This is a genomic window from Bacteroides sp. NGMCC 1.200775, from assembly GCF_040798045.1.
Lineage (GTDB): Bacteria > Bacteroidota > Bacteroidia > Bacteroidales > Bacteroidaceae > Bacteroides > Bacteroides hominis.
In genome coordinates this window covers 57,672-173,014 of record NZ_JASCQK010000007.1, presented here as the reverse complement: position 1 = coordinate 173,014, position 115,343 = coordinate 57,672, and the positions used below count along the sequence as shown (strand labels likewise).

74 protein-coding genes, 1 tRNA gene and 2 pseudogenes (2 of these 77 cut by a window edge) are annotated in these 115,343 nt (G+C 42.6%); 53 read left to right on the top strand and 24 right to left on the bottom strand.

Annotated features, from left to right (window positions below):
- On the bottom strand, positions 1–451 hold the start of the coding sequence (pckA, locus tag QK890_RS17265) for a phosphoenolpyruvate carboxykinase (ATP) (RefSeq protein ID WP_005822373.1). It extends 1,157 nt beyond the left edge of the window; 451 of the gene's 1,608 nt are visible here — the first part of the coding sequence; its start codon is at positions 449–451; the stop codon falls past the left edge of the window.
- Positions 452–715: 264 nt separating this feature from the next.
- Here pckA and upp point away from each other — a divergent pair, with 264 nt between their 5' ends.
- The gene (upp, locus tag QK890_RS17260; RefSeq protein ID WP_005811733.1) at positions 716–1,369 is read left to right on the top strand and encodes a uracil phosphoribosyltransferase; all 654 of its coding nucleotides are present in this window, start codon (positions 716–718) and stop codon (positions 1,367–1,369) included.
- 125 nt (positions 1,370–1,494) lie between these two features.
- Positions 1,495–2,364: a glycerophosphodiester phosphodiesterase family protein gene (locus tag QK890_RS17255; protein ID WP_227560282.1), complete on the top strand. Its 870-nt coding sequence runs from the start codon at positions 1,495–1,497 to the stop codon at positions 2,362–2,364.
- 93 nt (positions 2,365–2,457) lie between these two features.
- On the opposite strand, the gene QK890_RS17250 is transcribed toward QK890_RS17255, so the two are convergent.
- Positions 2,458–3,468, bottom strand: coding sequence for a 2-oxoacid:ferredoxin oxidoreductase subunit beta (locus tag QK890_RS17250; RefSeq protein WP_250704417.1), 1,011 nt, complete (start codon positions 3,466–3,468; stop codon positions 2,458–2,460).
- Between the two features lie 3 nt (positions 3,469–3,471).
- Positions 3,472–5,322, bottom strand: a complete 1,851-nt coding sequence (locus QK890_RS17245) for a 2-oxoacid:acceptor oxidoreductase subunit alpha (RefSeq protein ID WP_250704418.1) — start codon at positions 5,320–5,322, stop codon at positions 3,472–3,474.
- Positions 5,323–5,828: 506 nt separating this feature from the next.
- Here QK890_RS17245 and QK890_RS17240 point away from each other — a divergent pair.
- Both QK890_RS17240 and QK890_RS17235 read left to right on the top strand, forming a co-directional pair.
- Positions 5,829–5,900 (top strand) — tRNA-Arg (locus QK890_RS17240).
- Positions 5,901–6,150: 250 nt separating this feature from the next.
- Entirely contained in the window at positions 6,151–7,392 is a 1,242-nt protein-coding gene (locus QK890_RS17235; protein ID WP_032539127.1) for a site-specific integrase, read from the top strand.
- A gap of 247 nt (positions 7,393–7,639) precedes the next feature.
- Here the strand turns inward: QK890_RS17235 and QK890_RS17230 are convergent, their stop codons facing one another.
- Positions 7,640–8,527 (bottom strand): helix-turn-helix domain-containing protein, encoded by an 888-nt coding sequence (locus QK890_RS17230; RefSeq protein WP_195317743.1) that lies wholly within the window; start codon positions 8,525–8,527, stop codon positions 7,640–7,642.
- A gap of 393 nt (positions 8,528–8,920) precedes the next feature.
- Between QK890_RS17230 and QK890_RS17225 the strand changes: the two genes are divergently transcribed.
- The 7 genes from QK890_RS17225 to QK890_RS17195 all read left to right on the top strand — a co-directional run bounded on the left by QK890_RS17225 (position 8,921) and on the right by QK890_RS17195 (position 21,729).
- Positions 8,921–9,481: a DUF3575 domain-containing protein gene (locus tag QK890_RS17225; protein ID WP_032539129.1), complete on the top strand. Its 561-nt coding sequence runs from the start codon at positions 8,921–8,923 to the stop codon at positions 9,479–9,481.
- A 32-nt stretch (positions 9,482–9,513) separates the two neighbouring features.
- A complete protein-coding gene (locus tag QK890_RS17220; protein WP_032539130.1) occupies positions 9,514–11,229 on the top strand; it encodes a hypothetical protein in 1,716 nt (571 codons plus the stop codon).
- 81 nt (positions 11,230–11,310) lie between these two features.
- Positions 11,311–12,375 carry a hypothetical protein gene (locus QK890_RS17215; protein WP_032539131.1) on the top strand — a complete coding sequence of 355 codons (1,065 nt, stop codon included), beginning with the start codon at positions 11,311–11,313 and terminating at the stop codon, positions 12,373–12,375.
- Positions 12,376–12,457: 82 nt separating this feature from the next.
- The gene (locus tag QK890_RS17210; RefSeq protein ID WP_032539132.1) at positions 12,458–13,441 is read left to right on the top strand and encodes a FimB/Mfa2 family fimbrial subunit; all 984 of its coding nucleotides are present in this window, start codon (positions 12,458–12,460) and stop codon (positions 13,439–13,441) included.
- A 243-nt stretch (positions 13,442–13,684) separates the two neighbouring features.
- Positions 13,685–16,837 carry a hypothetical protein gene (locus QK890_RS17205; protein WP_367627479.1) on the top strand — a complete coding sequence of 1,051 codons (3,153 nt, stop codon included), beginning with the start codon at positions 13,685–13,687 and terminating at the stop codon, positions 16,835–16,837.
- A gap of 36 nt (positions 16,838–16,873) precedes the next feature.
- Complete coding sequence (locus tag QK890_RS17200) at positions 16,874–21,397, top strand: hypothetical protein (protein ID WP_367627478.1); 4,524 nt, start codon at positions 16,874–16,876, stop codon at positions 21,395–21,397.
- Positions 21,398–21,438: 41 nt separating this feature from the next.
- A complete protein-coding gene (locus QK890_RS17195) occupies positions 21,439–21,729 on the top strand; it encodes an HU family DNA-binding protein (RefSeq protein ID WP_032539134.1) in 291 nt (96 codons plus the stop codon).
- A 301-nt stretch (positions 21,730–22,030) separates the two neighbouring features.
- On the opposite strand, the gene secDF is transcribed toward QK890_RS17195, so the two are convergent.
- The 4 genes from secDF to QK890_RS17175 form a co-directional block, all read right to left on the bottom strand.
- A complete protein-coding gene (gene secDF / locus QK890_RS17190) occupies positions 22,031–25,054 on the bottom strand; it encodes a protein translocase subunit SecDF (protein WP_032539135.1) in 3,024 nt (1,007 codons plus the stop codon).
- 813 nt (positions 25,055–25,867) lie between these two features.
- A complete protein-coding gene (locus tag QK890_RS17185; protein WP_005781809.1) occupies positions 25,868–26,965 on the bottom strand; it encodes an endonuclease/exonuclease/phosphatase family protein in 1,098 nt (365 codons plus the stop codon).
- A gap of 3 nt (positions 26,966–26,968) precedes the next feature.
- The gene (locus QK890_RS17180; RefSeq protein ID WP_005781812.1) at positions 26,969–27,868 is read right to left on the bottom strand and encodes a rhomboid family intramembrane serine protease; all 900 of its coding nucleotides are present in this window, start codon (positions 27,866–27,868) and stop codon (positions 26,969–26,971) included.
- The gene (locus QK890_RS17175; RefSeq protein WP_005781814.1) at positions 27,849–28,523 is read right to left on the bottom strand and encodes a rhomboid family intramembrane serine protease; all 675 of its coding nucleotides are present in this window, start codon (positions 28,521–28,523) and stop codon (positions 27,849–27,851) included. The genes QK890_RS17180 and QK890_RS17175 overlap by 20 nt, the downstream gene beginning before the upstream one ends.
- Positions 28,524–28,770: 247 nt before the next feature.
- Here QK890_RS17175 and QK890_RS17170 point away from each other — a divergent pair, with 247 nt between their 5' ends.
- Both QK890_RS17170 and argS read left to right on the top strand, forming a co-directional pair.
- Positions 28,771–29,043, top strand: a complete 273-nt coding sequence (locus tag QK890_RS17170) for an HU family DNA-binding protein (RefSeq protein WP_005781816.1) — start codon at positions 28,771–28,773, stop codon at positions 29,041–29,043.
- Positions 29,044–29,130: 87 nt separating this feature from the next.
- A complete protein-coding gene (gene argS, locus QK890_RS17165) occupies positions 29,131–30,924 on the top strand; it encodes an arginine--tRNA ligase (protein ID WP_032530971.1) in 1,794 nt (597 codons plus the stop codon).
- A 100-nt stretch (positions 30,925–31,024) separates the two neighbouring features.
- On the opposite strand, the gene QK890_RS17160 is transcribed toward argS, so the two are convergent.
- The 5 genes from QK890_RS17160 to QK890_RS17140 all read right to left on the bottom strand — a co-directional run bounded on the left by QK890_RS17160 (position 31,025) and on the right by QK890_RS17140 (position 39,919).
- On the bottom strand, positions 31,025–32,002 hold the full coding sequence (locus tag QK890_RS17160) for a DUF4842 domain-containing protein (RefSeq protein WP_032539224.1): 978 nt from the start codon (positions 32,000–32,002) through the stop codon (positions 31,025–31,027).
- Positions 32,003–32,173: 171 nt separating this feature from the next.
- Positions 32,174–34,519: a type I DNA topoisomerase gene (gene topA / locus QK890_RS17155; RefSeq protein WP_032539136.1), complete on the bottom strand. Its 2,346-nt coding sequence runs from the start codon at positions 34,517–34,519 to the stop codon at positions 32,174–32,176.
- Positions 34,520–34,639: 120 nt separating this feature from the next.
- Entirely contained in the window at positions 34,640–36,343 is a 1,704-nt protein-coding gene (locus tag QK890_RS17150) for a TonB-dependent receptor (protein WP_032539137.1), read from the bottom strand.
- 6 nt (positions 36,344–36,349) lie between these two features.
- A complete protein-coding gene (locus QK890_RS17145) occupies positions 36,350–39,358 on the bottom strand; it encodes a tetratricopeptide repeat protein (RefSeq protein WP_367627477.1) in 3,009 nt (1,002 codons plus the stop codon).
- A gap of 39 nt (positions 39,359–39,397) precedes the next feature.
- A complete protein-coding gene (locus tag QK890_RS17140) occupies positions 39,398–39,919 on the bottom strand; it encodes an NUDIX domain-containing protein (protein ID WP_005822363.1) in 522 nt (173 codons plus the stop codon).
- Positions 39,920–40,256: 337 nt separating this feature from the next.
- Between QK890_RS17140 and QK890_RS17135 the strand changes: the two genes are divergently transcribed.
- From QK890_RS17135 to QK890_RS17120, 4 genes are all read left to right on the top strand, one after another.
- The gene (locus QK890_RS17135) at positions 40,257–41,384 is read left to right on the top strand and encodes a 6-bladed beta-propeller (RefSeq protein WP_005822362.1); all 1,128 of its coding nucleotides are present in this window, start codon (positions 40,257–40,259) and stop codon (positions 41,382–41,384) included.
- Positions 41,385–41,404: 20 nt separating this feature from the next.
- Positions 41,405–42,541 (top strand): DUF4221 family protein, encoded by a 1,137-nt coding sequence (locus QK890_RS17130; protein WP_032539138.1) that lies wholly within the window; start codon positions 41,405–41,407, stop codon positions 42,539–42,541.
- Positions 42,542–43,597: 1,056 nt separating this feature from the next.
- Complete coding sequence (locus tag QK890_RS17125) at positions 43,598–43,963, top strand: LytTR family DNA-binding domain-containing protein (protein WP_032539139.1); 366 nt, start codon at positions 43,598–43,600, stop codon at positions 43,961–43,963.
- Between the two features lie 163 nt (positions 43,964–44,126).
- Positions 44,127–45,437, top strand: coding sequence for a 6-bladed beta-propeller (locus QK890_RS17120; RefSeq protein ID WP_022011223.1), 1,311 nt, complete (start codon positions 44,127–44,129; stop codon positions 45,435–45,437).
- A 678-nt stretch (positions 45,438–46,115) separates the two neighbouring features.
- Here QK890_RS17120 and QK890_RS17115 read toward each other — a convergent pair.
- On the bottom strand, positions 46,116–50,039 hold the full coding sequence (locus QK890_RS17115) for a two-component regulator propeller domain-containing protein (RefSeq protein ID WP_022011224.1): 3,924 nt from the start codon (positions 50,037–50,039) through the stop codon (positions 46,116–46,118).
- 1,093 nt (positions 50,040–51,132) lie between these two features.
- On the opposite strand from QK890_RS17115, the gene QK890_RS17110 reads away from it, so the two are divergent.
- The 15 genes and pseudogenes from QK890_RS17110 to QK890_RS17040 all read left to right on the top strand — a co-directional run bounded on the left by QK890_RS17110 (position 51,133) and on the right by QK890_RS17040 (position 72,288).
- Complete coding sequence (locus QK890_RS17110) at positions 51,133–51,987, top strand: glycoside hydrolase family 16 protein (protein ID WP_022011226.1); 855 nt, start codon at positions 51,133–51,135, stop codon at positions 51,985–51,987.
- A gap of 29 nt (positions 51,988–52,016) precedes the next feature.
- Positions 52,017–52,402 (top strand): annotated as a pseudogene (locus QK890_RS17105) (beta-galactosidase); the annotation flags it as partial.
- Positions 52,403–52,552: 150 nt separating this feature from the next.
- Positions 52,553–52,735 carry a hypothetical protein gene (locus QK890_RS17100; RefSeq protein WP_005781856.1) on the top strand — a complete coding sequence of 61 codons (183 nt, stop codon included), beginning with the start codon at positions 52,553–52,555 and terminating at the stop codon, positions 52,733–52,735.
- Between the two features lie 280 nt (positions 52,736–53,015).
- Positions 53,016–56,012 (top strand): TonB-dependent receptor, encoded by a 2,997-nt coding sequence (locus tag QK890_RS17095; protein WP_032539140.1) that lies wholly within the window; start codon positions 53,016–53,018, stop codon positions 56,010–56,012.
- A gap of 20 nt (positions 56,013–56,032) precedes the next feature.
- Positions 56,033–57,637: a RagB/SusD family nutrient uptake outer membrane protein gene (locus tag QK890_RS17090; protein WP_032539141.1), complete on the top strand. Its 1,605-nt coding sequence runs from the start codon at positions 56,033–56,035 to the stop codon at positions 57,635–57,637.
- 200 nt (positions 57,638–57,837) lie between these two features.
- Positions 57,838–58,695 (top strand): AraC family transcriptional regulator, encoded by an 858-nt coding sequence (locus QK890_RS17085; RefSeq protein ID WP_032530930.1) that lies wholly within the window; start codon positions 57,838–57,840, stop codon positions 58,693–58,695.
- A gap of 1,105 nt (positions 58,696–59,800) precedes the next feature.
- Entirely contained in the window at positions 59,801–60,961 is a 1,161-nt protein-coding gene (locus QK890_RS17080; RefSeq protein ID WP_005781867.1) for an OmpA family protein, read from the top strand.
- Positions 60,962–61,304: 343 nt separating this feature from the next.
- On the top strand, positions 61,305–61,727 hold the full coding sequence (mscL, locus tag QK890_RS17075) for a large-conductance mechanosensitive channel protein MscL (RefSeq protein WP_005781870.1): 423 nt from the start codon (positions 61,305–61,307) through the stop codon (positions 61,725–61,727).
- Positions 61,728–61,853: 126 nt separating this feature from the next.
- Positions 61,854–62,141, top strand: coding sequence for an HU family DNA-binding protein (locus tag QK890_RS17070; protein WP_005781872.1), 288 nt, complete (start codon positions 61,854–61,856; stop codon positions 62,139–62,141).
- Positions 62,142–62,842: 701 nt separating this feature from the next.
- Positions 62,843–63,439 (top strand): DUF3575 domain-containing protein, encoded by a 597-nt coding sequence (locus QK890_RS17065; RefSeq protein WP_032530970.1) that lies wholly within the window; start codon positions 62,843–62,845, stop codon positions 63,437–63,439.
- Positions 63,440–63,487: 48 nt separating this feature from the next.
- Positions 63,488–64,954, top strand: a complete 1,467-nt coding sequence (locus QK890_RS17060; RefSeq protein ID WP_022011233.1) for a DUF3868 domain-containing protein — start codon at positions 63,488–63,490, stop codon at positions 64,952–64,954.
- Between the two features lie 87 nt (positions 64,955–65,041).
- Positions 65,042–66,469 carry a hypothetical protein gene (locus QK890_RS17055; protein WP_022011234.1) on the top strand — a complete coding sequence of 476 codons (1,428 nt, stop codon included), beginning with the start codon at positions 65,042–65,044 and terminating at the stop codon, positions 66,467–66,469.
- 194 nt (positions 66,470–66,663) lie between these two features.
- On the top strand, positions 66,664–67,581 hold the full coding sequence (locus QK890_RS17050; protein ID WP_005781884.1) for a FimB/Mfa2 family fimbrial subunit: 918 nt from the start codon (positions 66,664–66,666) through the stop codon (positions 67,579–67,581).
- Between the two features lie 8 nt (positions 67,582–67,589).
- The gene (locus QK890_RS17045; RefSeq protein WP_005781886.1) at positions 67,590–68,996 is read left to right on the top strand and encodes a DUF5042 domain-containing protein; all 1,407 of its coding nucleotides are present in this window, start codon (positions 67,590–67,592) and stop codon (positions 68,994–68,996) included.
- A 37-nt stretch (positions 68,997–69,033) separates the two neighbouring features.
- Entirely contained in the window at positions 69,034–72,288 is a 3,255-nt protein-coding gene (locus QK890_RS17040; protein ID WP_367627476.1) for a fimbrial protein, read from the top strand.
- A 337-nt stretch (positions 72,289–72,625) separates the two neighbouring features.
- Here the strand turns inward: QK890_RS17040 and QK890_RS17035 are convergent.
- Positions 72,626–73,807, bottom strand: a pseudogene (locus tag QK890_RS17035) (glycosyltransferase family 8 protein); the annotation flags it as partial.
- 194 nt (positions 73,808–74,001) lie between these two features.
- Here QK890_RS17035 and QK890_RS17030 point away from each other — a divergent pair.
- The 14 genes from QK890_RS17030 to QK890_RS16965 all read left to right on the top strand — a co-directional run bounded on the left by QK890_RS17030 (position 74,002) and on the right by QK890_RS16965 (position 89,198).
- On the top strand, positions 74,002–74,583 hold the full coding sequence (locus QK890_RS17030; protein ID WP_032539143.1) for a hypothetical protein: 582 nt from the start codon (positions 74,002–74,004) through the stop codon (positions 74,581–74,583).
- Positions 74,580–75,809 carry a glycosyltransferase gene (locus tag QK890_RS17025; protein WP_032539144.1) on the top strand — a complete coding sequence of 410 codons (1,230 nt, stop codon included), beginning with the start codon at positions 74,580–74,582 and terminating at the stop codon, positions 75,807–75,809. Before QK890_RS17030 ends, QK890_RS17025 begins: the two co-directional genes overlap by 4 nt.
- A complete protein-coding gene (locus QK890_RS17020; RefSeq protein ID WP_032539145.1) occupies positions 75,806–77,023 on the top strand; it encodes a hypothetical protein in 1,218 nt (405 codons plus the stop codon). Before QK890_RS17025 ends, QK890_RS17020 begins: the two co-directional genes overlap by 4 nt.
- Before the next feature lie 21 nt (positions 77,024–77,044).
- Entirely contained in the window at positions 77,045–77,266 is a 222-nt protein-coding gene (locus QK890_RS17015; RefSeq protein ID WP_032539146.1) for a hypothetical protein, read from the top strand.
- Between the two features lie 49 nt (positions 77,267–77,315).
- Positions 77,316–78,731, top strand: coding sequence for a radical SAM peptide maturase (locus QK890_RS17010; RefSeq protein WP_080715490.1), 1,416 nt, complete (start codon positions 77,316–77,318; stop codon positions 78,729–78,731).
- Positions 78,728–79,843 carry a 6-bladed beta-propeller gene (locus QK890_RS17005; protein WP_032539148.1) on the top strand — a complete coding sequence of 372 codons (1,116 nt, stop codon included), beginning with the start codon at positions 78,728–78,730 and terminating at the stop codon, positions 79,841–79,843. The genes QK890_RS17010 and QK890_RS17005 overlap by 4 nt, the downstream gene beginning before the upstream one ends.
- A gap of 5 nt (positions 79,844–79,848) precedes the next feature.
- The gene (locus QK890_RS17000) at positions 79,849–81,096 is read left to right on the top strand and encodes a hypothetical protein (RefSeq protein WP_032539149.1); all 1,248 of its coding nucleotides are present in this window, start codon (positions 79,849–79,851) and stop codon (positions 81,094–81,096) included.
- A 297-nt stretch (positions 81,097–81,393) separates the two neighbouring features.
- Positions 81,394–83,199: an aminotransferase class I/II-fold pyridoxal phosphate-dependent enzyme gene (locus QK890_RS16995; protein WP_032539150.1), complete on the top strand. Its 1,806-nt coding sequence runs from the start codon at positions 81,394–81,396 to the stop codon at positions 83,197–83,199.
- Positions 83,196–83,822, top strand: a complete 627-nt coding sequence (locus QK890_RS16990) for a phosphorylcholine transferase LicD (RefSeq protein WP_005781908.1) — start codon at positions 83,196–83,198, stop codon at positions 83,820–83,822. The genes QK890_RS16995 and QK890_RS16990 overlap by 4 nt, the downstream gene beginning before the upstream one ends.
- A gap of 31 nt (positions 83,823–83,853) precedes the next feature.
- Positions 83,854–84,456, top strand: a complete 603-nt coding sequence (locus tag QK890_RS16985) for a hypothetical protein (RefSeq protein WP_032539226.1) — start codon at positions 83,854–83,856, stop codon at positions 84,454–84,456.
- Positions 84,447–85,208 (top strand): galactosyltransferase-related protein, encoded by a 762-nt coding sequence (locus tag QK890_RS16980; RefSeq protein ID WP_005781912.1) that lies wholly within the window; start codon positions 84,447–84,449, stop codon positions 85,206–85,208. Before QK890_RS16985 ends, QK890_RS16980 begins: the two co-directional genes overlap by 10 nt.
- Positions 85,209–85,348: 140 nt before the next feature.
- On the top strand, positions 85,349–86,542 hold the full coding sequence (locus QK890_RS16975; protein WP_032539227.1) for a 6-bladed beta-propeller: 1,194 nt from the start codon (positions 85,349–85,351) through the stop codon (positions 86,540–86,542).
- Positions 86,543–86,550: 8 nt separating this feature from the next.
- Complete coding sequence (locus QK890_RS16970) at positions 86,551–87,681, top strand: 6-bladed beta-propeller (RefSeq protein ID WP_220576139.1); 1,131 nt, start codon at positions 86,551–86,553, stop codon at positions 87,679–87,681.
- Positions 87,682–87,707: 26 nt separating this feature from the next.
- Complete coding sequence (locus QK890_RS16965) at positions 87,708–89,198, top strand: putative Ig domain-containing protein (protein ID WP_032539152.1); 1,491 nt, start codon at positions 87,708–87,710, stop codon at positions 89,196–89,198.
- A 77-nt stretch (positions 89,199–89,275) separates the two neighbouring features.
- Here the strand turns inward: QK890_RS16965 and QK890_RS16960 are convergent, their stop codons facing one another.
- A complete protein-coding gene (locus QK890_RS16960; protein WP_367627475.1) occupies positions 89,276–90,001 on the bottom strand; it encodes a hypothetical protein in 726 nt (241 codons plus the stop codon).
- A gap of 102 nt (positions 90,002–90,103) precedes the next feature.
- Between QK890_RS16960 and QK890_RS16955 the strand changes: the two genes are divergently transcribed.
- Both QK890_RS16955 and QK890_RS16950 read left to right on the top strand, forming a co-directional pair.
- A complete protein-coding gene (locus QK890_RS16955; protein ID WP_032539154.1) occupies positions 90,104–90,910 on the top strand; it encodes an inositol monophosphatase family protein in 807 nt (268 codons plus the stop codon).
- A gap of 32 nt (positions 90,911–90,942) precedes the next feature.
- Positions 90,943–91,635 (top strand): ComF family protein, encoded by a 693-nt coding sequence (locus QK890_RS16950; RefSeq protein ID WP_032530296.1) that lies wholly within the window; start codon positions 90,943–90,945, stop codon positions 91,633–91,635.
- A gap of 49 nt (positions 91,636–91,684) precedes the next feature.
- On the opposite strand, the gene QK890_RS16945 is transcribed toward QK890_RS16950, so the two are convergent.
- The 7 genes from QK890_RS16945 to QK890_RS16915 form a co-directional block, all read right to left on the bottom strand.
- Entirely contained in the window at positions 91,685–91,966 is a 282-nt protein-coding gene (locus QK890_RS16945) for a putative quinol monooxygenase (RefSeq protein WP_005781928.1), read from the bottom strand.
- A 103-nt stretch (positions 91,967–92,069) separates the two neighbouring features.
- A complete protein-coding gene (locus QK890_RS16940; RefSeq protein ID WP_032539155.1) occupies positions 92,070–94,145 on the bottom strand; it encodes a glycoside hydrolase family 127 protein in 2,076 nt (691 codons plus the stop codon).
- Complete coding sequence (locus QK890_RS16935; protein WP_175413937.1) at positions 94,142–95,272, bottom strand: aldose epimerase family protein; 1,131 nt, start codon at positions 95,270–95,272, stop codon at positions 94,142–94,144. The genes QK890_RS16940 and QK890_RS16935 overlap by 4 nt, the downstream gene beginning before the upstream one ends.
- A 35-nt stretch (positions 95,273–95,307) precedes the next feature.
- On the bottom strand, positions 95,308–96,627 hold the full coding sequence (locus tag QK890_RS16930) for a sugar porter family MFS transporter (RefSeq protein WP_005781934.1): 1,320 nt from the start codon (positions 96,625–96,627) through the stop codon (positions 95,308–95,310).
- Positions 96,628–96,639: 12 nt separating this feature from the next.
- Complete coding sequence (locus tag QK890_RS16925) at positions 96,640–98,709, bottom strand: pyruvate formate lyase family protein (protein ID WP_032539157.1); 2,070 nt, start codon at positions 98,707–98,709, stop codon at positions 96,640–96,642.
- Positions 98,706–99,491: a glycyl-radical enzyme activating protein gene (locus QK890_RS16920; protein ID WP_032530302.1), complete on the bottom strand. Its 786-nt coding sequence runs from the start codon at positions 99,489–99,491 to the stop codon at positions 98,706–98,708. The genes QK890_RS16925 and QK890_RS16920 overlap by 4 nt, the downstream gene beginning before the upstream one ends.
- 198 nt (positions 99,492–99,689) lie before the next feature.
- Entirely contained in the window at positions 99,690–103,718 is a 4,029-nt protein-coding gene (locus tag QK890_RS16915; protein WP_032539158.1) for a two-component regulator propeller domain-containing protein, read from the bottom strand.
- Positions 103,719–104,038: 320 nt separating this feature from the next.
- On the opposite strand from QK890_RS16915, the gene QK890_RS16910 reads away from it, so the two are divergent.
- Genes QK890_RS16910 through QK890_RS16900 form a run of 3 tightly spaced genes read left to right on the top strand, consistent with a single transcriptional unit; the run spans position 104,039 to position 110,526 of the window.
- A complete protein-coding gene (locus QK890_RS16910; protein ID WP_022011252.1) occupies positions 104,039–107,209 on the top strand; it encodes a TonB-dependent receptor in 3,171 nt (1,056 codons plus the stop codon).
- Positions 107,210–107,220: 11 nt separating this feature from the next.
- Positions 107,221–109,200, top strand: a complete 1,980-nt coding sequence (locus tag QK890_RS16905) for a RagB/SusD family nutrient uptake outer membrane protein (RefSeq protein ID WP_005811641.1) — start codon at positions 107,221–107,223, stop codon at positions 109,198–109,200.
- 18 nt (positions 109,201–109,218) lie between these two features.
- On the top strand, positions 109,219–110,526 hold the full coding sequence (locus QK890_RS16900) for a hypothetical protein (RefSeq protein ID WP_005811639.1): 1,308 nt from the start codon (positions 109,219–109,221) through the stop codon (positions 110,524–110,526).
- On the opposite strand, the gene QK890_RS16895 is transcribed toward QK890_RS16900, so the two are convergent.
- Positions 110,512–110,709 (bottom strand): hypothetical protein, encoded by a 198-nt coding sequence (locus tag QK890_RS16895; RefSeq protein WP_137569994.1) that lies wholly within the window; start codon positions 110,707–110,709, stop codon positions 110,512–110,514. The genes QK890_RS16900 and QK890_RS16895 overlap by 15 nt on opposite strands.
- A gap of 38 nt (positions 110,710–110,747) precedes the next feature.
- Between QK890_RS16895 and QK890_RS16890 the strand changes: the two genes are divergently transcribed.
- Together QK890_RS16890 and QK890_RS16885 are read left to right on the top strand one after the other, a co-directional pair.
- Positions 110,748–113,498 (top strand): DUF5695 domain-containing protein, encoded by a 2,751-nt coding sequence (locus tag QK890_RS16890; RefSeq protein WP_022011253.1) that lies wholly within the window; start codon positions 110,748–110,750, stop codon positions 113,496–113,498.
- Between the two features lies 1 nt (position 113,499).
- Positions 113,500–115,343, top strand: partial view of a glycoside hydrolase family 127 protein gene (locus QK890_RS16885; RefSeq protein ID WP_032539159.1) — the 5' portion only. Its footprint extends 619 nt past the window's final position; the window shows 1,844 of its 2,463 coding nt (coding positions 1–1,844); it begins with the start codon at positions 113,500–113,502; the stop codon falls past the right edge of the window.

The following is a 115,343-nucleotide window of genomic DNA, read 5'->3' as shown; positions in this document are numbered from 1 at the left end:
CAGCTGTCGGACGGATGAACATGTTTGTTACGAAGTGAGCCTGCCAAGCTACTTCCATGATGAAGCGCAGTTTCAGGCGAGTATTTTCGTTAGCACCACAGAATGCGTCAACAACGTACAGTCTTTTGTTAGAAAGTTCTTTAGTTGCCAAATCTTTAACGGCGTTCCAGCATTTCTGGTCTACCGGTTTGTTGTCGTTTTTGTATTCTTCAGAAGTCCACCATACTGTGTTTTCGCTGGTAGCATCTTTAACGAAGAATTTATCTTTAGGAGAACGTCCTGTATAAACGCCAGTCATAACGTTTACAGCGCCCATGTTTGTTACTTGACCTTTTTCAAAACCTTCCAAACCCGGTTTGGTTTCTTCAGCGAACAATACATCGTAAGACGGGTTGTGCACAATTTCAGTAACACCTGTAATACCGTACTTGCTTAAATCTAAATTTGCCATTTTCTTTTGAATTAATTAAAATTGGTATATTGTTTATTATCTCTTTCTGGCATTTGGAGAGGAATGTTTTTAAACATACCCTTGTAAATCGACTACAAAAGTAATGCTTTCTTTGGAAACAAAGAATATATTAGAGAAATTTTTCTTTAATAGAAACCGTTTTATATTTACGTAACAATATCTGCAAACTGAACGTTGCAAATTGAAAGATTATCACTTACTTTGCACCGTATAAAACCTGAATATTAAAACGCAGTTGAAAAGATGAAGATTATTAATTTAAGTGAGACAAACTCAATATTGAATCAGTATGTATCAGAGATAAGGAACGTTGAGGTTCAAAACGACCGCTTGCGTTTTCGCCGTAATATTGAACGTATCGGCGAGGTAATGGCTTATGAAATGAGCAAGACGTTCGCTTATTCGGTAAAGGAGATACAGACCCCGTTGGGAATAGCACCTGTTAGTACACCGGACAATCAGTTAGTTATCAGTACGATACTTCGTGCCGGCCTGCCTTTCCACCAGGGTTTCCTGAGTTACTTCGATTATGCTGAGAATGCGTTCGTTTCAGCTTATCGCAAGTACAAAGATACGCTGAAATTTGACATACATATTGAATATATCGCTTCACCGCGTATTGACGGAAAAACTCTTATCATTACAGACCCGATGCTTGCCACAGGTGGCAGTATGGAGCTGAGTTATCAGGCTATGCTGACCAAGGGGCATCCTTCTGAGATTCATGTCGCTTCGATTATTGCCAGCCAGAGGGCTGTAGACCATATAGCCTCTATTCTGCCGGAAGATAAAACTACGATCTGGTGTGCCGCTATCGATCCTGAGATTAATGAGCATTCGTATATTGTTCCCGGTTTGGGCGATGCGGGCGATCTTGCTTTCGGTGAGAAAGAGTAAAAAAGATAGAAAAGGTGATGACCGGACAGCCTGCCTTCTTGCTCTCTGATTATGGGTCGGGGAGAAGAAGGCAGGCTGTTTTTTTATAAAATGGTTTCTGATGGCAAGCAAGAAAGAAGAGATTTATGTATCTTTGTCACCACTATAATGAAACGTGGAAAGATATAATTAAAGTGAAAAATAAATTTTCTAAAATATTCTCAATAGCTGTTTATACGTCTTTTGCTTTATCGGTCGGGGCTTGTAAGAGTGATCCCGTCCGGCTGCCGGAACTGAGCGGGCACCGGGGAGCCGATTGCATCGCGCCGGAAAATACGTTGGCTTCAGCGGATTCTTGTATAAAGTATAAGATTGACTTTATGGAGTGTGATGTCTGTATCAGCAAGGACAGTGTATTTTATTTGTTACACGACTCTACTTTAGACCGTACGACGAATGGAACAGGACCGATTTCCGGATGGCTTTCGGCGGATATTGATACGCTGGACGCAGGTTCGTGGTTCGGAGAAGAGTTCAGGGGGCAGCGTGTACCCCGGTTGGAGGTTTTATTGCGCAAGGCTAAACAGAACGGATTAAAACTGACCCTCGATTATCGTTCGGGGGACTTCGGGCAATTGCTCGGCCTGGTGCGCAGAGAAGGAATGCTGGAAAATTGTACATTCACTTTCTGGTCGGACAAACAAGCAAAAGCATTTCGTGAGGCGGCTCCTGAAGTACGGACTTTGCAAGCGTATGTGGGAGGTGGTGCCGAACTTGATAAGGTTATAGCGGAAATAAACCCTGATATTGCAGTTATCCGGATCGATTCATTGGATAAGCATTTGGTGGAGCGTTGCCATAAAAAAGGATTGAGGGTGCTTGCGTTGGCATTGGGCACCGACAATGTGGAAGAGTCCGACCGGAAAGCTATTGAACTTGGGGTGGATGTGTTGGCTACGGACAGACCGGAATTGTTTGTGAAGAAATACAGACCAGAGCATACATGGAAGGAATGAAACGATGCTGGGACAGATATGATCTAAAAATAAGGGGTATCGTTGAACGATACCCCTTATTTTTAGATCATATGAATTAACGGGAAGGGTGTTTTATTTTACTTCCCATGTTTCATTGGTCATCAGTAACTCCTTGAAGTTGTGATACTTCTTTTTGCCTTTCACTTCGTCGATCTGTTCAACGATTGCATCGTTATAGGTTGGAGCTTCCACGTCACGAATCACACCGAGTGCAATCGGGAAATCCGGTCCTTCCATCAGTGCTAACTTCAGTTGCAAAGTGTTGTCTTGGCTGTGGGCATCGTGAACCAGGATGTCTTTTTCCGTAATGCCGTTTTCGCCTACTTTCACCACTTTCAGTCCGAAACCTTCCTGCATCAGTCCGAATTCTTTGTTCTCACCGAAGAGCATCGGTTTGCCATGCTCCAGATAGATTGCATTCTTAGAACGTCCCTCTTTGGTTGCTACCGATTCGTGTGTGCCGTCGTTGAAGATGACACAGTTTTGCAAAACTTCTACGACTGATGCCCCTTTATGGTTGGCGGCAGCTTTCAGGACTTCGACAGATGCCGGTCCGTCTACTGCTACACAACGCGCAAAGAAACGTCCGCGCGCTCCGAAGCAGAGCTCTGCCGGATGGAACGGGTCTTCTACGGTTCCGTAAGGAGACGATTTGCTGACGAAACCACGGTCGGAAGTCGGAGAATATTGACCTTTAGTCAGACCGTAGATACGGTTGTTCAACAAAATCATATTCAGGTCGATATTGCGACGTACCGCATGGATGAAGTGATTGCCGCCAATGGCCAGCCCGTCACCGTCACCGGAAATCTGCCAGATGGTTAAATTCGGATTAGCTACTTTGGCGCCTGTTGCGACAGCAGCTGCACGTCCATGAATGGTATGGAAACCGTAAGTGTTGACGTAATAAGGCAAACGGGAAGAACAACCGATGCCGGAGATTACGGCAATGTTGTGTGGAGCTACTCCCAGTTCGGCCATGGCCTTGTGCAGAGAGTTCAGGAAAGCGTGGTCACCACATCCCGGGCACCAACGAGGCTGGCCTGATTTATAATCTTTTGCTGTATATGCTGTTTCGCTCATCTCTTATTCCTCCAATAATTTAGTAAATGCTTCTACAAGTTCTCTCGTTACGAACGGCTGGCCCTTTATCTGGTTGAACTGGCTGATATTCAATCCGGGCATTTTCATGCGCAGATATCCTGCAAATTGTCCCAGGTTCTGTTCGGCCACCACGATCTTTTTGTATTTCTTCAGTACTTCAGCAGTGTTCTTAGGCAGCGGATTGATATATTGGAAATGGGCAAGTCCCACTTTCTTTCCGTTTTTGCGCATATGTTCCACAGCTGAATAGAGATGTCCATAAGTACCGCCCCAGCCAACTACCAACAGGTCGGCATCAGTATCGCCCTGTACTTCAAGTTCGGGGATGCTGTCGGCTATCTTTTCTATTTTAGCCTGGCGTAGAAGCGTCATTTTCTGGTGGTTCTCAGGTTCTGTAGAGATCACACCTGTTTCATTACTCTTTTCAAGTCCGCCGATGCGGTGCATGAATCCTTCTGTTCCGGGAACGGCCCAATAGCGCGCGCCGCTCTTTTCGTTACGTTGGAACGGAGTCCATGTTTCGGCCATCTCCGGTGTCACATACGGCGGTTTGATAGCCGGATATTCGTCCAGGTTAGGAAGTTTCCAGGCCGCAGAACCGTTGGCGATGAAGGCATCGGTCAGCAGTACTACCGGAGTCATGTGCTCAAGAGCTATTTTGGCAGCCATGTAGGCGGCATCAAAGCAGTTAGTGGGCGAAGTGGCTGCAATGACGGGCATCGGGCTTTCACCATTGCGTCCGTAGAGGGCTTGCAACAGGTCGGTTTGTTCCGATTTGGTTGGCATACCGGTAGAAGGTCCCCCGCGCTGTACATTGACTACGACCAATGGCAGTTCGGCAATAACAGCCAGGTTCATGGCTTCGCTTTTCAGGCAGACACCCGGTCCCGAAGTCGTTGTTACAGCCAGATCGCCTGCAAAAGCCGCACCAACGGCCGAAGCACATCCGGCAATTTCGTCCTCACACTGAACGGTTTTCACCCCCATTGATTTATGTTTTGCAAGCTCGTGCAGGATGTCGGTAGCGGGAGTAATAGGATATGATCCTAAATAGAGTTCCAACCCGGCTTTTTCCGCAGCGGCGATTAGACCGTACGATGTAGCTTTGTTACCATTGATATCGGTATAGAGTCCTGCGGCTTTCGGAGTTTTACTTTCAATTTTGTAAGTGGAAGTAGAAGCGTGCGTATTGGCTCCATAATTGTAACCGTCGTTCAGCACTTTGATGTTGGCAGCGGCAATTTCCGGTTTCTTGGCGAACTTCTCGTTCAACATTTTCTCTGCGGCGGACAGGTTACGGTTGAACAACCAGCATACTAATCCGAGGGCGAACATATTTTTGCAACGCAGCATGGCTTTGTTGTCCAGTCCGGAGTCTTTGAGGCTCTCCTTGCACATCGATGAGATGGGCACTTCGAGCACTTGTTGTTTGATTCCCAGCTCTTCAAAAGGGTTGCCTGTTTTAAACTGTGCTTTTTCCAGATCTTTTTCTCCGAAGGAGTCGGAGTCAGTGAGGACCAGTCCCTGCGGTTTACAGAATTTAATTTGAGTTTTCAGTGCGGCGGGATTCATGGCTACCAATACGTGGCAATGATCACCGGGGGTGAATATTTTACTTGCGCCAACGTGTACCTGAAAACCTGACACACCTGTCAGCGACCCTTGCGGAGCACGGATATCTGCCGGATAATCGGGAAATGTACAGATGTCATTTCCAACCGTAGCCGACACGTTCGAGAAGATGTTGCCGGCCAACTGCATACCGTCGCCGGAATCGCCGGAGAAGCGAACAACCACTTCCTCCAATTCTTTAACCATCATTTCGTCTGCCATAATTCTATTTATATATTTAAATTTAGGATTAACATTAACCGGTGTTAGTGTGTTCTTAGAATATTAACCACCAGCGTGTCTTTTTTGTTTGTCACTTCCCTATATATGTGGCAGGCAAAGTTCGCAAAGTTAAGTGACTTAACAAAATCTTTTCTGATTTATCTGTAGGGCTTTATTAAAAGATACCCGTTTTGCTGCTATTTTGTTCTCCGGAGTAAGCAAAATGTCTGCATTTTGTCCGAATATAGGCATTCTGACAAGCAGATTGATATTGCTTCTTCACCCTTCTTCTGACGAATTGCTCTTCAATCGGCTTGATAGGTAGATATATGATTGTATTTTAATTGAATTTTCTTTCGTTTTTTGTGTTTTGAGTTCATTCTTGTGATCGCTCGTCTATTCTTTATTGATATAGGAGGTATTTGCATATTCTTCTTGTATAAATCTATTCTTCGGGGTTTGCCAAATCGGGAGAATGCGTTATCTTTGCAGTCGATATCTATCATGGCCCTGTAGTTCAACGGATAGAATAGAAGTTTCCTAAACTTTAGATAGGGGTTCGATTCTCCTCGGGGCTACAATATTAAAACGCAGTTAACTGATAATGGTTAATTGCGTTTTTTATTTGCTGACTTTCTCTTTTGTGATATCAGATTTGTCTTATACCTTATTATATATAAAACAGGTTTATGTTGAGTCGGAAGCAATTTAGTAGAGTTTCTTATTCCTTATTCATCTATTTTCTTTTTTATTTGTTATAGGGACGTTGAGAATTTCTATTTTTGTATTTTATATATAACATAATGAATCTATAAATAATAATTTATTTTGGAGAAGAAAATTGGAAAGTTAAGTATCAGGGTATTGTTAAATACCCATCGTAACAATGATTGTGAGATTTATCCTCTTATTATTCGTGTGGTATATCACAGGCGTAAAAGTGAATATTCTCTTGGGTGGAAGATTCATACTTCTAATTTCTCTGCAGAGCGTGAGCGTGTTGTCTATTCGGCAACCGGAAATCTTAAACGCAAGGACTTAAGCGTTATTAATGATGCTATCTCTCAGGAGCGTGAACGATTGCTGAAGGTTTTTGCTTTTCTCCAACAGAATATGCCGGACTTTAGCCTGTCTCAACTAATGGATAAGTACCGTGCGGAACGTAATTTGCGATATGTCGATACATTTACTGTGCGTGAGATAGAGAGGCTCCGGCAGGAAGGACGTTCCGGTACGGCAGGGCTGTACTTGAGCGGGTTGTACTCTTTACGTCGTTTTTTGCGTGGGCAGAGGATTACGTTTCGTGAGCTGACCTATTGCTTTCTTACGGATTATATCCATTTTTTGCGTATGCGAGGTATTTCTGAAAATACCGTTAGTATGTATATTCGTAATCTTCGTGCCGTTTATAACAAAGCTCGAAGACAAGGTATAAATATGGGATCCGAGTCTCCTTTCCGAGAACTCAGGCTTCAGAATCAAGAGACTGCGAAGCGTGCTTTGTGCAAAAATGATATTGCCCGTATAGCTTCCGCTGATCTGTCGTCTGAGCCTTTGATGGATTGCGCCCGGGATCTTTTTATGTTTAGCTTCTATGCCCGTGGTATGCCTTTTGTAGATATTGTTTTTCTTAAACATGACTCGATAATCAATGGAATCATTTATTATGAGCGTAATAAAACCGGGCAGCGTATGCAAGTTCGTGTGATTCCTCCTCTGGCGGCTTTGATCGAGAAATATCGGGATTCTTATCCTTATGTATTACCGTATATTACCTCTTTTTCGGATCGTACGTCTTATATCCAGTATCGTTATGCCTTGGGTAATGTCAACCGTTTGCTGAAGCGTTTGGGAAAACGCTTGCATCTTCCGCTTGTGCTGACTACCTATGTGGCGCGTCATAGCTGGGCTACAATCGCTAAAGAAGAGGGGTTCTCTGTCGCATCTATCAGTGAGGGACTTGGGCATACTTCCGAAGCCACAACTCAAATTTACCTTCAGTCTTTTAACAATGAAGTTATCGATAAGATTAACGAGAAAGTTGCGGCTTCGGTAGGAGGCTATATCTGATCGGTCCTTGGAAAAGTACCTCGTGCGTAGTCAGAGTTTTTTTTAAGTGCTTTTTCCGTTTGGGACAGTTGTAGTTCCATCTATCTCAATAGGATAGATGACAAGAGCAAAATCCGGATTAAACATATCTTTGGCTTCATTAGCCATAAAGCTACTTTAGTGATTCTTGCTTGTCGGGTGCAAAGATAATGCACCTGCGAAAAGAATCACTTATCCAAAACGACCATTTACTTTACCTTGTCCGGTTCTATGTTTTAATCTTCTGTCTATCAGTATGGTTGTCTTTTAACTGCTTGACCAGTTCTCTTGGTGAATTGCCGAAATTCTTTTTGCAGTATTTATTAAAACTGGCAGCGGAGGAAAATCCAAATTCATACACAATTTCCTTAATGGTCGTTTTAGGCTGGCTCAGCTGGCTGATAATTCTCTTGTTTTTTTGTTTCATCAACCATGAATATACTGATTCACCAAACTCCATCTTGAACTTTCTGGCAAGATCGGTAATACTCATTCCCATTGCTTGCGCTAATTCTTCACGGCTGTTTACATAATCTGCATGGAGTAAGACAGCCGCTTTAAAACTTACGTTCATTCCGATGATCTCATGAAACAGATTTACGATCTCTTGTTTGTTATAGCTTGTTCTTAAAATAATAAAGACTTCTTTTTCTTTAATGGCATGCAAGTGCTTACAATTAACCCCCGCTTTCAGGTAGACTTCCATTAACTCTAAAAACAAGTTCAGCGGATGTCGTACAGGTAGTATCTCAATGTCTTTACAGATACTTTTTGTGGCTTTCAAATAGCTCTCTAACATGTACTTTTCGCAGAGTTTGATGTCACTGTATAGGAAGCTCATATAAATATATCGTCCGGACTCTCGGACCTGTATCTCGTAAGTTGATAATGCCGAGATGAAAAAGAATTCTTTGGCTTTTGCTCTTCTTGCTTTCGCCCCTTTGGGGACTATCTCTACTTCGCCTGCCAAGATGAAGATCAAGAAATTTGTTTTGACAGATAAAGTCTGACTGTTGAAGCTGTCTCCTTTTGTAAACTTCCCTATTCCAAACCCTTCATACGACTCGCTTTTATAGTTAGTGCATGAAGTATGTTCTTTTTTGTAATGTAGTTTCATGTTGCTATCAATAAATTATAGTTTGATATACTCTTTTTTTAGGCAAAATGTTTCATAATATGTTTCGCCAAATTTTGATATAATATATTATTATACAGCTTTCTGCTTAAAATCAGTATACAGATATTGTGCAGAATCTCTTTGGGCGAAACAATCCTGTATACATAACTCTGATAATTAGATGCTTCTATTCCTGAAATCTATCCTATTGAGATAGATGAACCACTTTGGGGTGGAAAGATTAAAGATGCATGTTTTATGGTAAGCAATTGCTTTGGTACCCGTAACAATCGAATTGTGATGTGGTTCGATGGGAGAGTATAAGATATTACGGATTTTATGTATCCGGTAGGTTTAATGGTTTTTAAAAGTAAAACAAGTTGAATAATAGTTATGGCGTTTAAGCGATTTGTGTTTCTCTTCCTGTTGGTTGTTTCTTCTATGTTTTTAAGAGTCGAAATAGCTTGTGGACAGGTTTATTCTTTGCAAACTAATGTTTTGGGTTGGGGTACTACCAATATGAATCTTGAGTTCGGACTGAAGTTTTCCCATCGCTGGACTTTCCATTTTCCTCTTCAATATAATCCTTTCTCCTTCGGGGATGCGAGACTTCGTAACCTGTCTGCTTCTCCCGGGATTCGCTATTGGGTTCGTGAGGCTTATGGGCGTTCTTATTTTTTCGGAATCCAAGGAGTGGGTACCATGTATAATGTCGGTGGTGTTTTTGGTGGTAAATATCGTTATGAAGGCTACGGCTTTGGCGGCGGATTTTCTTTGGGGTATAACCGTCCTCTTTCTCCCCATTGGAATTTAGAGTTTGAGGCTGGCCTTGGTGTGTTGTGGACTCATAATGATAAATATGTGTGTAAGACATGCGGGCAGAAAGTTGCTACTCTTGAGGGGGTGCGTTTGGTTCCGACTAAGCTGGCAGTAAATATAGTCTATTTATTCTAATCTATTAATCTCATTTCTTATTCTGTTGCAAGATGATACATCAAAAAAAGTTCATCACTATATCAAGAGGGTATCGTATTTCTAAGGTCGTATCGATACTTTGTCTCTGTACGCTGATATATTCATGCAGTTCCAATTCTCCCTTGACTATGCGTTTGTTTATGCAAGCCAGCGGAGCTACTGTCGAGTTGCCTGGCACTTCTTCTGCGGATGGCGCTTTTATGGTTTCGGAGACTGTCGGTTTCCGGGACAGTGTGGTTGTTGACAATTCCGTTTCTGCGGTTAATTCTGTTGAGGAAGATATCTGGAAGTCAATTGATCTCGACCGTATTGATATTGTTGCCCAACGTAAAAGTATAGAGCGCGTCATGGAGCGTAACGGTGAAGTCACCCTGATGTTTTATGTAAAGGCTCCCAAGGCTCTTTTGGATAGTTGCTGGAAATTGACAATGCATCCGGAACTGATAGAAAAAGACTCTTCTGTCTTACTATCTCCTGTCATTCTACGGGGAAAAGAATTTATTCGTATGCAGGAAAATCAATATAAAGCATATGATGATTTTCTGAGAGGTATTATTCCGGAGAGCAAATATGACAGCGCTTTTGTGGATCGTGAGGGCATTCGCAAGGATATTTTTGCACGGCAGAGACTTTTCTGGAAGGTCTATGAAGCAGAGCGGCGCAGACGTTTGGCCTACCTGAAATGGAAAACGCTTATGGATAAGCGTCATGGATGGATCAGTACGAAAGTAGAGGGAAACCGAAACTCTTTGAAGCAGCACATGCAACGTGATGTGCTGGAACGTAGTGTGGAAAAGTTTATCGCCGGTTATGACACGGTTGGCATACGTGCTTCGTATCAGAAGAAATACGATCGTCGTACGGGCTTTTGGCCAGCTTATCGTTTACCTCGTGCAATGACAGTCGAGGATGTTCCTTCCCGCTTTCAGGAACTCTGGCTGTCCGGAGGACGTCTTGAAGATATTCGCAACTACAGTTTTACCCGTCAGGATTCTGTTGAGATTGCTTCCCATCGCTATTTCAGAAGGGCAATTGCCGAGAATGAATATAATCGGGATCATCAGGATTTGATTCGTGATCGTATCATCCGTTTCCCTTACGCTGATAGTGCGATGGTAAATCAAACAGCCAATCCTTCGGAGGACTTCTCTTACCTGTATACGTATCGTATCTCGGTATGTGAAGGCATGAAGAAATTGCATATCACGCTCCGGGGTAATGTCCTTGCTACGGATCATAGTGTATGGAGTCTTCCTCCGGCAGATACACTGACATTTGTGATTGCGTCTGTTGCCGATCTGGCGGATGTTTCTTTGGCACGTCGCTTTGATATAGCAGGTGATAGTGTAAACCATATTACTCCTGAACGTGAGGAGTATGCCCAGGGACTTGAAGCCCTGTCCAATCGCGAGTATCAGAAGGCCTTGGGTATTCTGGAGAAATATCCGGACTACAATACCGCTGTCGCTTTGACCTGTTTGGGTTATCATGCCAAGTCGGAGGAACTGTTAAAGCAATTGCCTCAAACAGCTGCGGTTGAGTATCTCCGGGCGATCGTAAATGCGCGGCTGGAAGATTATCAGACGGCAGCGGAGCTGCTGTTGGAGGCATGCCGCAAGGATGCCAAATACGTATACCGGACAGAGATGGATTCCGATATTGTAGCACTTCTTCCCAGATTCATGGGGCTTAAGGAGGAGTTGGAACGAATTGCCTCAGAAGAGTAAAGCACACTATACTTATACCTTAATACTATAAAGAAGTTTAATGATTCTTTATTTATTGTTGAATTTAATTTTTTATTAGAAATGAAAATTACAAAATCGATTCTGGCCTTAATGGCCGCAACCATGACGTTTGCTGCATGCAGCAACGATGAGAAAATTACGGAGAGTGCTCCTAAAACGGTGGCTCTGACCGTGAATTTACCTAAATTTGGTGGAGCTTCGAGCAGAGCTATTGATCCCGAGACTACTACAGGTAATAAAGTGACTATCAATGGTAATGTAACTATTATTGCGCGGGTCGGACAGAATGGTGCTATTACTAATACAATTAGCGAAACCATTACAGATGGTGTGATGAAAACCATTACAGTCTCCGGTGCGGCAACTTGGATTGATGTAGAGGCGAATGGTGATAATGTTACTGAAACCGATAATGTAAATACTCGTCAAGGGTCAGCTACATCAAGCAAAGTGCGTTTGTTTGGTGGAGCAGCGATAAATCCTGGAGGTGGAGGAAATGCAACTTGCACTCCGACAATAAACCCTGATATGGCGCGTGTGGAAGTAAAGGGTAGTCTAGCCGGCCCCTGGACGCATCTGAATGATTTAAAGATAAAGGGGATTTACATTAATAATGTTAAGCTTACTAGAGGTGCTGCTTCATTGACCAGAATTGCGTCAGCTGCTTGGGGGACGGGTTATGCTCCATCTGGTCAGTTTGCGAAAATGTTTAATACTGATTTAGGAGCAGGTGTAGGAATTGGAGTGGCTCAGATTGCGGGTGGACAAGCCGATGGATATAACTTCTTCCCTCAACAAGATCTTTCTTCTCCTACCACAAAGGAAGATGTTATGAAGAAATCGGTCCATGTTATCATGGAAGTTGAGTTTGATAAGAAAGTTGGTGGCTCAGGTCCGGAAACCGGCTGGCTTAATGTGGTTGCTTTAAAGGATAATACAGCTACTAACTATATTACAGACTTTGAAGCCGGTAAGGTATACTTTATTGACCTTGCCGATATCAAGGATATTATGGATGTTCCGGTTCCTCCTGTAACTCCGGACCCCGATCCGGAAACTGTTTCTGTAGATCTTACTGTAAGCATAGGTCAGTGGACTGTAGTTCAGGTTAAGCCTGAAGTTTAACTTTACTCTGTCTTTTTCCGGTGCGGGAAATACCCCGCACCGGATACAATTTGAATGTTTCTTATTTTATATTAGTTGATATATGATATTTGTCGGGAAGAAAAACAGTACTTCGTTTTTTCTGCTTATTTCACTCATTTTAGGACTGGCTCTCTATACAGCCTTATTTAGCAGTTGTGTTTACGAGGACTTGAGTAAATGTTCACGGATGTTTATGTTGCAGCCGCGTTATCTTTTGCATACAGGTGAGGGCGACCGTTTTGGAGAAGCTGTCCACCATATAGATGTGTATGCGTTCGACTCTCTCGGCATTTATCGTAAAATGTTCCGGGATGAAGGAGCGCATTTGAAGAATGGTTACCGAATGGCCGTAGACCTGCCTGAAGGGAAATGGACCTTCCTGTGCCTGGGAGGTAAAGTCCATGATTACGAGGTCGGTATTTTTAAGACAGGCCTTCCCCAACAGTTTAGCTCCGGCATTTCTCCGGGAATTACCACTCTTTCCGACTTTCGTGTTAAAGCTGATTTCGAGCAGAAAGAAAATTTGGGATACTCACTTGGTGAGTTGTTTTTTGGCCGCCTGGACTCCGTGGAGATCACAGCTGATAACGGTGGGACAGGTGTAATAGATTTAATGAAAAATACGAATAAAATAGAAGTCCGTGTAAAAGGGATCGTTGATGGCTCATCAGCCCGTATCACTTCCGATAACGGACGCTTTAATTCAGAAAATGTTACGCCGGCCGATGCCGGTACGATTATATACGTTTCTTATTATAGCGCTTCTCAACCGGATGATACCCGTGTCTTCCAGTTTGACGTATTGCGCTTGTATACTGACGGACATCTGTTCCTCAAATTATTGAATCCCGATGGAACAGATGTTATTCCGGGATTCACAAAAGATTTAATCAGTGCTATTATGTCCTCTCCCACATACAATACCCAGGAAGATCTGGACAGAGAGGATACTTATCTGATCGAATTGACGCTTTCTAAGGACGGGGTCATTGTCTCTTTACGGGTAAATGGCTGGGAGACTGTCAGTACCACTCCGGAGGTCTGACAAAGAAAGTAAGAATTCAAACGGAGTGGCAACGGATGTTTTTTTATGGGTAAATAGAATTTGTTTTTTAGAGTGAATTCGTGTCTCTCTCGTGTTGGAAGGTTGTTTTGTCGCCGGGATGAAGGTACTTTGTCAGGACAAGGTAGGCCGGAACAAAACACCTTCTTTTAAAAGTACGTGGAGTCTCAAAAAGAGAGTCTGAATATACTATTAATAAATTGAGTCTAAATTGGTTTCATAAAAATGAGTTTATTAAAGAAAAAGTATATAAGGCAGGTAAAGGGAATATCTATTTTCTCTTTGCTGCTGTTATTTGTCTCTTGTGAACTGGAAGATAAAATGGGAAAGTATACTTCGGGGGACAATCCGGTAGAAGTAGAACTGGTGACTCGTAATATAACCTTAGGAGGAAGTGAGTCCGGAGTGACTTTGAAGCGTTTGCGTGTAATTGCTGTAGCGAAAAACAGTGGAAAGGTCGAAATGAATCGCCGTACTGATTTAAGTGCCCCTTCATCATCTGGTTTAGAACATGCAGGAGGAGTATTTAAACTCTATCTTCGTCCGGGCGACTACGATTTGTTTGTGATTGGTAATGAAACAACGGGTATGAATTCCGCATTAACCGGAGAGCCATCTTTATCGGAAATTAAAAGTGTACCGGTTACTCTACCCGCAGATACGACAGAGTTTGTGGTATGCAAGCACCTGGATATCCGGATAAGAAACTCGTCGTCTTCAACTCCGGTCACAGGGGAAGTCAGTGTGGATGAAGGATTAACCTGGAATTCAGCGTTCTCGGTTGAGTTGGAGCGCATTGCTTCAAAGGCGAGTCTGGAGATACGAAAAAATACGGATGAAGATATAAAGATCAGGCAGGTCACTGTTAAACAGTTACCTTCGTTCTCTTTTCTTTCCCCCTCTGCTTATCCGCTTTCCGGTGGGCTTACGGTTACTGATATGCGTTCGTTTTCTACACCTGTTTCTATCGCGGGAGAGAAAGACGTTCCCTCAGGGTATTCGTATACGTCTGTTGTACAGGGAAAGAATAGCTTTATCTTGCCGGAGTACATTTGGAATAATACAGCAGGGAAGGGACGTGCTTCTTTTATGGAAATAGAGGCTGAACGTAATGGAGTGTCAGAAACATGGCAAATATTATTGGGAAAGAGTACGGATATTCCGGCTGACTACTCACTTGGGCGTAATACTTACTATCGATATATGCTGACTGTGAATCCGCTGAATGTCGATGTGAATGTAAGTGTGGAGCCATGGCAGAATACGGCTGCTTATGATACGATTCCCGGAGCAAAGATCGTTTTCTCGCGGGTCAATGTCGGTTACTCGTATGCTTCTGAGAGTGTTGTTACGTTTACAACCAAAAATTTGCCTCCTGTATCTGTCAGCCTATCTCCTGTACTATATGCTTATAATTCTACAGGTGATCCTGTGAGTTCTAAATTTGATATGACACGGACTAAGATCAATTACAGCTATGACCAGGATACAGGAACAGGCATGGGAACTCTTACCATAAAACGGAACAAAGTTTCTCTTGCGGACACTTTGCTATTGATGGCAGGAGGATTTGCACATACAATCGCTGTGGAAGGAGTGGAGTTTGCTGGTTCTAATATCTATTTTGATAGGGTTCTCGAGAAGTTTACCTTTGATGATACTCCTGCACCGGGATGCAGAGCGGAACATGAGAAATTTCAAGGGGCGTCTTTTTATTGGGGTTCTTTACAAGGGAATAACACCGGGTATAATTTTCTGGCCACACATAAGAATGATAGAAAATGGGGTTATATTTCTATTCCGGTCTGGATCTCTGCATTTTCTGTTGTTGGGGGAGATGATGAGAATTTGATTCTTCAGAAGGGATTGCATGATCCTAAGAATCTGAAAGGTGATATTTGTCGTTTTATAACGCAAAGAGAATGGGGGCCCGGAAATAAGAGGTGGCGGATGCCTACTTTAGATGAATTGAAACTTTTGGGGGATGGAATTCGGGAAACTACTGCTTCTATTCCGAGTTGGGGTTATATTTCTGGCAGTTCGAGTGAGGGTAGTACTGTTATTGGCAATGGAATTCGTACGAATAATCGCTATTATCTCCCAGCTAATGAAAATGGGCTTAGAGGGAGATATTGGTCTGCTTCCGCTGCAATCAGTGCTTCAGCCCGGGGACTTTACTTTGAATATCTAAGTACTTCCATACAAGATTGGATTACTTCGTCGGGGGATGGAGCTATCCGTTGCGTTGTTGATTCTGAGAATAATTATCCCAAGATTTATCGTGTAGTGTATTCGAATACTAATCCTTTGAATCAAGAGAATAATTCGTATAGCGTTCCGCCACCGGCATTGTTGAACGAAGGAGAAACGATAACATTGCCAGCGCTGTCTACAAAATTCAATGATTACGAAGTACGTGAAGGGGGTAAAGTGGTAACAAAGTATTCGCATACGGGGTGGCTTGTGAATGGACGGCATTTTGATTTTGGTGATTCATATGTTATCGGTACTGATGGAGCAGGAAACACTGAAGTGGAGATTATACCTGAATGGACTAAACTTTGTAAAATAGAGTATGTTTGTACCCCTCCATATCCTGGGGCTGTTTTTTATTGGCGTTTTTCTGACAGTACTAACTTCGTAGAGATGGGAGAGAAACATTCCTTGCTTTATGTTGTAGTAGCAGTAAACTCTTCGCCTGTCAAGATGTGTACCGGACTGCTGGTTAATGGTGATCGTTATAGATTTGGAGATGAAATAGTTGTTAGCACTGATGTCAAGATAGAACCTTATTGGGTAAATACACCGGAGACCCCGTTTGCATCAACTAATTTAGAACTTTCTAATCCGGGTTCTACTGATGCAACCCTAATTTTTGCACCTGCTGGCAGTAAGGGTACTGGCTGGAGCCATTCGGTTGCTAATTCTAGCTTTCCCATAAATGGTGTAACTATTCCGTCACTACTGCCGACTGATTATGATAAGAACGCTAGGTTAATACATAGTGTAGAGGGGCTAAAACGAGGAGTTGGTGATGTATGTCGTTTAGTAGGTATCCCTCTAAATGAAATAAATGCGAAATTAGCTGCCGGAGAGTTGCCGGACAACAAAACATGGCGATTACCTGACATATACGAGATGGCTGCTCTACTCCATCCATATCAAGATAGTTCGGAAGGAAGGTTTTATCCTATTTTAAATACTTATTTTCCGTATTATGCAAGATATATACAGATAGGTATTGCGGCTTCTTATATAACTGCTGGTAGTAGAAATAATAACAGTGTGGTTACTGTAACGATTTCGCAAGGAGACGGCGGTATTACTGGTGGCCTGTATAGTGCTACTTCTAATTATGCTCGTTGCATCCGTCAATAGTAATGGAAAATCTGTCACTTAAAATAGTAAAATACAATGTGTTTGAATAAAAATATTAAATCCCTTCTTGGGATACTTATGTGTGGGATATTGGCTTTTCTGCCGGTATCCTGTTCAGATGATTCTCCGGTAACAGGTTCGCCCTCGCTTCCGGAGGCTCCTGAAGGTAAAGTGAACGTATTTCTTTCTCTTCATAAAGGGAGCGATTATGAATCTCCTGCCACACGTTTGGGGACAGCGGCCGATGAGACCGTCATGGGACCTCCCTGGGTGTTGGTTTTTCTGGGGAATGATAAAGATGCGACTTTCTTGGAAGCCGTACAAGCCAATATGACTTCGGCCGGAGAGCTTTATGCACAATTAAGTGCCTGCAATTCTTCAGTGGTTTTGCTGTTGATTTCAAATGCCGATGAATTGATACAGGCGAAGTTGGGAAGTCTTACGACTACGACAACTTTATCCGATGCAGTTACCAATCTTCTTCTGTATGGCGATCCGTCGGATTCTCCTGTGGCGGGTAATTCTGCATTAGCAATTCCGCAAGCGACAGTTCCTTTTACAGGGAAGAAGATCCCGATGTCGGCCTATTGTCCATTGCCACAGATTATCACAGGTACTACTGTAGGAACTGTCGGTACCCCTCTTCGCCTAAAACGGATCGTTTCTAAATTATACGTAGATGCTTCCGGTGCACATGCTTCCGATGGTTTTATTTTGACAGGAGTGTCTGTTATTAACGTACCGGTACAAGGAGCACTTGCTTTTGAATATGGAAATGTGAATGAAACTTTACCAGTTACGGCTCAATTTACCGATTATGGTCATAAATCGGGTAGTGCTTCCCGGTTGGACAATCCGATTATAGCCTCTTCAACAGGATTCGCCGGGCATACAACCGCAGGTATGGGAGGTGAAGACTATCCTGTTTATGTATATGAAACGGCAGGTGCCCCGGCTGACCGTTCGGATGTTATTCTTGCCGGTAAATTTGATAACGGGCCGGTTCACTATTATCGCGCAAGCCTGAAAAACAGTAAAGGAGAAAAGTTGGCATTTAAGAGAAACTATCTTTATACGCTAAATCTGGTACGTGTGGAAGGAGGAGGCTATTCTACGATGGATGAGGCGATTGCTGCTCCTTCGGGTAGTAGCGGAATTCTTTGCAATGTTACGGTGGTAGACGATTCGCATGAAATAACAGGTAATGGTGTTTATTATTTGGGGCTGACGAATTCTTCTTATGTGCTTTATACGGATGAAGAACAGAAGGATGTTACGGTATGTGTGATAGGAACCAATGCGTACAGCCGTCCGGGAAGCACGGTTACTCCGGGAGTGGTAAGCATGTCGTCCGGAATAGCCGGTGTGACTCTTAAAACCACTTCGATCTCCGCAGACTCGACTGCCATTAAGTTGGATTTTGCCAAGGGAGCGCAGGGAGAAACGACTCTTGATGTTCAGGTTGGAGGATTACGCCGGGAAATAAAACTGAAAGCTGCCGGTATGGGTGTTTCCGGCAATTATGCTTCAGGTTCTCAAGGACTCTTGTTGGGAGATTTCAACCAGATCCGTATTCTTGAAAGTACGTCTAAGTCTGGACTGGCAATATCTCCCGCATCTCCGGACCGGGATAGCGAGGTTATCTCTCCAGTTACTTCGCCTTCTGTCCCCGTTTACTTCTTTGTCGAGGAGGCTGCGGGCCCACAAAGTGCTAAACTGTCGGGCCTTGCGGGAGAATCCGTCGTTGTTATAGAGAATCGGGTGTATAACGATCTCCCTGCCGCATCTAATATTTATTGGGACGCGGCACAAGGCAGATTGACGTTCGATGATGTTCCGTCGTATGTTCCTGCTGCCCGAAACCAAAAACAGGGAGTGTATTTTCTGTATGGTTCCTTAATTGCACTGCAAGGAGGAAGCAGCGCAACTGATGTGCGTCAGCTCGATGCAGCAGAAGTGAATCCTGTATGGAAAACCAATCAATCTCCGAACATTCCTAAGTTTAATCCCGCCTCTTTAGCTCCCGGAGCAGATCTGGAGAATGTATTGATACATATTCATAATCCGGGTAATCGTATTGGTGATATCTGCCGTTATCTTACGCAGCGCGGATGGGCTCCTCCGGGAAAGAAATGGAAGATGCCTGTGAAGGAGCGTTTGGAAACTGTTTTGAACAGTATATATAGAACTGAAGGATCCTGGTTACCGATAGGGGGACTTACGACAGACGGTACTGGTGAAGTTGTTCACGGGAGATTGATAAAGGATCGATTTTACTTTCCGGCATCGGGTTCTCGCAAAGAAGATGGAACCTTTATCGAGCAACCGGGTGTCTCCGGACATTACTGGAGTTCTTCTGTCATTTCCGGTAGTATCGGATGGCAGCCTGCTTCGCTGTGGTTTCAGGGAGGGGATGCTGTAATACAGGCGACTGCTTTGGACGTGGCTCTTCCGGTTCGTTGTGTCGTAGATAATACGTCCACCGATTGGCCGGAATTAGTTATTGCCAATTATTATGCTTATCCGCCGGGAGGAGCAACATTAACCTCGGAACTGCCGGCTGGCCACTTTGTGGAGCAACGCAAACCTTTTGCGCTGCCTTCTACCCCTTTGACTCTCAGTGATCCGTCTGTGACTCATACTGGCTGGGACAATAATCTTGGATTGGGAGAAAATACTACTATAAACGGTAGTGCTGGCTTTTTCTATGCGAGTTTTAGCCAAGGTGCTTCTCTCGAGTATGACTCTAATCTTCCTGCAGGTACGGCTTTAGTGTCCGGAACGGTTCCGGGAGTCTATGTTGCTGCCGGAGGTACGAGTATCAGACTTTCGACGAACCAGTTGGTATGCAGTAATTCCGGTTATGTGCATACCGGATGGAGCATCGATGGAGTTTATTATTTATTGGGTGCAAACTATGTGATGCATGTATCCGGTTCCAGGAAGGCTTTTGCCGTATGGTCACGTGACTGCTGGGTTGAGTATCTGGCAAAGGCGCCTGCGGATGCCCCTGCTGGTGTTACTGTCAGCGGTACTCTGCCGTCTCCTGTGAAAGTTTCCCAGAATTCATCGGTTACTTTAGCAACGGAAGCCCAAGGTTTACAGGTTTGCAGTGATCCGAGATGGAAACATACTGCATGGACGGCAGGAGCTTTTGGCGGAAATACGATTGTGACAAATGACCTCAAAATATATCCCGAATGGACGCGGTATTATAAGGTAACTTACTCATCGCAACCACCGTCCGGAATAGTACCCGGTTATCCGCGTTCTGAAATCGTGGCACCGGGAAGCACCGTGATACTGCCGGTGCAACTGCATAGCAGTGATCCTTTGCAGGTACATCAGGCATGGCTGGTAGATGGACAAGAGAAGGCACCGGGGACATCGGTTACTGTCAATAAGGATATGACTATAACCGCTAAGTGGTTGCTTTATGAAGTAAGCTATCTGGCAAATACTCCGGCAGGGACCACTTCTGTAACTCCTTTGCCTGTTTTACAGAAAATAGTTCCGGGAAGGATGGTGACTTTATCCGCTACCCATTTGGTATGTAGTGATCCGACGTGGGTACATACCGGTTGGAGTGTCGGAGGTGTACATTACATTTTTGGAGCCAATATTCCCGTTCTGGGTAACATGCAGGTATCTGCCGAATGGACGAAAGCAGCTAAGATAAAGTATCACTTGAACCTGCCTTCGGGAACCAGTCATGCCGGTGGTACGTTACCTGCGGATGAATATGTGATGCCCGGACAGGCTACGACCCTGGCGGTCCCCAAACTCAAATGCAGCAATGCGGATTTCTTCTTCACCGGTTGGATGATTAACGGGCAGTTCTACGGTTTAGGTGCAAGTTATACGCCACCATCCGGTCAGGATACCGATGTCTATGCGGTGTGGAAACGTGCCCAAACAATGGAGTTTAATGTAACTGTATCTAACTCGGGTCGCGGGACTGACAATGCAACATTGGTATTTACGGACAGTAAAGAAGAGACCGGAGCGTTCTTCCAGAGTCGTGGAGTCGTTGCATGGAGCAATTCGGGAAGTCCTGTCAGTTGGTTCGATCCGGTAAGTACAGGGCGTGTATGGTCTTCTCAGTGGTCAATTGGTGCATCGGAAGAGTTACATACCTATACTAATCTTAGAAATGGTAGTGGAGACCCGTGCCGTTTGATTGGTTATTCACAAAAGTATGTAAATATGCAGATTTCCAGAGGCAGTGTTCCGGATAATGGAACCTGGAAATTGCCTAAAGAGCAAGAGTTTGCGAAGTATGGATTTACTACTGAAAACAGGGTTGGCAGTTGGTCTAATGGCTGGAACTTTAATAATGGCAAGTTCCTTCCGGCCTCAGGAACACGTAGGGCAGCCGACGGGCAACTCGATGATTCGGGTGTGGTCGGTTATTATTGGGTGAGTGATTACTTTACAATTGCCGATGGATTCGGCAAGCAGTACTGGGGAATGGGAATCCAGGTGAAATCGGATGGAGTAACCCATAGATCAATTTATCATTCTGCATTTGGTTTCCAGATTCGATGTGTGAGACAGTAGTTCTCGAAACGTTTATAATATTTATTGATAAAAAGCTAAACATGAAAAAGATTGATTTAATTAAGAGTATTGCAGTTAAAAGCAATTTGAAGAAAGAACAGATTGCCATTGTGGTAGAAGGTATGATGGATGCTATTGCTGAAGCGGTAAATCAGGGAGAATCTGTCACGCTGGTCGGTTTCGGTACTTTTGAAGTGAAGGAACGTAAGGCCCGGAAAGGCTATAATCTGTCTACCGGAGGAGTTATGACTATTCCGGGTAAAAAAGTGGTGAGGTTCAAGCCGGGTGCAAAGATGAATCTTGAGAAAAAGAATCAGGATACCTTCCGGTAAGATCGTGACAGTTCTAATAAAAGCCAATGCCCATCTGTGACAGATCGGCCTATTGTTTGTTTTGTTTGTGTGCAAGTGCATTCTTCCCGGCGGGGAAAGAATGCACTTACTTTTTTGTATTAGGTGTGACACCCTGATCGTATGATCATGCGGAAGATTGGGTGAACTGCGCCTGTATTCAGGCCCCTTTATGCTTTACCGTTAGATAATACTTTGATGGGGGAGAACTTAACTGGAAACAAAAAGCCTCCTTCGCATAATCGCGAAGGAGGCTTTTTTATACCTTATAATATATTAGGCTTTATTCTTCTGTAGTAGTTGCCGGTGCCGAACCTTTTTTGTTTTTCAGCATCATATAAGCAATCGGAGAAGCTACGAACAGTGATGACAGTGTACCGATAACAACACCCAGAATCATTGCGAAGGCAAAGCTGCGGATAGAATCACCACCCAGGATGAAGATACACAGCAATACGATCAACGTACTCAATGAGGTATTGATGGTACGTGCCAGAGTTGTGTTCAGAGAGTCGTCGAACAACTGTTTCACATTGCGTTTCGGATACAGACTGAAGAACTCACGTACACGGTCGAAGATCACCACCTTATCGTTGATTGAGTAACCGATGGCAGTCAGGATAGCGCCGATGAAAGTCTGGTCGATTTCCAGAGAGAACGGCATCCAGCCCCAGCACAGAGAGTATGCACCCATGATCATCAGCGTATCGCTGGTCAGAGCCGCTACCGAACCCACACTGTAAGCGATGTTGCGGAAACGGAGCAGGATGTACAAGCCGATGGCGATCAGGGCAAATACAACCGACCAGATAGCAGCTGTCTTGATATCGTCGGCGATACTCGGACCTACTTTCTGTGAACTGATAATACTGCCGCCTGTGTGGTTGTCACGGTCGATGAATGTAGCCAGGGTGATGTTCTGAGTCAGCATGGGTTTCAATGCTTCGTACAGGTAAGATTCGATTTCCGAGTCCACGTTGTTACCTTCGTCCTGAATGCGGTAGTTGGTACTGATACGTACAGTCTTCTTGTCGGTACCGATAGAGATGACACTTACGTTGGCATCGCCGAATTTGTTAGAAATCAGTTCACGTACCTGTTCCGGTTCAATCGGATTTTCGAACTGAACCTTGAAGTTACGTCCACCGGTGAAGTCGATACTCTGGCTCAAACCGCGGGTTACCAATGAACCGATGCAGATCAGCAGGATCACACCTGTGATAGTCAGCCATTTCTTGTTGCCACCCATAAAGTCGAAGTGGGTATTTACCAGCATCTTCTTTGAGATAGGTGAAGTAAATGTCAGATTCAGCAGTTTGTCTTTGTTCATGAAGTGTTCGTAAACCAGACGGGTCATGAACACGGCTGTGAAGAATGAACAGAGGATACCGATGATCAGGGTTGTGGCGAAACCACGGATCGGACCTGTACCGAAGTAGAACAGGATGATACCGGTGATGATAGAAGTCAAGTTGGAGTCGAAGATAGCAGAGAAGGCATTTGAATAACCGTCCGCCAATGCTTTCTTCACGCCCTTACCGCTACGAAGCTCTTCTTTGGTACGTTCGTAGATCAACACGTTCGCATCCACCGCCATACCGAGTGACAGCACCATACCGGCAATACCTGACATAGTCAGTGCGGCCTGGAAAGATGAAAGGATACCCAGCGTGAAGAAGAAGTTCAGCACCAAAGCGCCGTTGGCAATCATACCCGGGATGAATCCGTACATAGAGCACATATAGATCATCAACAGGATCAGAGCGACAACGAATGAGAAGATACCTGCGTTAATGGATTCCTGACCTAATGACGGACCAACGATGTCTTCCTGAACGATGTGTGCAGGAGCCGGCATCTTACCGGACTTCAATACGTTAGCCAAGTCCTTTGCCTGTTCCGGAGTAAAGTGGCCGGTGATCTGTGAGTTACCGCCTGTGATTTCGTTACTTACGTTCGGTGCGGAATATACATAGTTATCCAATACGATGGCGATGGACTTATTGATGTTCTGTTTGGTCAGCAATGCCCAGCGGCGTGCACCGTCAGAGTTCATCGACATGCTTACAGACGGTTTGCCATATTGGTCGTAGTCGTCTTTGGCATCGGTTACAACGTCACCTTCCAGCGGTGCTTTGCCATTACGTTCGGTCGATTTGATAGCATACAATTCGAAAGTCTGTCCTTTCGGATCGTATTCGAACGGAGAAACACCCCATTTTAAACGGAGATCTTTCGGCAGTTCGGCAGCTATTTCCTTCATGGCGAGGTATGAATTGACAGTAGCTGTATCTTTGTAGTTGGCGTAACCTACTACGGGACCTCCGTTGGGGTTTACACTCAGGATGGCCAGCAGCGGATGTTCTTTTTTCAATTGTTCCAGATCGGCAGAAGAAGCCTGCTGTTTCTTTTCTCCGCCTTTCAGTGCGGCAGCAAGGCTGTCGGCGGCGCTGACTGCTTTATCGGGAGTAGCTTCTGTTGCAGCCAAGGCTGTCGAATCTACTGCGGCAACAGTATCGTTGGCGGTAGTTTCGTGTGCCAGGACTGCGCGGAGTTTAGAGTCGGCAGCCTGCAAGTAAGGAGCTACTTCTTTGGCGTTGTATGTTTCCCAGAATTCAAGGTTAGCCGATCCCTGGAGCAACTTTCTTACACGTTCGGGTTCTTTGATACCCGGAAGTTCCACCATGATACGTCCCATTTTGTCCTCGAGGCTCTGGATGTTGGGCTGAACCACACCAAAGCGGTCGATACGTGTACGAAGCACGTTGTAGGAGTTGGTTACGGCAGCTTTTACTTCTTCTCTCAACACCTTCTCAACTTCGGCGTCAGATGATTTCTGGTTTACTTTGTCTTTGAGCTGTTGTGTTGCGAAGAGTTCAGAAAGCTTGGCACCCGGGGCAGTCTTGTGATACTCTTTAATAAAAAGCGTGATCACGTCGTCCTGGCTGGTAGTAGCTTGTTTGGCAGCTTCGGCCAGTGCTTTGTTGAAAGCTTCGTCGGGCTTGTTGTCAGCCAATGCTTTGATAACATCGGGTACAGACACTTCGAGGATAACGTTCATACCTCCCTTAAGGTCCAGACCTAAACTGATTTCCATTTCACGACACTGTTTCAGCGTATAGTTACCCAACCATACTTTCTCGTTGGAGAGAGAGTCGAGGTAGTCCTGCTCCACTTTCACATCGCCTTTCGCAAACTCTTTTGCCTTATTGGTATAATGGCGAGTCACGAAGGAGAAAGAGAGGTAGAACACGCATACCAGCGTGAGTAATACCGCAAAAACCTTTACAAATCCTTTGTTTTGCATTTTACTTTTAATTTATTATGATTACATTTTAATTGATTTCTGTCGCATACAAGGCTGCAAATATAGTTTTTTTTTCACATTCAGAAGTAATTAGGAGGCAAATATTTGAATGTGAAGGGGATTTTTGAGACGCTTTGGCGGATATTGGCGGAAGTATCGTTTGTCATTTTGGCAATATGTCAAATGAAGGCTCTCAGATTTCATTTTTTCGGCTCTTGGCACAGGTTGCCCCGGAAAAACGGCTCTATTTCGTTCCGGAGTTTATCGCATTTTTGGTTTTATCTTTCATTTTCTTTCAGAAAGAAAGCTGTGTGGACGTAAATGTATCCGATACGTCTTCCGGGGAGGATAATCTGTCTTTTTGATGTTCCGATAAGGACTGTTGAGAGAAGGCTGTTAGAAGATTATAAGGTCCGGATAAGTGTTATTTTTCGGGACAATAGATGTAATTTGAATAACATATAGAGATATGGGGGAAAAGAAGTAAGCATTTTCCGAAAATGCTTACTTCTTTTGGGGTAAATGCTTACTTCTTTTCCCGAAAAGAAAGGGTCTTTTTGCCCTAAACCCCGGCTCATGTCGATGTAAACCCCGGCTTTCCGGTTCCAATTCACCGTTTTTTCTTCTGTCCGGCTCCTGGTTTGAGACTTTTTTCACCGGGTATGGTTAGCGAATAGCGCTTTTTACTGTCTTTTTGTTACTGAATCGGATCGGCGGGAAACAAAAGCGCACATTCCGCTTGTTGTGTCCCAAAGGCAGTACTGACGCGTACGGGGCTGTGTGGATGCTGTAGGAACGAACTGTTTCCTACGATTAATCGGGGAGCGTGATGTAGCACCAGATGGGGTAATGGTCCGAGTCTTTGATCGAATTGTCTACCGTACATCCCGATGCTTTCAGATTCTTGCTGATCAGGATATTGTCGATCCGGAAGTAGAATTTATTCTGGTTGTACGAGATACCCAGTCCCCGTCCCGATTCGGTGAATGCGTCATCCAGATCTTGCGAAATAACCCGGTGGGCATACGATATGGGAGAGTCGTTAAAGTCGCCGCAAACGATGACCGAGGGGTAGGGCGAACGGGCTATTTCCTGAGCAATGGCGCGTGCCTGTGCCGAGCGGATAGCCGAAGCTTCAGCCAGTTTATTGACGAGTTGCCGGATACCGCTTTTCACTTTTCCGGCTTTCGGGTCTTTCAGCATGTCTTCGTATACTACTTTATCTTCGCGGGTAAGCTTGTTCGATTCAAGATGATTGTTTATCAGCAAGACGGTGTCTTTTCCTATTTTTATATCGTAAACCATGCTGCCGTTGTAGTTGCTCTGATAGTCGAGCATACGGGCGGAAAGAATGGGGAACTTGGAGTAACAGGCTATCTGGCTGCCGGCTCCCGTCTTTCCCACCTGTTTGATGTGACGATACGGGTAGTCTTTTAAGGCTTGCCTGATCTCCTTATTGTTGAGGTGTATCTTGGCTGTTTCGGAACCCGCATACTCCTGCATGCAGACAATGTCGGCTTTGCTGTTCTTTATATAGTTCAGAATAGGGTTCTGTCCATTCTCTTTCTTCATGTTGCCGAAGGACATGATGTTGTACGAAAGGAGTTTAATGCTGTTCTCCGGCTGTCCGGACGGCCCCATGTTGAAGGGCATATACGTCCTGATCTGCGGATAACAAAGCAGGAATCCTAAAAGAGGTACCAACGCGAGACGGTAGCGCACGATAAGCCAAAAGACCAGAAAGCAGAAATTGATGACGAGAAAGATGGGGAATGTCAGTCCCAGACACGACTGCACCGGGTGTACTTCAGGGTTGATGTACGGACTGTAAGCCGTCAGCAGCAACATTCCGATGAAGAATGCGTTGACGGCCAGGAACAGGAATAGGGCTAATCTGCCTATATGCTTCATGCGTTATCTTTTGCTTGCGTCGAACAAGCTCTTTTTTTCTTCCGTAGTCAGGCTCTCGTAACCCGATTTCTTCAGTTTGTCGAGAATGCGGTCTATCTCGTCCGACTGTGCCTTTTTACGGGCATTGTAGTCGTAATCGTTCTGACGGGTATTGTTTCCGTAATGCACCTTCATTTTGGGTTTCCGTTTCCAGGTTTTGGCGCTGAACAGGGCGGCGATTGCGTCGAGCGCTTTGTTAACCCATGAAGTGATGTCTTTCCCTTTGTTCAGGCTGGCCGCAAACCAAAGTCCTGCCAGTGCCCCGCCCAGGTGGGCGATGTGCCCGCCTGCATTGCTTGAGGTGATAAAAAACAAATCGGTCAGCACAACGATCAGGGCCAGATACTTCAGACGCACATTGCCGAAAAAGAGAAGGCGTACAGGATAATTGGGCTCCCGATAGGCGGTTGCCACTACGATGGCCAGCACCGAAGCCGATGCGCCTACCATGGTGGAGTAGGCGGTCATTGGGCGAAAATACGGAAAGACATTATAAGAGATCATATACAGCAGCCCGCCACAGATTCCGCCTACAATATAAAGACCTCTCAGGTGTTTGCCCGAGAAGAAATACAGGAACAGCGAACCGAACCAATAAAGCCAGAGCATGTTGAACAGGATGTGCAGGAATCCTGCATGCATAAACATATAGGTAAAGATGGACCATGGTTGCCACACAAACCGTGTGAAGGATGCCGGCAAAGCTAATAATTCAAAGATCCCTGCCGCGCTCCGGTTGAACAACTGCAACAGGATACCGATCAGCGTCGTAACAACGAATACACCGACGTTGATGAATATCAGTTGGATATAGACGTTTCCCCTGCGAAACGCTTCTTTCAGGTCAGTTATAATATGTCCCATTGTTTCTGTTCTTTTTTCTCCAGTACATGATCAGGATAAATCCGAATATCATTCCTCCGAGGTGTGCAAAGTGTGCCACGTTATCACCCGGATTGTTGGCAAAGCCTGCGTACAACTCTATCAGGGCATATCCGATGACGAAGAACTTTGCCTTGATGGGGAAGGGCAGCGGGAAGATGAACAACTGCTGGTTGGGGAACAACATTCCGAAAGCCAGCAAGATGGCATATACGGATCCCGAAGCTCCCACTGTGGTCATCATGTTCAGGTATTCACTCATGGGGATAATGCCCGTACCGATGTTTACACTGGTATATTGCGACAGTTCGGTCACGTACTGTATGTATTGCACCACCTCCTGAAGCAGGCCTGCGCCCACGCCGCAGAGGATATAATAGAATAAAAAACGTTTCGGTCCCCATACTTGTTCAAGAATCCGGCCGAACATCCATACTGCGAACATATTGAAAAAGATGTGGCTGAATCCTCCGTGCATAAACATATAAGTGAATAGCTGTGCCGGATTGAAGTTGTCGGCGAGGAAAAAGTGGAGACCCAGATAATCGGATAAGTTAATCCCGTAGCTTTGCGCTACAAGTTGACCGAGGAATAGGAGAACATTGATAATTATCAGGTTTTTTGTTACAGTTGGCATTCTTCTAATTTGTTAATGTAATTAATGTGATAATGTGTGCATTAGCTCCTTTACACATGATAATAGACGCAAAAATACGAATAAATTCTGTTCTACAGCAGAAAAATAATCTACTATTAGTTCTTTTTCAACAATTTGATGTGTTTTTTTGATGTTTTTATTTGATATGTTGTTTTGTTACTCTATATTTGTGAGGATTTTAAGGATATCTTTTGTGTAACATATATTAATTAATCATTTACGTATTATGAATAAGGCTGAACTTATTAATGCAATGGCAGCAGAATCCGGTTTAAGTAAAGTGGATTCTAAGAAAGCACTTGAAGCTTTCTTTTCTTCGGTTACAAAAGCTTTGTCAGCTGGTGACAAAATCTCTTTGGTTGGTTTCGGTACATTTTCTGTAGCTGAAAGAGCCGAAAGATCAGGTATCAATCCTTCTACAAAGAAAGCGATTATTATTCCCGCAAAGAAAGTTGCTAAATTCAAGCCAGGTGCTGAGCTGGCAGATGCTATAAAATAAGCATTTATAGTTGAAAAGAAATTAAGAGAGGAGACGCTGATGCGTCTCCTTTTTTTGTATCTTTGCGCGCAGAATAATAACTTGGATATGAAGATAGAAGATAAACTTGTGGCGTCCGTAATCAGCGGACTCAAAGCGCTTTACGGACAGGATGTGCCTGCCGCGCAAGTGCAGTTGCAAAAGACAAAGAAAGAGTTTGAAGGACACCTCACCCTTGTGGTATTCCCTTTCCTGAGAATGTCGAAGAAGGGCCCGGAGCAAACCGCACAGGAAATCGGTGAGTATCTGAAAGCCAATGAACCGGCTGTAGCAGCTTTCAATGTGATCAAGGGCTTCCTGAACCTGACCATCGCGTCGGCTGCCTGGATCGAACTGTTGAATGAGATTCATGCCGATGCACAATACGGCATTGTCTCAGCGGATGAAAATGCTCCGCTGGTAATGATTGAATATTCGTCACCCAATACCAATAAACCTCTTCATCTGGGCCATGTGCGCAATAACCTGTTGGGTAATGCACTGGCCAATATCGTCATGGCGAACGGAAATAAGGTAGTCAAAACCAATATCGTCAACGACCGTGGTATCCATATCTGCAAGTCGATGCTGGCATGGCAGAAGTATGGCAATGGTGAAACACCCGAGTCGTCGGGTAAAAAAGGCGACCATCTGGTAGGCGATTATTACGTCGCTTTCGACAAGCACTATAAAGCTGAGGTAGCGGAGTTGATGGAGAAAGGTATGACCAAGGAAGAAGCCGAGGCAGCCTCTCCGCTGATGAATGAAGCGCGTGAGATGTTGGTGAAATGGGAGGCGGGTGATCCAGAAGTGCGTGCACTCTGGCAGATGATGAATAACTGGGTATACGAAGGCTTTGATGAAACCTACCGTAAGATGGGAGTGGGCTTCGATAAAATCTATTATGAATCCAATACATACCTGGAAGGCAAAGAGAAAGTGATGGAAGGTCTTGAAAAGGGTTTCTTCTTTAAGAAAGAAGATGGCTCGGTCTGGGCTGACCTGACGGCGGAAGGATTGGATCATAAACTGCTGCTTCGTGGAGACGGAACCTCAGTATACATGACTCAGGACATTGGTACGGCCAAATTGCGTTTTGCCGACTATCCTATTAATAAGATGATCTATGTGGTAGGAAACGAACAGAACTATCACTTCCAGGTATTGTCCATCTTGCTTGATAAGCTCGGATTTGAGTGGGGCAAGAGCCTGGTACATTTCTCTTATGGTATGGTGGAACTGCCTGAAGGCAAGATGAAGTCGCGTGAGGGTACGGTGGTAGATGCTGACGACCTGATGGCGGAAATGATTGCGACAGCCAAGGAAACTTCTCAGGAATTGGGCAAGTTGGACGGGCTGACACAGGAAGAGGCAGACGACATTGCACGTATCGTCGGACTGGGAGCACTGAAATACTTTATCCTTAAAGTGGATGCCCGTAAGAACATGACCTTCAACCCGAAGGAATCTATTGACTTTAACGGTAATACAGGTCCTTTTATCCAGTATACTTATGCACGTATCCAGTCCGTTCTGCGTAAAGCAGCCGAAGCAGGCATTGTGATTCCGCAAGTGCTTCCGGCCAATATCGAGCTGAGTGAGAAAGAGGAGGGATTGATTCAGATGGTTGCCGACTTTGCCGCAGTAGTGCGTCAGGCCGGTGAAGACTATAGCCCGTCAGGTATCGCCAACTACGTTTACGATTTGGTGAAAGAATACAATCAGTTCTATCATGACTTCAGTATCCTGCGTGAAGAGAATGAAGACGTGAAACTGTTCCGTGTCGCTCTGTCTGCCAATATTGCCAAGGTTGTCCGTTTGGGAATGGGATTGCTGGGCATTGAAGTACCGGACAGAATGTAAGATATTCTTTGAATAAAAATAGAAACTACGGGATTTCTTTAGTCAGAACAACTGCTAAAGGAATCCCGTAGTCGTATTTGCCACATAAGTTCCGGAGAAATTATTGCAGATCCTGATAGTCCCAGATTTTATGTGACTTGCCATCTTCGCTTATGATGCCACCGGAACAATATTTGTAAACGAGTTCCTTTTGGAAGCTGCCGATGGAACTTGCTTTTCCGTTTATCCAGTCGCTAAAACCGGGGTAAGTCTTAAAAAGACTGTTCTTTTCCTGCGGATAACTGAACGTACCGTTACCACTCGCTACGGCAAGGCCGTAAGGCATATTCTCCTTATTTACCATATCGTATACTTTGTAATCGATATCTGAACTGGCAGCGTACATCCGTTTTCCGTCTACTTCGATAAACCAGGCTACCCATGCTGCTTTTTGTTCTGTTTTGGCGAAAGCATAGTTTTGTATATTGGTTGAGGAGAGCCTATAACGTATGGGAGTATTGTCGTCAACCGTATTGATGAATCCCTGTTTTCCTGAAAACAAATCAGTCCTTACGTCATTACTGATAATATGTTCGGAACCATCGGACAAGATGCATCCCAATTTTATCGTTTTAATACTTCCTAAAGCAATCGGTTGGATTTTTATGCTTTGCCAGGTTTCGTCAGGGTGTTGGTAAGCGTGATTGCTTGCAGTGTTTTGTACGTGAATGATTAAGTCATTATAATCATAATCACCGTTTTGCGTATCTTCAAACATGACTGCCTGCCAGGTCTTGGCGTAAGTGGTCTCGGCACCTTCTTTTAGAACATCATAACTAATGTTGATCCCATCTCCCGCACGGGTCGAAACTGCCGTATTTTTAGGTATACGGATGGTGATGGGTTCATTGGCTACGGCTATGGTGTCTTCTCCGTAAGTCACAAAGGTCGTATACCCTTCTTTGATAGGCACGTCGAAATCCTGAGAGGTTTCGCAGTTTGCCACACGTGTTTCAATAATCTGAGAATAATCTTTCTCGTCTTCGATGCAGGAAGCCCACAATGCAATAGAGGCAACTGCTAAAATGACTTTCTTCATAGATTGTTTGTTTTGTTTGTCCGGCAAAGATATGCAATAAAAGTGATAACTTGCTGAATAATAGTTGGGAAAATAAAAAAAACACAAATGATACAGATGCTGCACACTTCTCGGGAAAGTTGGCAGATTCTGTATCATCCGTGCTTTTTAATCGGGGAGCCTTGAGTATGGCTATTTCTTCTTGGCATAGCGTCCGCGTTTCGGAGCGCTTTCTGCCTTTTCGCTTTGCAGTTTAATGATTTCCAGACAAGTCTTGTAATTCAGGTCGGCCGGTACTACATCTTTCGGGATTTTATAGTTACTTCCTTTATAGGTAATGTATGGGCCATACCTGCCGTTAAGGATTTCCATTTCCGGATCTTCATCGAATTTTTTGATGTGCTTTTTCGCTTCTGCTTCGCGCTTGGCCAGAATCAGTTCGATAGCTTCGTCCAATGTAACTTCCAGCGGATCGTAGGTTTTGGGCAAAGACACATATTTAGAGTCATGGTATACATAAGGTCCGAAACGTCCTGTACCGATGGTTACGGTTTTTTCTTCAAATTCTCCTACTTTGCGCGGCAATTTGAATAAATCCAGTGCTTCTTCCAGTGTGATGGTCTCCATGGACTGCCCTTTCTTCATCTGTGCGAAGCGGGGTTTGTCCGTATCGTCGGCTGTGCCGATCTGTACAACGGGACCGAAGCGTCCGATTTTTACCGATACGGTTTTTCCGGTTTTAGGTTCTTCTCCCAAGATACGTTCGCCTACCTTATGTTCGGTTTTAGTAGCCAGTGTCGTTTCCACTGACGGATGGAACTCCTTGTAGAAGTCCTTCATGATGCTTGTCCATTTTTTATCACCTTCGGCTATTTCGTCGAATTGCTTTTCTACGTTAGCTGTGAAGTTATAATCCAGGATGTTGGGGAAATATTCGGTAAGAAAGTCATTTACTACAGTACCGATGTCGGTCGGCAACAGTTTCGATTTCTCCGCCCCGACAACTTCCGTGTGTTTGACATCTGTAATTTGATCATCCTTCAGAGTCAGTATGTCGAATGAACGTTCTTCTCCGGTTTTATCGCCCTTCTCTACATATTCGCGTTGTTGGATGGTGGAGATAGTCGGTGCGTAAGTTGACGGACGTCCGATTCCCAATTCTTCCAGTTTGCGCACCAGGCTGGCTTCAGTGTAACGCGACGGGCGCTGTGTGAAGCGTTCGGTAGCTACAATGCCCTGATGTTCCAGTATCTGTCCTTTTTTCAGGGGAGGCAGCAGGTGGCTCTCGTCTTCCTGTTCGTTATCATCGTCATACGACTCTTTGTATACGCGCAGAAAACCATCGAATTTAATAACTTCTCCGGTAGCGGTGAATTTGTCGCTTCCGCTACTGATACCAATGGTTGCCGTTGTTTTCTCCAATTCGGCGTCTGCCATTTGTGAGGCTATGGTACGCTTCCAGATCAGGTCGTATAGCTTTCTTTCCTGCGCCGATCCTTCGACAGTCTGGTTTTCCATATAAGTCGGACGAATGGCTTCGTGCGCTTCCTGGGCACCCTTGGTTTTTGTAGCAAAGTGGCGGGGATGCACATACTGTTCGCCCATCATCTGTGCGATGGCAGCCTTGCTACCTTCTGTGGCGTATTCCGACAGGTTGACCGAGTCGGTACGCATATAAGTGATCATTCCCGATTCATAAAGCTTCTGGGCAACCATCATGGTCTGTGCTACAGTGAACCCGAGTTTGCGGGCTGCTTCCTGTTGCAGGGTAGAAGTCGTGAAGGGAGCCGCCGGACTTTTCTTTACCGGGCGGGTTACGATATCTTCAATGGAGAATGTGGCAGCTTTGCATGACTCGAGGAACTTTTGGGCTTCCTTCTTTGTCTTCAGGCGGCGTGCCAGTTCCGCTTTCATTTCTACCAACTTGCCATCGGCATCCGGTACCAGGAAAACGGCAGTGACACGGTATGAGGCTTCACTTTTGAAAGCCTGTATCTCGCGTTCGCGTTCTACAATCAGTCGTACTGCTACCGATTGTACCCGGCCTGCAGAGAGCGCTGGTTTCACTTTCTTCCACAGCACAGGTGAAAGTTCGAAACCTACGATGCGGTCTAAGATGCGGCGGGCCTGCTGAGCATTCACCAGGTTTATGTCAATGTCGCGCGGCTGTTCGATAGCCTTCAGTATGGCTGTTTTGGTGATTTCGTGAAAAACGATACGCTTCGTATTTTCAGGTTTCAGTTTCAGTACCTCGTAAAGGTGCCATGAAATAGCTTCTCCTTCACGGTCCTCATCGGATGCGAGCCATACGGTTTCCGCTTTGCTTGCTTCCTCTTTCAGTTTATCGACCAGCTCTTGTTTCTCTTCCGGTATTTCATATTTGGGTTTGAAATTCTTTTCTATATCGATAGAAAATTCTTTTTTCTTCAGGTCGCGAATATGTCCGTAACTTGAGAGAACTTTAAAATCTTTCCCAAGAAACTTTTCAATCGTTTTTGCTTTTGCTGGAGATTCGACAATGACAAGGTTTTTCTGCATATCTGTGATATTAAAACATATAAATTGCCCGCAAAAGTAGAAAAAAACGTTTTCTTTACCTTATAATATAGAGAGAATCTGATATTTTTTGCAAAAAAAGACCTTTTTTATAAGAATCTTTTAAAACTGGAAGCTCAGTCCTCCTACAAAATTGATTCCCTCAACCGGATAATACAAGTAGTACTGATATTTCTTATTCAGCAAATTGTCAGCCTTTACATATGCCGAGATTCCCTTGAAAATTTTATATGTAGCTCCCAAGCTCAGATTGCTGACGGCAGGAATACTTTTCCCGTAAGCTACGCTGTATCGTTCGGCTCTGCGGGTATATTGGTAGCCTGCGTTTAGCCAGAGTGCGGGTATCGGATGAACTTCTGCATGAATACCAAAATCAAACTCCGGTTTCATCAACAATGCTTCATCGTAGCTGGAAGCTCCCGAATCGGTTCCTTTGTTGTCCGTATCCCAGTGATAATAGGTTCCTCCTGCCGATAGGGCGAATAGGTTCTTGTATGCGTAGCTGGCTTTGATGCCTGCGTAAAAGTTATCCGTATTGGTTTGTCCCAAAGCGATATAATTTGCTCCGCTTCCACCAATCCATTGGTCTGCCGACTGGTACAAATCATCTTTCAGATTCTGGTATCCGCCGAATATATCGAACCAGAGGCCCGGTGTCGGACTGGTTTTGAATCCTAATCCGGCATTCAGTTGCTCATAAGTGTCTCTGACTTCCTGTCCCGGATCGAGGTATGGATTGTAGGTCTCCAATCGGCGGAAATCATTCAACTGTCTGCCTCCGGTTGCTTTGGCGTATAGTACGTAACTGTCGGAGAACACATATTGAACTTTTACGTCCGGAGAGACACGTACTGCTTTTCCATTTCCGAAAGAGAGGTCTACGTTGGCTCCGACATGTACTCTCCAACTGTCATCATTCAATTCGTAGTAGGGATTCAGATCAAGCGTTGTACGGCTCTTGAAAATATTCTTTATCCGGTCTTTATTTTCTTTCAGTTCGTTCCCGTAGATCAGGTTGTTCATCGCAAATCCGATAGCTACTGTCTGCTCGTCGCTGATTGAACCGCTTACGGTTGCCAAGGTGCGTATCAGCGTTTCGTTTACTCCTCCGAAGAGCTGACATTGTTGGCGTCCGTATAACATCAGGTTGGTCTCCGCCCGGTATTGCAGCGGTAGGGTCTCGTCAGTCGATTTCACTCCGAAGTGCACATCACCGGAAGTAAACTTCTGCTTCTTGAATCCGTAGGGTTCGTAATTGAAGTTGCTCAGGCCGAAATTACCGGCTACGTTCAAATCCAGTTTGGCAAATTGGTGAACATAATCTACGTTTGCCCTTGTGCGGTAATAGAAGGCATTCCATTTTCGAGTATCACCGAAAGGCATATCTAACTTTCCGTCCATTCCGTCCATCTTGAAGTTTACGTTCAGTTTGTCCTGATCCGAGAGCCGGAACAGGTAATTGCCCAAAATATCCAGATTGCCATAATTACCGTATCCCAGACGGACGTATCCCGGAATGAAGCCCGGTTGTATTTCCTTGCCGGTGTAAGCTCCTATTGTCCCTATCGGAATTGAAGTGGCGGGCGTAGTGAATGTAGCATATTCCACCTCTTTTTTACTGACAGTAGGCTCTTCTACTTTAGGGAGGACATTTACTTTGGAAGCATCCATTATGTCCGGGTTATATTGCTGCTCTACCACTACGGTGCGGTTTACAGTCGTATCTTTGGGTTGCGTCTGAGCCAGTATCGAAACAGGCAGCGCGGTAAAAGCAATTCCTAAAAGGATATAATTGTTATATTTCATACTCTGTTACTTATTAAGGTTGTTCAGTCTGCTTTCAATCATATTCTCGATATCATCGTCAGCATGGTAATTCTGTTGCAGGCTCAGCAAGTACTGGCGGGCATCCAGCTTTTTATCAATAGCTACGTATACATCCGACAGGAGGATGAACCCGCGTGCCAGCCAGTAGGCATGTGGTGTGCTTTGGTCGATGAAGTTCAGCAACTCTTTCTCTGCGGCTGCATAATTCTGCGTGTTGTACAACTCTTGTGCAACCAGGAATTTTGCTTCCGCACCATACAGGTTGCGTGTATCTTTGGCCAACTCTTTTAAATCTGCCATGGCTGCCTTATCTCCTTTCTGGTTCAGGTAAGCCTTTGCCCGATAATACAAAGCTTCATTCTTGAGTTCAGGACTCAGTTTGGCTTCGGATAGCAAGGCCGTTGCCGCATGGATGGTTTCCGTATCGTCTTTCAGCAAATAAGCTGCACGGAGCATACCCGTTTCAGCAAGCAATCTTCGTTCGGCAGTGGTTGCTTTCTCTTTCAGCATTTTGTAACTTGCCAATGCATCGGCAAACTGCACTTTGTTGAACTGAACTTCCGCACGCATAATCAGTGCTTCTTCCGAGAACGGATTGTCCGGATATTCAAGCAACTTGCCCGAGTGTTCCAGAATCATATCATAATTTTTCTGTTCTTTACCTATCAAGCAGAGATAATAGTGGGCATTCAGTCCGAATGCTCCGTCCGGGAAAGTTTGCAGATACTTTCCGAAGCTTTCTTTAGCCTGTTCCACCCGTCCGCGCATATAAATCTTCTCAGCTGCCATGTAGGTCAGTGAATCCTGTTCGCTGGCATCGAAGCGGATGTTGCCCGGCATGGCCGAAGCCAGTGCGGCAAATTCGTCGATGCGGTTCATGTCTACATAGATCGACTTCAGGTCGCGCATGGCCAGGCGGGCTTCGTCGCTTCCCGGATATTTCTGTACTACCTGTTTATAAGCGTCAATGGCCTGGTTATAATCTTCATTCTGGTAGTAGAGCAAACCGATTTCCGCTGCTGCCTTGCGGCTGACTGGGCTTTCGGGATATTTGGCCAATAACTCCTTGAAAGAGGTGATGGCCTGTTGGTTATTATCCATCAGGACATAAGAACGTCCTTTTTCGTACAGAGCACTGATGGCATAGGGTGAAGCGGGATATTTACCTGCCAGGCGGTTCAGCCAGGTGATTTTGCCTGAATAGTCTTTTTGCAGTCCCGATACCAGTGCGAGTTGGTAGAATGAATAATCTCCCGAGGGAGTATTCATTGCTTCTGCCTGTGAATAATAGTGTTTGGCTTCATCGAAGTTACGTACATCCAGGTAGCAGTCACCGATGCGGTTGTAGGCATCGGCCAGTGCCGTTTTATTTTCTCCTTTCTCCAGGCTGATGTATTTTCGGAACCAGTTTTGTGCTTGTACATAATCTTTTTGATGAAATGCGATATAGCCTAAGTTATAATGTGCCAGGGCATACATTTCGTTATTGGTCTGTTGAGTCAGTTGCAGATAATCGGTGAAGTTACGTTTGGCTTCTTCCATCCGGTTCAGTCGATAGTATGCTTCGCCCCTCCAGTAGAGGGCGTCTGCTTTGGTCTGCCGGTTGTATTGTCCGAGTCCGAGTGAGCGGTCGAAGTAGCCGATGGACTGTTCGAATTGCGTGTTGGCAAACGCTTGTGTACCCAGTTGGAATAAGATACGCTGTTTGGCTTCCAGAATACGTTTGCCGGGGTGGGCGATACGGTCGATTGATTTCAGTGCCGCTTCATAGCTCCGCGTATTCATATATACCTCTACCAGATAGCTGCTTACCATCTCGGCATATTCGGAGGTAGGGAATTCATTGAGGAATTTTTCAAAGACAGTCACCGATTCTCCGAAAGCCGAATAAGATGTTTCGTGGATACATAACGCATAATTGTAGGCAGCTTGTTCTTTAATCTTCGGATTTGCGTTCGAAGCGGCAGCCTGTTCGAATGCCATGCGTGCTTTGTTCTTTTCAGCCAGATGCAGATAGGCAAGTCCCATGTGCAAGTAAGCATTCTGTGTCAACGCGTCGTTTTCGGTAGTGACTTCTCCAAGTGTTTCGGCAGCTTTAGAGAAAACACCGGTCTGGAAATAAGACAGCCCCAGCATATAGAGTGCATCTCTTCGGGGTGCATTTTCTTTTTCCAGATAATTTCGGAAAGAAGTGACCGCCTTGTGATAATCTCCGAAATGATAATATGCATCTCCCAGAATCCGGTACATTTCAGCGGCGTGTTCGTTTTGCGGATAGGCAGACAGGTAATTCTGAGCCACGATCTGAGCCTTGTCATAGTTCTTCTTGATGGCATAGATTTCAGCAATGTAATAGGGTACCAGGGCTTTGTATTTAGCGTTATCCTGTAATGGGAGAAAGCCTTTCAGTGCTTCATCATACCGTTTTTGCGTGTATCGGATGTATGAGATATAGTATGAGCAGTCATTCGCATACTTGGGACTGCTTGCTTTCAGGGTTTCGAACCAGATGGCGGCTTCTTTGACATTGCCTACTTTCAGGTAGCAGGTAGCCAACTGGTAGGTCATGTCGTCCCGTTCTTCATTGCCCAGCAGGTCGAGACGTGAAGAGTTGAACAGGGCAAGTGCTTCGTCATAGTTCCCCTGGTAAAAATAAGCGGAAGCTATCAGTGCATAAATCCGGTTGGCGTGAGGAGTGTCCGGATAGGTATCCAGATAGCTGCGCAGTTGTGCGATGGCATTGCGGTCTTTCAATTCATATGCCGAGCATACCAACATGTATTCAGCCTCTTCTTTCAGGTTCACATCCGCTTTCTGGCGGACAAATGTGCGCAGGGGAGGCATTGCGGCTGCATAGTTCTTTTGCAGGAACAGCTCTTTCCCTTCTTTATACAGATTTACGGGAGACGTTATTTTCTCGCTGGTTTGTGCCTGCAAGGCGACAGGCACACAACATGCCACGGCACATATCAATCGTGATATCTTTTTTTTCATAATTCAGAGTTTTGACAAAAGTACTTGTTTTTATGTATTTTACCTCTCTTTCAGGAATCTTTTTAACCCTTTTTTGATAGAGCCGAGTCCGAACTCTTCGGGATTAATTTGGTTCAATGGGACGAAAAACGAGTCTGCTACATCATCCATTGCCTCAAAGTGACTTGTGTTTTCCACTTGGCAAAGGAAAAACATGTCGAGCGTATGTACAGGAAACCCGGAATAGATATAAATGTTCGGAAGTGAAAACAGGTAGGTTGCCTTTTTCACTTTCAGTCCGGTTTCCTCTTCTACTTCCCGAGCCACTCCTTCTTCACCCGTTTCGTTCATGTCGATGAAACCGCCCGGAAGGTCCAGTGTGTCTTTAGCCGGTTCTTTGGCACGACGACATACCAACAGTTCGTCTTGCTCATTCAGAATCAGTGCCACTGTAGCCGATGACGGGTTGAAATAATAAACGAACCCGCAATCGGTACATTGTTTAGACTTCTCGTTATGAATCTCAAAATGGGCTGAACCACATTTCGGACAGTATTTGAATTGGTTAAGTGGGTGTTCCATCCTTCTCATTGTTTTTGTACGGGCAAAAATAATGAAAAAGAAGCAGTTTCAGGTGATATGTCCGTCAGTATTGTATGTTTGATAATATAAAGCGTATAAATCCGTATGGAAATTAATGCAGCGCATTTTTGCACATTGCACTGCATTTGGCTTTTATATTGTCTATATTATGGCATTTGTCTGATTATTAGCTAATTTTCTACGATCATTTCGTATATTACTGATAAGCAAATATATATGCATGTATTTTTTAGTGCGAAAGTTTGTCCCTTTCAAATATATTCCCTATTTTTGAAGAACCGATTCCGAACCTTATATTTAATAAACAGGCAGGATTATGAAAAAGTATATATGTCTTTTCTTGACGCTTTGGGGATTATTGCCGGGCTTTGCCCAGCAGACCGACACTGTAGTACTGAATCTTTCGGAAGCCATTACCCATGAACCCAAGGTAATAATGCTTAGCGAAATAGCTTCCGATATTCACTTTATTTCTTTGGAAACAACGGATGACTTTTTCTTGTGCGATGAATATCGCATCATCTATACTGGAGATGATATTCTGGTATATGACCGGCAGATGAGAAATTATTTTCGTTTCGATAAGAACGGGAAGTTACTCAACCGGATTGGTGAGTATGGTCAAAAGACGGAGAATTATCTTGTGGGACTGTCGTTCTCTTATGATTATTCGGAGAAAAGAGTATATGTACATGATATAAGAACACTGGTCTGCTATGATCTGGATGGAAAATTTATAAAACGTATACCGGTTCCGCATCTTAATGGCGATGCCTGTGCGGTTTTTGATAAAGGGCATATCCTTTATAGTGATAGCCGGTTTTACATAGACCGGGATAATCCGTTACAACTCTTTCTGACAGACGAAACCGGTAAGGAGTTAAAAGTGTGGCAAGGATATGTTGAGAAATATAAGTCTTATAAAGCTCTGATGTCTACTCGCGATTTGATGTACAATTATCAGGGAGCTGTTTATTTTAAACCTGCATTTGAGAATCTTATTTATAGGATAGATGGACAGGGAGAAAAGACGGTTGCCTGGCAGTTTGATTGTTCAGGTTATGAGATCAATGTTTCTGTCAATGAAGCTGATCCAAAGAATCGTTATCAGGCTATTTCTGTTCAGCAAGTGTTTGAATCGGATCACTACTTATTCGTTTCCTATATTTTAAGGAATAATAATTTCACAGGTTTGTATGATAAAGATCAAAGGACGTTTTCGAATGTAATTGTAAAGGATGACTTATCCGGAGGTTTTGATTTTATCTTCTCCGGTATAGGTTTTGGTAATCAGTTGATAAACGCTCATGCTGTTTCCTATGCAAAAAAGGCAGAACGCTATCCGGAAGCTTTATTACCATCCCGCAGGCAAGAATTGGATTCATTGGTCAATCAATTACGTATGGGAGATAATCCGGTGATATCCATAACGACTTTAAAATAATAACGACTAAAACGAACGATATGATGCAGAAAGACTTTTTTATCAGTGTGTTAACTTTAGGGCTGATCCTTTGTTTTATTGCTTGTGGAGAGAAAAAAATAACCGTAAAGTCCGCGCTTGAGAGGGTGGAAGCTTTTGCTTTTGATGTAAATGACGATTATCTACAGAGCTACGCCGGTAGTTTTTGTTATTCCACATCAGCCCGTATTGATGGTAAACAGTGTTTAGTAGTCTATAATGGTAAACTTCACTCTGTTGATATTTTAAATCTGACGGATCGTCAACCTTTGCGGCAAGTAATTTTGGCTAAGGAGGGGCCGGACCAGATCCTTACTCCCAAGGGGATTGGCTATTATAAGGATTCATTTATTATATTTACTACCAATGGTTTGTATCGCGTTGGTCAGGACGGGAAAGTATTGTCTAAGAAACTGCTGAATGATTTGCCTCAGGTTAAGGAAGATGGATATGGCATAGCCGTACCCGGTCTTTCTATTTATTTTAGTGTGTATAGTTTCTTTGGATTTGATGCCAGTAAGGGGGTAGTGGCATTACCTCTTTATTCTTATGAGAAAGATGCTACAGGAGAATATCCTAAGAAAGTATTGGTCATTTCGTGTGATGATTGGACTATACGGAATGAAGTGGAAATAGATTGTCCTGATATCATAAAGAAGGAGGGAGACATGCAATTATTGAGTTGCATCAATGTACTTCCTCACGGAGACTGGCTGATTTATAATTTTCCGGCATCTTCCAAAGTTTATGTTTACGATTTGTCGGCAAAGAAGAGTAAAGAATATGATTTCCCTTCTACCTTTACAGATTCTTTTTTCCGTTTACCGGATATGAACGAAGAGGAACCCGGTTTCGGATGTCTGAAAACCGGTTATTATTTCCCATTGTGCTATGATGCGTACCATGACGTATTCTGGCGAGTTCAGCAGGGACCATTGGATGGGCATGGAGTAGCAGGCAAGCCTTTTTCTGTCATGTGTATATCTACTGACCTGATGAATAGTGCAGAATACGTGATTCCTGCCGGTTCAAAAATTTATCCGGATCTGGCTTTTACGGATTCATTGGTTTTATTGCCTTATACGGGAGGAGATAAGATAGGTGAAAACAATATGTGCTTCTATGGATTGAAGTATTAAGGCTTTCCATCTTCTCCTCTCATACGAAAAGTGCATTTCGATCTTCCATCTTCCACCTTTTTTGAGATTACCGATTGATTATCTGTAGTTTAATAGGGTGGAAGATACCGTTTTAAGGCCATTTATCTTCCACCTCTATCTTCCATCTTCCACCCTCTTTTTTAGGAGGGATATTCGTTTTAATGACTTGATATATAAATAGATAATGTTTGTTTTTTAACTGTTTAAGTCTTTAAAAGCATTTTGTATTCCTTGCTATCTTTAGTGGAAATGGTTGTTTCTTTATCTGAGTCCGGGTGTGGGGGCTAATGGGCCCGGGTATGCGGGCTGATGAGCCCGGGCATGTAGGCTGATGAGCCCGGGTATGCGGGCTTAGGTAAAGATACCGTTTGTAATGTAAATGTTCTTATTAATAATGGTTTATGAAACGAATAAAATAGGTTTGCTTCCTTGTAAATGATTCGTCTGATATTTATATTATTCTGACATTCTTTATATGTAGTATAGGTGGCGTAGGAAAAAGGTTCTAGTAAATATTTAGGCTTTATGAACCTCTTGAATTAAAGGATTTATTGGAGGGTGTCCTTCAGGACAATATATTTCTTTGCCCGATAAAAGCGAAGCGGGTTGACCAAACTGAAAGATAATTTGCATGAAATGATAATAATGTTCTCTTAATAGGTAAACTGAAGACAATCCTGTAGTGGCCCTATCAGAGCAATAAACTAATTAATTATTGAATTTGAGAATCAGACATAAAGAAATTGGATATTGTCTGTTTGGAGAGCAAGTCGAATGCGAATTTCAGGACTCATTTGTGGCGGGATTTTGGTGAATAAAAGCTGATATCAGGCTGAAAAAAGGAAATTAACCCCTATAAAAGATCTGTGATTGTCCGGTCGTTTTAGATTGTTGTATGTGTATTTTGCTTATATATAGGCGTCTAACCCTTAAAAAATTGTCCGGGTCTATAACTTGCGAATTTGTTTACCATGATTTAACTTTGAACCAAGGAGGGAGGCCTCTTTTGAGTTATATAATTTAAAACTGTTAGTCATGGATAAAATCAAGTTTGGAGAAGGTAAGATAACGTTTTCATATAAGAAATCGTATGGGGATTGTTTGTATCAGGATTTGATCGCCGTGGAATATGGCAAGCCTTATTGTATGATACAAATAGAAGGAAGAGGTAGTATTCTGTTTTTAATAAGTTTGCATGATGTTCTGGAAAAATTGCCTGCAAATTTTCTTCTGATAAATAGGGGAATAATAGTAAATATAGAACATGTTATGGATCTTGTATGTCTGGATGGAGTATATCATGTAAAGATGGATAATAATAAAATCTATAGGATTAGCACTCGTAAAGTGGCTATACTCAAAAGGACCCTTATGGCAAAAAGTGACACGATCCAAGTTTAGTCTTTAGAAGAATATATAGAAGAAAAATACCAAAAAGTTTTATATACTACGAAAATGTAGTATATTGTAGCCGTGAAAGTATCATGCAGGGAGATACTCGTTTCTAATATGGGGCAAGTGGGATCCTTATGCACAAACAATAAATCTTAATTCGATTGTGGCTATGAAACACATGTTCTTATTATTGATCGGTGTATTTGTATTATTGGGATGCAGTTCCAATAAGAAGCAAGAGCCTATCTCCAAGTCAGGAATACCTGTCATTAATCTTTCTGAGGATGTATCGACTGTACCTTCACTTCTTTTGAGTGAGGTGGCGGAGAAATTGGAAATCGTTCCTTTGGAAATGACAGATCAATCTATGTTAGGTGAAATAAGACGAATACAAGCGACAGAACATGATATATGGATTCATGATTTTAATAAATTTTATATTTATCGTTTTTCCCAAACGGGGAAATTTTTGAATAGAATTGGCAGTATAGGGCAAGCTCCAGGAGAATATGTCAATTTTTCAACCTTTCTCGTTGATGAATATAAAAAGGAGGTCTATATTATTTCTAATAACAATGGTATTTTGGTATATAATTTCAAGGGAGAGTTTAAAAAGAAAATAGTTGATCAGCAGACAATCAATAATCTATTCTCATCTGTATATAGTCAATATATCTTATATAATGGAAATTTCTTTGCTGCTCAGAATATAGCTTTATATAAATTAATAGATAAAGATTCATTGTGGTCTTTTGCTTTTTTGGACACGGCTTTTCAAGAAAAAAAATTATTTAAGAATCCAGCACATATGGGTAGAGAAGAGCAAATTATAGCTAACTGTGTCGATAAAGGTAGAATGATTAATCTTTGGATGGAATATCAAACCAGTATAGACACTTACAATAATCAACTTACCCTTAAATATCCAGATACTGATACAATTTATTACTATGACGATGCGACGAATGACCTCTTGCCTCAATATGTAATTTGTACAAGAGAAGAGAAAGGAGACTATGAGGTTACTCATTTATGGTTTAAAGATAGAAAGGCTTTCGATTATTTTTCGATCAAGTCCTACTATCCGACTAAAGATTTCATTTATTTGGTGGGTAGTAAAGGAGAGGAGGTATATACCTATTGCTATAATAAAGAAGATGGAAGCGTCAGATTGCAGAAACGACAAAGCGCAATAACCGAGCGTGATGTGCCCTGGTTCAGCTTTCCTTTGCGCCAAATGAAACGTGATTTTGTGTTAGATAATGATTTAGGTGGAGGTGATTTTACTGTTGACAGCCGTTCTTCCGGTAAATACTGGATAGATATATTAGAACCCGGTGGTGATGAAAACTGGATTGATATCGACCAAATAAAATCAACTACTGTAATAGATGAATCCAAGAAAAAGGAGCTAATCCGAGTTCTGGAAAGTGTGACTGAGGATAGCAATCCGATTTTGATGATTGCAACTTTAAAATAGAAGAATTATTATTGAGAAGTTAGGGTACTTGTATTCACCTTTTTATTCATTAAATAGGTAGTATAAATGAAGCCGATTTTTTATTCATATTTCTGCTTAAATATAAATAGGTATGGATAAAGTTCGATTAGTTTTGTATTGGGGTATATTGGCGTATCTGATGGGTTGCTCTTCTCTCTATTCAGAGAAAATAGATTTATTAGTTTAGATGCCATCTGATTGTCCGATTGTTGAGATGACAAGTGTTTTAGATAGAGAGGATTCTATCTCAGTGGAGGAATTGGTAGATAGCATTTCGTATGTCCTGTTGGATAATTTTGTGAAATTGCCGGTTCGTGCAAGTATACTTGGTACGGCGGTAACATAGTTTCACTTATCAATCAGATGGGAGCATGTTGGTTTGGAATAATGGGGGAACTGTCCCCCCCCCCTAACAGGGTGTATTTCTCTCATTTTAGCAGTTAAACCATATTTGCGGGGGAATATCTAAAGACACAAAAAAGCCAACTGATTTATTACGAGTTAGTTAGCTTTTCTGTAGTTATTGGGGGATATCTCTAATTAATGTATAATGTATTAAGTAACATATACTCTTTATTCTTCAAAAAAAAGAGTATATGTTTTTATTTAAAATTTTATGTGCCAATTGTTCGTATATTGTAGTTTATATAGTTTTACTTATTTTATACGATTTTCTTCTCTAAATTGTTTCGGAGTCACTCCTTTCATTTGTTTGAATGTTGAACTAAAATATCGGGGGTAAGTGAAGCCTACTTCACTGGCAATTTCATTTATATTTAAATTTGTATTAATAAGCAATGATATTGCTTCTTCAATTCGTAATCTATTTATATAGTCATTTACACCTAATCCTGTTATAATCTTTATCTTGCTGTATAATGAAGATCGACTTATTGTCATGGCGTCTGCTAATGTTTGGACGGAAAACTCCTCTTCAGATAAATGTTCATGTATAATTGCATTTATCTTTTTCATAAAATCCTCATCGGCTTTACTATTTGTTGAAGTCTGGAGGGAAATTGTCTGGTTCGTAGTAATGTATTGACTGTGTATTTTTTCTCTATTTTGAAAGATGTTTCCAATGACGGCCTTTAGAGAGTCTATATCAAACGGTTTGGGAATGTAAGCATCAGCTCCAGATTTATATCCAGTTGTTATTCCTGTATGGTCATAACGTGCTGTTAAGAGTATTACGGGGATATGGCTTATCTGGATGTCATTTTTTATTTGACGGCATAATTCAAAACCGTTCATTTGGGGCATCATAACGTCACTGACAATGACAGATGGCTGTTTCTCTCTGCATATTTCTAACGCTGAGATAGCGTTGTCTGCTGCATAAACTTTCTTAAAAAACTCTGTTAAAGATTCTATTAGGTATTCCCTTAATTCCTTTTCATCCTCTACGATAAGTATAGTCTTTTCGGTGCAATCGAAATGTGAATCTTGTATTATGTCAGTAAGGGGAGATTCTTGTAGTTGTAGCCTTGTGGATTCTTCTTTTTCATTTGTATTAAGAAACGGCAACTCTAAATAGAATGTAGCTCCTTTGTTGATGTTATTATGTGCCCCAATATTTCCTCCATGCATTTCCATGATTATTTTGGCATAATATAATCCGAATCCACTCCCTTTTTCCTTGTGATTGCCTTTATAAAATCGTGTGAAAAGATTTGCCATATCCGAATCTTGTATACCGGTTCCTTCATCTATAACTGATATTCTGAACTTGTCTTCAAATCTTTGTGTGCATACTGTTATACAACTATCAGCCATGCTGAATTTCAGTGCATTCATTAGCAAGTTTGATAGTACAGTATGGCACTTTTGTCTGTCAAACCATACCTCCTCTATATTGGGGTCTAGTTGCAATTTTATATATATTCCTTTTTCTTTTGCTTCATCAGCAAAATATTTGATAATGTCGGTTAGCCATTCATTTAATTTATTTCTTTGTATTTTCAATTTACTATAGCTTGCTTCTAGGCTATTCCAGTCCAGCACCATGTCCACTATTTCCCTCATATGTTGCGCTTGATTGAATATCGATTGTAATTGTGGTATCAGATATTGAGGCAGGTCTTGTGACCTACTTTTTTCTATTAGGCGTTTTAGCGGGGAATAAATTAATGTCAAAGGAGTACGTAATTCATGGTTTATGTGGATAAGGAAATCTATCTTCTTTTCATTAAGATATTGCCTGTATTCTTTTAATCTTTTTTGTATTCTAATTTCTTTTCTTGTATTAAAAATAAACATTCCTGCAATGACTCCCCCTGCGATGCAAATGCAACATAATACAACAAACCAGTTCGTTTTATACCATGGTGGGGTGACATGGATATCTGTGAGATGGATGGGGGTGGTATAGTTTCCATCTTTTGTCATACATGCTACTTCAATGTGATATTTACCTGGAGCCAAATTGGACAGCTCCAGCATCGGATTATATGATTCAATACTCTTATAAACATCTCCGTTTATGATGTATCGGAATGGAACGCGCTGGAAAATATCTTTGTTTTTAATATATATACGTAGTACCAGTGTATTATATTTCCATGGAATCTTTATATTTTGGATATCTATCTCGGATGTTTGTGGCTGTCCGTTTAGTTCTATACTATATAGCTCTATTTCAGGGTATGGCTCATTAGGGTTCGGGGTATTTGTGTTAATTCGGACCAATCCTTCTATGCCGCCGAAATAAAGATATCGATTATTTTTTTCAGTCCGTTGTTGATAAGTAAATATTATTTCATTGGGATGGAATCCGTCGCTTCTGTTCCATTGAATAAACTTGTTTTCTTTTATACAATAGGAAAACAGATGGTTTTGTGCACAAATCCATATCCTCTCTGAAGATAGGTCATAGTGGAGCGCAGTAATGTCACTGAATAGCTGTGACCCAATTTTAAAATATTTTCTTTCTTTTATGTTGTAATATCCCATTCCTGCTGTTGTTCCCACCCATATTTTATTTTTCCCGTCATAATCAACTGCAGTGATGACTTCTTTTTTGTCTATTTGGAAAAGAAGTTTGATACTGTCATTTTTGTTAGTAATCTGGAATACTTTGTTCCCACTCATTGTCAGAGATATCCTTTCATCAGAATATGCCATGACTGAGGTTGGCAGTTGATAATTCTTATCAGTTTTGATCGGAGAGAATTTTTTATTATTTATATCATATACCCATATATCCTTGCTTAGTATATATATTTTATCGTTTGTCACCCGATGGGCGCGTGGAATATATCCGTAAAAGCACTGCCTGAAATTAATACTGTCGTTTTTTATCAAAAACGGTCGATAAAGCCCCGTATGCTTTTCGAATAAAAAAATTCCCTTTGTGTAAACAGATACCATTAGTTCTTTTTCTGATACTGGGGCTATAGAAACCACCTTATCTCCATAAGTAGACGGGAAATGCTTGAAACTTCCTGACTGAGGATCATACAGGTTTATTCCACCCCCGTCCGTACCAATCCACAGTTTTCCATTAGGCTCTTCGTAAAAACTCGTCACTGATTTCTCGCTCAATCCGTTAATATATCCTAAGGGGGAGTCCTTATAGGTACGTATATAACTTTCTTTGATGTTGAAAACTCCTCCTCTAACACTTCCAGCCCATAAAGATCCATTGTCATCCTCGTATAATATAGTAATAGAGTTTACAGGGAGTGAATTTTCATCTCCAGCAATATGGTAAAAATTCGAGAATTTTTCATTCGACAGTTTTAAACGATTGATTCCCCCACCATCAGTGGCTAACCATAGATATCCTTTTTTTTCTATTATATCCAATACATAATTGTTTGTTAATCCAGAGTTTTCGCTTGTATACTGTTTTATAAGTTTTCCTGTTCTTTCATAACAAAATAGTCCTTCTCCCCAGAAGGATAAATATATACATCCGTTTGAAGACAGACATGCCCCTTGCAAAATATTGTTTGAGCAAGAGAAAAAATGTCGTAGCTGCATAGTCTGGTGGTTTAATATGTATATCCCATCTCTTCTGGTGGCAATTAGTACCTCCTTTTCAGAAAAGGCTATAATTCTCTGTACTCTATATTTTGTAGTATCATTGTCTGTATCCCCCTGTGGGTTGATACAAACAGATTTGAAAGAGCGCTTTTGATAGTCATATTTGTATATTCGATTCTCGCTTCCAAAAAGTATTCCCCCTTTTACACATAAAGAGGAGTAAATTATATTCTGGTTAATGGGAATGAAAATTCCGTGTTTTTCATCATATGTCACCATACCTTGTCTGGTGGATATCCATATATTATTAAGAGAATCCTGGGTTAGATGTATAATGTCATTATTGGGTAAAGAATATCTGTCGTTGGAGAGTTTTTTGAATACTTTTAAATTTTGTCCAGTATAAAAGTTCAAACCATTTTTGGTTCCTATCCATAATTTCCCTTTTTTATCTAACAGTATGGATTGAACGGTGGACTGAGATAATCCTTCCGCAATGGAAATAGACGTAAACTGGTAGTTTATGTCATGACCTAAAATTGAGAATGTATTGATAAATGTCAATATTATAAATAGGGTAAATGTTCTGTGCATTTTTACTTTTTGTGATATTTTAAGTTCGTTTTTTGTTTATAAACAGCATTTGAATAAGAAATGTTCATTAATTCTTTATACTAAGTAAAAAATATGGTATTGGATAATGCATAATTCTTTCTACATGATTTTTCTCTCTCTGTACCTAATATTTATAGGAATCAACTATTGGGGATTAGTTTGCAAAAGAAGACGTATGTTTCTTTTATGTTGGATAAAGTTTCAGCCAAGATTCTGCTGTTAAAGTTGATGGCATAGTTTTCTTTATACACTACATGCTGTTTTACTGGGAATATGACTCATAAATAAAAGGAATGGGCGTGCGTTATGCTGATGACGACGGCTCGGCCGCTTTCAGCATTCTTGATGTATCAGCATCTTATTTAAGGATAATTTAAAACGTGTAGGTGGTATTAACTATGATATTTTTTGAGGATATCATTAGAGAGCGTTATTAAAGAATCGTAAACCTGATTGTTTTTTGTAGACTGTAGAATAATGCTGTTTTACTAATTGGTTGTTGGCGTATAGTATGGTTTGGGAAATAGGAGTGTTTTATTGCCTATTTCTGGTGTTGGTTAGTCCAGATATCTCATTGATGTTGTTTGGTGATACTGTGTTAATTAGCGGTAAGCTTAAGCAGAGAGTCCTTGATATCTACAAAATATCTCTTCAAAAGCAATATGTAGGGGATGGAATTAGTGTTAGATTTTTGTCGCTTCTGTATTGAAGCGTTTTTTATGTTTTTGGATGTTATAGGAGTTTTTTTAAATGATTTCTGACTGTTTTTGGATTTATGCACATTTCCTTTGCATCCATAAATAATCCTAAATTAATATATATGATTTTATTTACTCTTTGTGATGTTTTGGGGGTGGATATTTGGATGTCTCTTGTTGATGGACGTTTTAAATATGAACTTAAAAAAGTATGAAAAATAATTTTATTTGTTTTTTTCTTCTGTGCTCCTTGGTGGATGGCCTTCGAACTGGGATGACGGTGATGTCCTGCTGCGAAAGTCTGATGAGAAAAATAACAAGTGACATGCTTTATAGAAAAAATAGAGTTTATAATCTTTTCAAAATATAATTATATGAGACGAATCTTATATTATTTGCTATTTATTGCGGGTGGAATTGCTACCCATGTATGTGCTGGAGAAAAAGTAAAAGTCGGATCGAGTACATTGGACAATGTCTTATTTGTAGACGGTTTTGACGGGAGTTCCGTCGTACCTGATACGGCGGTATGGAAACTCTGCACGTACGCCCACAATGCCTGGTCACAGCATTTCAAGGCCGTGGATGGGTATGAAAATGTAAGAGTGGAAAATGGTTATTTGAAGTTGAGAGCCTGTAAAGATAATGGGATTTATAAAAATGGTGGGGTGTTTTCCAAAATAGGTTTTCCCTGTGATACCCGTTTAGAGGTTAAGGCTAGATTAACAGGGTTGGTTCGTGGTGGATTTCCCGCAATCTGGCAAATGCCCATAGGAGCACCGGAATGGCCCAGAGGGGGAGAAATAGATCTTATGGAATGGGTTCAAGGCACTCCCATGCAGATCTATCAGACGGTACATACTTATTATATAAATGGAGAAAGCGGTTCTGCGGGGGTAACCAACAAGAATCCTGACAAAAATTTTGATGTGACTGAGGATCATATATATGCAGTGGAGCGGACTGAAAAGGAACTTATATTCTATGTCGACGGCAAAGAGACCTGGAGATATGAGAACCAATATTTGGATAAGGAGAAATTACAGTATCCGTTTTGTGAGTACACTTTCAATATAATTCTGAACTTCTCGTTGGGAGGCGATTTGAACGGTAGGGTGACATGGCCGGGAGAAATTCACGATGAAGATTTGCCGGGAGAGATGTGGGTCGATTGGGTACGTGTTGTGTCGTTGAACAATAACAAACAGTCCGATACGACCAATCAATAAATATCACTTGTCGCAAGGCGATATTAAAGCTGGTCAGTGGAAATAACATGTGTCATTACACCCATATTCCACACCAATATTGGCGCCACCGTTTGCAGATGATGAAAGGAATGGGGTTTAATATCGTGGTGGCTTATATCTTTTGGAATCTCCACGAGATTGAACCTGGAAAATAGGATTTTCCGGAGATAAGAATCTGGTGGAATATATAAGGATCGCTGGAGAGGAAGGGAGGAGGGGCATTCTTCGTTCCGTATCTTATGTCTGTGCCGAGTGGGAGTTGAGCGGTTATCCGTGGTAGCTGCGGAAGATACCTGGTATGGAAATAAGGAGGGATAACACGGGATTTCTGAAACATACGAAAAGATATATCTGTGGTCTGTATCAAGAAATGGGCTACTTACAATGTGCAAAAGTTACTCATTTGTGGTATTGATTAAATAAGGAAGTTGTTTGTAATTACTTTTCATAGATGTGCGTATTGATAAGCATGAGGTCTGAATTGATAAGCTTTATCTTGTGTGATTGTTGGATATTTGTAGAAATAATAAATATTAGAATTATAATGCACGAAAATAATAAAGTTCATAAACTGACCGCTGCCAATAGTTGTCCGATAGCTCATAACCAGAACAGTCAAACAGTAGCCAGTGACACTGATTCATTCGGTGTAAGTATCGGTGTGCTGACAAGAGTACCTCCGTCATGTTGTACGATGATATCGGTGATTCTTACTCTGCTTAAATAAAGGCGACAGCCATATTTTGCTGTATAAATGGAAAGGTCTTTTTCATAACTTGTGATGCTTCCCTCACAGTATCTCGGAGGCGGGTAAACGACTTCATATAAAAGTAATGGCTTCGATTAATGACAAAGAAGTTAACCGTATGGAGAAGGAGTATGCAACGGATGTAAATTTCCTTATTGAGAGTTTTAATGTGTCAACCAAGGAGATATAATATAGGAGAATGTAATTTATGTATTGAAATTTTGTAATGCCTAAGAGCGTTTTTTTAATTAATTAACTTATGAATGCACTTCAAAAAACAGCGGGGGCAATTCTGTCGCTTTCGCTTTTGTGTGGGATGCAGGTTTATGCGTTCCCTGATCCCTCTTCTTCGGGGGGACAAATTGTACAACAGAATGATATCTGCCATGGGGTTGTCAAGGATTCCAATGGTGAAAGTATTATCGGAGCATCCGTGTTGGCTAAAGGAACAACTAACGGTGTTATTACGGGGCTCGATGGTGATTTTTCCTTGAAGAATGTAAAAAAGGGGGATACCATTGTTATTTCTTATGTAGGTTATCAGGCTAAGGAGATTTCTTGGACAGGGGGATCTTTGAATGTTGTTCTGAAGGAAGATACTGAAATATTGGATGAAGTGGTTGTAATTGGCTATGGTGTGGTAAGAAAAGCGGATATGGCAGGTTCCGTTGCCGTACTGGATAATAAGAATTTTAAAGATCAGCCGATAACTCAGGTTGCAGATGCTCTTCAGGGGCGTGTCAGTGGTGTTCATGTAGAGAACAGTGGTGTCCCTGGCGGAAGTGTGAAGATTCGTGTCCGCGGTGCGAACTCTATCAGTAAAAGCAATGATCCTTTGTATGTGGTCGATGGAATTGTCCGGGAAAGTGGTTTGGATGGTATCAATCCTGAGGATATCCGTTCCATGCAGGTTCTTAAGGATGCTTCATCTACGGCCATATATGGTTCCAGAGGTTCGAACGGGGTTGTTCTGATCACCACTAAAAGTGGTAAGGCTGGTGTGCGAGAAATTATGTTTGATGCATCAGTGGGCATTTCCAATGTTTATAAGAAATATGACATTTTGGGATCTTACGATTATGCTCTGGCATTGAAGGAGGTCAAGGGTATCGATTTTTCGGATGAGGAAATGCAATCCTATAAGAATGGTTCAGCCGGTATCGACTGGCAGGATGAGGTATTTCGGACCGGGATTACCCAAAATTATAAATTGGCTGTATCCAATGGTAGTGAGAAGACCCAATATTATATTTCTGCCAATTATATGAGTCAGGAAGGTGTGGTCATTGAGTCGAAGAACGAACGTTATCAGGCTAAGGTAAACATCTCCTCACAACTTGCAGACAGGTTGCATATTACGGCCGATGTCAATGCTTCCCATGGTATTCGTCATGGTGGTTCTTTTGCATCAAGCAAGGACAATCCGATATGGATTGCTTTGAATTATTCGCCGACAATGGCAATGATGGCCGAAAATGGGAACTATAATACCGATACTTATAATTCCATAGCTTCCAACCCGGTTGGTATCCTAAAGTTACAATCGGGAGAAACAATGACCAACGTTTTCAACGGACGTGTGGATTTACGTTTCGATGTAATGAAAGGGTTAACATTCACAACAACCAATGGAGTGGACTATTATGACGAGAAAAACTATAGTTTCAGTTCTAAAAGGGTAGGTACCAAGAGTGGAATGGGTAATAATGATATTTACCGCCTGATGTTGCAAAGCTCTAACAATCTGACATATACAGGTTCCTGGAACGACCACCATTTAACAGCTACGGCCGTATATGAAGTGACCTCGTCCGAAACCAGGACTATTGGTATAACGGGTAATAACCTGCTGACCGAAGGTGTGGGCTGGTGGAATGTGAGTATGGCTTCCTCTCGTGATGCAAACAACGGTTACAACCAATGGGCGCTGATGTCTGGAGTCGTCCGCGTCATATATAATTACAGAGATCGGTATATGTTGACTGGTACATTCCGTGCCGACGGCTCCTCTCGCTTCGCCAAGAAGAAATGGGGGTGCTTCCCTTCTATTGCCGCAGCTTGGACGTTGAGCAATGAGGATTTTATGAAGAACGTTTCTACGGTTCAGGATATTAAACTTCGCGCAAGCTATGGTATTGTGGGTAGTCAAGCCATCAGTCCTTATGCGACTATGGGGCTTATGAGTGCTACTGCATACAATTTCGGGACAACCAGTAATTTTACCGGTTATTGGGCAAATGACATAGCGACTCCGGACCTTACGTGGGAGAAGACCAAACAGTTCGACCTAGGGGTGGAGTTTTCTTTGTTTGACAGAAGATTGAATTTCAGTGTGGACTATTTCTACAAGCGCACTACTGATGCGTTACTCAAAAGAAGTATCCCCGGATATGTCGGCGGTAACTCTTTCTGGGTGAATGACGGTGAGATCAGTAATCGTGGTATTGATTTGAGCGTGACCGCCCGAATCATACAGAATGATCAATTCCAATGGTCCTCCACCTTGAATGGCACTTATTTGAAGAACCGTGTAGAACGTCTTTCCGGCGGTGAGAATGATTTTATTAACGGATCCAGTCCGGCTTCCGGTATGGTCGATTATGCTACTATCATCAAGCCGGGTGAGGCTATTGGCACTTTCTGGGGTTATGAATGGACCGGTTTGGATGAAAAAGGACATGATACTTACAAGGATGTAGATGACAATAAGACGATAGATGGTGGAGACCGCAAAGCTATCGGTAAGGCTACTCCTGATTTTACTTTGGGATGGAATAATTCTTTGTCTTACAAAAATTGGGATCTGAACTTGTTTTTTAACAGTTCTTTCGGAGCCAAACGTTTGAATCTTGTAAGATACACAATGGCGTCTGCTGAAGGAAACTCCCGCTTCGTGACCTTGGCAGATGCTTATTTGAAGGGGTTTGACAAGGTAGGTTTGTCAGCAATTTATCCGAGTCTGACCGCAGGTGGCAATAATTTGCAGCCTGTCTCAACCAAATGGTTGGAGAACGCAGATTTTCTACGTCTGGAAAATATAAGCCTTTCATATACCTTCCCCAAGAAGGCAACGGGCTTTGCTGATTTGCGGCTTACTTTTAGTTGTCAAAATCTATTTACGATAACTGGGTATAAAGGAATGGATCCTGCCGGTACCACATTCTCAAACAATAGTGTTGATGTGGATGCAGGTATTGATATGGGTGCCTATCCGTCCCCGAGAACATTCACTTTCGGTCTCCGGATGAATTTTTAAATCTAAAAATGAGATACTTTATGAATATTAGAATAATTGTAGGCAGCATGCTTACCTTATCATTGTTATTATTATCATGTAGTGATTTTTTAACAGAGAAACCCAGAGGTACACTGACTCCTAAAAATTTTTTTTCAACACAGGATGAGTTGAACATGAGTGTATATGCCCTTTATCAGAAGGTTAATGCTTCTCAGATATATGCAAATATGCAATTACCTCAGTGGCAGGGGGATGATATAACAACTAACCCGGGGAGTAACAAGCAGCCGGCCGCTGAAATGGATAAATTTGCAGCAGTAAATAATAATAAGGGAGTGAAAGATGCATGGAACATGCACTACGCTATTGTAAAGGCTGCTAATTTAATTATACAAGGGGCATCGAAAACACCTACCACGCAGGATGAAATAAATATTGCTTTGGGACAAGCGAAGTATTGGAGGGCATATGCTTATTTTACTCTTGTACGTCTTTGGGGAGCATTGCCGATGAATCTGGACAATGTTAATGACGATTATACCAAGCCCCTAACACCAGTGGAAGAAGTATATGGACAAATTATACAGGACCTGACCGAAGCCGAGGCCATATTGCCTACAGTGTATAGTGCAGCTCCTCGCTTTATGAATGGTGTAAACGTGTATGTAACCCGACAAGCTGTAAAGTCAACTTTGGCAGCAGTATATATGGCTATGGCCGGTTGGCCCATGAATAAAACGGAATACTATGCAAAGGCTGCTGAAAAGGCAAAGGAGGTCATTGACGGGGTGAACAAAGGTGAATATGAGTACAAGCTCGATAAGGATTACAAAGATGTGTATGCCATGAGCAATAATTATAACTTGGAAACAGTACTCGGTATAAACTATTCTCCATTCGTGGATTGGACTCAGGATTCGGAACTCACCTCCTGTAACCAGTTTGAATCGCTGGGTGGCTGGGGAGACGCTTGGGGGGAAATTCGTTTCTGGAAGGAGTTTCCTGACGGTCCGAGAAAAGATGCGACCTATGATCCCAAGATTCGTCTGAAAGACGGAACCTTGGTTGACTGGTGGGAGTTAAAGGAGGATGGTACCCCCGTCGTTCCGGAACACCACCCAATGTTCAGTATATTCTCCGTAAACTGGGATCCTGCGTTAAAGGTGAATACTGATGCCCCGTATGACTATACAAAGCCGGCCAGTCAGAACATGTGCAATGATCATCGGCATAGAATCATTCGTTATTCGGAGGTTTTGTTGTGGTATGCGGAAGCCAAGGCCAGGACGGGTCAGACAGATGAGTTGGCATTTAAGTGTCTGAATGATGTCCGTGGGCGTGCCGGACTGGGAGCACTGAATGGACTTTCTGCTTATGAACTTGCCGAAGCAGCTTATAAGGAACATGGCTGGGAGGTGGCAGGTTACTGGGTGGCTCTCGTCACACGTCGTGCAGATCAGTTCCGTATGAATAAGCTGAAGGACACTTTTGAGGAAAGAGTGGCCAACGAGTACGTAGAAGTCGGTAATGGCGTTAAGGTGAAAGAAGCAGTGGAATATCCGAATAAAGTGTGGAATGACGGCCTGATGTACCTTCCATATCCCGATACTGATTCTCAAAAGAATCCGAATCTGACAAGATAATTTTTTTATTTTTAGTTAAGAGGACGTCCGTCAATCAGTTCAGTGATTGACGGGTGCTTCTCACTGATTTTTTTAATGTATATTTTTTGTACTTATATTGTGGGTTGTAATACTAATTAGACAATGAAATAGGTATTTGTTGTATAAATGTCTGATAATTAGAGAAATAATATTGAGCTCCAATAAGAAGAGAATAAACTATGAAACTTTTTTATTTGAACGAACACAAGTCTTGTTACAATTATGCGAGATGTGTGCAAGAGGGGTTCCAGTACTATATATTTGATGAGGGGCTGGAACACGAGGAAGAGTTACAGAATGACTGCATACTGTTTGTGCTGAAGGGAAGCCTTCGCCTTTCGTGTAACGAATTCCAATTTACGATTTCAGAGGGGAAAATGGTCTTTGTTTGTCGTGAGAGTCTGTTCAGCACTTACTCGTTGGAAAAATGTGAGGTTGTGGTTGCCCTGTTCGAGGGCGGTATTTGGCCTTGTCAGAAGGTCTCCTTTTCAGAACTGTTCCATTTGAGGGATGTTATCGAATATCGTATGGAACCTCTTGAGATTAAGGACCGATTATACAGATTTCTTGAACTCCTTGAGTGTTATCTGAAAGATGGGGCGAACTGTATCCATTTTCATGAGATAAAAATTAAGGAGCTTTTCTGGAGTATGCGTTTTTACTATTCTAAGAAGGAATTGGCAGGTTTCTTCTACATGATTATAGGTCGCTCTCAGGACTTTAGAAACAAGGTCCTGAATAATTACAAAAGGTGTAAAACAGTGAAAGAACTGGCATCGACCTGCGGGATTTCCCTGTCCGCTTTCAAGAGACAGTTTTTGGCAGAATTCGGGAAAACACCGGCTGTATGGATGGAGGAACAGTTAGTGCGAGAAATCAAGTATAAACTTTCGGTTACAGACATACCACTCGGAAGTATTGTCTATGAACTGAACTTTTCATCTTTAGCGCATTTCTCTAGATTTTGTAAGAGATGCCTGGGATGTTCTCCAAAAGAATGGAGAGAGCAGATAAAAAGTGAGTCGAAAACACCTTAAGTAGATAGTAGTAAGTGATTGGTAAATGATAGAGCCAAAATGAGAATAGTTATGTGTGTTTTTATTATAAAAACTAAAGAATCTATTCGCTCTAATATTTTTTATACCGTCTCAGACGGCGAGTAATCTGAATCTCACACTATCATAAGATTTCTTTTGTGCTTTGGACTTACTTAAAAAGAGGTTACAACAATGAGTATTCTTTATTTTTCGATTGTCTTTTCACTTTTTCTTGTATATTCTGTTTCATATTCCTTTTGGGAATTCCTGCTTACATAACAAGTCGATTAGCGACAATTAAAATAAAATCTGCTATTTTATTAGTATAGAATGATTCAGGTCCTTCAGAAATATCCTTTGTGTGTATTTGTATCTTAAAACTCGGTGATAATAGAAAACTTTGTCAACTCTAAAAGTCAAAGTATACCCGTGTGACTACATCAAACTAATGTTGAAACAATCGGCAAGAAATGTAAAATCACAGAGTTAAGAGAGGTTTTACAGCTCTTAGAGAAAGAGTTAAAAACAGATCTATTGATTAATAGCTTATGAAAAATTATATTTTATCCTGTAAGTGTGGCATGGGTATGGTGTCTTTCTCTAATGATAGCTTAATAGGATTAATGTCAGTAATCTGGCAGGAGCGGATTTAATGTGTGAATGGCGTAATTATTAACGTCAACAGAATATCCTTGTAAATGGAATCTGTAGCTTCACCACCATAATACGCAATATCCACTGTGCCATTGTAGCTGTTTTTCATATCGAAAAACACTTGTAGAGTTTGGGCAACCGAAAATTTAGATTATCGTTATTGCAACTGGTAAATCCTGCTATATAAAAGAATAGTACTGTTATTCTTAACAACAGTTCTTTGATTTTCATTGCACTATTGATTAGTCACTTTCTTTAACTTATTATATAATTCATTGCCTTATTATTAATGCCAAACCGTTGTGTAATTCGACAAAATTCCTAACTAAATATACTTTTTTAGGAATATGATTGTTCCTTAAATCATAATGGTAAAAAAAAGAGCTGAAATGGAAATGGTGGATTTTGCAAAAACACCAATATTTGCAAGACAATTAAAACATAAAGCCTTATGAAGAAAATTTTTGTGAGTTTGTTTTTGGCAGGTATTGTTGTGTGTCATACAAATGCCCAGACTGCTGTAGAAGGTAACAAGTTCCTGGACAATTGGTCCATCGGCATCAGTGCGGGAGGGACAACCCCGTTGACACATTACTCTTTCTTTGGAAACTTGCGCCCAATTACGGGGATAGAATTGAATAAACAATTGACACCGGTTTTCGGTTTCGGCCTGGAGGCAGTTGGGAGTTTTAACACTTCACAAAGCAGGACCGCTTTCGACCGTTCCAATGTCAGTCTGTTGGGGCTGGTGAACCTAAACAATCTCCTTGGAACCTATACGGGAGTTCCCAGACCCTTTGAAATCGAAGCTGTGGCTGGGATTGGATGGTTGCATTATTACATGAACCGGAGAATGGGTTCCGATCAGAACAGCATGTCAACAAAACTGGGACTGAATTTTAATTTCAATCTGGGAGAGAGCAAGGCATGGACATTGGCCCTTAAACCGGCTTTGGTCTATGACATGAACGCTATGGGGGCTGAAGCCGTGCGTTTCCATTCTAAACGGGCCGTATGGGAAATATCTGTTGGACTGAAGTATCATTTGGGGTGTAGCAACGGGAAACATTACTTTACAAAGGTGAAACCCTACGACCAGCAGGAGGTAGATATCCTGAATGAGAAAATCAACGAACTTCATTCACAAGTCGGGAAAAATACCGAAGCGTTGGAGGAAGCAGCCCGGAAAGTGACGGAACTGAAAACTGCGCTGGACAAATGCCGGAATCAAGAGCCGAAAATTGTGAAAGATACCATTGACAACAGCAGGAAGACATTGGAATCCGTCATAACTTTCCGTCAGGGCAGGACAACCGTTGACAACTCCCAACTCCCGAACGTCGAACGTATTGCGACTTATTTAAAGAACCACAAGGAAGCAAGCGTGGTCATCAAAGGATATGCTTCCCCTGAGGGAAGCGTGGAAGTTAACGATCGAATCGCCCGACAAAGAGCGGAGATCGTGAAAAAAATGCTGGTGAACAGGTATGGAATTGCAGAAGAACGGATTGTGGCCGAAGGTCAGGGAGTAGGAAATATGTTTGAGGAGCCTGACTGGAACCGGGTAAGTATCTGTACGATCAACGCGAGAACGGAATCACGCAACCGCTGAATGCTGCCGGGAAATAACTGGGAAAGTGCAGTCACATGAACTGAATGTATTGACTGTATTTAATTCCACATGTAATTTGAAATGTTATGAACAGGTATGTGTTTGAGATGATCGGGGTGTCCGGCTGTCATATAAACCCAGCGATCACGCTGGGTGTGTACTGCTCGGAAGGAAAAGAAGGAAGGTGGCAAATTGGCAGACTTGGCCTCGGGTTGACACTTGTCCTCGTGCATATCGTGTGTATTCATAGTGACAAACAGCGATGATAGAAAGGGGATGACTGGAGAACGCGCTTTTCCTGTCATTCCTCTTTGTTTGATACATTAACAACTAAAATAGAAATATGTCAAGAAGTAGTTTTTTACAAGATTTCAAGGCGTTTGCTATGCGCGGAAACGTGGTAGACATGGCCGTGGGTATAATCATAGGTGGTGCCTTCGGGAAAATAATCTCTTCAATGGTGGCAGATATCATCATGCCCCCGATAGGACTGCTGGTGGGCGGGACCAATTTCTCGGAACTGAGATGGGAGTTGGAGCCTGCCCGGGTGGTCAACGGGGTTGAACGGGCGGCTGTCACGATAAACTATGGAAACTTTATCCAGACCATGCTGGATTTTGTAATTATCGCTTTTGCCATTTTCCTGTTTATCCGCCTGCTTTCCAACCTCAGGCGTAAGAAGGAAGAGGCTCCCTTGCCTCCACCTGCCCCGAGCAATGAGGAAAAGCTACTTTCAGAAATACGTGACCTGATAAAGAAACAATAACTGTTTGTTCAAACGGTATTAACGATATCGGGCAGGGACATGTCTGAAGAACGGACTGCTCCTTGGTGGTGGGGATTTTCCCCTGCTCCTAAACGACAGAAATAGTACGAACATTAAAACTGTAATATGACTAAGGCTGATATTATAAACCGGATCTCCGAAGAGCAGGGGATTGACCGTAAGACTGTTGCCCTGGTAATCGAGGGTTTTATGAAATGCGTGAAGGATGCACTCGGCAGGGGCAGAAGTGTATTCCTGCGCGGGTTCGGTACCTTTTCTTTAAAGAAAAGGGCAGCAAAGAAGGCGCAGAATATCCAACAGCATATAACCATATGCATCCCGACTCGCAAAGTCCCCCATTTTAAACCCTCGGAATCTTTCCTATCTTGCCGGGAAGGAGATAATCGAAAATAGGTCGGTCGGAAATCGCTATCTTTTGTTGTTAGGGGGAGATTTGATATGATACATGGGGTTTTATCAATCACGTTTCACTCCTATTTTCCCGCGCTCGAAAGGTATAGATGCGAATCTTCATTACGGCAGCAATTCCTTATGTATTTGGGGGTTCCAGCAAAATATATTTGGGGAATCTTCCACAAAGGTTAGTAAAACTAATAAAATAGCCTACACATATAGAAATGATAAATAATAGAGCTGAAGTGGAAATAATAAGACGCGTCATAGATCTTAATTTTGCAGCGTGATTAAAAAGAAGAGGATTATGCTGTTTTTGATAGATCATTTAAATATTTCTGATTTTTTAGGAGCGGGAATATAGAATTAAAAATCACACAAAATTTGTTTATGTTATGTGAATGAGTTATGAAATATTTAATACGGAATAGTGCAATACGGATTCGATTTACCTTTACATACAGGACGGTTTTGCCTATTCTGCTTTTGCCAGATCGGCGGAAGGACTTTTTTATACATGTTCTCCATTTGGGAGAAGTATTTTGGCGCGGTCAAGAGTTTGCATCTATTCACTCCATACGCATAAGAAAAGTTTTAGATTTTTTCCCTGGAAGTTGCATTCCCGTTAATGCTTGTTATGTAAAAATAATCCTTGTCTGTCCTCTTTTAATAAACAATGAAAATAAATGAATAATAGTATGATGAAACAGATTTTTCTTCTGGTATTTTTGCTTTGTTCGGTAGGGGCCTTTTCGCAAAAGGTCGCCATTAAGAACAATCTGGCGTATGACGCCTTGAAGACTCCGAACCTCTCCCTTGAGTTCTCAATGGGAAGGAAATGGACGCTTGACACCCAGGTGGGTATGAATTTCTTTTTTTATACGAAAGATGCCACCTCCTCCCGGTATAAGACAAAAAAGCTCAGCCACTGGCTGGTACAGCCCGAGCTCCGTTACTGGACGTGTGACGTTTTCAACGGTTGGTTCTTCGGATTGCATGCGCATGGCGGGCAGATGAACATAGGTGGCATTGACGTGCCTTTCGTCCTCCAAAAAGGGGATGGAAAAATGAAGGACCACCGCTACGAGGGCTATTTCTGGGGAGGCGGGTTGAGTGCTGGTTACCAGTGGGTGATTTCCAACCGTTTCAATATCGAGGCCTCTTTTGGAGTAGGTTATGTGCATACCCGTTATGATAAGTACAAGTGCACGACCTGCGGGAAAAAGGAGGGAAAGGGGGATGCTGACTATATCGGTCCCACCAGAGCGGCAATTTCCATTATTTATATGTTGAAATAGTTGATTTGCGTACCCGAGTTTTTATTCTTTTACACTAAAAAGTATATTATGAAATCGTTACAATATTACAAGAAGCAGATTTTTATTATTGGTTGCTTGGGGGTGTTTCCCCTGTTGACCTTTGCCCAGGAAACTTTATCGTCAGATGGTGGCTTGTATTGGGATTATTCCGGAAGCCGTGTAGAGAGACGTATGGATGGGAATAAGCTGGATATAGAATTCTCAATAGGGCTTGTCGAAAAGTTGAAAAGCCAGCAAATGATGTGTATTTCTCCTCGCTTTGTTTCAGTGGATGGTACAAAAAGTGTGGAGTTGAAGCCTATATGTATTTCCGGTCAAAAGAGGTATAAGGTCATTAAACGCCGCAAGACCCTGCATAATCTGAAAAGTGACCAGTTTGGCTACGGAGAGGTATATTCAGTCAAGAAGTTGAAAGAAACACCTCTGACGTTCAAAAGCAGTTTTCCTTTTGAAAGATGGATGGCTGACGGTCATCTTGTTGTGGATGAAAAGTTATATGGCTGTGCCGAATGTGGTGTGAGTGAGAATGAAGGTGTTGTGTTTCAAGCTGGCATTCCACTTTTTGGATCGAAGGATTATGCCTACAACTTCATTGAACCGGAGAAAGTGCTGGTCAAGTGCTACAAGGACTCCTTTGACTGCAAGGTGGCTTTTCCCGTGGCACGTCACGACCTGCAGAAGCAGTTTGCCGGCAACGCTCAGGAGCTTGACAGACTGAAGGGGTTCCTTTCGGAGAACCTGAACATTCAGGGAACGGAACTCAAGGAGGTGAATATAAAAGGCTATGCCTCTCCTGAAGGAGGTTTCGACTACAACAAATCCCTCGCACAACGACGGACTCAAACCCTTTCAGAATATATTTCCAGTCAATACCCCGCCTTGAAAAAAGCATCGGTTTATCGTACCGAAGGTGTCGGGGAGGACTGGGAGGGCCTTAAGGCGGCGGTCAGCAGCTCCACTCTTGCCAACAAAGAAGAAATCCTTTTTATCATCGAACATAACGGGCGTGATACCGAACGCGAGACAGCCATCCGCGCTCTGGATGACGGCAGAAGCTATCAGGTGCTCTTGAAAGAGTTCTACCCGTCCCTGCGACGCACAACCTTCAGTCTCAGTTTTGACGTGAGACCCTATACGGTGGAGGAACTTCCTGGAATTTTTGAGATGAAACCCGAGTGTCTCAGCCAGTACGAGATGTACCAGCTGGCCGGACTGTATGCTTCCCAAGGTGAGAATCCTCTACCGGTGTACAAGAAGGCATACGAACAGTTCCCGGATGACATCGTGGCAATCCTTAACTATGCCAACGCTCTGTTGAAGTACGGGAAGGATGCGGACGGTGCGTTGCGGGTATTGGAGGCGGTGAAGAATGACAGCCGTGCCCTTTTCCCCATGGCTGTAGCCTATAACATGAAGGGTGACTGGAGACAGGCGGAAGAATTGCTGAAGAAAGCCGGTGTGAGCGGTGGCTCCATGCAAAAACTTTCCGAATAGCCGAAGGACGAGAAAATAAACAAGGGATACGGATGTAACTCAGATATATATAGTATTAGTATTTTAAATTTAAAAACAATTCAAATCATGAAAGTAATGAAGTATTTTGCAGTGGCTTCGCTGGCGTTGTTTGCTGCATGTAGCAATGAAGAAAATCTGGTTGTACCGGAGGGTGCTAATCAGCCGGTTGACGTGATGATGTCAGTAGCATTGCCCGGTCCCGGGACACGTGCCGTCATGGGCGATTTGCAGGACACTGCCAACAATGGTGATCCGGCAACGGTTGAAAAACTGCATGTGTACTTGTTAAATGGAGATAGTATTGTCTTTGCGAAAGAGTTTGCGAAGGGGTCTGATGATTTTAACAAGCTGACTTCAACTATCGCTGTGGGACCCGGTGAAGCGACAGGAGGTTATAAATTCCTTAATGTGGACAAAGGTGCAACAAAAGCTCTTGTTATTGCAAACCCTCAAGGAGCGTTGGTTGAGAACAAACCTGTGTCTGATATTAGCAAACAACTGTTGAAGGCAAAAATTAATGAAGTGATTTATGCTGGTTCCGAAGTACTTACCACTGTTGGAGCTGAATCTTATGGTGTCAGTCCCCAGCAGGATAAGCGTACTGTTAAGAAAGCGGAACTTACCTTGGCTGCCAGCATGAACCGCTTCCAAGTGACTGGAACTAAATTTATCAAAGTTACTTGGAAAGACGGAAAAAAGGCCGAGGCAGAACTGTGGTGCAAGACATGGCTGGGTAAGGCTGAAAACAACGGAAAAACCAGTGATGATGCATGGACGGCTTTCAAGGCTGCTGCCGATGGCTTCAATAAGGAAGTGTGGGATGGTAAGTCTGACCTTAGCAAGAAAGCCGCTTTGAGCAAATGGTTGCAGGTTGTTGACGTGACCTCTGCGAACCAGGGTATCCTGATGAACCGTTTCAGCAGAACGCTTTCTATTCCTGCACTTACAGTGGAAGAAGAGGCAAACTGGTTCTGGGCCAAGACTTATGCAGGTGACAGATATAATTTTACCAATGGAACATTCAAACCTGATGGCAAGACAGACCTGTCCGATGTATCTTCCTACTTTACAGCAACTGCCTTTGATTTCGGAGCAGGTAAAAAAGCTGCGGCATTTAACTTTTTCGCAAATGGAATTACCGGTTACGGAAAGACTAATAATGCTCCCAAACTTGCTTTCGTTTTCAAAACTGGTGATGCGGGCGTATCTGCAGACAGACGTTTTGTAGTTATATCCGGTTATGCGAAGACAGAAGGTGCGACAGACGGTACGACTGATGTTCCGGCCGGTAAGGGTGGTTACCTGATTAATCTGAATCTTAGCACATTGAACAACGGACAAGGTATCCTGGTGGATACAGATCCGACCATTCCGGAAGGAGTGACTCCCGAACCGGGCGGTCAGGAAGATTTGGAAGATGAAAATGTGAATGTTATTGTTCGTGTTCAAGTACAAGCTTGGACTGCTGTGAACGTATTCCCTATCCTTGACTGATAATAGATAGGAGAGTAATAGCCACTTGCCGGAGCGGTTCTCCCGTGTTGGCTCTGACAGGTCAATACCGGATCCGCCTGTACTCTCGGGGAGGGGAAAGGTTATCCCCTCCCTTTTTTATTATTCCCGGGAGAAGTATATGTTATCTATTCGGGGAAGTTATCTGTATTGAATTATAATAATTAGTATAAAGTATGAACATAAGATACATACCCACTTGGCTGGGGCTACTACTCACTTTATATCTCGTGACCGCCTGTGATCGGGTATATGACGATTTGAGCGGCTGTCTTGGCAACACGATTGTCTTTTCCTATCTGGCTGATGACAATCAGGAACATCTACAGGAATATGTGGATGGTATTGATGTCTTTATTTTTGATGCCAAAGGCGAAGTTCTTGTAGAAAGGCATCACTTGGAGAGGGAACGGTTACTTTCACCGCTGGAGGTCACGCTTCCGGAAGGGGATTATAAAGTGGTGGCCGTAGGCAACGCTTTGACAGAAACGATTATCGGTAAAGAGGACAGCTACAAAGGTTCGTCGGTTTCCCGCCCCGAACTTATGGAAAAGGACGGACGGGCATCCGGTACGTTTGACAGGTTATACCTGGGAGAAACAGCTATTACATCTAAAGTTATGAACGAGTCCCGTGACGTAGTTCGCCTTTATTCCCAGCATGTGAAAATCCATGCGGTAGTCCTTTCCGATGATGATAACAATTCGCAGACTTGGTTTGAGCAGAACAAGGAGGCAGGTTTTCGCCTGACAATGGAATCACTTTCCGCACGTTTCTATCTTTCCGGACAGCGGGCTGGTGAAACTTCTTTTGACCTTCCGTTTGTCACAGGCGAGGAGAATGATCGCTTCGTGCTTGACTTCAATACCCTGCGCTTTGATGACAAGGACCCGCTAACGATCCGTCTTATGCAGGGTGACAAGGTTCTTTGTACTGTAGATGTGGCACAATATATCGCACAATATCCCGAGCAGATACGGATAACGGGACGGCAAGAAGCGGTTCTTCCACTGTTTTTCCGCCAGAATCCCCTCTCACTGAGTATAAGTGTAAAACCATGGGAAGCTGTTGATGTGGTTCCTATAACTGATTGATTAATATTATGTTGAAAAATATTAAATATATTCGTATGATGAAGGCTGTGAGGTATTCTATGATAACGATGTCATTGGTCCTTTGCTTTATTTCGGTATCCTGCCAGAAGGAAGATACTGTTTCGGAACAGTTTTCCGATGAGGATGCTGTGACTGTCAGACTAAATCTTACAACCAGAGGTGTTGAAACCGGTGACAGCGATCTGCTGGATGAACTTTCCTCTGATCCTTTTCAGTGGTTTAAGACCGGTACGCTGTTTCCTCAAGCTCCCGCCCAGCCAAGGATAGCACTTATGATCTTTAACAGGGATTTGAACCGGTATGTGTATAATCAACTGCTTCCCTTCAATTCAACCGGGGTGGACGGACAATATCAGATCAATATACGTATTCCTAAGGGGGAAACCGAGTTTTATGCATTGTATGCTCCTAACCAGACAGGAAAGGATCTACCTTATTATACTCCTGAAGGCAATCTTCAGAATAAGATTCCATGGGACTTCTTAGGATCTGGTACGGAGGAAATCTCCAAAGAGGAATTTGCAGGTGCTGCTTTTCCTGCTATTATTAAGGAACAGCAGGATGGAAGTCTGGGATTACCTGTGAATAATCCTTATGACGGTGTAACTCCTTCTCCTGCAGATGAAAAGATTATTGACTGGAAAGGAACTTCTGTTGTCGCTTGGGCAGATTTGCCCGGCGTGTCTAACAGACTACATTTGAGTTTGCTTTCGGGGAAAACGGTGGCATCTGTTCTGCCCGCATCAGGAAAGCTGGCGCAAGAGATAACAGTTCCCCTATTCCGTGATTTTGCCCGTATCAGAGTATATATAGCAAGCGCACCCCGTTACGGTCAGGTTACGTATAATTACCAAGGGATTTCCTTTTTGAACTTTCCTGTATTGATGTCTCCCTCTTTCAGGGAAAATGATTCCGAGAAAACTCAGCTGGCCGCCTCCACCCCAGGAACAGGAAAGGCTATGGAACATACAGGTACATATTCTTATGGGGTAAAAAATGAAGGAGCACAATTGACTGTATACGAGGCTCCCCTTACTGCCGAGGGAGAGATTGATTATGTGGCAATGGAAGCTCGATTATACGAACAGTTTGTTGTGCCCCAGTATCTGGCTCCTTATATTCCGGAAAGTAATTCCTGGCAGAAAAAGCAAAATCACCCGAAAATACAGTTGACATTGGATTATTTTACAGGAGGAGATGAATCACAAACAAAAACGAGGACTTTCCTGCTTGATGTTGGTGAGGAGACTTCTCCCGGAGTATATTCCGGTCCTATTTATCCGAATCGGGATTATAAAGTATTCATAGTCCTGCCGGAATCTTCAGATAAAGAGATTATTTATCGGGTTGAGCCTTGGAATAGTAAAAAGGTAGATCTTCCTCCATTCCAATGATGTATACGAGAATTTATCACGATAATTTTTATTATTTATGAAACGATACAAGCTGAAAATAACTTATTTTATTCTGCTGTTACTGTCCCTCTTTGCATCCTGTACGGATGAAGAAATTTTTCAAGGGAGCGGTGTCACGGAGGGAGTTCCCACGACGGTGGACATAAGTGTCGGTACGGCAGCTAATACGGCCAAGACACGTTCCGTCTTACTGGAAAGTGAAGAGAGAAAAATCTATAACCTTTACCTGTGGGTTTTCAATTCTTCCGGTAACGTGGAATACTCACGTGAATATTCAAGAGCCGATCTTATTCAGGCTGCAACTGATCTTACAACATCCACAGGTGAAGTGGATGCAGATGCGCCCACCAGCATGGGATTATTGAAAAATATCAGTCTTACAACAGGGAAAAAGACACTGTTTCTTCTGGGGAACTATAAATCGGACGCTGACGGGTTGTTTCATGTGGAGTCTGAAGTATTAAACGGGATTTCAAAATATTCAGACCTGGAAAAAGTAAGAGCGGCCATGACTGTTCATACCCTGTTTCGTCCGAATGGTAACTTATTGATGTCGCTAACCCAAACAGTAATGGTTTCTACCGCTACAAAACAGATCGAAGTCTCCTTAAAACGCTCGGAAGCCAAAATCACGTTGAACCTGCAAACAATTGCCGGACTCACATTTGAGCCTGGAACATATCGTCTTGGTAATGTGCCGGGATCGACCTTCATTGCGGAACATGCAAAAGGAGCTGATCAGACTGCTTCATGGGATGCTGATGGGGTGGACAAAAAATTATACTGGGTCTCGGAATATTTCCAGTTCGAGGGTGATGCCGACAATGTCACCACTTCATTCTATATGCCCGAAAACCGAAAGGTTGCAAAGAAGGCTATTTCCCCGGCTTCCCCCGGTTATAGTGCGGAAAGGAAGGGGTATGACCTGAGGCAGAAGCAACTGAAGTCTCCCGTTGCAGGTGCAACTGACAAACCTAATCTGCAAAACGGTGAGACGGAATATGCCCCGGATCTGGCTCCCTATATTGAATTTACAGGTGAGTTACGTCAGAATCTTGCAACCGGTGATACTTCTACCGAACGTTTCGGAAGGGTGACTTACCGCATTTATCTGGGATATACGGCAGAAAATGATCCGGTCAATGATTATGATATAGAACGTAACGTACATTATACCTATAATGTGACCATTAAAGGCATGAATGATCTGGTTGTAGAAGCAAAATCGGACAAGGCAAAAGAGGAGGAATCTGCTCCTGGAGTAGAGGGACTGGTGTATGACGCACACCGGTCATTCAATTTTGACTGTCATTATGAACAGGGGCTGATGCGTTTTAAGAAAGATGAACTTGCCATCTTCAACCCGGATGGTACTCTGAAAGATGACGCCATGATTTCTTTTGCTATACGCACACCGTTCTGTGACAAGATTATCTCTTATACGAAAGCGGAATTGGAACAGTTGAAGAATAACAATTATATTCCTTCTAAAGAAAAAAAGGCTGATACGAACTGGCTCAAATTCTATATCCATCCAAGCACTCTGGCCGACAATGGAAACGAGGATATGCAATATTTCTCCGATACGGGTGCTAATCTGCTTTCGCTGGAGCAGTTCCTTTACAGGCTGATGAATGAACCTGATTATGTATTCAATGCGGCTTCGGGGCTTTGTAAAGTAACTGTTTATGCCAATGAATTTTTTTACGAACAAAATCCTATGCAGGAGAATGCTCCCAAGGATAAAAATTTGTGGAAAACCTTTGCCAACTCCCCGGATCGTACGTTTGATTTGCTGGTGAACACGTCGCATGAAATTTCTCCTGACGGACAGTCACGCTATCATCAAGCCATTGTTACTATTCGGCAAATGTCCATAAAAACGGTGTTTGTCAACAGTCCTGACGGTATGCGCGTTTGGGGCGTGGAGAATGTGAATGAAACCCCTGATTTGGATTGGTCGGTAAGAGCTCCTAGTGAACCGGATGCTTTTTATAATAAATACTATTCCAATGGTTGGGCAAACACATGGTCTTTGATGAGCAGGCGTACCGGAGGATTAACTGATAATATAATGCCTGATCCTATGCTTAGAGGAAAAGAGAAAACTTTATGGCAAGTTATGACAAAGGTCAATAATGCGAAGTTGACACTAAGTATGGATCACACTAACCTGGCCATGAAGAATTATCATGCTACATATGCCTGCTTCACCCCGTTCTTGCGAAACAGGGACAACAACCGTGACGGACAGATGCAAGCGAATGAAATGCAATGGTATATTCCTTCTGTTTGTGAAACAAACATGTTGTATGTGGCAGAGCGGGTATTGCCGTTAAAGAGCAGGCTTGTTGGGCACGCTCCGTCGGATAATGCTACAGCATTATTCACCTCAAGAGCTTTTATGGGAAGTACCAACTTGACATTGAACAGCCCTAATACTATTATCTTTGTAGAAGAATCGCATAGTATGACTCCTATATATAATTTTGATTACCAGAAAACGGCAAGTCCTGGAGAAAGAACTCCTTTTTCGGATGTGAGACTGATCAGGGATCTGGGAATCTTGGAAACCTCGGAGGATCATAGTTATCATCTTGATGAAATAGCTAAGGAACTCAGTAAGACACTGATCAACAAATGGACAGAGGATGAGTATCTGATTTTCAGGGCTGACAATTTACCTTCCAACACTACCAGATCTGCAAGGGCTATTTATGAACTTCCGGCACATAACGAGACCTCACAGATTAATACGATTTATCAGAAAGGATTCGAAGTTGCCAAATATATAGCCAATAGAATAGACAAGCGGAAGGATTTGGATAATCCGAACAGGAGTGGTGAATATTACTACGAAACTTGGACTACCTTGATGAACGATATAGAGAAAGGAAACTCTCCGTGTACTTATTATTTTCAGAATCCGGATCAGAGCGATTTGGGAACATGGCGCTTACCCAATGAAGCCGAACTGATGATAATGGCCGGAAGTCTGTTTGACTGGGATGACCGTGAGAGACCTAAAGTCTATGACTTTGGTGGAAATTTATCTTCTTTGAATATGAAAGATGGACAAGTTATTCATTCTCGGACAGGATTTTCCAGACGGGATATGAACGGAGGAAGATCATTTAGTGCCGGCTATCAGATGTATTTTAATGGTTATCTCAGGTTTGTTACGACTGTAGACACGCAGTGGGGAGGTGATAAAAATAGGCTTGTGAATGATAGGAACGGATATGTGCGTTGTGTGCGTGATCTTAAATAGAAAGAATCCATTTATGGCTCTTTGAATTTATAGCAGAGAAAGATGTTTTTTATCTTTCTCTGCTATTTTTTTATCCAAATACATGTAATATTGAAAATGCTAAAATGTGAAAACGTCATTAATATATGCTTTGGGGGGCAATGAATGTGATAATTATACTTGGGGCACAAAATCATTTCAGGCTGTGTTGAAGTATGTAAATCTGGAAATAAGTCTTTTGGATTTATTAAATCTATCAGCTCCAGAAAATTTAAAGATAACAATAGTAGAATTTTGTAACAAGGTGGCAAAATTGTGTAAGCTAAAAGATGTGAAATGATTTTCCCCTTTTAGAGAAATATTCTTTTATTTTTAAAGCTGTGGGAGTGCTGAAGTTTTCTCTTGCACATAGACGTAAATAGAAATAGTAAGCTAAGCCCGAAACTCCCTTTCTTAATCCGAGGGCAGTCAAAGACTTTTGTTCAATGACTGAATATACAGCGGAGTCTATTTGATGTAGTATTTCATCACTATTGCCTTCGATCAGTTTCTTTTGCAGTAAATATTCGATTCCCGTTCCAATGCCACATAACCCATTCTCGTAAGTGATAGGAACAGCCAGAGAGCAGTGGTCTATTATCTTGTTCAGTAATTTATCTGCCCCCTCTTCTAATTCTGTATCGTTCGTTTTTTGGCTTAATTGAAAAAGCTCAATCGTTCGTTCCATCCACCTTGATAAAAGTCGATCTTTGATTTTGTTCATAGAGCTATTGTATTTGCAATATAGCTCTTTTAATACTTGCCAAGGGTACTCTTGATGCCATGGCTTTATACTTCCGGTATAATGAATGATGATGATGCCGGATAACATTTCAGGGGTATGCAAAGTTTCACTGGTAGTGAAATTGTAGATATTGGGAATCAGCTTTATTTTGCCTTTACATATACAGTTAATCGCATCTTGATCCTGATATCGATCCCGGTTTATATAGATTGATGTGTGTTGCAATAGCTTTTCCTGTATTTTATCTTTTCTAAGGTCTTTCAGATTCAACAGCAGTACGCCTGCATTGATGTATACATCCTTTTCCGTTAGTTCCAGTATCTTTCTATAATTGATTCGTCTTATAAAGATATCATCCACTCCTGCGCAATAATAACCTTCCAAATCCAGTTTCCACAATGGCTCTATGCTGCCATTGATTACTAAATCTGCATCCAAGTACAGGGCTTTATCCAGATTGGGAAAAAGATCTACAATGGCATAACGATAAAGAGCGTGTTCGGTGATGTATCCTTCTTTTTTCTTGAGTTGCTTGAATGATTCTGAATCTATTATCTCCCATTGGATCGTTACACAGGTAAATACATTTTCTATTTCCTGAAGGAGCTCTTTGCTTTCTAACGAAATACAATCTGTCAGAATGTGTATGCTTATATTCAAAGATCTATTATTCTCAAGAATAGATACTATAGAGGTACAGCAATGGTCAATGTATTCTTCATTGATTGCAAAGAAGATTGGTATTGTGGTTTTCATGCTTGTGTGGTTAAAAAGGATTATTTGTCAGAGGCAAAGGTATCAGTTTTTTAGATATATTTCTGTTTATAAGGATTATTTCTATAGGTATATGACGTTCGGTATAAAAAAAGGCTACGTTCGGTACATTTTTTCTGATAATATTTGGATATGAAGTAAGGTGGACATACCTTGCAAACAAATCTAATAAAGATATGGATTCACAACTACAACAAATAGCTCAATACTATATGCTTCATGGAAGCTTCCTTCCAAGTTTGGGACTTTTTAATGGCAAGATGGGACTTGTCTTGTTTTTCTTTCATTATAGCCGTTATATACAAAACCCTTTATATGAGGAATTTGCTGGTGAATTATTGGATGAGGTTTTTGAAGATGTTCATGAAGATATACCGATTTACTTTGCGGATGGCTTATGTGGCATTGGGTGGGGAATAGTATATCTGTTTCAGCAAAAATTTGTAGATGGAAATGTGGATGACGTTTTAAAATCTCTTGATAATAAGCTGTTGGAATACAATCTTTTAAAAATGAATAATCATTCTCTGGAAACAGGCTTGCTTGGTATAGCTTCATATATACGTATTCGTTTAGTACTGGATATAGGTAGAGAGTCGTTTTTTGATACGGCTTTTCTTCAAGCATTATGTGTAGCTTGTCCTGTGAATTATTCTATACAACAGATACAGGCAGAGATCATAAGAGGGAGTGATGGCGATAATAATTTGTCTTGGAAAAAAGGATTAAAAATAATTTGGGATCAATCTTCGATATGAGGAATATTTATATCGTTAATAATTCAAGTGTAGCTTCACAATATGGTGTAGGAACATATGTTGAACAGTTGACAAAAGTGGTAAGAGAACGTGCGGACTTAAATTTAACAATAGTCCAGATTTGTGCAAATGTTGAAAATATTGAAATGAGAACCAATAATGGTATAAGGCAATTTCTTATTCCTAGTGTTGATGTTCAAGATAATTCTTTTTTGTATGAAAGGTACTGTCGAAATATATCATATATCCTTCAGGAGTATATTGATTTATTTAATATTAATGTATTTCATTTGAATTTTTACCAAGATGTGGCAATTGTAAGATCATTGAGGAGCAGGCAGATAAGATGTGTGGTTTGTTTTACCGTGCATTATCTTAATTGGTGTTTTGTTTTAAAGGGAAATAGGACTTATTTCCATTTTATTTTATCTCAAGATGCGACCAAAAGGAGTTTGAAGGAAATAGATGTGTTTGATGCATTTACGGTTGAGAAAGAAATGTTTAATTATGTTGACTATGTTATTTGTCTTTCAAAAAGTACTAAAGAGATCCTGATAAATGATTATCAAGTCCCTATAGCTAAACTCAAATATATAGCAAATGGCTTGCCACATAAGCTATCTGTTCAAGATAATGAATGTGAAAAGGAGCCGGTTCTAGGTAAAAAAGAAATTTTGATATTATTTGTAGGACGCTTGGATCATAATAAAGGGATAGAAGAACTATTGCGAGCCTTTCGCATAGTACAGGATAAAATACAGAATGTACGTTTAGTCATTGTTGGAGATGGTGAATTCGCTACTTATTTGAAACTGTGTGAAAGAATATGGCATAAAGTTTCGTTTGTTGGTAGAGTTGAGAAAGATAAATTGGATTGTATTTATTCTATGGCTGACTTAGGGGTTATTGCTTCATATACAGAACAATGTAGTTATGTAATGATTGAAATGATGATGAGAGGAATTCCTTTGGTAGCAACTTCTGTAGCAGGAGTAAATGAAATGGTTGGACCATCTTATCCTTTTAGAGTTAATATATCTCAGGAAGAGATTTGTTCTATTAATGTTGAGATATTAGCACAGCAGATGATAACTGCTTTGAGTCTGAATTTGTTAGAAAAAAAAAGTATTAAAGATTATTTGGTTAATCGGTATATACAATTATATGGTTTTGACTTATTTAGAAATAAGATGTTGGACTTTTATTTAAATATAAAATCAAAATGAACAAGATTAGATTAGTTTTATATTGTGGTATATTGACGCATCTGATCGGTTGCTCTTCTTCCCGTTCAGAGAAGATTGATTTGTTAGCTCAGGTGCCATCTGATTGTCCGATTGTTGAGATGACCAGTGTTTTAGATAGAGAGGACTCCATCTCAGTGAAGGAATTGGTAGATAGCATCTCGTATGTCCAGTTGGATAATTTTGTGAAATTGCCGGTTCGTGCCAGTATACTCAGTATGGCAGTGACTAAAGACTATATTTTCGTATTGGCCGGTAGTGATGCAGGAGTTTTTAAATACGATAGGAAAGGAAAGCTTATAAAGAAGATTATATCCAACGATTATTCGTCTTTAAAATTATGGATTGGAGCTGATGAATTCAAGGAATTGCTTTATCTGAATCAGGAAGGCGGTTCAGAGGGCACTACAGAAGTCTATGATTATGATGGTAACTATCAAGGAAATATTGCTGAATTGTATAATATGCCATATCATTCTCAATATGTACATCGACTGAATGAAAAATTCCTGGCTGCTTTTTCACCATGGTGTATGCCATTGACTGATAAGAATTATTTTGGCGGAGCCGTATTTTCAGAAAAGGGGGAAATGGTACATCAGTTGAACTATTTTGTTCCGTCTGACACTTTGGCTTTATGTAAGGTTAGCTATTATAGTTTCACTTATCAATCAGATGGAAGCATGTTGGTTTGGAATAATGGGGGAAGTGGCAGCCCAATTGTTCAGCCTTATACCACTTTGTATAAGGTAACTGTTGATTCTATTTTTCCGGTGTATCATTTGTTTAATGGTAATACACGAGATAAAATAGATCATGTTCAAGGAATTGGAGTTAGTGGGAACTCTTTGGCCATAGAAACAGATTCCAGTCTCTATTTATGTTGTTATCATCCAAAGGCTCCGCATCCGTGTCCAACTTTATGCTTTATGCGATATGATATAAAAAATAAGGTTCTTCAGGGAGTCAATTATCCTCCTAATGGTATTTTGGGAGGATATGTAAACCATTTGAATGGTGATATTCCAATCCGTTTCCAGTATTCGTTTCCTCTTCAAAAGGTTTATGTATCGAGTATTAGTTCTGGCGAAATAGAGCAATTGAGAAAGTCGGGGTATATCAATGCAAATAGTGATGAAACATTAAGGAGTAATAAATCTGGGGATAATCCCATTTTGATATATTATCATTATTAATTATTTAACAAGGAGGTAAATATGAAAAAGCTAAAAGTTTTAAATCTCTCAAAAGGTGAGCAGTTTAAGATTACGGGAGGGGCTGGTAGTTGTACCGGGCCTGGTACTTGTCGCGAAAGTAACTGTACATGTACAGGTTGGTTAGTAAGTAACCATGCATGGACAGAAACAGATGCAAGTAAAGAAACGCAGATGTCTTCTAACAAGGACGTTTATTCTTGGCAAGGTAACCCTGGAGCTTAGTTTAATGTAGGTGGTAGTTTACTACCACCTCTTTTATGTAAATTATGAAATGAAATCTATTATATTTAAGGATCAATATAATTATTGCTATTTGTATAGCTTTGGTAAGAAAAAACTTCTACAGATAACTCCTGAGGTTTATAATATGCTTGATGTTTATTGGGCTGAAGGGGAATGTTGGGAAGGGGATAGTATAGCTGCGCGAACATGCTCTTTTTTTGAGAAATATGGTTTTTTGGATTTTGACAATATAAAAGTTGGTGCGGGTATAGATGTAGAGGATATAGAATATTCCATTGCAAGTGTACCAGTTATAACATTTGAGTTGACTCAGAAATGTAATCTTGGTTGCAAATATTGTGTGTATGGAGAACTATATGAGACCGAAAAAGATTGTGTTGGGAATGAATTATCTTTTGATGTAGCAAAATCTGTCATTGATTTTTGCTTGAATAAGGGGATGAGAAACCAATTAAGTGGTTTAAAAAGAACTATTACAATAGGCTTTTATGGTGGAGAGCCTTTGTTGCGATTTGATTTGGTACAGCAAATAATATCTTATACAAAAAGTCGGGAATCTGAGTTTCTTACATTTACTTATAATATGACAACTAATGCCGTATTACTAGATAAATATATGGATTATATTGTTGAGCAGGATATTTCTCTTCTTATTAGTCTTGATGGTGATAAGAAAGCTTCTTCTTATAGAACATTAAAAAGTGGGAGACAATCATACGATAGAGTATACTCTAATATTAGAGAGCTAAAAAAAAGGCACTTTGATTTTTATGTTAAGAATGTATCTTTTAATGCCGTTTTACATGATCAAAATGAATTATCGTCATTATTGCATTTTTATCATCACAAATTAAACAAAGTACCAATGATCTCTACGTTAGCTACTTCTTTTGTAAAAAAGAATGCTTTTGGAACTTTTAATCACATGTATCGTGGATTAAATTCAGAAGCACTATGCCTGCACAATATACCTATTGACGATTATTTAAAGTTGAATCCTTCATTAATTACATTGAGTCGTTTTTATGAAGCATATAGTGGCTATTTTTATAAGACTTTTAAGGAGTTGGTAAATGATTACGAATATGTGAATTATGTTCCGGGGGGAGCCTGTATTCCATTTACTTCTAAACTTTTTGTTTCTGCAGATGGTAAAGTTCATCCTTGTGAGAGAGTTGGCTATAAATATTCATTGGGTTATGTAAATGATAAGAATGAATTTATTCTGAACCTGAAAGAGGTTGTTGAGAGATATAATTCGTATTATGATATTTTACGTCCTAAATGTACTTTATGTTATAGGATTCAGTCTTGTCCCAAATGCTTTTTACAACATGATATAAATTGCGCCCCAGTTTCTCGTAAAGATATGACTTCTTATATATGTGATATGGTTAATGTGTGTCATAAATTTAGAAACCATTTAAAGTTACCGGTATTATGAAATCACTTTTATTTTTTTGTTTAAGTACATTTCTCTTTTACTCGTGTAGTAAGAAAGAAAATAGTCTTTATCCTATAATAGACTTAGCCGATGCTATCGAAAATCCGGTGGAGAAATCTGTATATGATATTGCGGAAAGTGTAGAGGTTGTGCAATTAGAGACGAATGATTCGTTACTGATTCCATACGTGAGCCAGTTAATAATGACCGATCAGTATTTTATCATAGGATATGGTAAGAAGTGCTCTCTTTTTTCTCATTCCGGAAAATTTGTTTGTGATATAGCTCAGAAAGGAAGTGGTCCGGAGGAATATACAATGTTGATGAATTTGCTTTATATAAACAATCGTGTTTTGATTACAGACTTAAACAATAAAGTTAATGTTTACTCCTTAAATGGGAAGTTTATTGAATCTTATCAGGCACTTCCGGAAATGTTTTCTGCCATTTATCCAATGTCGGACAAGAACTTTATAGGCTTTAAAGCTCAGAATGGAGGAGATGAAAAAGAACGTCTTGTGTTCTATCGACGGGATGAAAAGAGGGGGGCTATTCCATATCAACAAAACTATCAGGCAAAAAAAGTTTGTTTCTTTCCTCATGAAGCCCAATTTTCATCTTTACATGATAAGTTGTACTTTAAGCAGTTGCTTAATGACACTATTTTCTCTGTGGATACGGTAAAGCACTCTCTTTCTCCTGAATATATAATCGACTGGGGAAAGCTGAGATCTAACGATAGATTGCGTTACTCTTTGGAAAATCCGGACGAAGAATTGTTTTTGCACATGCCATACGTTCCTTTGTTCAGTATGACTGCTAATGGATTAGTCTTAGGGGCTATTACAGTAGACATAGATCAGAAGAAGCAATATTACTTAACTGCATTCTATGATAAGGCAAATCATCAGGCGGATCTTTTCGAACTAAAATTATCAAAAAAAGAGATGGATTATTTTGGTGAACCTACAGGTGAGCTTCCTCCTTATCTGGAGGGTGATACTTTTTTCCCGGAGTATATTTCCCAAGATGGCAATTATTTGATTTCTGTTAGAACTCAACCTTTAAAAGAAGAATTGAATCCTGCGTTAATTGTAGTAAAATTAAAATAGTAGATATGGCTGAATATTTGTGTTTTTATAATTTTGTGCATATTTCTTTAAGCCAACATACGGCATTGCTTTATAACACTATAAATGGAGCTCACATGACAGTTTCTAACTTGTTATTGGTAGAAAAGCTTCGTCTGTTAGAAGAATGTTCGGATCTATCCTTTTATGGTATCAGAATAGATGCTGATATTGCTGAAGTGATCGATTTTCAGGAATTGACTAAGTTCGTTTTAGAATCGATATCTGGTAATATTCTGTCTTTAGATAGTGAACATATGCCAATACATATAGTTCCTTCTTTAAAAGTTTTAAATGAACAAGTACCTGGAGCTATTAATAGAAAGGTTGTTCAAGAAAAAATCTTTACGGAAAATAGTCGTCAAAAATCTTACGTGCATTATAATGAAAATGTTTTTCAGATATCTTTTTTTATAAATGCTTCATGTAATGATAAATGGGAGGGGTATCCTGAGGCATATAGACAATACATGTTTCCTGAAATAGGAAAGAATACTGAATTAAGTTTTGAACTGATAAAAACGATTGTTGAGTGTAATTTTCCTAATTTATCTCAGGTTAATTTAATTATTGGGAATGTTGGAGATGATAGTATTGTAAATATAAATAATCTGATAAAGATGTTAAAGGTGAAAACAAACTTAGTTGTCTACATCCTGATTGATGAATTTAAGAAAATAGCTCTTTCTGAAGATAAATCTGTTGATATAACTTATGTTGTTTGGACTAATTCTTATGATAACTTATGCAAGTTAGGAGATTATTCAGAGTTTAAGCAGCTATTTTTCCAATTTTTAATATGTGATGATCGTGAATTGAAAGAATTAGAGTCTTACTCTGATTCTCAAAATTGTTTTATATGCTTTTATTATACTGGCAATAATAAAGAGTTTTGTGTTGAAAATCTTTCTTTTTCAATAGATGATCTTTTCAATAGAAGGCATGAGGAAAAACAGCTTTTGGCTAATTCAGCTCTTGATTCTAATCACTTTGGGCATTTAGTTATTTTATCTAATGGTGAAGTCTATTCAAATGTAAATAAACCAAGTATCGGTAGACTTCCTTATGATAATGTATATGATTTATTAATTAGAGAATTTTCTCAATACAGACATTGGTTTGTTACAAGGAAAGATATTAAACCGTGTTCTGATTGTTTGTTTTCTGTTCTTTGTTCCTCTATAACAGACGTTGAATATTGTCTTAATACATATAACTTGTGTGATGTTAAATGAAATTGTTTTTTTTTACTATCTTCAGTTGGATGTCATGGGGTGCACCCCTTCTGGTTTTCGCATAATTTCGAAACATTATGGTAAGAGCTATCCTAAACATACTTTCCATGCGATGATGTTTCTTTGTTATTCAAGAAGAAACTTCTATGTAAGTGATAGTTTTTTATTCGATCGTTGATGGGTAGAGAGATATGTGATACTGTTTAGTATTAGGAGTGGGAGATAGCGAAGAAGTGGATTGTGTTATCGGTTGTATGAAGAGTTAGCCGGAGTTAAGAACTTAATAAGAGGCCAGATATGCAGGCTATTATATTGGCAGCAGGAATGGGCAGGCGTCTGGGAGAATTGACCCGGTACGACACTAAATGTATGATTGAGGTGAACGGTATCCGGATCATAGATCGGTTACTGGCAAACCTCGAAATCGCTGGACTATCGAGGATTGTGCTTGTGATTGGTTTTCAAGGTGACAAACTACGGGCGTATCTGGGAAATGAATATTGCGGAATTCCTATTTATTATCTGGAAAACCCTTACTATGCATATACCAATAATATTTATTCTCTGTTTCTGGCACGGCACCACTTAGCGTCTGATGATACTTTATTGTTAGAATCGGATATTGTTTTTGAGAAGAGAATACTTGAAAGAGTGCTCGAAGAACCGTATCCGGATGTAGCAGTAGTAGACCGTTATAAGAGTTGGATGGACGGGACTATGGTGACTGTGGATGAAAAGCAGTTTATTGTGGACTTTGTATCTAAACATACTTTTTCGTACGAAAAAACTTCTACTTATTTTAAGACGGTGAATATCTATCGTTTTAGTAAGGAGTTTTCTGTAGGTAAGTACGTACCTTTTCTGGAAGCCTATTGCAAATGTTTTGATAATAGTGCATATTACGAACAAATACTGGCCGTTTTGTCTTTGTTGGATAAAGCCGGGCTGAAGGCTTTGCCGCTTGAGGGTGAAAAGTGGTATGAGATAGACGACATGCAGGATTTAGATATTGCCGAAACGCTATTTGGTAAGAAAGAAGGGCTTTTGCCCGGTTACCAGAAACGTTATGGAGGGTATTGGCGTTTCCCTTTCTTGCTTGATTTTGCTTATCTGGTGAATCCACATTTCCCGACAGAAAGGATGCTGGAAGAACTGAAGGCTAATTTTGATAAACTGCTCAGGCAATACCCTTCGGGGAGTTATGTAAACAGGCGATTGGTGGCGAAGCACTGGAACATTCCTGCGGAGGCTGTCGCGGTGGGGAATGGCGCGGCAGAGTTGATAAGAAAGCTGATGGAGTTGCTTCCCGGTAGAATGGGGGTGATTCTTCCTACATTTGAAGAATATCTGGTAGGTGATGACCGGATAGAGACTTTCTTGCCGTTGAGGCCAGGTTATCGCTATACCGTAAGCGACCTGAAAACATTTTTTGAGGATAAGGGAGTGACTTCATTACTATTGCTGAATCCGGATAACCCCTCTGGAAATAGTATCCCTTACGAGGATTTGATTTCATTAGCGGGATGGACTCAGGAGCGTTCGATACGGCTGATTGTGGATGAGTCTTTTATTGACTTCTCGGAGGGAGGAGAGGAAACTTCTCTGATTGATGACAAGATACTGAAGGAGTATAGTCACCTGGTGGTGATAAAGAGCCTGTCTAAGTCACATGGAATTCCCGGATTACGATTGGGAATTGCTGTTTCCGGTGACCATAAATTAATGGATGAATTACAGCAGAAACTTCCGGTTTGGAATATAAACTCTTTGGCGGAGTACTATTTACAGATTCTGGACAAATATGCAATCGACTACCGGCAGGCATGTGCCCGCTTTAGAGAGGAAAGAGCGCTCTTTTTTGAAGAACTTCAGGAGGTAGGCTATTTAGCGGTATTTCCTTCACAAGCAAACTTCTTTTTATGTGAAGTGACCCATAAGTACAGCGCCCGAGAGCTTGCGGAAGTTTTGCTGAGAGAGCATGATATTCTGGTAAAAGACTGTAGCTTGAAGAGGGGAATGTATGGAAAGCAGTATATTCGTATTGCTATCAGGAGTAAAGAGGAAAACCGGTATTTGGCCGGAATATTAAAATATAAATTATGAATATAGATATAAAGGAGGCACATCGGAGGATGCTTTATTTATTGCAGTCTTTCGATACTGTCTGCAAGAAGCACGATATTGATTATTGGCTCGATTATGGTACACTGCTGGGAGCTATCCGGCATCAGGGGTTTATACCTTGGGATACAGATACGGATGTGGGGATGTTAAGGAGTGATTATGCACTCTTTCTGGAGAAGGGTGTACCGGAACTGCCTCAGGATATTTTCTTTCAGACTCCGGAAACAGAACCGGCCATGGCTCCATGGAGCTGGTTGGTTGAGGCGCGGTTGAGAGATCGGCACAGCCGGTATGTTCCGGATAAAAAGACTCCGGCCGAGCCGATGCAGTTCGGTGGATTACAGTTGGATCTTTTCATCTATGATTGGGATGGTAAGTATGAGAATGCTTTGTCGAACAGTTTTGAACGGAATTTGAGTGAGAGCCGTATTCATTTGCGGCTGGATGAGGTGGAATATCTGGATACTGCACGATTTGAAGGAGTGGAGTTTCCGGTTCCGTCAGGATACGATACTTATCTGACCCGTTGTTATGGAGATTATAGAACGTTTCCCCCGGAGGAGGAAAGGCAAATTCCGGAAGTGGTTGCCTGGTCGGTGTAATAAAATGATTGATTACGTCAATAAAGAAAATATGGAAAGCGTAAGAGGGATAGAAAATCCGGGGATGATGGGAGAAATGGGGAAAATCATCGGATTCTATCGTCTTTATCGGCAGACGGCTGAAGAAGAGTGGGAAGAGAAAGCAGAAGTGTTGCTGGATGAGGTGATGGAGAATTGTTCTTTGGAACTTCCGGTGACTTATGGTGACGGTTTGTGCGGAGTAGGTGTCGGAATTGAGTATCTGTTGCAGGAGGGCTTTGTGGAAGGGGATGCCGACGAGATTCTGTGGCAGATCGATTGCAGGGTATTTAACACGATTAATAGTAGGGCGATCGGAACTTTAGGCATCGTGAAAGGTATTTGTGGTCTCGCTTATTATCTGTATTACCGGTTGTCCCGGAGGAAAGGTGAGGAAGACATCAAGGTGCTGCGAATGAAAGAGCATTTAATTTACCTGATTGACTGGATAGCAGACTCACTGCCCGGAGTCAGGGAAAGTTCACTTTTCGAAGAGGTGTTTTTTATTCTTTGCCTGTTGCATCGGTTGGATGTATTCAATGCAAAAGTCGAGAAACTGATGGAGTACTGTGAGAAGGGCATGATTACATCTGGAAGGGAGGCGGTATGGATCTGACAAGAGAGGTTAGCATTGTCATCCCCTTGCGGGTAGATAATCCGGAGAGGGCGGAGAATCTTCGGTTTATCCTTTCTTTGCTGCTACAGCAGACAGAGGTGTCTGTGGATATTCTTGAAGCGGATACGGAGCAACGTTTTTATTTGTCTGAGACGTGTGAGAGGGTACGCTATCGGTTTGTGAAAGATGATGATCCGGTGTTCTACCGGACACGTTATTTAAATATATTGTTGCGATCGGCTAAGTTCCCGATTGCAGGTATCTGGGATACGGATGTGATTATTCCGCCGGTTCAGTTGAGAGAGGCGGTCGGCAGGATTTGTTCGGGCTGTGTGATGTGTTTCCCGTATGACGGGCGTTTTATCTTTCTGAATGAAGCTATGAGTGACAGAATCCGTAAGGACGTATCAGTGTTGGAAAAGGTGGATGCTACTTCAATAGGGATGAGACCTTCGGTGGGAGGAGCTTTTCTTGTGAACAGGGTTGCCTATCTGCGGGCAGGCGGAGAGAATGAAGCGTTTTATGGTTGGGGACCCGAAGATGCCGAAAGAGTGAAACGCCTGGAAATATTAGAGTTGCCCATTGCGCGTGTAAAAGGACCGTTATATCACCTTCATCATCCGAGGGGTATCAATTCGGGTTTTGATATGGGGGAGCGGGATAAACGTAATTTAGAAGCATTGTTGGCTACTTGCAGAAGGAGTAAAGCAGAGATGTTGAGGTGGCTTGAAAAACTAATTTTTCCGGACTGACTATACTAAGTTTATATGATATTTGATTGTCGGATTTATAATGGGGAATAAAAATAGATTGATTTTAAGTGATTTTTCAAATTGAAGAAGTATCTTTGTATATACACTTCCCTAAAAACAATATTAAAGAGACAATCATTATGAAAAACACAATATTATTGTTGAACAGCTTGTGGCTGTTCGGGCTGGTGGCTTGCCAGCCGAAACCTGTAGCTTCTTTATCCGAATGTCCGGTTGTCAATATCCGCTCTGCTTTGCAAGAAGAGGCTCCGATCTCCATGAAGGAAGATGTGGAGAGTATAGAATACGTTCCTTTGGAAACGACTGATTCATGTCTGATAAGTAATCTGATGAATCTACAGGTGACGGCAGATTACATGTTTATGTATAATGGAAAGACTGAAGAGGTGCTGCAATTCAATCGGGAAGGTAAATTTATACGCAAGATCGGCTGTCAGGGAAACGGTCCGGGAGAGTATGGCATGATAAGTGATCTGGCGGTTGATGACAGGAATAAGGAACTGTCTTTATTTCAGTATGGAGGAGATGCTTTGGTTTATTCGTATGACGGGACTTTTCTACGAAATGATACAACTGTGAAACAAGCAGGCGGGATGTATGTTTTTCCGGATGGAAAAAGGGCATTGAAAGGATTGGTTATAAAACCTTTTCAGCAGGCGCCATGGGCAGGAGCATTACAACAACCCAATGGTTCGTTACAAGAGTGTAAGGCCCTTTTCCCATCGGGGCTTTCCCGGGATGTTTGCTTTATGAAAGAAATCTGTTTCTCTCCTTCGGACGAAAGGGTATTGGTATTTACTGCCTGTAATGATACGGTATCTGCGATTTCTAATAATGGAATAGAACCGGCTTATGTGCTGAAGAGAGAAAATCCGGTTGAATATTATATGGACATTGCCAATATTAATAAGTTTGGAGATAAGACAGTCGAAACGGATCAGGTCATTGGGCTTTACGATCTGTTTGAATCTTCTCATTATCTTTATTTACGCTTGTATAAAGGAGATGTGTTGTTTATACAACGATTTGATAAAAAGACCGGTGAGTTGAAATCACAACGCATTCCGAAAGATTATTTGGAATGCAGCAATAGTATTCCGGGTAGTAATATAATTGGCATTGATAATGATATAGATGGGGGAATACCTTTTTGGCCGGAGTATGCACTGGCTGACGGGGAACGTGCACAGGTGGTCAATGCAGATATACTTTCTTCTTTACGGGAGAAAGGATACCTGAAAGAGGCTCCTGCTGCGCTGAATGTAGGGGATGATGCCAATCCGGTAGTGATTCTTTATAAATTTAAAAAATAGGAGGTCCCATGAAATCGTTTACATTTTGTATTTTATTGGCCCATGTATTGGCATTTCCGCTTTTTGCCCAGAAAAATGCAGCCATAACACTGAATCTGGCGAAAGCCATTACGCAGAGCCCTAAAACGGTAATGCTGAGTGAACTGGCATCTGATGTGCGTTATTTCCCTTTAGAGACAACTGATAATTGTCTGTTGGGTAATGAGTGCAGTATTGTTTATGCCGGAAATTCTATTATTGCAGGTGATGCACAGACCAGAAGTTTTTATCGATTTGATAAAAATGGTAAGTTTATGAATAAGATAGGTCAGCATGGACAAGGGCCTGAAGAATATGCGGTAGGATTGTTGTTTTTTACTGATCCTGATAACCAAAAGCTGTATGTTCAGGATTTTCAGGATTTAATCTGTTATGACTTCAATGGTAAATTTATCCGTCGTATGCCGGCTCCTCATTTAAATATGGGTACCGGAGCTGTAAGTAGCGGAGAATCCATCTTATATTGTGATAATAACTATTTCATAAGGAAGGATAATCCTCAACAACTGTTTCTTATTGACGGGAATGGTAAGAAGCTGAAAAGCTGGAAAGGGTATATTGAACCAGGCAAGAAGTATGGTATTAACTTGTCCACCCGTGACGTAATGTATCTTCATGGTGGCAGTGTTTATTTTAAACCGGCACTGGAGAATCTGGTTTACAAGATTGATACCGATCGAAAGAAGACTTTGGCTTGGAAACTTGATTGTTCGGGTAAAGATGTGGATGTCTCGGCCAATGAGATAGATCCCGCAAAACGTTTTAAGTCTATCGCAGTACAACAGGTTTTTGAGTCAGACCGTTATTTCTTTGTGCTTTATGTTCTGAAGAATGAAAGTTTTGTGGGATTGTATGATAGACAGAAGAAGAGTTTTTCAAATGTGATTATAAAAGATGATTTGGCGGCAGGATTTGATTTTACTCCTCCCGGAACAGGGTTGGGAAATCAGTTGGCAAATGCCCGGATGGTAGGTTATCTGAGTAAAGGTAAACGCTATTCGAAAGCTTTACTGCCGGAAAGAAAAAAAGAACTGGATGAATTGATAAACCGATTGGATGAAGAGGATAATCCGGTAATGGTTGTTGTAACATTAAAATAAAATCTATATAAATTCTTTTTAAACGTATGAAAATTACAAGTTATGTTTCTTTTTTATATTGCTTATGTGTGATGCTGGCGAGTCCGACAGTACAGGCGAGCGAAGTGCGAACCGCTATTTTTGAGGGGAAACCGTGTATTAATCCCCCTCATGTGGTGGGAAACTATCCTGCTACCCCTTTTTTGTTTTATATTCCCACCTCCGGAGAACGACCGATAAAGTGGCATGCTGAAAATCTTCCCGAAGGATTGAAGCTGGATAAAAAAACAGGGATTATCAAAGGGGAAGTAGCTGAGAAAGGAACATATAAAGTGGTGCTGAAAGCAGAAAATGCCCTCGGATCTGATACACGGGAGTTATTGATTAAGATAGGTGATGAGTTACTGTTGACTCCCCCAATGGGATGGAACAGCTGGAATACATTCGGACGTCATCTGACAGAGGAATTGGTGTTGCAAACTGCGGATGCAATGGTAGAGAATGGAATGCGTGACTTGGGATATGCCTATATAAACATTGATGACTTTTGGCAATTGCCTGAAAGAGGGGCAGACGGACATATCCAGGTTGATAAAACAAAGTTTCCAAGGGGCATCAGATATGTAGCTGACTATTTGCATGAACGGGGATTCAAGCTTGGAATTTATTCGGATGCCGCGGACAAAACCTGTGGTGGGGTTTGTGGCAGTTACGGGTATGAAGAAACGGATGCACGGGATTTTGCTTCCTGGGGTGTCGATCTTTTAAAATATGACTACTGCAATGCGCCTGCCGGACGGGTAGAGGCGATGGAAAGATATGAAAAAATGGGGAAGGCACTCCGGGTGACCGGACGTTCTATGGTATTCTCTGTTTGTGAATGGGGACAGCGTGAACCCTGGAAATGGGCAAAGAAAGTGGGCGGACATCTTTGGCGTGTATCCGGTGATATCGGTGATTTATGGAATCGGTCTACAGATCAGAAAGGCGGCCTTCGTGGAGTTCTGAATATTTTAGAGATAAATGCTCCGCTTAATGAATATGCGGGGCCTGCCGGATGGAATGATCCGGATATGCTTGTTGTGGGGATTGACGGAAAGAGTAAGAGCATCGGTTATGAATCGGAAGGTTGTACGAACGAGCAGTATCAGTCACATTTTGCTTTGTGGTGCATGATGGCTTCTCCGCTACTCTGTGGCAATGATGTACGGCAGATGAATGACAGTACGCTGCAGATTCTTCTGAATAAAGATTTGATTGCTATCAACCAGGATCCGTTGGGTATTCAGGCGGAACGTGCCATTCGTGCCGATCATTATGATATCTGGGTAAAGCCGTTGAGTGACGGAAGTAAAGCGATAGCCTGCCTGAACCGGATATCCGGTCCGGTGGATGTGGAGCTGAATGAAAAGACGGTGGAAGGATTGTCGTTGGACAAGGTTTATAATGTCATGGAAGGTGGAATTGTTCCTGATACTTCTACCGGATGGATAGTAAAGCTTGCTCCCGGTGAATGTAAGGTGTTTATATGCAGATAGGTAATAAAATGGGCTATCCGGTAAAATTGGCGGTACCGGACAGCCCTCTCTTCATAGCCAGGTTTATATTGGATCGATTATTTTAACCGTATGGCAGAGCCTACTCTGTAAGTATTTTCCCATTGTCGGGTGGCAGCATTGTAGCTTCTGTCGGTGCCGAGATTAAGGTCGATGCCATACTCTTTCTTTTCCAGAAGGTTTATACGGAACAAAGCGCCGTAATGAGATTGTGGAGATAATGGGAAACCTTGTACGCCGGAGTTGGGAGTGCAGTTTAGCCGGTATTGTCCGTAAACATAAGCGGTCAGCCAATTATTGAGGCGGTAGGTAAGGTCCGCATTCAGTGTGAAGTCATTGAACATGCGCCCGTTGGAACGGTATTGATAAGCATTACCGCCTATCCGAATAGTCAGTTGTTTGTTGAGGTGATATACTAATCTGCCACCTGCCATATTTTGAGTTCCTACTCCCCGGAGTGAATAACTGGAGCCGTATAATTCATATCCGAAATAATGGGAATTGAGCAGCCGGTGTTGCTCTTGATTGAAATAACTGGTGAAGACAGGATCCAGATAGGAGAATCTTTTTCTTAGTTCATATTGTTTGGCTAATGGCAGGCTGTTGCTGAAAACCGGATTCGTTTCTGGCAGAGTACTCTTTATGTCGGGAAGTCCGGAGATTTTGGGGAACTTCATTTCTTTTTGTGGCATAAAGGGGAGTATAGGCGTTTCATTGAACGTTTGTGCGTAAGCAAGTCCGTTACTACAAATAATCAATAGTATTGTCAATCTGAATTTCTGCATAGTTAAGTTCTTTATGTTTTTTAGACGCAGAGATATGCTGAATGCTGCAATGTTTTTTCAAAAGAATCATTTATCTTTGCCGAAATACGTTAAAAGTCGAATATGGAACTGGAACTTCAACAACTTACTACTGAGGTGCGCCGGATAGCAACCGAAGCGGGGAATTTTCTGAGAAAAGAACGGCAGAGCTTTAGCCGGAAAAGCGTAGTAGAGAAGCATGCGCATGATTATGTATCATATGTCGATAAGGAATCTGAGAGGCTGTTAGTGGGGCAACTGTCTGCTCTGTTGCCCGAGGCCGGGTTCATTGCCGAGGAAGGTTCTGGTGTTTATAAAGATGAGGCATATTGCTGGGTAATTGATCCGCTGGACGGAACAACTAATTATATTCATGACAATGCTCCATATTGTGTCAGTATTGCCCTCCGGAGTCGTACGGAGCTACTTTTAGGTGTAGTATACGAAGTTTGCAGGGATGAGTGTTTTTATGCCTGGAAGGGTGGAAAGGCTTGGATGAACGGAGAAGAGTTGCATGTTTCGAAAGTGGGGAACATTGAAGAGGCGTTTGTAATAACCGAACTTCCCTATAATCATCAACAGTATAAACGGACGGCAGAATATCTGCTGAAGCAATTGTATGGGGTGGTAGGGGGCATTCGGATGAATGGTTCGGCTGCATCGGCTCTTTGTTATGTGGCTGCCGGACGTTTTGATGCCTGGGCAGAAGCATTTATCGGGAAATGGGATTATTCGGCTGCGGCGTTGATTGTATTGGAAGCGGGTGGAAAAGTAACTGACTTTTATGGAAGTGAACATTTCATAGAAGGGCATCATATAATTGCTACTAACGGTCCTTTGCATGCTGTCTTTCAGCAGTTGCTGGAAGAAGTTCCTCCGTTGGATATGTAGTTTCGGACATTGATCAAATAGAAAAACACATCATGAATACCTGGTTCCATTCTTTCTGGTCTCTTTTGTTTCCGCGTTGTTGCGTAGTCTGTGGTTCGCCATTGTCAAGAGGGGAGGAGTGTTTGTGCACCTGTTGCAATATAAATTTACCCCGTACCGGATTTCATTTGCGGAAAGATAATCCGGTAGAGTGTCTTTTCTGGGGACGTATTCCTGGCCTAAAAAGAGCTTCTTCTTTTCTTTTTTATCGTAAGGGTAGTGATTTCAGACGCATTCTGCATATGCTGAAATATGGCGGATATAAAGAATTGGGAGAGGTGATGGGACGCTATATGTCAGCAGAACTATCTTCGGGAGAATTTTTTGATGGCGTGGATATGATAATTCCTGTACCTTTGCACAGAAAGAAACAGAAACTTAGAGGATACAATCAAAGTGAATGGATTGCCCGTGGGATAGCTTCTGTAACGGGTATTCCATTATGTGCAGAGTGTATGATACGTGAAAAAAATACGGAAACTCAGACCCGTAAGTCTACTTTTGAACGTTGGGAGAATGTAGAAGGAATCTTCAGGCTATGTGATACTGTTCATTTTGAGGGGAAGCATGTCTTGCTTGTTGATGACGTGTTAACTACCGGAGCCACGACTGTGGCTTGTGCATCTGCGTTCGCAAGGGTGAGCGGAATACGTATCAGTGTGTTGACGTTGGCAGTAGCTGAGTAAATGGAGTGATGAGTTAATAGAGGGTGCATTAAAGCACCCTCATATTCATTTAGAAAGTTTCAATTATCAGGTCGGATGCCAACATTCCTTTGATCGCTTCTCCAAAAGTCTGGAAATGGGGTGATGCTGCATGTACATCCATAGCATGCTGGTCTTTGTACTCTTCGTAAAAGATGAAAGCTACAGGTTGAGAGGGGTTTTGATACAGGTTATAACTAATGTTGCCTTCTTCTGCCCTCGTACCTTTAATCAAAGCATCGGCTGCCTGTAAAAATGCTTGTTCTTTGCCGGGTAGCACTTCTACGCGTGCCACGATTGTTTTCTTTTCCATATGATATTGTATAATTAAGATGATTCTTGTTCCGCAAATTTACGTATAAATGGCGATACATTATTTTTCATTTGAGATAAATTTGTAGTAATCATCTGTTTCTTTACTCTTGGGGAATCCATACTTTGTAACTATGACTCTCTTTTCTGTTGGCTACAGCATAATATGGGATGGCTTTTGCCGGAATTTTACTCTGGCATTTGATGATATTGACTCCATGAAGCAGATCGTTGTCGTGAGAAAGCTCCAGTGGTGTTTGTGGTTGAAGTGTCAGTGTAGGCAATTCCGGATTATCCGCATCCTCAAAGCAGTAAATAACGGGGCCTGATGCCAGCGCAACTTGTCCACGTAAGTCTTTGACTGCTTCGTTCGCAGTGATCAGGCGAGGTTGCATCGGTAATTCAAGTTCGATGTGATCGCCTTTTTTCCATTCCCGGCTGATTTCCGCATATCCATCGACAATTCTCAGGAGAATATCCTTTTGGTTGACTTTCAATTTAACGGGGGCTTTCAGGTTCGACTGGTAAAGCCCATATGGGTTTTCTGTACCTTGTGCCCATCCGGGAATACGCACTTTTATAGAAAAGGTACTGGCTTTATCGGGATTGACTTGAATGGAAACGGCACCGTGCCACGGATAAGAGGTTAACTGTTTCAGGCGGACACTGTTATTTTTATCGATCGGTATGCGTACTTCACTTCCTATGAGTAAGTTGACATAGATATTATCTCCCTGATATGCATAGATGTAACTGGGCATGGCGGACATGATTTTCAGAAACATCGGTGGGCAACAGGGGCATACATGCCATTCCCATCTGTCAGGTTTGTCAGTATTCAGGGGATTCTGATAAGTGTATTTATCACCAGACAAAGAAACGCCTGTCAGTACATTGTTATAGAGTACTCTTTCCACTTCGTCCATGTAGCGGGCATTACAGGTCAATTGATTCATGCGTTGACTAAAGAAACCTGCTCCTACGGCTGCACAGGTTTCCAAATAGGCGTCGGTAGGCAGGAAGTAGTCCGGACCGAACTTTTCATCTTCGTGGATGGCACCGACTCCGCCTGTGATGAACATCCGTTTGCCTGCCATGTTTTCCCAAAGACGTTTAGCCGTTTCAATGTATTGAGGAGATTGGTTTTCAAGTGCGGCTGCGGCTAAACCGGTTGCCATCAAGGTAGCTCGTACAGCATGTCCTTCGATTGTTTTTTGTTCAAGTACCGGGATGGAATCTTGTGAATATTCCCCCCAACAGGGACGGGAATGGGGACCGAATTCCGTTTGGTGATAGCAAGCGTCTTTAATCCATTTTTCAGATTTTCGATATCCCCATGTTCCCCATAGCGGATAACCGCAGTGATGTCCTCTGTTCTCAATCCAGAAAGTGGCCAGGTCGTAGTAATCTGACTCACGGACAGGTATGGAGAGTTTATCTTTCAATTCCGGTTCATTTTTATACAACCAGTAGAGGGTCATTACGGCTTCTTCGGGACCGGAATGCGCAGGAACGACATTTTTACGTGGTTCCGGCCCCATATAATCTGCCATATAGTTGGCAAATCGAGTTGCTATTTCAAGTAAGCGTGTTTTTCCGGTTGCCTGATAATAGTGTACTCCGGCTTCGATTAGCATTCCGGCGTTATATACATCGTGTTGTCCGCGCAGGAGCCCCCCATTATCTCCCCATCTATGGTCATTTTCCATGAGTTGGGTGTGGGTGTTGATATAGCCGGTAGGTTCTGTTTGCTGAGCGGCATAAATACGGTCGATATATCCGTCGATTCGTTTTTCCATTTCTTTATTGGGATGTCCGGCAAGGAAGTCTGCAATGCCCCGGATACTTTCGTAAACGAGTCCGTCATACCATTCTGGACCATCGTGTTGTTTGATATCTCTCTGTCCTTTGGCAACACGGTCGAAATTCCGGAAGGCATCTCGTGTATCGTCCCATCCGGGGAAAGGAGTATACTTTCCTTCGAATTTGTCTAATACATCATTAGCTGTTACTTTTCTCCAGGTTTCAAGTTTCGGACTCCAGAAAGCATCTTCTATCCGGACCTGGTCTAACTCCGGTAGGTGGAGTATTTGCCGGGTGTCAGTTGCAGGAGACTGGCACCCCATCTGCATCAGTACTGTGAGTACCGCTGCAACGGATAAATGTGTTGTGGTTTTCATTGTACATTGATTTTATAGATGCATATATGTTTATAAGTATCGCCGGGGTGAAGGTTTGTTGACGGGAAGGCAGGTTGATTCGGACTGTCCGGATAGTGTTGCGTTTCGAGTGCCAAAGAAGCCCGGTAGTTGTATCTTTTACCATGCTTTCCGGTCATTGTGCCGTCGAAAAAGTTACCACCGTAAAATTGTAGTCCGGGTTCAGTAGTCCATACCTCAAGAAAGCGTCCTGAGGTTGGTTCATAAACGGTTGCTGCCAGTTCGGGCTTATCGGAGGTCTTGCGGTTCAGTACCCAATTATGATCGTAGCCATGGCCGAAACTTAATTGCTCAAATAAGTCGTTGACACGTTTTCCAATGGCTGTGGGATGGCGAAAATCCATTGGAGTTCCTCCTACTTCCTGAAGAATACCGGTAGGGATTAGTGTATGGTCGACAGGAGTAAACTTATCTGCATTGATCATGAGTATGTGATCGTTGATATCTTTGTTGCCTGCTCCGTGTAGATTGAAAAAGGAGTGGTGGGTGAGGTTGATAACCGTTTCTTTGTCTGTGCGAGCTTGGTGAGTGATGATAAATTCGTTTTTATCCGTCAGTTGGTAACTCATGGATACTTGTAAATTTCCCGGGTATCCCTCTTCTCCGTCTTTAGACAGATAGGTAAGTTGTAAAGTTTGACTATCCGGCTGTTCAACATCCCATACTACCATGTCGAATCCTTTGAATCCACCATGAAGACTGTTGGGAATATCATTGATTGGCAGTTGGTAGGCTTTTCCGTTCAGAGTGAATTTTCCTTTCCTGATTCGGTTACCATATCGTCCGATAGTGGCTCCCAGAAACCTTTCACCTTTGTAGTGGAGGTATTTGTCCACATGGTCGTGTCCGAGGACAATATCCTCAAAATGACCGTTTTTATCCGGGGTCCAGAACTCAACGACTCGTCCTCCGAAATTGGTAATGGCAATCTCGATTCCGTTTTTGTTTCTCAGAAAGTAGAGATCGGTTTGTTTCCCGTCGATTACTTGCTGAAAGTCGGCTCTTTTCAATTGTGAATGTTGAGCTTGTACTGTGTTTGTGTGTATCATGGCAGTGAGTATTAATAAAATGATGAGTTTAGTTTTCATACGATTCATGTTTTTAGTTTATTATTCGCAAATGGTTAATTGGTCAGTTCTTTTTGTATTTGTTCCAGGGATTTGTTCTTTGTTTCCGGAAGTCTGAGGGCAAAGAAAAAGCTTAAGAACATCATAATGGCAAAGAAACTGAAAATGAAAGTACCTCCTGTACGGATGAAGACAGGAAACATCCAAGAAAGCAGGGCGGACCATACCCAGTGTGTCATGCTACCCAGCACTTGCCCCTTAGACCGGACACTATTGGGGAAAACTTCAGAGATTAAAACCCAAATAACCGCACCCAGTGAAATAGCAAAGAATGCGATAAATCCCATCAGACAGGCAAGCATATAATAACCTGAGAAAGTATCCTGACAGAATCCTTTAGCTACTAATGCCAAAGAAATAGCCATACCGATAGAACCGATGTAGAGTAGCTTTTTTCGTCCTACCTGATCTATCAGAATCATTCCGATCATGGTAAATGTGAGGTTTGTCAGCCCGATTACTATAGATTGCATCATGGCAGAGTCAGTAAATACACCTGACATCTCAAAAATTCTGGGAGCGTAGTAAAGGATAGCGTTGATTCCAGATAACTGGTTAAAGGTAGCAATAAGGAAAGCATAGAGGATTGGTTTACGGTATTTGCGTTGGAAGAGCTTTTCGCCACAGTTTCCTGTCGCTACCAGAGATTCTCTGATTTCATGTACTTCTTGTTCAATATCCGCATTACTGACTTCTTTTATGATGCGACGGGCTTCGGTTTCCTTGTTTTGCTTTACCAGCCAACGAGGGCTCTCCGGTACGGTGTATAGTAGGAGTGCAAACACAATGGCGGGAATGGCTTCGACTCCCAACATCCATTGCCAGTCGTGTGCAATGCCATGTATCCAATAGTTGGAGAAGTAGGCAAGTACAATACCCAAGACAATATTGAACTGGAAGAATGCGACAAAACGTCCACGCCAGCGTGAAGGAGATATTTCGGCAATGTACATGGGACCGACTACGGATGAGGCTCCTACGGCCAGTCCACCGGCAAAGCGGAAAAATAAAAAGGAATACCAGTCGATGATGGCAGCACTGCCCACGGCAGAAACAAAATAGAGGAAAGCAATTATTTTTAGTGCTTTCAGGCGTCCGTATTTCTCTACGGGTTTACTACAGATGAAAGCTCCGATGATAGTACCGATTAAAGCGATGGCAATGGTAAAACCATGGCTGAAATCGGATAGGCCATATACTGTTTGGATGGATTTTTCAGCTCCGGATATTACTGCGGTATCGAATCCAAAAAGTAATCCTCCCAGGGATGCCACGAAGGCAATGTAAAACATGAAATTCTTTACTGTATTTTTCATAATGCAGATGTTTTATAGACCGAATTCGATCCGGTTAATAACATGATTCTGGTAACATTCGTCTAACTCTACAAAGTATCCGCTCCATCCCCATACCCGGACAATCAGGTTCTTGTGTTGTTCGGGGTGTTTACGGGCATGTAGCAGTTTCTCCCGGCTGACTGTATTTAACTGTAGCTGGTGACCACCAAGGACAACATAGGTTTTCACAAGCATACCCAATTTTTCAATGGTTTCGTCGTTGCTGAATACAGACTGGTCGAATTCCAGGGTGAGGGGGCCGCCATTGACAACACGATCCAGGTGCTGCTTGGTAAATGATTTAATAACAGATATCGGTCCTTTTTGCTTGAGAAACAGGCTGGGGGAATAATTTGCCGGGATCATTTCACCATCGTTACGTCCATCGGGAGTAGCACGCAATTGATTGGAATGAAAAATGTAGTACATGGCTGTTCCGGTACCTGCCCGATAAACTCCTCCGCGTTCATTTCGTTTATCGGCTAACGACTGATCGAAAGAGTCGAGTAGAGCTCCGGCTATCAGGTCGGCATAATCATTATCCTGTCCCATTTTGGGAGCTTCTTCTCTTAGCTTTTTCTGTAACTCTTCATAGCCTTGGAAGTTGTTTCTTATAGCAGTAAGCAGAGTGGTATAATCTATGTTCTGTTCTTCAAAATAGTATTTTTTCAGAGCAGCAAGGGCGTCGGTGGCAGTTGCAATGCCGGTCCCGTGAATGCCATAGTTATTATAGTAAGATCCTTCTGAAATATCTTTGGCTCTTTCAATGGTGCCATCCATAAGCAAAGACATCATAGGAGAAGGGATAATGTAGAGATTCCGGTGTTTTTCGCAGATTGTATCGACTTCTTTTTGTATTTCCTGTTCAACCAGTGTATAAAAAGATGGATAATCCGGGCAAGTGTTGAGCTTTTCAATGCATCGGTCTACACATCCTATTAAAGAAACAGCGTCTATATTGGGAATATCCATGGCTTTACCGGGGATGATGAACTCCCAGCAGGCAGCCACGACATAGTTGTATGCGTCCTCTTTCGAATATCCTTTGCGGATAAGTCCCGGAATGATGACGTCGTCATTGCTGTATTGTGGAAAGCCCAGCCCTATTTTTGTCAGGCGGGAACCTAAAGTGAATATCTCGTTGGGAGTACCTTGGTCTACACGAATGTTGATTTTGGGATCAATCAGCTTCAATTCGTAACTTGCTTGCAAACACATGCGTGACAGGTCGTTGAACAAGTATTCACCGTTTGCGTTGCGTCCTCCCAATACTAAGCTCTGACCGTTGTCGCCTTGCTGCATACCCGGATACAGGTCACTGTCTTTGTTGCATACCAGGAAAAATTCTTCAAGTAAGTCAAATGCTTCCTCTTTGGTAAGTGTTCCATTTTCCAAGTCTTTTTGATAGAAAGGATACATATATTGGTCGAAACGACTGAGTGTGTTGTGATAGTTACCTGCTTCCCAAATGGAGAAATGGAGAATCCTCAAAAGTTGTAGGGCCTGTCTGAAGTTTTGGGCTCCTTCTGTTTTGACGGTGTGCAAAGTATATGCTGTTTCTGTCTCGTTAATGGATAATGCATATTGCTCGTATTTCTCAATTAAATTTTGTATGGATATGATGCTTTGATACATTGCTTGCAGGAATGTTTTTTCTCTTTCATTTAATGAGGGTGTTTCCTGACGTTTCCGAATCTCTTGTTTCCGTGCTTCCAACCCATGTCGGATTGTGTAAGCATAATTAGGAGAGATGTTACATACCGTACCTTTTTCATGGATATAATGTTTGCTTTTGATTTCATTCCATTCTTCCGGGGTATAGGGATCCGGTATTTGGGTGAGGGTGCGGGTAAAAACGATTCTTTCACCCGGAAGTATAACCGGAGTTTCGGCATCCATTGAGGCAGCAAAGCAAGCTGTGGCGCGTTCTACAGGAGATAAACCATGTAGAGCATAGGACGTACTCAATTTATCAAGTCCTACGCTCTGTAGTGTTCTTCTTTGTGAGTGGTGTTGTTTATCTAAAATATACGTTTTTAGATAGTTAATTCTTTCGTTCATACAATTAGATTTTTGATATTATTTTCTTCGAATACATTATAGATTTGTGGTGTTTTTCCGGTATCGAACGGAGGGTGATACTTTTCTCCGATCATTGCGTATTTGGCACCTGCTGTCCGGTGATATCTGAGGATCTCGACGCGTATCAGGTTTTGGGCATTTTTGATTCTTTCGAAAATGGCTGTCATATTTTCCCGGGTATCGTTGACACCTGGAATCAGTGGTATCCGAAGGATGAAATCCTGCCCTGAATCGCAAAGTACGGTAAGGTTTTTTAGTATGATCGTATTATCTACACCTGTATATTTTCGATGCATCTCCGGATCTGTGTGTTTGATGTCGAACAGGATCAGATTTGCCAAGGAAATAACTTTGCTGAAAGTATGAGTGTTTGCATATCCGCTTGTTTCGATAGCAGTATGTATATCCGGAAGTTGTTCGAGCAATTCGGTGATGAAATCCGGTTGAAACAAAGGCTCTCCTCCTGTTAGTGTTATTCCTCCCCGGTTAAGCCTATAGATATCCCGGTTCTTTTCAATTATGGCAATCAGTTCTTCTACAGTTATCTGATATCCACAAATGCTTTTGACTCCTTTCTTAATCATGTATTGTGGTTGTGGTGAGATGCCCTCGGGGTTATGGCACCATGCACAGTGTAAAGGACATCCTTTTAAGAATATCGTTGTTCGGATTCCCGGTCCGTCGTGGATGGCAAACTCCTCTATGCTGAATATTGTTCCTGTTTTCATTGTGTTTGGATTAACAATGGCAAATATATACATAATATTTTGAACAGGTACGAACTGGTATGTATGTTGTTGAGCATGTATTCGTGTTAAAATACAGAATATTAATAGCTCTTATTATTCATATGGGTAATGTTTATGGGAGTAGAGGCTATTATCCGGCATTTACAAAAAACGAATGTATCCGACCACTTTTAGAATGTATTTTTCCGAATGGGTGATGAACCGGTCTGTTTACTGACCTTTGCTGTTCTTGAATTCATTGGGTGTCACTCCACAGAAACGCTTAAATGTTTTGCTGAAGTAGCTGGGATTATTGAATCCAAGCTGCCATGAGATTTCGGCGATAGTCAGATTGGTTTTTATAATCTTTACTTTGGCAACATCGATCTTGATTTTATTTATAAATTCGGTGGCACTCAGATTTAACAGTTTCTTCAGCTTATTGTATAGTTGGGTTCGGCTGATGTTCATGTGTGCAGTCAATTGATCGACACTCAATTCCGGTTCTTCGATATGTTCGATGACGAATTGGGTCAACGATTTGATAAACTCTTCGTCTTTGTTGTTAAGTTCTTCGTTGAGTTCGAATATTTTCATATCGTGATAATGTTCGCGGATATTACTTTTAGCTTTGAGTAAATTGGTGATTCTGAGGTTCAGTTCATCAAAAGTGAAAGGTTTTTCGATATAGGCATCTGCTCCTGCCGATAATCCCTGCAACTCGTTCTCTTTCGAAGGTTGAGAAGTGATAAGAATGACCGGAATGTGAGAATACTCCCGAGAGGTTTTAATATACCTGCTCAATTCATATCCGTCCATATAAGGCATCATGATGTCACTGATAATGATGTCGATAATGTGTGTTTTCAGCAATTCGACAGCTTCCTGCCCGTTATAAGCTGTTTTCACTTTATATAAACGTAGTAATTTACTTTTTAATATGTTGTTGATATCCGGATTATCTTCTACCAGTAGTACAGTCATTTTCTTTTCTGTATTTGCGGCATTCATATCTTCTTTTAACCCGGAGTTATTGAGTAGGTATACAGTGTCTGCTACTACGTCGGGGGAATTGACGATATCCAGCGTTTCATCGGGAACGATCATATCTTTAGAGTCTTCTACCAGAGGTAATCTTACTTTGAAGGTCGTGCCACTATTTTGATGGCTTTCTATCTCAACCGTGCCTGAAAGTAGTTGAACTAATCCATTCACCAAAGCCAGACCGATACCTGTATTAGAATATTTCTGATCAGACGAATCGGTTTTATGGAAAGGTTGCATGACAGCCTCCCGTTGTTCCGGATGAATATAAGAGCTGCTGTTGTGGCAAGAAAGAATCAGTTGTCCGGCATTCTTATCCACATCGATCCTGAAGTTTATTTCACTCTGAGGATCAGAATGTTTGAAGGCATTGCTGAGCAGATTGCTGATGATTTTTTCAATCTTGTCTCTGTCGAAGACCGTATAGTAGGAATCTGTTGAGGTTGTATATTGAAAGACAACCTGTTTTTGTCTGAAGACAGGGATGAACAATTCGAAGATACTACGTCCGTATGTCATGATGTCTCCTTTCACATATTCTATACGGGCGTGATCGGTTTCTACGGAACGAAACTCCAGAAGCTGATTGATAAGAAACTGAAGGCGTTGGATGTTCCGATTGATTATTTTCATTTCTTCTCCGGTGATTGTGTTGTTCCGGCTGATTGATATATCTTCGAATACGGCCATCAGTATAGACAAAGGAGTCTTAAATTCGTGGGTGATATAAGTGAAGAAATTTAGCTTATGCTTGTTTAGTTCGCGCAGGTTGTTCTTTTCCATGCGTTCGATGCGTATATCCATTTTATCACGCATGCGAATGCGGTAGAAGCGGACAATTATAAAGCCGATCAGGAGCCCGATTAAAGAGTAAATGGTGATCATGAAGCCACTCAATAGAAAGTGAGGAAGGATGTTTACAGTGATTTCACGGCGGTCGAATACAACTCCGTTTTTCCCGATAACCCGTACATGGAATTTATAAGTTCCGGGATCGAGGTTGGTATAAGTGACTGATTGTGGGATTTGTTGTGTTGTGTTCCACTCGGTCTCCATACCCTCCAGATAATATTCACAAGAAAGTTGTGACTGACAGTTTTCATTGTAGTTGATTACCAGGAAGTCAAAAGTCAGGGTATTCATACCGTGAGGTAAGCGGATAAGGGACGTACTGTCGATATTGCTTTGCAGGATACCATCCGGTGACGGCTGCACATGCTTATTGAAAACCTTGAAGTCTGAGAAAGTCAGGTGGATATCGTTTGTAGGGTTGTTATGGTTCAATCCTTCCGGCCGGAAAAAGCATACACCATTGATACTTCCGAAGTAGAGAGTACCGTTTGTATCTTTATAACCCGGACAGGTATTAAACTGATTCGAAATCAGATTGTCGGATACCTTGTAGTGGGCAAAACTCTGACTTTCCGGATTAAATGAGAAAATACCGTTGTCCGTACTCATCCATAGATAGCCGAAACCGTCTTCCTGTATGGAATAGATGTCTCTCTGCCGGAGTTCGTTCTTTTTCCCGAAAACCTGTATACTGTCTGCATTTGCATCATATTTCATCAGTCCTCCATTACTGGTGCCAAACCAGACATCTCCTTTCGAATCGATAAAGCTGCAATAGATGTTATCGCTGGTCATAGTTTTACAACCTGTCGCTCCTTTCTGGTATCGGTGGATGCTATGGGTAGGAATATGATACCGGAAGATGCCGTTGAAGTGTGCAGAAAACCAGATATTATCTTTTTTATCACGTATGATGTCGTCAATGCGTATAAGTCGGAATACATCCGGAAGAAAGGGGGTGAATGAATCTGTCTGAAAATGATAGATATTGACTCCCTGGCTTGTGCCTATGAACATAGTATCGGGGTTGTGAACATAGAGCTTATAGATTGAATTATTGGATAACCCCGTATCTCTTCCTGCCAAATTCTTATATGAGCGGATATATCCCCTCTCCAAATCCACCTTTTGTAGGCCGTCGACAAAATTGCCAATCCATATATTGCCGGAGTAATCTTCGGCTAATGCGTGTACGTTGTCTCCGTTTAGCGATGGATGGGTCGATTTGTTTAGGTACCTGATGTGACCGTCCGGATAAAGAATGGAGATTCCGTGATCTTCGGAAGCAAACCATAACGCTCCCTTTTTATCTTTGATGATGTTACTGATCGCTTTTCCTTTCAGGTATTGTTTCCCATTATCTGCTATCAGGTAGTGGAAGTTGTTTTCAGTCAGGCTGGTATAGTTGATACCTCCAAAGAATGTACCGATCCACATAATATCTCCACGACTTTTATAAATGGTGTAGATTGCATTATCGTTCAGTCCGGACTGGACATCTTTCGCATGCTGGCGGTATTGTACGTAACTGTTGTCCGTGTAGTCGTAGATGAAAAGTCCGTTTTCGGTTCCGATCCATAGATTTCCCCGCATATCTTCCTGAATGCAGCGGATATAGCGCATGTCTTTTCTGTCTTGTGAAGAGAACTCCACTGAAACGAACTGGTTATAATTCTTATTATATCGGTACAATCCGTTTTCGGTAGTTCCCAGCCATAGAGTGCCCTGAGAATCTTTGTAGATGGAAGTGAATTCGACAGGATAGTCGGAAGAGACTTCTGCCGCTGTGATTTTCCGGGTCATTTGTCCGTTGGGGCGGAAACAATAAATCGTATTCGGACCGACAGCCCATACATTTCCGTTAATATCCAGTGTTACTTTTATAATCAATCCTTTGTAGAGCAGTGCCATGCTTTGCTCTACTTTATTATACGCATAGAGTCCGGAATCTGATGCGATGAAGACTGAACGTCCGTCGTAGACCATGTCCAGCACGTATAGTGGGGTCTTGGTTTGCGGAACAATAGTGGTGAACTTCTCTTTCATCATATCGTATAAGCACACCCCCTCATTAGTTCCCATCAATAGAGTATCTTTCCCAAGCAGAAGCAGTTTCTCGATGCAGTTTGAAGAAAGTCCGTCATCCGACTTGTAGTATTGTTTAATGTTGTATCCGTCATACCTGTTCAGTCCTTTGAGGGTTGCAATCCAAATATATCCTTTCGAATCCTGCACAATATCGCGTACGGCACTATATGTAAGTCCGTGTTGACTGCCCAGAGAGTGGAACATAAGTTCATTCTGTTGTGCATTTAGTATAACAGAAGAAATAAATAAAATCAGGGTAAAAAAGCTCTTCTTCATTCGTCTCTTAATTACGTACAACACAAAAGTCTGAAATAAAAACGAATCAGAAAGGCACTTATGGTCACAAACTGATATTTATATTCACTATGGTAATGTTTGGTGTAAATATGAATATGAGTATCAGTGAATAATTTATTGTTCTATGGTTCGGGTCTCTTTTCGCCTACTTTTGCTGAAACAACAAAACAGTAAAATACGAATGCAAAAACAACTGAGTATGGAACCACACAAAATGGACTCGTCCTGATTTGGCTTCGGGACTTGACAAAGAAACTAAAAATGTATGAATCCTTTTTAATGACTAAATTACTAATATTATGAATCTAAAAGATCTGAACAACCTTAGAGCAGATACCGAAGGCAGGATAAAAGCCGTCTTCTTAATATGCATGTTTGTGCTGGTGTCGGCAGGTGGATTTGCTCAAAACACAAAGAGCATTTCGGGTACAGTGAGAGAGAAAGGCAGTAATGAAACTGTTATTGGAGCCACTGTACAAGTGAAAGGGGCACACAACGGGGTGATTACTAATGAAAACGGAGAGTATACGATTAAAAACGTATCTCCGGGACAAGTACTTGTTTTTTCGATGATCGGCATGAATACGGTTGAGAAAACCGTAGGCAGTCAGAATCGGATAGATGTACTGATGGATTCGGGAGTGCTGATTGATGAAGTGGTGGTGACTGGTTATCAGACTCAGCGTAAAGTAGACTTAACCGGATCTGTATCCAGTTTGAGCTCCGACCAGTTTATGCAAACCAATCCGTTAAGCCTGGAACAAGCCTTGAAAGGCAAAATATCCGGTGTACAGGTAATGAACAATGATGGTGCGCCGGGTGGAGGAATCACGATTAAGATTCGTGGAGCCAGTTCTATTACGGCAGGCAGCTCGCCTTTGTATGTCATTGACGGTTTCCCGCTTCCTATCTCGGACGATCCGCTGGAAAGTCCTTTAGCAACTATCTCTCCCGATGCCATCGAGAGTATCTCTATCTTGAAAGACGTATCGTCTACTGCCATTTATGGGGCGCAGGGTGCCAATGGTGTTGTGCTGATTACTACCAAGAAAGGTGCGGCCGGTATGAGTGAGATTTCCGTAAAAGCTACTTATGGTATCAGTAAACTGGCAAATTCAATCCCGATGCTGGGTGCCGAAGATTACATGCGTGCATATATGCGTGATATGATTATGAGCGGACGCTGGCAGAATGCCGATTTCTACCAGGAGTATAAAGATCAGGTATGGAATACCAATCCTTCCCGTTTCCAGTTCTATCCGGATCTCTGTTTGCAGAATGGTACCAAGCAGAATTATGAAGTGTCTTACAGAGGCGGAACCGAACGGATACAGAACTCTACCATTTTCTCGTTGATGAACGAAGACGGTATCGCAATCAATACCGGGTTTAAGCGATTCTATTTCCAGACGAATAACAGCATCAAACTGCTTCCACAACTGACTTTGAACACGAATATCTCGTATGAGCACAATATTCGTAGCGGTGCTTTCTGGACAGAAGGAAACATTTTCAATGAAATACAGACTTTCTCTCCACTTGTTCCCAAAGAGTGGACTTTCCAGGAGATAGATGACAACCTGTACTATACAGGTAAAATGGATAATCCTTATCGGAAGCTGAAAGACATTGATTACAATAATAAAAATAATACTTTCTTCGGTCAGGCGGAATTGGTATACAACATTAATGATAACTGGTTTGTAAAAGGCGGTATTGGCGTTCGTATCCCTAAAGGGGAAGTCAAAGAATTTGTTCCGAAGACCATCCAGCGCGGTTATGATAATAATGGCTTGGCTACGTATGCTACACAAAGCGGATTAAATATGCGTGGAGTGATACAGGCCGGATTCAATAAAGTATTCAACAAGGTACACAGTCTTTCGGTGAATGCCGTGTATGAGGCCAATACCAATAAGTATGAAACCTTTAATCAGGAATATTCCCAGTTCAATACCGATTTGGGGTGGGAAGGTATTTATGATGCAAAAAGTGGTAACCATGTGAAGTCTCCCGGTGTATCTTACGAAAAGATAGCCATGCTCTCGGGAGTGTTTATGGCCAACTATTCTTATAAAGGCCGTTACTTGTTGAAAGCTTCCATGCGTGCTGACGGTTCTTCTAAATTCAGTCCCGATAACCGTTGGGGATTCTTTCCATCCGGTGCGCTGGGTTGGAGAGTTTCAGAAGAAGAATTCTTCAAGAATGTGCCTTGGCTGGAGAAGAACGTAAGCAACCTGAAGCTACGTTTCAGCTATGGCCAGGTGGGTAACGACCAGATTGCTCCTTATGCTTATGCACAGACATTGTCTTCCAGCCAGCGTCAGGCCATCTTTGGTGACGGAGCTATCCCGGCTTTGTATACCAGCCGTATGGCGAACCCGGAGATCAGTTGGGAGGTGACCGAAGAGTTTAACGGTGGTCTCGACCTGGATATGTTCAATAACCGCCTGAATGTGTCATTGGACCTCTATACAAAGACTACCCGTGATATGCTGCTCGAACAAAATCTGCCACGTACTTCCGGTTTCGGGAAGGTGACCCGTAACATTGGTTCGGTGCGTAACCGCGGATTTGAGATCAGTGTAGGCGGTGTGCTTATTGATAAAAAGGACTTTACCTGGAATGCTACGGTGAACTTTAGCTCCAATCAGTCCAAGGTGCTTAGCTTAGGTACTGAAACACAGATGCTCGAAGGACGTCCCGTAGGTTCGGCTTCCGGTTCGGAGAATGTTCTGATTAAAAAAGGATATCCTCTCGGACTCTTCTATGGTTTGCAGATGGAAGGCATCCGCAGCAACTGGCATTCGGATTATAACGGTATAGGCAGTGCCGATTCTCCTTGGTGGTATGCTACCGAGAGAGAGATGCCTTACGGTTTCCCATCCTTTGCCGATACCAATGGAGACGGAAAAGTGGATATGAGTGACCGTGTTGTGATCGGAGACGTGAATCCGGTGTTTATCGGTGGTTTGAACACTCGTCTGCGCTGGAAGTTCATCGAACTGGCTATGGACTTCAGTTGGTCATACGGAAATGATATTATCAATGGTAATGTATACAACCTGATGAACAACGGGGATATCCGCAATAAATCGGCTGTGTATTATAAAGATGCCTGGTTTGCGAACAATCCTACCGGTACTTTTACAGGTCCCGGCGCCATTGACTGGTCAGGATATATGTGGGCTGCTTCCAACTCGGAGATGGTGGAAGACGGTTCGTTCCTGAAGATGAACAATCTGGCTGTTACCTTCCGTTTACCGAAGAACGTATTGAAGGCTTGGAAGATTAAAGACCTGGCTCTGACGTATACGATTAACAACGTTTTCTGTCTTACGAACTATTCGGGATATGACCCCGAGGTACGTAGCGGTAGCTCTGTGAACAACCGTATTCTTCCGGGAGTCGACATTTCGGCCTATCCGTACGCCCGCTCTCATATATTCTCACTTAATTTCAAATATTAACAGGTACTGCCATGAAGAAAATATTATTAGCCCTTTTAACCTCTTGCGCCTTAGTGTCGTGTGAGGGGTATTTCGACCAGTTACCGAAAACAGAACTTCCGTCTGAGACTTTCTATACCTCATATGACGCTGCTTTGCGTAATGTTGCTATACTCTATGCCAATGCCGGGCATGTGAACGATGGAATTATGACCAGCGACCGGTTTATGATGCCTTCGCTGATGAATGAAGGTCCGTTCGACCTGACATCTACCTCGGGTAGTGTGCTGAACTTATGGTCAAAGCATTATTCATATATCGCGCAGGCGAACCTGATACTTGAAAGACTGGAAGCTAACAAAGGAGTGATTGACGAGAACGCCGGACATTCTGCATTGGACAAGGCCACCATCACCGGATCGGCAACCGAGATGCTGATGGGCGAGGTGCGTTTCCTCCGGGCTTATGCTTACTTTACTTTGTACCGCTATTACGGTGGTGTGCCCCTGGTCACAGAGCCTACCGGACCGAAACCGGCTTATGTGCCACGGGCAACCCGGCAGGAGATGTTCAAGTTTCTTTATGACGAGATGGCTTATGCACTGGATAAGTGTCTGGATAACCGTTCGGGCATTGCTTACGGCCGTGTGACGAAGGGAGCCGTGGCAGGTATGCTGGCAAAGATGAAGATATTCCATGCTTCTTATATCCGCCGTGCGGAAATGTATGGGGATAAGATCAATGAAACGACGGCTGGCGATGTGGATAAAACGACGTTATATGCCGATGCCGTGAAGTTGTGTGACGATATTATTGCCGGTATATATGGAACTTATGAGCTGGAAGAGTACTTCCCCGCTGTATTTACCAAACGCAACAACGAGATTATGTTCAGCGTGCTGGCAGAAGAAGGGGTGGGCACCGGAAATAAGATACCGATGGGCTTTGCCGGTGAAGGCAAGTACGGTGCTACCGGCGGAAGAAACCTGACCTCGTGGCTGACGCTACTATATGACATACCGATGTGGGAACATAACTACAGTTTCAAGGACGTGTGTATGGATTACGGACAGGTGGACCGCTTCAATGCCGAGAGTCCGAAACCGGGGACAACTCCTTATGATTTGCAGAATCTTTATGACCGTACCGGGAAATACTCCATAACGGGAGATGTTACCCGTCGCATGTGGAGTTCGGTGAAAGGCTGGGTGACCGGTCCTAACAGTGGCGGTGCTCCAGTCGGCTTGTGGGTATTCGAACCTGCCGGACGTGAACTGGGCCCTGAGTTCTACATCGAACCGGGTAAAGTAAACGATTATACCGAAGAGCAGCTTAAAGTCATGGATGTGGCTCTCGAGAGTCACGAACGGGCTTGGTGGAAGAACGAGACGAACGGGCAGAACAAGCCCAACCTCTGGAACTGTAACTGGTGGCAGTTGGGTAAGTTCCGTAACCTGAATCCGAGTGAGCTGAGCTCTACTTTTGATATCAATTACGGTGGTGTGGACTATCCTGTTTTACGTCTGGCTGAGGTTTACTTACTGAAAGCAGAAGCCCAGATTATGCAGGGTCATGCTTCGGAAGGAGTGAAAACGATGAACATCATCCGTGACCGTGCTTGCCATCAGGGTTCCATCAAAGATATGTTTGTCTCTCAGGGAGATGCTCCTTATACTTACCAGCCGGGTTCGGTTATGATGATTCCTACGAATATCAGTCCGGCCAATGCATTGAAGGAGCTGATGTATGAACGTCTGCGCGAACTGGCAGCCGAGGATGATTGCGGGTGGCTCGATGTAGCCCGTTTCCCGGATGTGTCGATGGTCGACTTGGCAGATATCTGCCGTTATCGTGATCCTCTGCAGTTCTTTGATCCGTTTGGTGATCCGGCGCGTGGAGAGTACCTCTGGCATCTTTTCAACGAAGAGAAGGTATACCGGGTGCTGATGCCGATACCGTTTACCGAGTTATCGTTCTTCCCAGAGATGAAACAGAATCCGGGATATTTCTAATACTAAATACGAATGGATATGAAAACAAATAAACTGATTATAGGGCTGCTTGCTGTGGCAGCCACTTCGCTGGTTTCCTGCGAGAAATTTGGTGCAGACGTAGAGACACCGTCTGTCAGCATCTCCGTATCACCCCAGAATCCGAAAGTAGGCGAAGAGGTGACGGTGACCATCAATACCGATGCCCAGTACCTGACGCTTTTTACAGGTGATGAAGGCAAGAAGTTCGAACGTTCGCGCGTTAAAGCCATTATGGAGCACGATTGGGACAGCTTCTATGAAGAGTGTTACCGGGTTTCTTATGCCAAAAATGGGGAAAAGACCCTGTTTTATAAATACTTTAAAGACTATCAGTCCATCGAAGAGGTGAAGAAGGATTTTGAGTTCTTCGGTGCCATTGACAATATCCAGTTGGTCCCCTACAAGAAAGGGGACTTTCCGGAGGCTTTGATGGAGATGAGCTACATAGGGACCAATCAGCTGAAGTTTACGGTGACCGACCGGCGTATCCCTTCGGGCATACGGATGAAACCGGATATCCACATCTTTGGCGGACTGGCCAACCAGCCGGGTAATACGATTATCGAAAGCCGCTTTGTGGCGTGTGATGCCGACCGTGCGATTCGTAAGTATTCTAATGATGCGTGGGTGGCTGCTTACTTCGGCCTGCACACCGAGCAGTTGGAGGACTTTGGCGGATATAGTGCCGGATACAAGTACTATACGATGCAGGATGAGCGTTCGTACGGCGCATTCCAGACCAACGATCCGCTTTCACGCCGTCCTACCGAAGGATTTTATAAACTGGGCGATATGTACAATCGGGATACGTACCTGCAACCCTTCCTGGATCATGGTGAAAAGATCATTCTCCGCCAGGTGGACATGTACGTCAACGGCCGTTCCACCTTTGCGGCAGCCGACGATTCGCCTTATAAGTACGATCTGGATGGGGATGGAGTATTGGAATCGTATGAATGTGAACTCGATCCTGCTACCGGACTTCCGGTTCACGAAGCCGACTATACGAAGTATAAGGGTTTCCAGGGCGATGTCTATCTCTCTTTCATAGAGATGGGGACCGACGAGTACGAACCTTGGAACACGGGTGTTTCGCTGGGTTCTGTATACACTACCGGAGGAATTCAGAAAACTTATAAGTACATTTACACCGGAGCCGGCGATTTTACCATTACGGCCGTTGCCACCAATGTGGGTGACAAAGACTATAAGGGGATCGATTATAGTGAAGAGCGGAGTAACTCGCTGGATGACTACAGTCATAAGAGAGCACTTAGCAGTGTGAAAATTTCAGTGCAGCCGTGATGCTTCTCTGCCGAATGTAAAACAGTGGTTGAGTATCTGCATGGCAGCGTTTATCCACCAGGGCCCCGGACGAAGTACCACCGTATACTCGGACGAAGTACTGCCGTATACCCGGACGAAGTACCTGCGGATAAAAAGTGCCACACAGCCCTCCTGTGACGGATGAGGCACAGCAATGCTCAACTACTGTAGATTACTTTATTAATTAAAGAATGGTGCCTATGAAACTTAAGTATTATATTTCATCCTTACTCTTTCTCTGTCTGAATATTTCTTCTCTCCGGGGTATAACTCCCCAAATGAAAGTCAGTCCGGACGAAAGGGGAGTAAGCTCGCTCGTCTTTCAGGGGGCGGACAATGTCCGCAACTATATAGACCACGGGAAGTATCTGGGCGATTTGAATCTGGCTTACGAAGTCAGGGGGAAAAGCTATGCAGTCTCTCTGGCCGATATTTCCCCACAGATTCTATCCGCCACCTCCGATAAGATACAGATATTCTGGCAGCTTCCTTCGGATGTGCGCCTCTATCAGACTTTCACCATCAAGGGTGAAGAGGTGGACTGGGAGATTGAGTTTTTCAACCGCAGCCACCATCCGGCGACGGTGACGGACCTGTGGTTCTCTTTGCCTGTCGGTGCTTTGGACGAATCTATCCAGGCACATCAGAATCTGAACCGGCACTTCTCTCTGAACGGGAATGCTTCTTTTTTCTACTGGACTCCGCTGACAGGGCAGGGTGACATCCTGCTGATGACCATGCAGAAGGGAACTTCGATTGAATATGCCACAGCGGACGGCAAATATTATCTGCATTCCACCCATGCTGTGGACCGTACAGATGATACCTGGAGATTGCCGTCTACCTCAAAGACTGTACAGCCTTACGGACACTACGTTACCGGTTTCAACTTCACGCTTGCCGGAAATCACGAGGAGATACAGACGAAAATTTATGATAAGCAAGGGGTGATTGTAAAGGTTGCCCCCGGCATGGTCGTTACTCCGGAGATGGAGGTCTGTTGCGCTTTGCGGTCCAAGCTGCCCGTTACCGGATTGACGGCGGAATATCCTGCGGAGATGCAGATCACCAGCCTTGGACAGAAGGCAGGAGATACATATCTGTATAAGTTTCGTTTCTCCCGTTTGGGAGAGAACCTGATAACGGTACGTTACGGAGAAGATCAGGTCTGTTTCCTCGACTTCTTTGTGACGGAACCCCTGGAGACCCTGATTAAAAAGCGGGCACGTTTCATTGTCGGACGGCAGCAGCATCGCGACCCTTCCAAGTGGTACAATGGGCTTTATAGCCTTTGGGATATGGAGAAAGCCGAGTTGCTTTCGCCCGACCACCTGGGAGACTTGCGGGAAGAGTTCATGGTGGGTGGTTCGGACGACCCGTCCAACAGCAAGCCGGTCTATGTGAGTGAAAAGAATGTCATCTATCCCGACCGGGAAGAAATCGCCTCTCTGGAATACTACGAAGAAAACTTCGTATGGGGCAAGTTGCAACGCACAGACCGGGAATATCCTTATCCGTACGGCATTTACGGCAGCGAAAACTGGCATCAGAACCGTAGCGGGAAATATGGTGGATACGAAGATGGCGGTTCGGGCAAGGGACGCATGTGGCGGACCTTCGACTATACCACTCACTTTGCCATTTATTATAACCTTTACCGGATAGCGGAGGATAATCCCGAGATGGTTTCCTACCTTGATGCCGATGGTTATCTGGAACGCGCCTACCGGACGGCAATGGCCTATTTTGAAGTGCCCTATAACATTTTGATGGGCAAGCAATGGACATTTCATGGCTGGACGGACTGGGCTTATAAACAAGGCAACTTTCACGAGCGCTATCTGCTCGACATCATCCGTGCCCTTGAGCAGAAAGGGAGAGAGAAGGATGCGGCCAAGCTGCGTCGTGAATGGGAGAAAAAAGTAACTTATATGGTTTACGAAGATCCCTGGCCCTTTGGCTCCGAGATGTTTGTCGACCGTACAGCCTTTGAGTCTTCCTATTACGTGGCAGAGTATGCGAAGTTGAATCCTATCGAGCCGGAAGAGCAGTTCTGGTACGACAAGAACCTCAAGAAGTGGTATTCGTATACTTCGTTCGATACTGCGATGATCGACCGTTTCATGCAGAACCAGCTGGATGGGAACCTTGCGCTGCGCGGATTGTTTGAGCCGGGATATGCCAATCTGGGCACAGCGTGGAGCGGACAATACGTAAACCTCGACTATATGACCCAAATGGGAGGTGTGGCATTGCTCGATTATGCCTATCGGTTCTCCGACCGGCCGGACAGATACATCAATTACGGATATAACTCTTTACTGGCTTCATGGGCACTGATGAACACCGGTACGAAGGAGACCGGCTTTGGCTATTGGTATAAGGGAGAGCGGAACGATGGTGCTGTCGGCTGGGCCTTCTCACCCTACCAGAACTCACGCACTTACATGAACTATATCAAAGTGGGGCGTTCTCCCTGGCGGTTTGATGGTGAAATAGACCACGGGCTTACCGGAGGCATCCACGGTTCGGGAGTCTATCTGGTGGATGATCCCAACTTCGGGCTGATCGGCTACGGAGCGAATGTCCGGACGGATAAGAACGGAACCGTGAGTATCACTCCCCTTGACGGAGTACGCCGGCAGATACGTATCATGACTCCTGTCCGTTTCTCCATCGAATTGATGCAGGACGGATTCCGGAAAGATCATCCCGTCACCCTCAAAGGGGCAGCCGAAGAACTGAGCTTCTTCATCGAAAACCGTTCCGGCAAACGTCACAACACCACCATCCGGACCGAAGGAATGCCGGAAGGTAAATATACTGTCATGACCGATCACAAAATGATAACGACATTCCACATTGAGGCGGGTAATACACATCATCCTTATTATATAGAGGTGCCCGTTACGGACAAACATACCCAAGTGAAACTTTTAAAAACAAATTAGAATGAAACATGTACTAACAGGGCTATTTCTGCTTCTCCTTACGACAGCCTGTTCGGAAGAGGGACAGCAGACAATAACACCCGTTCCCTTTAATCAGGTGACTTTGACCGATGGGTTCTGGAAAGAAAGGATGCAGACGGAAATCAACGTAACGGTACCTTTCTCCGTTGAGCAGAGCGCACCGGCGGTAGAGCGTTTCCGGCGTTGCGCCGCCTTTCTGGCAGGAGACTCCACAGCCCTTCCCGAGACTCACCGCTTTATAAGCTCCGATCTTTATAAAGTGATGGAAGGAGTGGCTTATTCATTGATGATTCGCCCGGACAAGGAGCTGGAAGAGTTTATGGATGAAGTGACCGACCTGATTGCTGCTTCACAGAAAGAGGACGGATATTTATATATTTCGCATATTTGTGGTAATCCCGATCCCCGAGAGATGGGAGAGAAACCCTACTCGTGGGTTGTTCATAGCCATGAGCTTTATAATGTGGGGCATCTGTACGAAGCAGCGGTAGCCTATTATCAGGCTACGGGTAAGGATAAACTGCTGAATGTCGCCATAAAGAGTGCCAAGCATGTGAATAAGGTGTTCTTTGAAGGAGGTGATCCCAATTATAATGGCGGCAAACCGGTCAATCAGGCTCCGGGGCACGAAGAGATCGAGCTGGCACTCTGCAAGCTATACCGGGTGACAAATGATACGTTGTACCTCAACATGGCAAAGAAGTTCCTTGAGATCAGAGGAGTCACTTACCGTCCGGAAGGTGAGGGAGTAATGGCGCCGACTTACGCACAGCAGCATGCGCCGGTGAAAGAGCAGACCGAAGCTGTTGGGCACGCCGTTCGTGCGGCATATCTATACACAGCCATGGCACAGGTCGATGCCCTGACCGGACTGAATGACTATACCCGTGCGCTCAATTCTATTTGGACGAATCTGGTCACTACCCGTATGCATATCACCGGCGGCCTTGGGGCCATAGAGGGGATGGAAGGCTTCGGGGCTCCTTATGAACTCCCCAATCTGACAGCCTATAATGAAACCTGCGCGGCGGTAGCCAACGTGTTCTTCAATTATGGTATGTACCTGGACAGCGGAGACGCTAAATTCCTCGATATAGCCGAGCTTTCACTCTTTAACAACTCGTTGGCGGGCATCAACCTGCATGGCGACCGTTTTTTCTATGTCAATCCTCTTGAGGCAGACGGAGTGAGACGCTTTAATCATGGGAATGGCGGACGTGCCAAGTGGTTCGGGTGTGCCTGCTGTCCTCCCAATATTTCACGTCTGATCCTGCAAGTGCCGGGCTATATGTACGCCTATAGCAAAGACAGGGTTTACCTGACCTTGTATGGCGGCAGCCAAACGGAAATTCCCCTAGAAGAAACCCGTGTGAAACTGGAGCAGTCCTCTGCCTATCCGTTCGATGGAAAAGTGCGCGTGACGGTGCAGCCCGAAAAGGCAAGTAAATTCTCGGTTTGTATGCGTATCCCTACGTGGGCACGCTCCGGAGAATTTGTTCCGGGGGGACTTTATCCCTATAAACAACCGGGGCACACGGAAATTGAACTGAGCGTTAATGGACAGAAAACAGATTTCAGGATGGAGAAAGGATTTGCCGTTGTCAAGCGTAACTGGGAGCCGGGTGACGTGGTCGAACTCAACATCCCCATGCCGGTGCGTTTTGTAGATTGCATCCCCGAAGTCAGTGAGAATATAGGTAAGACCGCCGTAACCCGCGGCCCATTAGTCTACTGTGCCGAAGAAGTGGATAATGCCGGCCCCGTCCAACGCCTCTATCTGGGCGATGTTAACGAATCACAGGCAAAGGTGGCCAATATATCCTC

What these genes read in the sequence shown, in the direction of transcription:
- QK890_RS17065 (WP_032530970.1), top strand. Translation starts at nt 62,843, where the DNA reads ATGAAACAGATTTTTCTTCTGGTATTTTTGCTTTGTTCGGTAGGGGCC.
- QK890_RS17225 (WP_032539129.1), top strand. Translation starts at nt 8,921, where the DNA reads ATGGCGTTTAAGCGATTTGTGTTTCTCTTCCTGTTGGTTGTTTCTTCT.
- QK890_RS16980 (WP_005781912.1), top strand. Translation starts at nt 84,447, where the DNA reads ATGGATCTGACAAGAGAGGTTAGCATTGTCATCCCCTTGCGGGTAGAT.
- QK890_RS17060 (WP_022011233.1), top strand. Translation starts at nt 63,488, where the DNA reads ATGAAATCGTTACAATATTACAAGAAGCAGATTTTTATTATTGGTTGC.
- QK890_RS16890 (WP_022011253.1), top strand. Translation starts at nt 110,748, where the DNA reads ATGAAACTTAAGTATTATATTTCATCCTTACTCTTTCTCTGTCTGAAT.
- QK890_RS17045 (WP_005781886.1), top strand. Translation starts at nt 67,590, where the DNA reads ATGTTGAAAAATATTAAATATATTCGTATGATGAAGGCTGTGAGGTAT.
- QK890_RS17025 (WP_032539144.1), top strand. Translation starts at nt 74,580, where the DNA reads ATGAGGAATATTTATATCGTTAATAATTCAAGTGTAGCTTCACAATAT.
- QK890_RS17140 (WP_005822363.1), bottom strand. Translation starts at nt 39,919, where the DNA reads ATGGAACACCCACTTAACCAATTCAAATACTGTCCGAAATGTGGTTCA.
- QK890_RS17160 (WP_032539224.1), bottom strand. Translation starts at nt 32,002, where the DNA reads ATGAAGAAAGTCATTTTAGCAGTTGCCTCTATTGCATTGTGGGCTTCC.
- QK890_RS16900 (WP_005811639.1), top strand. Translation starts at nt 109,219, where the DNA reads ATGAAAACAAATAAACTGATTATAGGGCTGCTTGCTGTGGCAGCCACT.
- QK890_RS16950 (WP_032530296.1), top strand. Translation starts at nt 90,943, where the DNA reads ATGAATACCTGGTTCCATTCTTTCTGGTCTCTTTTGTTTCCGCGTTGT.
- QK890_RS17115 (WP_022011224.1), bottom strand. Translation starts at nt 50,039, where the DNA reads ATGCACAGAACATTTACCCTATTTATAATATTGACATTTATCAATACA.
- QK890_RS16905 (WP_005811641.1), top strand. Translation starts at nt 107,221, where the DNA reads ATGAAGAAAATATTATTAGCCCTTTTAACCTCTTGCGCCTTAGTGTCG.
- QK890_RS16930 (WP_005781934.1), bottom strand. Translation starts at nt 96,627, where the DNA reads ATGAAAAATACAGTAAAGAATTTCATGTTTTACATTGCCTTCGTGGCA.
- QK890_RS17145 (WP_367627477.1), bottom strand. Translation starts at nt 39,358, where the DNA reads ATGAAAAAAAAGATATCACGATTGATATGTGCCGTGGCATGTTGTGTG.
- QK890_RS17070 (WP_005781872.1), top strand. Translation starts at nt 61,854, where the DNA reads ATGACTAAGGCTGATATTATAAACCGGATCTCCGAAGAGCAGGGGATT.
- QK890_RS17005 (WP_032539148.1), top strand. Translation starts at nt 78,728, where the DNA reads ATGAAATCACTTTTATTTTTTTGTTTAAGTACATTTCTCTTTTACTCG.
- QK890_RS17110 (WP_022011226.1), top strand. Translation starts at nt 51,133, where the DNA reads ATGAGACGAATCTTATATTATTTGCTATTTATTGCGGGTGGAATTGCT.
- QK890_RS17205 (WP_367627479.1), top strand. Translation starts at nt 13,685, where the DNA reads ATGAGTTTATTAAAGAAAAAGTATATAAGGCAGGTAAAGGGAATATCT.
- QK890_RS17255 (WP_227560282.1), top strand. Translation starts at nt 1,495, where the DNA reads ATGTATCTTTGTCACCACTATAATGAAACGTGGAAAGATATAATTAAA.
- QK890_RS17100 (WP_005781856.1), top strand. Translation starts at nt 52,553, where the DNA reads ATGCACGAAAATAATAAAGTTCATAAACTGACCGCTGCCAATAGTTGT.
- QK890_RS17040 (WP_367627476.1), top strand. Translation starts at nt 69,034, where the DNA reads ATGAAACGATACAAGCTGAAAATAACTTATTTTATTCTGCTGTTACTG.
- QK890_RS17195 (WP_032539134.1), top strand. Translation starts at nt 21,439, where the DNA reads ATGAAAAAGATTGATTTAATTAAGAGTATTGCAGTTAAAAGCAATTTG.
- QK890_RS16920 (WP_032530302.1), bottom strand. Translation starts at nt 99,491, where the DNA reads ATGTATATATTTGCCATTGTTAATCCAAACACAATGAAAACAGGAACA.
- QK890_RS16945 (WP_005781928.1), bottom strand. Translation starts at nt 91,966, where the DNA reads ATGGAAAAGAAAACAATCGTGGCACGCGTAGAAGTGCTACCCGGCAAA.
- QK890_RS17020 (WP_032539145.1), top strand. Translation starts at nt 75,806, where the DNA reads ATGAACAAGATTAGATTAGTTTTATATTGTGGTATATTGACGCATCTG.
- QK890_RS17220 (WP_032539130.1), top strand. Translation starts at nt 9,514, where the DNA reads ATGATACATCAAAAAAAGTTCATCACTATATCAAGAGGGTATCGTATT.
- QK890_RS17015 (WP_032539146.1), top strand. Translation starts at nt 77,045, where the DNA reads ATGAAAAAGCTAAAAGTTTTAAATCTCTCAAAAGGTGAGCAGTTTAAG.
- QK890_RS17055 (WP_022011234.1), top strand. Translation starts at nt 65,042, where the DNA reads ATGAAAGTAATGAAGTATTTTGCAGTGGCTTCGCTGGCGTTGTTTGCT.
- QK890_RS16910 (WP_022011252.1), top strand. Translation starts at nt 104,039, where the DNA reads ATGAATCTAAAAGATCTGAACAACCTTAGAGCAGATACCGAAGGCAGG.
- QK890_RS16955 (WP_032539154.1), top strand. Translation starts at nt 90,104, where the DNA reads ATGGAACTGGAACTTCAACAACTTACTACTGAGGTGCGCCGGATAGCA.
- QK890_RS17120 (WP_022011223.1), top strand. Translation starts at nt 44,127, where the DNA reads ATGAAACACATGTTCTTATTATTGATCGGTGTATTTGTATTATTGGGA.
- QK890_RS16925 (WP_032539157.1), bottom strand. Translation starts at nt 98,709, where the DNA reads ATGAACGAAAGAATTAACTATCTAAAAACGTATATTTTAGATAAACAA.
- QK890_RS17010 (WP_080715490.1), top strand. Translation starts at nt 77,316, where the DNA reads ATGAAATCTATTATATTTAAGGATCAATATAATTATTGCTATTTGTAT.
- mscL (WP_005781870.1), top strand. Translation starts at nt 61,305, where the DNA reads ATGTCAAGAAGTAGTTTTTTACAAGATTTCAAGGCGTTTGCTATGCGC.
- QK890_RS16975 (WP_032539227.1), top strand. Translation starts at nt 85,349, where the DNA reads ATGAAAAACACAATATTATTGTTGAACAGCTTGTGGCTGTTCGGGCTG.
- QK890_RS17125 (WP_032539139.1), top strand. Translation starts at nt 43,598, where the DNA reads ATGGATAAAATCAAGTTTGGAGAAGGTAAGATAACGTTTTCATATAAG.
- QK890_RS17030 (WP_032539143.1), top strand. Translation starts at nt 74,002, where the DNA reads ATGGATTCACAACTACAACAAATAGCTCAATACTATATGCTTCATGGA.
- upp (WP_005811733.1), top strand. Translation starts at nt 716, where the DNA reads ATGAAGATTATTAATTTAAGTGAGACAAACTCAATATTGAATCAGTAT.
- QK890_RS17050 (WP_005781884.1), top strand. Translation starts at nt 66,664, where the DNA reads ATGAACATAAGATACATACCCACTTGGCTGGGGCTACTACTCACTTTA.
- QK890_RS17245 (WP_250704418.1), bottom strand. Translation starts at nt 5,322, where the DNA reads ATGGCAGACGAAATGATGGTTAAAGAATTGGAGGAAGTGGTTGTTCGC.
- QK890_RS17185 (WP_005781809.1), bottom strand. Translation starts at nt 26,965, where the DNA reads ATGAAGCATATAGGCAGATTAGCCCTATTCCTGTTCCTGGCCGTCAAC.
- QK890_RS17250 (WP_250704417.1), bottom strand. Translation starts at nt 3,468, where the DNA reads ATGAGCGAAACAGCATATACAGCAAAAGATTATAAATCAGGCCAGCCT.
- QK890_RS16985 (WP_032539226.1), top strand. Translation starts at nt 83,854, where the DNA reads ATGGAAAGCGTAAGAGGGATAGAAAATCCGGGGATGATGGGAGAAATG.
- QK890_RS16940 (WP_032539155.1), bottom strand. Translation starts at nt 94,145, where the DNA reads ATGAAAACCACAACACATTTATCCGTTGCAGCGGTACTCACAGTACTG.
- argS (WP_032530971.1), top strand. Translation starts at nt 29,131, where the DNA reads ATGAAGATAGAAGATAAACTTGTGGCGTCCGTAATCAGCGGACTCAAA.
- secDF (WP_032539135.1), bottom strand. Translation starts at nt 25,054, where the DNA reads ATGCAAAACAAAGGATTTGTAAAGGTTTTTGCGGTATTACTCACGCTG.
- QK890_RS17200 (WP_367627478.1), top strand. Translation starts at nt 16,874, where the DNA reads ATGTGTTTGAATAAAAATATTAAATCCCTTCTTGGGATACTTATGTGT.
- QK890_RS16990 (WP_005781908.1), top strand. Translation starts at nt 83,196, where the DNA reads ATGAATATAGATATAAAGGAGGCACATCGGAGGATGCTTTATTTATTG.
- QK890_RS17095 (WP_032539140.1), top strand. Translation starts at nt 53,016, where the DNA reads ATGAATGCACTTCAAAAAACAGCGGGGGCAATTCTGTCGCTTTCGCTT.
- QK890_RS16915 (WP_032539158.1), bottom strand. Translation starts at nt 103,718, where the DNA reads ATGAAGAAGAGCTTTTTTACCCTGATTTTATTTATTTCTTCTGTTATA.
- QK890_RS17215 (WP_032539131.1), top strand. Translation starts at nt 11,311, where the DNA reads ATGAAAATTACAAAATCGATTCTGGCCTTAATGGCCGCAACCATGACG.
- QK890_RS17135 (WP_005822362.1), top strand. Translation starts at nt 40,257, where the DNA reads ATGAAAAAGTATATATGTCTTTTCTTGACGCTTTGGGGATTATTGCCG.
- QK890_RS16960 (WP_367627475.1), bottom strand. Translation starts at nt 90,001, where the DNA reads ATGCAGAAATTCAGATTGACAATACTATTGATTATTTGTAGTAACGGA.
- QK890_RS17230 (WP_195317743.1), bottom strand. Translation starts at nt 8,527, where the DNA reads ATGAAACTACATTACAAAAAAGAACATACTTCATGCACTAACTATAAA.
- QK890_RS17080 (WP_005781867.1), top strand. Translation starts at nt 59,801, where the DNA reads ATGAAGAAAATTTTTGTGAGTTTGTTTTTGGCAGGTATTGTTGTGTGT.
- topA (WP_032539136.1), bottom strand. Translation starts at nt 34,519, where the DNA reads ATGCAGAAAAACCTTGTCATTGTCGAATCTCCAGCAAAAGCAAAAACG.
- QK890_RS16965 (WP_032539152.1), top strand. Translation starts at nt 87,708, where the DNA reads ATGAAAATTACAAGTTATGTTTCTTTTTTATATTGCTTATGTGTGATG.
- QK890_RS17150 (WP_032539137.1), bottom strand. Translation starts at nt 36,343, where the DNA reads ATGAAATATAACAATTATATCCTTTTAGGAATTGCTTTTACCGCGCTG.
- QK890_RS17085 (WP_032530930.1), top strand. Translation starts at nt 57,838, where the DNA reads ATGAAACTTTTTTATTTGAACGAACACAAGTCTTGTTACAATTATGCG.
- QK890_RS17180 (WP_005781812.1), bottom strand. Translation starts at nt 27,868, where the DNA reads ATGGGACATATTATAACTGACCTGAAAGAAGCGTTTCGCAGGGGAAAC.
- QK890_RS16970 (WP_220576139.1), top strand. Translation starts at nt 86,551, where the DNA reads ATGAAATCGTTTACATTTTGTATTTTATTGGCCCATGTATTGGCATTT.
- QK890_RS16935 (WP_175413937.1), bottom strand. Translation starts at nt 95,272, where the DNA reads ATGAAAACTAAACTCATCATTTTATTAATACTCACTGCCATGATACAC.
- QK890_RS17000 (WP_032539149.1), top strand. Translation starts at nt 79,849, where the DNA reads ATGGCTGAATATTTGTGTTTTTATAATTTTGTGCATATTTCTTTAAGC.
- QK890_RS17090 (WP_032539141.1), top strand. Translation starts at nt 56,033, where the DNA reads ATGAATATTAGAATAATTGTAGGCAGCATGCTTACCTTATCATTGTTA.
- QK890_RS17175 (WP_005781814.1), bottom strand. Translation starts at nt 28,523, where the DNA reads ATGCCAACTGTAACAAAAAACCTGATAATTATCAATGTTCTCCTATTC.
- QK890_RS17210 (WP_032539132.1), top strand. Translation starts at nt 12,458, where the DNA reads ATGATATTTGTCGGGAAGAAAAACAGTACTTCGTTTTTTCTGCTTATT.
- QK890_RS16995 (WP_032539150.1), top strand. Translation starts at nt 81,394, where the DNA reads ATGCAGGCTATTATATTGGCAGCAGGAATGGGCAGGCGTCTGGGAGAA.
- QK890_RS17130 (WP_032539138.1), top strand. Translation starts at nt 41,405, where the DNA reads ATGATGCAGAAAGACTTTTTTATCAGTGTGTTAACTTTAGGGCTGATC.
- QK890_RS17170 (WP_005781816.1), top strand. Translation starts at nt 28,771, where the DNA reads ATGAATAAGGCTGAACTTATTAATGCAATGGCAGCAGAATCCGGTTTA.